We start from the raw sequence: 113,657 nt of genomic DNA on the forward strand, positions 1-113,657 counted from the left end.
CGCTTGAAGGTGACCGACATCCACATGACGTAGATGACCAGGGCCAGACCGGCCGGGTACGCGATGACCGAGGTCACCGGGAACTGGGCAAGCGGAATGATCGACCAGAGGTTCAGGATCCAGACGAAGAAGAACGTCGTGACCATGAAGGGGACGTACTTCTCGCCCTCCTTCTTGCCCATCGTTTCGTAGACGATCCCGCGGCGGACGAAGTCGTAACCGGCTTCGGCAACCATCTGGAGCTTCCCCGGAACCAGCTTCGGCTTGGCGAAGGCGGCCCAGAAGAATCCGACGATGATGACGGTTCCGAGCAGGGCCAGGAGCATCGTCTTGTTGAAGTAGACGGCTCCGTCCATGTCGCCGAAGATCGGCTCGAACAGGAACGAGTGCAGGCCAGGAGCCGGGAAACCACAGCCGTCGAAGATGTGGCAATCGGTCTCGAAGGCGAGCACCTGCGTCGGGTCAGCACTCACCGCGGGCTCCTTCAGCGTGGCGCATAGGTACGGCAACCTCGTTGTGTCGGCGCGGCGCACAGCCGCGGTTCGGCACGGGACTGGTCTTACGGATGTGGGGGCGGCTTGCAGGCAGTGAGCCTCGCGATTGAGCAGGCGTCAGCTCAGCTGCCTGCGCCCGCGATGCCGCATATGGCACCGGACGATAGCAGCATCTCGAACGCGCACTTATTCCACCCCTACCGTTCACGACGAGGGCCCCGTGTTTTCAGGCTTCTCACCCTTGCCACGCTTGGTGGACTCGGGCTCGACGTAAAGGATCTTGGCCTTCATGTGCGCGCGCGTCTGCGCGGCGATCCAAGCAAGGGTCGCCGCGACGATGGTGATCGCGAATGCCCTGGGATTGAACAGCGTCGTGTTCTTGAACACGGCGACGAAGACGAAGAGCAGCAGGATCTGGGTCGTGTAGAGCGCCAGACCCATCATCTGGAACAGATGCGGCAGCGATCGCGCCGTCCGCTGCAGGATGACGAATCCGATACCCATGAACAGAATCACGACGACCGTGGCCGCGAGCGCCCCGATCGCTCCCTTACCGCCCGCAACCACGCCACTGATGATGGCGGCGACGACGCCGACGGCAGCGGTGGGTACGGCGGTATGCAGAAGTGTTCGGGCGTCATCGGACAGCATGGCGCATGGCTCCGCGTGATGGTGGGGGTAACGGGACTCGTACGGGACGAGCGTAAGCCCGGTCCGAGAGAGGACCTCGGGCCAAGGGACCGTCGCACTACGGTCCTTCGGCTCTGTCGCCGGGTTTAGTGAACGGTATCACAAACTATTTGATGAGAGCTTTACCTGTCGGGTGTGCCGACTGTCACACATGAGAGTGACCCTGCCCGTGTGTGCGCGACAGGGGGGCAGCTTGTCTGGTAAAGGACATCCATGTCCGACATGCGAATCGACCGTCAGCGGGTGGATTCAGCCTTACGCCGGTCGGGAAAGCGCGAACGGGGGCCCACGGCGGTCGCTCCGTTGACGCCGGAGACACCCGCGGCGACGGGCCGCGCGGGCTCCGGCTCCGCGCCCGAGGCGTCCTGCGCCGCCGCCTCCGCAGCGGCTTCGGCCGCACGTTCGGCATGGCGGTAACGCGGCGGAACCAGACCCTCCGCCCAACGCGGGGCGCGCGGGGTGAAGCGCGGCAGGAGCAGCAGGATCAGGCCGACCGCGCTCAGCACGACGATCGCCAGCACGATCCACATCGTGGCGGAGTGCACGGAATAGGCCACCGTGCCGAAGGCGATCAGTCCCGACCAGAAGTACATGATCATGACCGCGCGGCTGTGCGAATGCCCGAGTTCCAGCAGCCGGTGGTGGAGGTGCCCGCGGTCGGCGGCGAAGGGCGACTGGCCCTTCCACGTACGACGGACGATGGCCAGGACCAGGTCCGCCATCGGGATCGCGATGACCGTCAGCGGCAGGATCAGCGGGATGTAGGCGGGGAGCATCGCGTGCGTCGCGTTGCGCTCACCACCCGCGAAGAGGGCCAGCGCGTCCGGGTCCACCTGCCCGGTGAGGGAGATCGCGGAGGCGGCCAGCACCAGGCCGATGAGCATCGAGCCGGAGTCGCCCATGAAGATCCGGGCGGGGTGCATGTTGTGCGGCAGGAAGCCCAGGCACATGCCCATCAAGATCGCGGCGAAGAGGGTCGCGGGCGCGGCCGACTCGATGCCGTAGCCGAACCAGATCCGGTACGCGTAGAGGAAGAGCGCGGCGGCGGCGATGCAGACCATGCCGGCGGCCAGGCCGTCCAGGCCGTCGACGAAGTTCACGGCGTTGATGGTGATCACGACGAGGGCGACGGTGAGCAGGTTGCCCTGCCACTGGGTGAGCGGAACCGTCCCGATGCCCGGGACGGGGATCCACAGGATGGTCAGACCCTGCATGACCATCACACCGGCAGAGATCATCTGCGCGCCGAGCTTGATCAGGGCGTCGAGCTCGAACTTGTCGTCGAGGACGCCGACCAGCCAGATCAGCGCCGCGCCGGAGAGCAGCGCGCGCGGCTCGTTCGACAGCTCGAAGACGCCGTTGAGGTTCCGCAGGTGGTCGGCCACCAGCAGGCCCGCGCACAGACCGCCGAACATGGCGATGCCGCCCAGCCGCGGTGTGGGCTCGCGGTGCACGTCGCGGGCGCGGATCTCCGGCATGGCCCCGGCCGCGATCGCGAACTTCCGCACGGGCCCGGTCAGCAGGTAGGTCACCGCGACCGTGACGCAAAGCGTCAGCAGATATTCACGCACGGGCTGCCCCAGATGTATCGCCGGCCATCTCAGCCCCACACATTAGCTGCGATGTCACCTCCATCGAGGACGCGAGGGGGCCGGATCCCGGTTCCAGTACACCCCGTTTGCACCGCTCACTCTCTGTAAGGGGGAAATCCCGCCGTGAGCTCGCCGACCTCCGTACGCGTTTTCACGCCATCTCCGTCGAGCGCCGCGGCGAACAACGCCCCGATCCGGACCATCTCCGCCTCACCCATCCCCTGGGTGGTCACGGCGGCCGTTCCCAGCCGGATGCCGCGCTGGTCCCCGTACGGGAGGGCGCAGGTGTCCAGCACGATCCCGGCGGCGGCCAGCCGGCCGCGGGCGGTCGGGCCGTCCACGCCGAGCGGCGCCGGATCGGCGGTGATCAGATGGGTGTCGGTGCCGCCGGTGGTGAGGGTGAACCCGTGCTCCTGGAGCGCGCCCGCCAGGACCCGGGCATTGGCGACGACCCGGTGCGCGTACGTGGTGAAGGCCGGCCGGGCCGCCTCGCCGAAGGCCACGGCCTTGGCGGCGATGGTGTGCATCTGGGCCCCGCCCTGGGTGAAGGGGAACACCGCCCGGTCGATGCGCTCCGCGTACTCGGCGCCGCACAGCACCATGCCCCCGCGCGGGCCGCGCAGCACCTTGTGCGTGGTCGCGCAGACGACGTCGGCGTACGGGACGGGGCTGGGCGCGGCCCCGCCGGCCACCAGCCCGATCGGATGGGCGGCGTCCACGATCAGGTAGGCCCCGACCTCGTCGGCGATCTCCCGGAAGGCCGAGTACTCGGGGTGGCGGGGGTAGGAGATGGAGCCGCACACGATCGCCTTGGGGCGGTGCGCGTGGGCCAGGCGCTGGACCTGCCGGTAGTCGATGAGGCCCGTCCCGGCGTCGACGCCGTAGCCGACGAAGTCGAACCACCGCCCGGAGAAGTTGGCGGGCGACCCGTGGGTGAGGTGTCCGCCGTACGGGAGGCCCATCGCCAGCACGGTGTCCCCCGGCCGCAGCAGGGCGGCGTACGCGGCCAGGACCGCGGAGGAGCCGGAGTGCGGCTGCACGTTGGCGTGCTCGGCCCCGAAGAGCGCCTTGGCCCGCTCCACGGCGGTCCGCTCGGCCAGATCGGCGTACTCGCACCCGCCGTGGTGCCGGGCGCCGGGGTACCCCTCGGCGTACTTGTTGGCGAGCGCGGACCCGAGCGCGGCGAGCACGGCGCTCGAGGTGAAGTTCTCCGCGGCGATCATCTGCAACGTCTCGGACTGCCGCTGCCGCTCCCCGGCCAGTACGTCGGCCATCTGCGGGTCCTGCGCGCGCAGCAGGTCCGTGGGCTGGGTGATGACGCTCATGGCGGCGCTCCAGGGGTACCGGGTACCAGCCACTGTAGGCCCGCGGACCCCGCGGTGCCCGGTCAGCGCGCGGCGGCCCCTCCTCGAACGCTCAGCGCGCCGCGGTCACGCCCGTCAGGGCCGTCACCACCGGATCCAACGCCTGGTTGATTTCGTCGCCGATGGAGCGGAAGAAGGTGATCGGGGCCCCGTACGGGTCGTACACCTCGTCCGCGTCGGGCGACGGCGCCAGCAACCAGCCGCGCAGGGCCGCGGCGGCCCGTACGAGCGCCCGCGCCCGCTCCGCCATGCCGTCGTCCAGCGGCGGCAGCGTGGCCGGATCTATCGCCCGCACCAGTCGGGTGAACTCCTTCAGCGTGAAGGTGCGCAGCCCCGCCGAGTGGCCCATCGAGATGACCTGGGCCCGGTGGTCGCGGGTGGCGGTCAGCACCAGGTCGGCGCGTATGACGTGCTCGTCCAGCAGTTCCCGCCCGGTGAACCCGGACGCGTCGGCCCCGAAGTCCGCCAGCACGGCGGCCGCGTTCGCCTCCATCGGGGCGCCCTCGTGGCCCCAGGTGCCGGCGCTCTCCACGATGAGGTCGCCGGTGACGGGGCCGCCGAGGCGGTGCGAGAGGGCATGTCGCGTCAGCCGCTCGGTGATGGGCGAGCGACACACGTTCCCGGTGCTGACGTGGAGTATGCGGAAAGTGGTTCCTCCGGCTACCGCCGGCCGGTACCCCCCTGCTATGCCACGCCCCTCAGGGCTCACGGGGCGACCTCGAGGTCGGGTACGACCTCCCGCAGCTGGTCTGCGGTGAGTGCCCCCTCGCGCAGCAGAACGGGAACCTTCCCGGTGACGTCGACGATCGACGACGGCTGGATGCCGGGCGTCGGGCCGCCGTCCAGGTACACGGACACGGAGTCCCCGAGCATCTCGCGCGCTGCGTCGCAGTCCTCGGGCGCCGGGTGACCGGACAGATTGGCCGAGGAGACCGCCATCGGGCCGACCTCGGTCAGCAGCTCGATCGCGACGGGGTGCAGGGGCATGCGCACGGCGACGGTGCCCTGGGTGTCCCCCAGGTCCCACGCGAGCGAGGGCTGGTGCTTGGCGACCAGGGTCAGCGCGCCGGGCCAGAAGGCGTCGACGAGCTCCCAGGCCTGCTCGGAGAAGTCCGTGACGAGGCCGTGGAGCGTGTTCGGGGAGCCGATGAGCACCGGGGTGGGCATGCCGCGCCCCCGGCCCTTGGCGGCGAGCAGGTCGTGGACGGCCTCCGGGCTGAAGGCGTCCGCGCCGATCCCGTACAGGGTGTCGGTGGGCAGCACGACGAGCTCTCCGCGGCGCACGGCGGATGCGGCTTCACGCAGACCGGTCTTACGGTCCGTCGCGTCGTTGCAATCGTATCGCCGGGCCATCAGCGGGCCTCCTCGTGCAGCAGGGGGGTGGCGGGAATCGTCGCGCCTGTCACGGCAGGGCCTTGCGGGCCGTAGCGAAGCGCGGGCGGTTGTTGAGGTCCGGGTGGTCGGCCGCGTCGGCCCAGCCCCGCTCCTCGGCGAAGATCCACGGCACCTGGCCGCCCTGGGTGTCGGCGTGCTCGATGACGACGATGCCGCCGGGCCGCAGCAGCCGGTGGGCGGTCCGCTCGATGCCGCGGATGGTGTCGAGGCCGTCCTCGCCGGAGAAGAGCGCCATCTCCGGATCGTGGTCGCGGGCCTCGGGGGCGACGTACTCCCACTCGGTCAGCGGGATGTACGGCGGGTTGGAGATGACGAGGTCGACCTGGCCGTCGAGCTCGGGCAGTGCGCTCAGGGCGTCGCCCTGGTGGACGGTGACCCGGGAGCCCTCGGCGTTCTTGCGGGTCCACCGCAGGGCGTCCTCGGACAGCTCGACGGCGTGCACGCGCGAGCGCGGCACCTCCTGGGCCATGGCCAGCGCGATGGCGCCGGAGCCGGTGCACAGGTCCACGATCAGCGGTTCGACGACGTCCATCGCGCGCACGGCGTGTATGGCCCAGTCCACGACCGACTCGGTCTCGGGCCGGGGCACGAAGACCCCGGGCCCGACCTGGAGCTCCAGGTACCGGAAGAAGGCGCGGCCGGTGATGTGCTGGAGCGGCTCGCGCGCCTCGCGGCGGGCGACGGCCTCCCAGTAGCGGGCGTCGAAGTCCGCGTCCTTGACGTGGTGCAGTTCCCCCCGTTTGACGCCGTGCACGAAGGCGGCGAGCTCCTCCGCGTCGAAGCGCGGTGAGGGCACGCCGGCGGCGGCCAGCCGCTGGGTGGCCTGGGCCACCTCGGCAAGCAGCAAGTTCACGCTGGTCCTCCGGGCTGCTGTCGTACGGGGGTGATGCGGGGGTCGGGTCAGTGCGCGGCCGCGAGCTTGGCCGCGGAGTCCGTGTCGACACAGGCCTGGATGACCGAGTCGAGGTCACCGTCGAGCACCTGGTCCAAGTTGTACGCCTTGAAACCGGTCCGGTGGTCCGAGATCCGGTTTTCCGGGTAGTTGTACGTACGGATCTTCTCGGAACGGTCCACGGAGCGCACCTGGCTGCGGCGCACGTCCGAGGCCTCCTGCTCGGCGGCTTCCTGGGCCGCGGCCAGGAGCCGCGAGCGCAGGATGCGCATGGCCTGCTCCTTGTTCTGGAGCTGGCTCTTCTCGTTCTGGCAGGAGGCGACCACACCGGTGGGGATGTGCGTGATGCGCACGGCCGAGTCGGTGGTGTTGACGGACTGGCCGCCGGGGCCGGACGAGCGGTACACGTCGATGCGGAGGTCGTTCATGTTGATCTCGACCTCGACCTCCTCGGCCTCCGGGGTGACGAGCACGCCGGCGGCGGAGGTGTGGATGCGGCCCTGGGACTCGGTGGCCGGAACCCGCTGGACGCGGTGCACGCCGCCTTCGTACTTCAGGCGGGCCCAGACGCCCTGGCCGGGCTCGGTGGCGCCGTTGCCGCCCTTGGTGCGGACGGAGACCTGGACGTCCTTGTAGCCGCCGAGCTCGGACTCGGTGGCGTCGATGATCTCGGTCTTCCAGCCCACGCGCTCGGCGTAGCGCAGGTACATGCGCAGCAGGTCGCCGGCGAACAGCGCCGACTCGTCGCCGCCCGCGCCCGCCTTGACCTCGAGGAGCACGTCCTTGTCGTCGCTGGGGTCGCGCGGAACGAGCAGCAGGCGGAGCTTCTCGGTGAGCTCTTCGCGCTGTGCGGTCAGTTCCTTGGCCTCGGCAGCGAAGTCGGGGTCGTCGGCCGCGAGCTCCTTGGCCGTCTCGATGTCCTCGGCGGACTGCTTCCAGGCACGGAAGGTCGCGACGATCGGGGTCAGTTCCGCGTAGCGCTTGTTCAGCTTGCGCGCGTTGGCCTGATCCGAGTGGACCGAAGGGTCGGCGAGCTTCTTCTCAAGATCGGCGTGCTCGCCGACCAATTCCTCGACCGCTTCGAACATCGGGGGACTCCTGGGGTGAAAGGTGCGAAGGACTGCGGGGGACGTGCCGGAACGACGACAAAGGCGCCGGTCCGGCCGCCCCCGAGTGGACAGGGGGCGGCCGGAGACCGGCGCCTGGGTCGCGCTACTTCTTGGCCGCACCCTTGCCGAAGCGCGCCTCGAAGCGGGCCACGCGGCCACCGGTGTCGAGGATCTTCTGCTTGCCCGTGTAGAACGGGTGGCACTCGGAGCAGACCTCGGCACGGATGGTGCCCTCGGTCAGGGTGCTACGGGTGGTGAACGACGCGCCGCAGGTGCAGCTGACCGCGGTCTCGACGTACTCGGGGTGAACATCGCGCTTCAAGGTGTCTCCTAGATTCGGGAGGGCGCCGGGTCGCAGGAGCCGAATTGCGTACTGCGTGAACCGGGGCCGACAGACCAGTCTGCCAGGACCGGGCCGCCTGTCAAAATTCTGAGGACGCCTCCCTCAACGGCAGGGGGTCGCCATCTATTCCGCACCGGTTCGGGGACCCTGCGGGAACGGGTCCTACTGGACGATCGACCCGGCGGCGCTCTTGTCCCCGGAGGAGTTCACGGTGGCCTCGGCCGGGATCGGCCGGTCCGCCAGCAGGGCGTCCCAGACCATCTTCGTCTCCTTGGTGAGCGGGGCCACGCGGTTCGGGTCGCGGGGGTCCGTGGTCACCGGCAGCGTGATCATCTGCATGTCCTGGGCGTCGATGCCCTGGAGCCCCTGGGCGAAGCCCATGAGGGACTTCACGTCACCGAGCGCCTTGTCGGTGGTGATCGCCTTGGTCGCGGAGTCGGCGATGCCGAGCAGCTTCTTGGGGTTGTCGAAGACCCCGACGCCCTTCACCTGCTTGATGAGCGCCTTGATGAAGGCCTGCTGGAGCTGTATTCGACCCAGGTCGCTGCCGTCGCCGACGCTCTTGCGGGTGCGTACGAGGCCGAGGGCCTGCTCCCCGTCGAGCTTGTTGGTGCCGGCCGCGAGGTCGAGGTGGCTGGCGCCGTCCTTGATCGGCTTGGTGGTGGTCACCTCGACGCCGCCGAGGTTGTCGATGATCTTCTTGAAGCCGGTGAAGTCGACCTCTATGTAGTGATCCATGCGGATCCCCGACATCTTCTCGACGGTCTTGACCGCGCACGCGGCCCCGCCGACGGTGAACGCCTCGTTGAACTGGGTGCGCTGGCCACCGGGGTCGGTCTTCCCGCCCGAGGTCGGGCAGGAGGGCCGGGAGATCATGGTGTCGCGCGGTATCGACACGACGCTGGCCTTCTCGTGGCCCTCGTACAGATGGATGATCATCGCCGTGTCGGAGCGGGCGGAGCCGCCGTCGTCCTGGCCGTACTCGCCGTTGGCGCCGCCGCGGGAGTCGGAGCCGAGGACGAGGATGTCCATCGAGCCGTTGTCGACGTTCTGCGGGCGGTCGGTGCCGAGGGCCTGGTCGATGTCGACGGTCTTCAGGTTGCCGTTGAACTTGAAGTAGAAGTAGCCGATCCCGGCTCCCCCCAGCAGGACCACCCCCGCGGCGCTCCAGGCGGCGACGGCGACGGCTCTGCGGCGCCTCGGCGGCTTGCGACGGCGCCGGGCCGCGGCACGGCCGCCGTGGTCCTTGCTCTCCTCGGTCATGCTCTCCTCAGTCCTGTGTCCGGTCCCCTGGTCGTTCGGCCCGCCGTCCACCCCGCGGTTCCTCTGACACAGACGGGCGTACGCCGCGCAGGGTTCCATTCCGGCCCGAACCGCCCCGCGGGGGCGGAACCGCCCCGCTGGGGCGCCCGTACCCAGAAAATCCGTCCGTACGCGCGACAGCCCCCGCCGCGGGTGCGGCGGGGGCTGTCGCGGTGATGCGTGTGCCGGACGTCAGTCGTCGTTCTTGCCCGACGGGGTCGTCTTGGCGATCTGCATCAGGAACTCGGCGTTCGACTTCGTCTGCTTCATCTTGTCGAGCAGCAGCTCGATCGCCTGCTGCGAGTCGAGCGCGTGCAGCACCCGGCGCAGCTTCCAGACGATGGCGAGCTCCTCCGCGTTGAGGAGGATCTCCTCCTTGCGGGTGCCCGACGGGTCGACGTCGACGGCCGGGAAGATGCGCTTGTCGGCGAGCTTCCGGTCGAGCTTGAGCTCCATGTTGCCGGTGCCCTTGAACTCCTCGAAGATCACCTCGTCCATGCGCGAGCCGGTGTCGACGAGCGCGGTGGCCAGGATGGTCAGCGAGCCGCCGTCCTCGATGTTGCGCGCGGCACCGAAGAAGCGCTTCGGCGGGTACAGCGCGGTCGAGTCGACACCACCGGACAGGATGCGGCCGGAGGCGGGCGCCGAGAGGTTGTACGCACGGCCCAGACGGGTGATGGAGTCCAGCAGGACGACCACGTCGTGACCCAGCTCGACGAGACGCTTGGCGCGCTCGATGGCCAGCTCGGCGACGGTGGTGTGGTCCTCGGCCGGGCGGTCGAAGGTCGAGGAGATGACCTCGCCCTTGACCGACCGCTGCATGTCGGTGACCTCTTCCGGACGCTCGTCGACCAGGACGACCATCAGGTGGCACTCGGGGTTGTTGACGGTGATCGCGTTGGCGATCGCCTGCATGATCATGGTCTTACCGGTCTTCGGCGGGGCCACGATCAGGCCTCGCTGACCCTTACCGATCGGCGACACGAGGTCGATGATGCGGGTGGTCAGCACGCCCGGGTCGGTCTCCAGACGGAGCCGGTCCTGCGGGTACAGCGGGGTGAGCTTCTGGAACTCCGGGCGGCCGCGGCCGGATTCGGGCGCCATGCCGTTCACCGAGTCCAGACGCACGAGGGCGTTGAACTTCTCGCGGCGCTCGCCGTCCTTGGGCTGGCGCACGGCACCGGTGGTGTGGTCACCCTTGCGCAGACCGGCCTTGCGGACCTGAGCGAGGGAGACGTACACGTCGTTGGGGCCGGGCAGGTAGCCCGAGGTCCGGATGAACGCGTAGTTGTCGAGGATGTCGAGGATGCCCGCGACGGGGATCAGCACGTCGTCGTCGGCGACCTGCGGCTCGCTCGGCGCGAACTCGTCACGGCCACGGCGGCCACGACGGTCGCGGTAGCGGCCGCGACGGCCGCGACGGCCGTCCTCACCGTCGAAGTCGTCCTGGGGACCGTTGTCCTGGCGGTCCTGACGGACCTGCTGCTGGCCCTGGCCGCGGCCGCCCTGCTGCTGACGGTCGGCGCGCTCCTGACGGCCGCCGCCCTGGCCGCCCTGCGCGCCCTGGCCCTGACCCTGGCCGCCCTGGCCCTGGTCGTCGGCCTTGGCGCCGCGGTCACGGCGGTCGCGCTGACGGTCGGTGCGCTCGGCACGGTCACCGCGGTCACGGCGGTCGCGACGGCCACGGCCTTCGCCGTCCTGGCCCTGCGCCTGGCCGGCGGAGACCGCGGTGGCGGCTTCGGCCTTGGCCTCGGACGGGGCGGTGGCGGCGGGCGCGGTCTCGGTCTTCTGCTCGACCTGTACGGCGACGGGGGCCGAGGCCTCCGGGCTGCCGGAGGGGGCCGTGGCACGGCGGCGGCGGCGCTCGCCGACCGGGGCATCCTCGCTGGCAGGCTGACCCGGGATCTCGATCTGCGCCTGCACTGCGGGCTTCTCGGCGGGCGCCTCGGCGGCGGCCTCACCCGTGCGGGCCTTGCTGGTGGCGCGGCGCTTCGGCTTGGCCTCGGCGGTGGCTGCGGCGGTGGAGGCGGCGGCCTTGGGGGCACCGCTGCCCGCCTGCGCCTCCTTGATGACCTCGATCAGCTGGCTCTTGCGCATCCGCGCGGTGCCCCTGATCCCGAGGCCCGACGCGACCTGCTGCAGCTCGGCCAGGACCATGCCGTCAAGGCCGGTGCCGGTGCGTCGACGCTTGGGTGCGGCGCCCGCGGCGGGGGCACTGGTGTCGACAGAGGTGTCGGCAGCGCCCATCAGATCGGTGGTGTCGCTCACGAAGGGTCCTTCCCTGGAGCGGACGTCGGCCTGTCTGGCTCGGCGACCGGTTGTGCTGTCCGACAGCAGTCCTAGGTGTGGACCGTGCCGGGGCGGTGGTCCGCCGGTAGAAGTACGGCGGAAGAAACGTGCATGGCTGGTTCCGGCGAGAAGCCCCCGAGCTGAAAGCGTGGGAATGTCACGCCGATTCCGGAGCGTGCTCGAAACTGCTGGAGGTGATCAAAGCAGTCGGGGAGGCTCCCGGAAGAAATGTGGTCCCGAATGGGGACACTGAGCACCGAGCCATGACGGCTTCCGATGCGCACTTGAGACTAACACTACCGGATCCAATAGATATTCCCCCTCTCAATCACCGGCAATCGCGCCCTTCCGTGCGGGCGGCCTGCCCCGGCCGCCCGCCCCTGACCGGCTGTGCACTCCGGGAAAGCGGCTCTAGCCGCCCTGGGTGCCCAGCGGAAGTACGCTCGCGCCCGCGGCGTCGAGGGCGAGCCGGTTGGCCGCCCACCCCTCGCCCGCGAGCTGCGCGACCTTGTCGGCCGCGCCGTTGTCGACCAGCGCGAGGACCGTGGGGCCCGCGCCGGAGATGACCGCGGGGATCCCGTCCGCCCGCAGCCTGTTGACGAGTGCCACGCTCTCTGGCATCGCCGGGGACCGGTACTCCTGGTGGAGCCGGTCTTCGGTGGCCGGCAGGAGGAGCTCGGGACGCCTGGTCAGGGCTTCCACGAGCAGGCCCGCGCGGCCCGCGTTGGCGGCCGCGTCCACGTGCGGGACGGTGCGCGGCAGCAGGCCGCGCGCCGTCTCCGTGAGGACCGGCTTGGAGGGTACGAAGACCACCGGAACGATGGATTCGGCGGGCTCCATCCGGATCGCCTTGGCGCTGCCGCCGTCCATCCAGGCGAGGGTGAAGCCGCCGAGCAGACAGGCGGCGACGTTGTCGGGGTGCCCCTCGATCTCGGTGGCGAGCTCCAGCAGCGCCGCGTCGTCGAGCTTGGTCTCGCCGCCTATGGTCACGGCGCGGGCGGCGACGATGCCGGCGCAGATGGCGGCGGAGGAGGAGCCGAGTCCGCGACCGTGCGGGATGCGGTTGGCGCAGACGACCTCCAGGCCGCGCGGCTGGCCGCCCAGCAGGTCGAAGGCGGTGCGCATGGAGCGTACGAGCAGGTGGCTCTCGTCCCGCGGGAGGGTGTCGGCGCCCTCACCCGCGATGTCGATGTTCAGACCGGAGTCGGCCACCCGGACGACTACGTCGTCGTAGAGCCCCAGGGCCAGGCCCAGGGCGTCGAAGCCCGGGCCGAGATTGGCACTGCTGGCGGGGACGCGCACCCGTACGGCGGCGGCGCGGAACGCTGGACCGGCCATCGTCCGATGACACTCCTTGTGACTGTGCGAGATCTTCGCTCTTCGCTGGCTCGCTGCGAATGTACTGGAGAACGTACGACACCCGAAGGCCCTCGGGGCAGCACCGCAGTCATATGCGCGGTGGCGGATGTAGGTACAGCGTATCGAAGGAAGGTTCTCTCGCGACATAGGGCGCACAGGAGGCGCACGATGCGTGTCGCGGACTTCGACCGACTTCGACCGACTTCAGCCGTATTTTTGTTGCCGTACGGGTGAGTTGCCGGGTTCCGAAGGTTCTCGGGAAGGCCCCTGCGGGACCTCGCGAGTCCTCCGGAACCCGGCTCACACGGTGGTGGTGCGGTACTGCCGGGCACTGCGTGCTGCGGGTGCTGCTCGACTACTGCGGTGCGGCTACGACGGTGCGGCTACGACGCTGCCGTCAGACCAGACCGAGGCGCACGGCGGCGGCTTCGGCGTCCACCGGAACGGTGACCGGCTGCGGAGCGCCGGCGATCGCCCAGTCGGGGTCCTTCAGGCCGTTGCCGGTGACCGTGCACACGATCTTCTGGCCGGGGTCGACCAGGCCCAGCTCAGCGGCCTTGAGGAGGCCGGCCACCGAGGCCGCCGAGGCCGGCTCGACGAAGACGCCCTCCTGTGAGGCCAACAGCCGGTAGGCGGCGAGGATCTGGCGGTCCGTCACCTCGTCGATGAAGCCGCCCGACTCGTCACGTGCGGCCAGCGCGTACTCCCAGGAGGCCGGGTTGCCGATCCGGATCGCCGTGGCGATGGTGTGCGGCTCCTTGACGATCTCGCCGCGCACGATGGGTGCGGAGCCGGAGGCCTGGAAACCCCACACGCGGGGCGTACGGGTGGAGAGGCCGTCGGCCTTGTACTCCTTGAAGCCCCTCCAGTACGCGGTGATGTTGCCCGCGTTGCCGACCGGCAGCACGTGGATGTCGGGCGCGTCACCGAGCGCGTCGACGATCTCGAACGCGGCCGTCTTCTGGCCCTCGATACGCACCGGGTTGACCGAATTGACCAGCGCGACCGGGTAGTTGTCGGAGAGCGCGCGGGCCAGGTTCAGGCAGTCGTCGAAGTTGCCGTCCACCTGGAGGATCTTGGCCCCGTGCACCAGGGCCTGGCCCATCTTGCCGAGCGCGATCTTGCCGCGGGGCACGAGCACCGCGGAGACCATCCCGGCGCGCACCGCGTACGCGGCGGCGGAGGCCGAGGTGTTGCCGGTGGAGGCGCAGATGACCGCCTTCGCACCCTCCTCCTTGGCCTTCGTGATCGCCATGGTCATGCCGCGGTCCTTGAAGGACCCGGTGGGGTTCGCCCCCTCGACCTTCAGGTGCACCTCGCATCCGGTGCGCTCGGAGAGCACCTGGGCGGGAACGAGGGGAGTGCCACCCTCGCGGAGCGTCACCACGGGAGTCGTGTCCGTCACCGGCAGGCGGTCCCGGTACTCCTCGATGATGCCGCGCCACTGGTGGGTGCGATTGCTGCTCATGGGTCCTTACTCCCCTTCAACACGCATGATGCTGGCGACACCGCGGACGGTGTCCAGCTTCCGCAGCGCCTCGACGGTCCCGGAGAGGGCGGCGTCGGGTGCGCGGTGAGTGACGACGACGAGGGAGGCCTCGGTGCCGCCCCCGTCCTGACGACCTTGCTGGCGGACGGTGTCGATCGAGACACCGTGCTCCGCGAAGGTGGTCGCCACCTGGGCGAGGACGCCCGGCTTGTCCGCCACATCGAGGCTGATGTGGTAGCGGGTGACGACGTCCCCCATGGGGCTGACCGGCAGCTGGGTGTACGCCGACTCGCCGGGCCCCGTTGCCTCGGCGAGCTTGTTGCGGGCGACGGCGACGAGGTCGCCGAGGACCGCGGACGCGGTCGGCGCGCCGCCCGCGCCGGGCCCGTAGAACATGAGCTGCCCGGCGGCCTCCGCCTCGACGAAGACGGCGTTGTACGCCTCGCGGACGGAGGCGAGCGGGTGGCTGAGCGGGATCATCGCCGGGTGGACGCGGGCGGTGACGGACTCGCCGTCGGCGGCGCGCTCCAAGATGGCGAGGAGCTTGATGGTGCAGCCCATGCGCTTGGCGGAGGCGAAGTCGGCGGCGCTGACCTCCGTCATCCCCTCGCGGTACACGTCGTCGAGGCGGACGCGGGTGTGGAAGGCGATGCCGGCCAGGATCGCGGCCTTGGCGGCGGCGTCGTAGCCCTCGACGTCGGCGGTCGGGTCGGCCTCGGCGTACCCGAGGGCCGTGGCCTCGTCGAGCGCCTCCTGGTACCCGGCGCCGGTGGAGTCCATCTTGTCGAGGATGAAGTTCGTCGTGCCGTTGACGATGCCCATCACACGGTTGATCTTGTCGCCCGCGAGCGACTCGCGCATCGGGCGGACCAGCGGGATGGCGCCGGCGACGGCGGCCTCGTAGTAGAGGTCCAGCCCGTGCTGCTCCGCGGCGGCGTGCAGCGCGGCGCCGTCCTGGGCGAGCAGCGCCTTGTTCGCGGAGACCACGGAGATGCCGTGCTCGAAGGCGGTGGTGATGAGGGTGCGGGCCGGCTCGATGCCGCCGATGACCTCGATGGCGATGTCGATGTCACCGCGTTTGAGCAGGGCGGTCGCATCGGTGGTGATCAGCGCCGGGTCGATGCCCTCACGGACCTTGGAAGGGCGGCGCACGGCCACGCCGGCGAGCTCCACGGGCGCGCCGATCCTCTGCGTGAGGTCGTCGGCGTGCGTCGTCATGATGCGAGCCACCTCTGAGCCGACCACTCCACAGCCCAGCAGCGCCACCTTCAGCGGACGCGTACGCATCATTCGACCTACGCCTTTCGATCTTCCATCAGTCCCCGTGCGGGCGGTTTGCCCGCCGGGTGGAACAAGTCTCACTCAATGGACAGCACTTTCCATCCTCGGTCCATTGAGTGAGACACCTATTTCATCATCCGAGGTCGAGACGCAGGAGATCTTCCTCCGTCTCGCGGCGGACGATCACTCGGGCCTGTCCGTCACGCACGGCGACGACGGGCGGGCGCAGCGCGTGGTTGTAGTTGCTGGCCATGGAGCGGCAGTAGGCGCCGGTGGCCGGGACGGCCAGGAGGTCGCCGGGCGCGAGGTCGGCGGGGAGGAACGCGTCCTTCACGACGATGTCGCCGCTCTCGCAGTGCTTGCCGACGACGCGTACGAGCATGGGCTCGGCGGTGGAGGTGCGGGAGACGAGCGCGATGGAGTACTCGGCGTCGTAGAGGGCGGTGCGGATGTTGTCGGACATCCCGCCGTCGACGCTCACGTAGGTCCGCAGGCCTTCCAGCGGCTTGATCGTCCCCACCTCGTACAGGGTGAACGCGGTCGGGCCGACGATGGCGCGGCCGGGCTCCACGGAGATCCGCGGGGCCCGCAGTCCGGCGCTCTCGCACTCCCGGGCCACGATCTCGTGCAGGGCCTTGGCGATCTCGTGGGGCTCGCGCGGGTCGTCGTTCGCGGTGTACGCGATGCCGAGGCCGCCGCCGAGGTCGATCTCGGGCAACTCCACCCCGTGCTCGTCCCGTACGGCGGCCAGCAGCCGCACGACGCGCTTGGCGGAGACCTCGAAGCCGGCCATGTCGAAGATCTGCGAACCGATGTGGGAGTGGACGCCGAGCAGCTCCAGAGAGTCGTGCCCGAGCGCCCGGCGCACGGCCTCGGCGGCGGAGCCGTCGGCGACCGCGATGCCGAACTTCTGGTCCTCGTGCGCGGTGGCGATGAACTCGTGGGTGTGCGCCTCGACGCCGACCGTCACGCGGATCTGGACGGGCTGGCGGACGCCCAGCTCACGGGCGATGTGCGCGACGCGGGCGATCTCCTGGAAGGAGTCGAGCACGATGCGTCCGACCCCGGCCTCGACGGCCCGGCGGATCTCGCCCTCGGACTTGTTGTTCCCGTGGAAGGCGATCCGCGCGGCGGGCATCCCGGCGGCGAGCGCGGTGGTCAGCTCCCCGCCGGAGCACACGTCGACGTTCAGCCCCTCTTCCTTCAGCCACTTCACGACGGCTTTGGAGAGGAACGCCTTGCCGGCGTAGAACACGTCGGCGTCGGGACCGAAGGCGTGCGCCCAGGCCCGGCACCGGGCCCGGAAGTCCTCCTCGTCGAGGAAGTAGGCGGGGGTGCCGAACTCCTCGGCGAGCTTGGTGACTTCGATGCCGCCCACGCTCACGACGCCGTCGCTGTCGCGCGCGACGGTCCGGGCCCAGACCTTCTCGTCGAGCGCGTTCAGGTCGGCGGGCGGCGGGGAGTAGTGCCCCTCGGGCAGGACGTCGGCGTGGCGGGGCCCGGCGGGGTGCGCGGAACGGCTCATAGGTATCTCTCTTCGCGGGTCACAAGCGTGTCGGTGCGTCTATACCGAGCAGGGCCAGGCCGCCGGCCAGCACCGTCCCGGCGGCTTCGGCAAGAGCCAGCCGGGCACGGTGGGCGGCCGAGGGTTTCTCGTCACCCTTGGGCAGGACGCGGTACTGGAAGTCGAGCAGCGCGTCGGCCAGCTCGACGAGGTGCCGGGCGAGCCGCTCGGGCGCACGGTGGTGCGCGGCGGCTTCGAGGACGAGGGGGTGGTCGGCGAGGACGCGCAGCAGGTCGGGCGCGTCGACCTCGCCGGGCTCGGGGCGGAACCCGAGCTGCTCGGCATTGCGTACGAGCGCGTGGGCGCGGGCATGGGCGTACCGCACCCGGAAGAGCTCGTTGCCCTCTCCCTGTACGAGCAGCGCGTCGCAGAACTCGGGGGTCTCGCGCGCGGGGGTGGTGAGCACGGCCCAGGCGACGGCGTCGGCCCCGTACCGCGCGAGCACGTCCCCGTCGCGGCGGGCGACGGGCGCGACGCTCACGGCCGGACCGGGCCGGACCCCCTGCGCGGCCTCGATCCGCGCGACGGCGGCCCGTACGAGGTGCTCGCGCAGCTCGCCGGACGGCGGATACGGGACCTCGACCACCGCCACCGGGCGCAGGTCGCGCACCAGCTGGGCGGCGGAAACGGAACTCAGCGAAAAATTCAGGAACCCGGCCCCGGTGACCTCGACGCGCTCGATCCCGGCCACAGCGCCCAGCCGGCGGGCGAGTACCTCGGCGACTTCGGCCGGCCGCACTCCGGCGCCCTTCGCGATCTGGAAGGCGACGGGAGTGGCGTACTCCCCCACTCCACCGGGCCTGGTCCGCTCGACCACCACCCGCACGGGCACCGCCCCGCCCAGCTCACCGTCCTCGACGGCGCAGCGCACGGCGCTCACGACGCAACGGGAGAGGTCTGCGGGGGTCACGGGACCCAGCCTAGGGGAGACGCACCGTCATCAGTCGAAGGGTTTCGCCATGTGAACAGCGCCCTGGACGAGCGGAGCCGACGAGAAGGGCGTCTATCTACTGGAGGGGACCGCCCCTCCCCCTCCCGGCGGGTGTCCCTTTCCTGCCGTCGCTGTGGTCGCTGCGGTCACCGCGGTCGCTACGGTCCTTGCGCTCGATCAGGCGGCGCACGACCCGTACCAGCTCGGTGGGCTCGAACGGCTTCGCGAGGAAGGCGTCCACCCCGGCCGCGATCCCGGCCTCCACCTCTTGCTGCGTGCAGGCGCTGACGATGGCGACGGGCACGTCCCTGGTCCGCGGATCGGCCCGCAGCTGCGCGGCCGCCCCGAACCCGTCCAGCCGCGGCATGACCACATCAAGGGTGATCGCATCGGGACACACCCGATGCACGACGTCCAGACACTCGGCACCATCGTTCGCGGTCACGACCTCGAAGCCCTCCAGCTCGAGATTGACCTTGATCAGCTGCCGGATGACCTTGTTGTCGTCGACAACAAGCACCCGACCTGAGACGCCTGGCACAACTCGAGAGTAGGTCCGCCCGGGCCCCCGCGTCCGGGTTTTCGCCACTTCCACCCCCTGCGGGCGAACCACTCCCTCCTCCCCCGCAAACCAGTTCCTGATCACCCCACGGAAGCTGGTAGTGTTCAACCCGTCGCCGCAACACCAACGACGCGCCCCCGTAGCTCAGGGGATAGAGCAACGGCCTCCGGAGCCGTGTGCGCAGGTTCGAATCCTGCCGGGGGCACACTGTGCAAGTGTGTCCAAGACCCCGCCATCAGCAGCAACGCTGAAGCCGGGGTCTTCGCGTATGTGCAGCCGTATGCCAGGCAATGCAGCCCCATGACAGCCCCTGCGGCCTATTCGTGGCCTGGAACTCTCCACAACTGCCCAGGTCAGCCAGGGAAACACGAAGGCCCCGGGTTTCCCCAGGGGCCTCGGGCCGCAACGGCTCACCTCTCACTCGTACTCGCGGAGCAGCTCCTCGATCCGCCGGTTGCCGACTTCCTGCCGGCCGTCGAGGCACTTGGCGTACCGGCCGAGCAGAACCTCCACGCTGTTACCCGCTCGCGCCGCGACCTCGGTCGGGTCGACACCAGCGTTGAGCCAGGTGGAGAGCGCCGAGTGCCTCAGGTCGTACGGCCGCCGTGCGAGCGGTGAAGCGACCACGGCCGGCGGCAGGGCCAGGAGCCGCGCCTCCTGCCAGGCCCGGTAGTACGTCGAGGACGACACCACTCCCCCGCCCTCACTGAAGAAGAGCCGCCCGTCCTCGGCGGTCCCGAAGGTGTCGATGTGCTCCTGCAGGACGGCGACGAGCTGGGGCGGGATCGGCACGCGCCGCACCTCCTCGGCGGGCCGGTTCTTGAGTCCGCGATCGTCATGGCTCAGGCCGGAGTCCGTCCACTGTCGCCCGACGCTCGGCCGGGACCGGTTCAGCAGGGCCTCTCCCCAACCGCTGGCCGGGAGGGTGAGATCAGGCAGGGAGAGCCCGACCGCCTCGGCGGGCCGGAAGCCCCCGAAGTACATCCCGGCGAAGAGCCCCACCAGGCGCCGGCCGCGGGCCCGCTTGAAGCCGCCGATGTAGGACACCGCACACAGCAGTGATCGCGCCTGCTCCGGATTCGCTACGACGCGGGGGTCCACGTCGTTGGCGACCTTCGACTTCTGCCAGCGAACAGCACCGAGGGGATTCCCCTGGAACTCACCGCGGTGAACGGTTTCCGCTGCGGCAGCAGTACCATCAAGCTTGATCTTGAGGGAGTCGAGCACGGACCACCGCACCACAGGATCCGCAAGATCTGCGAGGGGACGAGAAGCCTTGGAAACCCAGTGCAGCACGTTGGCGATCTCGACACCGGCGTGACCGCACCCCACGGAAAGCGACGTCCGCCCCGGCCTGTCAGCGAGATGCGCGACGTGTACGACTTTCTGGAGGACGTGCGCCTGCGGCCAGGCATGTACGCATTCCAGTCTTCAGTCATGCACCTGCATTCGCTCCTGGACGGCTTCGAACTCGCCATGGAGATGAGCGGCAACCCCGACAGCACTCCGTTCGGCCCACGGGGAGGCTTCATTGAGTGGCTTCGCGGTCAGATCAACGGCCAGTACGGCAGCCTGATCTGGGGCTACGCCATCGAGCTTGAAGCTGGAGACCGAGGCATGCCGGCCATGGATCTGTTCTTCGAACTGCTCGACAAGTTCCGGGCCGAGACGACGCGGTAAGACTTTCCCTACTTCATCAAGCACCCGGCTGCGCTCCGCTCCGCCGGGCGGCCTTTCCCGGCGCCGCTCCGCGCGACGCTCCTGCCTTCGGCCCGCTCCGCGCGCGCTTCGCCGCCGGCCGCCCCTGCAAGGCGGGATAGGCCCAAGGGCATGAGGCAGTCCCATACGGCCGGCGGTGCCATCACTCACCGACATGCCTCCGGCGGGGGGCCTCCGGCTCCTGGATGGCGGGGGCACCGTTGGCGGGTGCCGGCCCATGGGGGGGGTGAGGCGGGGAACTCCCATCCCGTCCGCCATCGCCCCAGGACAAACCGAGCGGACACGGCACCGGGGTGTCCAGGTCGTTCGTACAGCGGCGCGCTCCACCTGGACACCCAGCACCACGCCCGCTCCACATACGTGTGGGCCGACGGCAGGCGGGATGGAAGTGGGACGGTTGAATGCAGCGGTGCGGATCGGGAAGCGTTAAAAGCCTACACAGAAGCGATCGTGACAAGGCATCATGTGGCGATGGTGCCTGTAGATGATGAGTACCTGATTCAGGTCGGCCGTCTCGCCTATTCCGTTGCCTACCTGGAATGGGTCGTACTGGGTGAGTTCTCGTACGTTATCGACTTGCCGATCGAACTGGAACTCCGTGGTCTGGTCGGTAAGACCACAGGAGCGCTTGGCAAGATCCTTCAGAATCCCAGCGTGCTAGAGCAGGTGGCTGAGAGCTCAACCCGCCAGTGGCTCCAGCGGTCTGGCGAGTTGCTTGCCAGTAGTGCCATCCTTCGAAATTCGGTACTCCACGCGCGGCCAGCAACGATAGGCGGCCATCAGCGACTCTATCGATGGCATCCAAATATCGGTGAGGCATTTTCGATCGATCCTGCCTGGATAGGTGAGGCTCAACGCCAGATCGACGAAGCCATAAGAGAGGTCTCAAGCGGGCGCCCCAGACTTAACCACCCCGCGATCCCTAGGCAGACCCATGAACAGCAGAGGCCCTCCGAAGAAGATCTGGGCTCACCATAGGATCCAGGCTGGGGCCAGGTCCAAGCCGTGGGTCGGTATACCGGTGTGGTGGCAGCCGGTCGGCACCGCTGTCCTGATCCCGAGGGCAGCACGGTCTGGGAGGGCGGTGCCCATCAGGACAACGGCACCGACCTCGAAGGAGCACACCATGGCCTGCACCGACCCTCAATGCGACAGCGGCGTCATTCCCAACCCGTACTCCCACGACCCCGAGGACCTCACCCTCTGCCCCAGCTGCAACCGCGGCTACGACCCCCGCGACCACCACGACTACGCCGGCTGATCTCGCCACCGGGCCCCGGCGCGAGTCGGGGCCCGCAGGGTTGGCGGTACAGCAACGACGTACCGCCAACGCTCCTGGGGCAGCAGTACGGCTCAGGCGAGCCTTCAGACGCGGCAACCGTCACATGGCATGCGTGGCCAGGAGCGCTGCCGACTGCGGCCGGGACGGGGTACTTAAAAGACAGCCAGCGGCGAGGGAGGGGTGGCCTCTTGCGCACGGCCGGCCGACTACCAGGCCTGAGTCGGGCCGGGCGCCGTACCCCCGCCGTCACGCATGGCGGGAGCGTGAGGCGAACGCACCACCGGGAATGGGCGGGCGGGGAGCAGCTGCTGCCGCGATGTGGCGTAGGCCGGTGTGGTCGCTCCGCGTCGGTACCGGTCTCGTCGTGGCTGATGAGCGTGTCGTCCAGGGGAGATCTGATGCAGGCCCTTCCCTGTCGGCACTGATGGGGAACGACCTCCGGGCGATCTGCCCACTGCTACAGAACAGCTCCGGCCCGAGCTTCAGCAGTCGGGCCGGCCGACCGTGACATCGATGGCTCGGGCCTCCCACCCTGGGACATCAACTGCCACTCGTACGTTCCAAGGGCCACGATCTCCAAGAAGGCGCACGAAGCGCGTGAGCCCTTCGACATCCCCAACGGCCATGCGTCCGTCCGACAGCAAAAGTTCCCCATCGAAGACGGTCGTGAAGGTGGCATCGGCGCCCGGGGCTTCGTCGGAGTCCCGGAAGATCCGCACTGCGACCAGGCCAAGCTGAGGGCGCACTCGGACGGCTACGTGGGTGTCACAACTCGCCGCAGGCGCATCGCCTAGTTCGAGACCAGTGGGAACCCAATCCGTGGACCCGAGATGCAGCACCGGGTGGTTCACGTACACATCAACACCTGCGATCTGCACCGCAGCCTCCCCACTGACACCGTCACGACCGTGCCAGAAGCGTGCCAGATGGGGCGGACAACGGCGATAAACGGCGGGCGTCGCCAGAAGGCTTCCAGGCCTGGATTAGGCGATGTTCGTGCTGATCAGAGCCCTGATAGCGGGTACAAGATCGGTGATTCCCAAGCTCAGAGCGCACTGCCGCCCTCACGTAGGTCTTCTCGCATGCGGAGGCGCAGTGCAGCAAGGGCGTCATCGTAGCCGCGGCGCCCCTCCAAGTAGGCCGGCTCGGTGACCAGTACACCCTCCATCACGAGGTCGCGGAGGCCACGTAGCTGACGGAACGCACTTTCAGAGGCCTCTACGACCCGGGTAGGTGCTGTGATGGTCATCTGGTAGCGCAACCCGATACATGGTCCGAACGCTGCACGGGCGGTGGTGCGCCGCACAGGAAGAAGCATGTCCGGATCCCGAGCCACGTTGCCAGAAGTGTGACGGGCCTCAGAGAGGCATGCCAGGTACTCCCCATACAAGGTACGACGCGTCTGGGTTTCACGGTCCAGTCGCTCTCGCTGCCATCGGCGCCTGTCGAGCAGCATGGCGGATCCGGTAGCGATCGCAGCGCCAACTATGGTGCTGATCAGGGTGACCCACTGCATGAGCCGACGGTATCCATGGCCGAGTGCGCCCGACTAGGCATCCTTGAGGCAGAGCGGCAACACGAGGTGGGTGGCCCAGCCCACTGCGGCCTATGCGTGGACTGGTGCGGATGGCACCTCTAGACCCTCTGACCTGCTGAAATACGTGAGCCGCACGCGCCCTTCGGAGGCCTGCGCATCACTAGCAGAGCAGCCCCCAGAGAATTTCGGGGCTGCTCTGTCCTGCTGTAAAGAGTTCAGCTAGCCGGGGGACGGCATCGCATCCTTCGTGAGCTTGGTAGGCGGATCACCCAAGGCGGTCGCCTCGGCTGGTTGCTACGCGCACTGCGTTCCGGAGATCCCCGGTCAGATCCGTTGCCAGGAGGCGGAGTTCCTCAGGATCCGACTCCTCGTCGGCGAGCACTTCGAGGGCGTGGGCCAAGAGTTCGGATGCCAAGCCGAGCTGGATCTTCTCGGTGTTGTCGGCCAGGCGGGACAGGTAGCCAGCGGGGGTGTCGGCGCTCAGGTAGCAGGGCTTGTCGTCGGGGCCCGCCCATGGGAGGAGGCGCAGTTCGTTGCTCTCGGTCATTCCTTCGAGCTCCTCTCATCGGTCACGAAGCGGGCGGTGAAGAGTGCGTCTGCTCTGTCACCGGGGAGGACGAGGAGGGCTGCCTCGACCATGCGGCCGGCGGCGTCGGTCAACACGCGGGTGACCGAGAGGACCGCCAACGAGGGGCTGATTCGGAGGGTCGTCGCCTCCTCCTGGGTCGGGAGGCGGGCGCTGACACGCTCTTGGACTTCAGACAGTGGTGGGCGGAAATCTGCCAGGCTCACGGCTATCTGCTCGGCCAAGGGTGGGGTGGCAGGCGCGAGGTCGTGGGGGACGTAGATGTGGGCCAGGCCGTGGGGCGTCTTCCCTTCGTGAGTGGTGAAGAGGACTTCGGTCAGGGGGCTGTGGGGTGGCACGTTCAGCAGGGTGGTCAGGTGACTGGGCGCCTCGATGTTCGTGGTGCGTGCAGTCATGCGTAAGGCGGCGGAGAAGGCGGTCCAGGTGGCCTGTGCGCCTCCCCCGCCGGTGTACGTGATCTTGTGAAGGGGGCGGCGTACGAAGTTGCCGCTGCCGTGGATCTTCTCGACCAAGCCTTCGCCCTGGAGGAGCGCGAGGGCGCTTCGCAGGGTGGCCGTGCTAACCGCGTAACAGGTAGAGAGTTGGGCCTCCGAGGGGAGGCGTTCGCCAGCTTTGAAGTGGCCCGATGAGATCTGGTGACGGAGGTCGTCGGCGATGGCTTGACGGCGGGAGGGCACGGGCCGGATCACCACTTCCTCATCATGCGAAGGGCGATGAGGCGGCTTCGAGCGTGCAGCGTCAGCACCTCGCCCGACTCGAAGAACAGCCGCTTGGCGCCGACGGGAAGCTGGACGAGGTTGGTCACGCGGCACGGCTGGCCGCCGATCTGGATGACGTCGCCGCGCTGCACACTGATCGAAGTGATCTCGATGTTGGCGGCGAGGGCGCCGCTGGGAGCCCAGCCCCTCACTGGTTCACCTGCCGCAGTGTCGGCGCAGCGCCCGGGGCGTGGCAGGAACAGTCGCAGGCCTCGTAGATCACGGGGACGCCGACGGGTGCGGATTCGGGGGACGACTGGGCGCACTCGGGGTGTGCGCCGATCACGCACGAGCTCGAACGGAAGGTCGTCGCCGTGGGCGTCGCAGGTGGGGGTGTGGGGTGGTGTCGCCCACTGGTGCGGGCGGTGGTGGGACCCATACGGTTGTGCACGCTGATCAGCTCCTATCGCTGATGGCCAGGTCCCCGGACGTCGCCTGTCGCGGGGACCGCTTCGTTTACGGCGGCCCAGAGGGTGCGGCCGGTCAAGCTGCTGGCGAGGAGCCCGAATCGGTCGGCCTTCGCCACGACTTCCAGGACCTCCCGCCACGATTCGGCGGGCAGCGCTTCCGGTACCTCCGCTTCGATCGACGTGTACGTGGTGTGCGGCTCCACACGCGTGGCCAGCCCGAGGGCCGACAGCCGGGCGGCGAGGTCCTCGGCCCTTGATTCCGATGCGGGCACAGAGCCTCCGTCGCCGTTCGAACACGTTGAGTGAAGCTAGTTAACTAGATTAGAGCTAGTGGACTAGATTTTCCACATGCCTGAGCAGCCGCCTTATCTCCGCATCGCCGATGTCCTGCGGCAGCGGATCGCGGAGCATGTGTGGACGGTCGGCGATCGGCTCCCTTCGCGTGCTCAGATCGCCGAGGAGTGTGGCGTCGGCGAGAACGTGGTCCGCCGGGCGCAGGAGTTGCTGATCTCCCAGGGAGTGCTGGAGGGGCGCGCGGGATCGGGCACGTACGTTGCCGAGCCTCATCGGCGCGTGCGGGTCGTGCGGTCCTCGGCGCGTGAGCAGCCCGGCGGTTCGCCGTTCCGGGCGGACATGCAGGCCTTGGGCAAGCAGGGCAATTGGGAGAGCCGGACCGAAGCGAAGGTGCCGGCCCCGGGCGAGATTGCGGCGCGGCTCGGTATTGCCGAGGGCGAGCTGTGCGTCCGGACCGTTTACGAGTTCCTCGCTGACGGTCGGCCTGTGCAGTTGTCGACGAGTTGGGAGCCGTACGAGCTCACCGCGGGCACGCTCGTTGTGCTGCCGGAGGGCGGGCCGCATGCGGGGGTTGGCGTCGTGAATCGGATGGCCGCGATCGGGATCACCGTCAGCCATACCGTCGAGCAGCCGGAGCCGCGGCAGGCGAGCGCCGAGGAGGCGTCGCTCCTCGGGATCCAGAAGGCCGCTCTGGTCACCCACATCCGGCGGACGTACTACAGCGACCAGGGGCAGCCCGTGGAGACTGCGGACATCGTCATCCCCGCCGCGCTGTGCGAGGTCGTCTACGAGATCCCCGTCAGCCGCTAGTCGCTGGCATGCCCAAGAGGAGTCGGTCTCGGGCGAGCACCAGGCAGCAGGGTCTCGCCTTCACCGCCGCTTCAGAACCTTGCGCATCTCCTCGATCAATGCGGAGCGAGCCTGGCGGACAGCCCGCCAAGCATGCACGTACTCGCCCGAGTCCGAGGCGTGGCCGGCCACCACCACGTCATGGAAATCGAGCACGCTAAGGGTCGCGAGACCAGCCTTGTCGACAAGCGGCCTTTCAGCCACCAGCTCCAGTCGATGCTGTGCCGTGTAGACGCCATGCTCACCAATTGCAATGTGCCCGGTGCCCACACGTTCGGGAGATGCTTCCGCTCGGGTGAATGCGTCTCTCGCCTCAGATAGGGCAGTTAGGTACTCCGTGAACGCGGTCCGCAGCGTCTCACGATCCCTCTCCGTCGAGTCGCGCCGCCATCGCACGTGATCGGCGACGAGGGTGGCTAGCACTCCAAGCACTGCGCCCACACCTGTCGCCGCGATCGTCGACCACTGCATGTGCCCCCCTCAGGTCCCGCTCCCGGTAGCAGTACAGCAGCGAAGTGCGAGCAGCCACAGCCGAACTGAGATCTCTAGCGGGGCCCAGGCGTAGCCTGAATGCCGGACCGGACAGCGGCCGCCCCACCTAGAGCAACGGATCAGATGCAGCCGGTTGCGCTCAAAGGGCACTTCCACCGACGGCGTAGCCGTCCCCCGCTTCGGCGCCAGCTGCGCGGCCTATTCGTGGACTGAAGGAGCGAAGGACGCAGCTCCTGGGCCCCTGCACATGTGAAACGCGTGAGACGCACGGGGCCTCCGGAGCCGTGTGCGCAGGTTCGAATCCTGCCGGGGGCACACTGTGCAAGTGTGTCCAAGACCCCGCCATCAGCGGTAACGCTGAAGCCGGGGTCTTCGCGTATGCGCAGCCAACTGCCGCCCTGCGCACCCGTATGTCAGACCCTCTGGACTATTCGTGGACAGGCTCCTGGGGTGTTTCCGCAGGTGGCGATGCTCCTCATGGGCGAGCACCGCTGCTCTTCATTCTCGCGTCCTGCTCGTGGAAGATGCGTCGGACGACCTGGGGTCTCGTGGATGTGGCCACGCTGGCCGTTGCCCTCATCGGCGCTGGAGGAGTATTGGGCGGCGCTCTCTGGGCAGGCGCCGGCGGGGCGGGCGGAACGGCAACCGTCACATGGCATGCGCGGCCGGGAGCGAGGCCGACTGCGGCCGGAACGGCGTGCCGAGGAGGCCAGCGGCGAGGGAGAGGACCTCTTGCGCGCGGTCGGCCGACTGCCTGCCGGGCCCGACTCGGGCTGGGCGCCGTACCCCCGCCGTCAGGCGAACGCACCACCGGAAATGGGCGGCCGAGGAGCAGCTGCTGCCGCAATGTGGCGGCGGCCGGTGTGGTCGCTCCGCGCCGGTACAGGTCTCGTCGTGGCCGATGGGCGCGTCGTCGCAAAGACCCGCCCGAGTCGCCGACAGCGTACGGTCCCCAACCCGGGCAGGGTGCCGACCACAACCCGCTCAGCAGCGTGGCAGGAGATGGCTCCGACGAAGCTTAGGTCGAACAGCAAATACTTTCCAACAGGATCGTTTCGGCGAGCGCGACCTGGCATGTCGCCAGCGGCAAAACGAATAGCGCCAGTTCACTAGAAGGAGACGCTCGCATCGGACGCAGAGGCTGAAACTCCGAAAGGACCACGCCGTGTCTTCAATCTTTGATGTGACCTTCTGGAAGGCCACTACGGAGCGCGTCATCCGAACCTTCGCACAGGCTCTGGCGGCCACACTCATCGCCGGGGGCACAAGCCTGCTTTCGGTGCCTTGGCCAGCTGCACTTGGCACCGCCGGGATGGCTGCGGTGTTGGCGCTACTTACCGCCGTTGCCGCCGGCCCCATCGGCCCCCCGGGACCGGGCGTGACCGAAGCGCCAGTCAGCAATCAATGACTAAGTGACGTGCAGCCCCGGGCGCCGCAGATAACCCCGCCCCTGCCGAGGGCCTAGCCGGACCGGCTCTGCATGGCCCGGCACCGCAGACCACCTCGCCGCGCAAGCGTCACCGTTGTGAGCCTCGGCGGACTCTGAAGCACCCGGGTGGCAGCGAGGCTGACTGAGCGGGCAGAGACTGTCGTTGCCTTGCGAAACGCGATGCGACAACTCGGCGCGTCTGACTGGGGACCGAGTTGGACAGTTGAACGCAAGGGCGTTCTGCGTGGCGGCTTTTCAGTCCCTTGCCCACCTCGTGGTAGACCTGCGGCAAGGACAATCCGAGACCGTGCGGAAGTTCATGCCTCTCTGGAGAAGGGCATGCTCCTGTCCATGGAGGTGGAAATAGGGTTGGATTTGACCCGAACTTCCGAACCGCATGCCCGAATTGCTTTCGGGGTGAAGCGGTCCCCCCACGAGGGGACCGCCTTCTTCGTAGGCCTCACGGGTGCCCCCGCGTGTTGAGGTTGGCTGTCACCACTGCCAGGTGATGGGAGGTTGCCCATGCACGCCACTCCGCGCCGGTGCCGGCCTTCCCCCTCTGCCGCATCGCGCACTCCTTGAGCCGTGCGTCACCCCATGAAGTTCGGGCCCCTGTTGCGGGCCAGTACGGGGATGCGACCAGATCCGCGCTCAGGGCGAAGAAGTCATCGTTACCGGAGCGGACCCGCGGATAGACGAAGACCTGCCATTCTTCCGGAGTCGTGTAACGCATGTTGGGGTGCGGAGTTCCACGTGACTTCACAGGTATCCGAGGATGCGTCACACCGAAGTCACCGAAGTCTGGCGCCTTCCCATGGCACCCGCTCACGACGCGCCGCCAGAGCTGCGCGTCGCGCCTAGCTACGGGCGTGGCTTGCCCTCTGGGGAACCCTGTCAAGTTGACCGGGAAGGCGCCAGCGGCAACACACTCGCGCCGCCATCGCCACGGCGAGAGCACCTTAAGGACGGCCAATGCGCGGTCGGCCAATCGGTCTCTCGTGACACTGGAGTGCACCGGCCCGGCGTCAATGAGCAGGTCCACCTCTTCCGGTTCGAGGTGGAGCACCTTGAGCAGCCTGCGGATATGTCCGTGATTCGGCAGGGGTTCAAGGATGTCGTCCGCAACGGACACACGGAGGCAAACGCCACTCTGGTGCACAGCCACCGCTTGTGATGCCTCGGCCAGGACGTCTCGCGGATCTGCGCAACGCACGACCGGGCACATCAGCACGCCGCGAAGCCCGAGCGACTCACTGAGTCGGGCGATCGGACCACCAACATCGCCCTCGAGGACTCGTGCTGTCGGTAAGGCGCCGGTATCGACCGTCAGGACCGTGCCGTGCGGCACTGCGTCCATCGCGCGGTTGCAGAAGGTCTCCAGCACATCCCGCACGTCTGGGTCAGGGATCAGCTCCATGACGGGGCGGATGCACGAGCGAACCGCCGGCGTGACGTGTTCGAGGGCCGAGAACTCCCCCACCTTGCCCTTGAGTATCGGAACGTAGGCCAACGGCTTCCCCCAGCGCACTCGGCACCAAGCCAATGGATGTCTCGCTCACTCCCATCAGAGTGTGACGAGAACTTGCCATCCCAGATAGGGGCATAGGCCAGCCAATAGGCTGGTTCTCGCCTAAGTCGGATGCTGCCCCTCCGTTCCGGAGCTTCAGGCACGCACCGACTCCGTCACGTCCGGCCTCCGCGTCACGGCGTGGGGGGCCGGGAGGGGCGGGTAGAGCAGTGCCGTTCCGCAACCGCCAGCGGGTCGGCGGTCCGTGAAGCAGCCGGCACGGCCGTCGTCCATCGATCCGGGCGGAGCCACGGACCTGAAGGCCGCCGGCGCCAGCCCTCCTGACCGGCGAGTCGGTCAGGAGGGCTGGCCGGGGGCACTACTCCTCCCCGTCGTCCCCCTCGCCTCCCCTACGGTCAGGGGGGAGGACCGCGACGACCGCGGCGGCGACTCCCAAGGCCGAGCCGGCGGCCGGCGCGATCATGGCGAGGCCGAACGCGACGGCCCCGGCCGCGACGAGCGCCACCGTCTTGCGGGTGGGCCGGCGGCGGCGCTCGCCATCCGACCGGGTTCGTCGTACTTTCATGTGGACGCCTCCTGGAGTGATGAACGAGGTGTTTCAAGGGCGGCCCCCGCTGCAACGGGTGGCCGCCTGCTCCATGTGCAGGGGCCGAGCCGCATCTCTAGGCCGTCAAGCGCCCCGCGAGGCCCTGTCCGGCATCCAACGGACCGCTTCTTCCTCAGCTCGCCCCGATCAAGCCCCTCCTCCCCCCTGCGCCGCCCTCCCGACCTGCCGCATGTCCGATTTGGATGCGATTTTCATGGGTCGGATTTCAGCATCTAATTCCTGCATTGCATCAGCAGGGTACACTACGACTAGCGGTAGTAGATCGACACGGACCACAGGGAGGGCTGCACGTGACGGAGGCGAACGTCTCGGATCCAGCGGGCGTGAAGTGGGGTCTGGCGCCCGGCGACCCGATCGAGCGCAAGCAACTGCACGCCGAGTACGGCGGCCGCACCCAGGGGGGCATCGGCCCGTCGGCGAAGACGCCGAACGTCATGGTCTTCACGGACCCGATCGCCGGCGAGAAGCACGGCTATTACGACGGGTGGATGCCGGACGGGCTGTTCCACTACAGCGGGGAAGGGCAGTACGGCGACCAGCGGATGCTGTCCGGCAACGCCAGCATCCTGAACCACCGGACCGAGGGCCGCGCGCTGCGCGTCTTCCAGGGCGCCCGCGGGGTCGTCACCTACCTCGGCGAGTTCGAAGTGGACAGCTGGTACGAGGCGGACGCCCCGGAGACCGGTGACGGACCTCTCCGCAAGGTGATCGTCTTCAAGCTGCGGCCGGTGGACACCCCCGTGCAGGAGCCGGAGACGAAGCTGGGCCGGGTGCTGGGCAGTCAGCCCGAGCCCGTCGTGCGCGTCGACATCGAGCAGCAGGAGACCGAGAAGGCCTTCGTCAATCCGAGCCGCGAGCCGTACGAAGCGGAGCGGCGTGAAGCGAAGCTCGTGCTCCAGTTCAGCGACTACCTCAGGTCGAAGGGGCAGCAGGTCCACCGGCACCGGATCCTCCCCGACGGCGAGACCCGCCCCCTGCTGACGGACCTCTACGCGCCGGGGCTCGGCTTGCTCGTGGAAGCGAAGGGGAGCGTCACCCGCGAGAACGTGCGCATGGCCATCGGGCAGCTGGCCGACTACAGCCGCTTCGTAAATCCCGTCACGCGCGCGATCCTTCTCCCGTCCCAGCCGCGCAAGGACCTGATCGACCTCGCCGCGAGCCAGGAGTGCGTGACCCTGTGGCCGGCCGGCAAGTCGTTCGAAAGCAGCAGCTCGGACGTACTGCCGTAGCGCATCGCCGCTGGCTGACCCGTCGCCGACCCGTCGCCGACCCGTCGCCGACCCGTCAGCCGATGCTGCATCACCAAGTGATGCAGCATCATTAACAGCCGTGTCGGGGGTTGAGACCGTTGGCCGACGAGGGTGCTGAGCAGACCGAGACCGACGATCGGGGTCAGGGCCCGGCACCCCGGGGCGGCGCGGCACGGCGCGGGGTGTCAGCCGGGCGGGCGGCCATTACGTGCGGGCCCGGGGGCGGGCGGACAGACTGGGCGCATGCCCGAAAAGGCGCAGCAGCCGCCAGCGGACCCTCCCGAGAGGTCGTTCCTGGACAAGTTGGCGTACATCGCGGCGCCCGGGACCGTCGTCCTCGGACTGCTCTACTACTTCGGCAACCAGTACAACGAGGCCTACTACCGCGCGTTCGGCGTCCCGCTCAGCGACTTGCCCTTCTCCATCCAGGCCGTCCTCGCGCGCAGCCCCGAGGCCCTCTTCTTCCCGGTGTGGATACTGCTCGTCTGCGGGCTCGTCGTCCTGCTCGTGCTCGGCCGGCTCGGGCACGCCCTGGCCCGCCCGGAGAACGAGGGGCTGCGTCGTACGGCGTACCGCTCGCTGCTGGCGGTGGGCCTGCTCCTGGGGGTGGCCGGGGGCTATCCCGTCTTCTTCCGGGACGATCTACTCACCTTCCTCCCCGCGGGTTTGCTCCGCGGGCTGCTGCCCAGCCTCGTGGTGGCCCTGGGAGCCAGCCTGGCCTTCTTCGCCATCCAGGTGCGCCTCGGGCAGCATGACCCCGGGCGGCGGAGCCCTCGGGTCCGCGACGCCGACCGGTTGTGGCTCGTGGCCGGGGCGTTGCTCCTGGGGATGCTGACGTTGAGCCTCTTCTACGGCGTGTCCCGGTACGCGGCGATGGCGGGCGAGGCGCAGGCGATGGCAGACGCGAACGGCGGCATGCAGCGGAACCCTGCCGTGGAGGTCCTTTCGCGCCTGCCGCTGGTCCACCACGCCAAGGACATCGCGTTCAAGGACCTGGGCGCCGGGGCCGGGCCCTACCGTTACCAGTACCGGGGCTTTCGCCTCTTGGTGAAGACCCCGACCCGCTTCTACCTCGTCCCCTACTACGGGGGGTACGAGAACACCGTGACCGTGGTGCTCCCGGACGACGACGGCACGGTCCGGGTGCAGATGAAGGGCTCTGTCAGGTGAGCGCGGGCTCGGGCGTGGGGATCCCGGTCTGGTCAGGGGTTTCGGGGGTGCCGGTCTCGTCGGGGGCCTCCGGTGTCCCCGTCTCGTCGGGGGTTTCCGGGGTCCCGTCGGGCTCCGGCGTCGGGGTTTCGGAGGGCGTCTCCGATGTGGCCTCGACGGCCTCACCGGTCAGGGTCACCGAGAAGACGGGCCCCTCGGCGGTCGGGGCGGTGACCGTACCCGTCCACGTGCCCGGTACGTGGGCGACGTGGCTGACCTGGACGCTGCACGTCTCCTGGGGCTGAAGGGTGACGCCGGTGCAGCCGTCCTTGACGATCGAGAGTTCTCCGCTTTCCGCGGTGGCCGTCAGCGGCTGGACGGTCAGGGGCACCTGCTGGTCGTTGGCGAACTCCATGGTCCCTCCGGCCGGCTCGTCCAGCTGCGCCCTCGGCACGGCGACCGTCGAGCCGCTCCCGGAGCCTCCGCGGGTGCCGGGGAAGACCTTGCCCAGGTCCTCGTCCCCCGTCGCCGTGGAGGACGTTCCGGTGTGCGTGTCGGTGGTCGTGGCGGGTGGGGTCGGGACGGGGTCGGGGTCGGGGTCGGAGCACGCCGACGCCGTCATGGTCAGGGCCGTCAGCAGTGCCGCCGTGGCGAAGCCGCGTCTGATGTCCGGCATCACGGTGTCGGTCCCTCCGCTCCGGCTCTGGTCGGCTCCCAACGTTGCACGGCAACTCACCGTCAGCACGGAACCAGGAGCGGTGACACAGTGTTATCACTCGGGCGGCGTGCTGCTGGAGCCCGCGCACCACGGTTCCCGCCGTCAGGCCGTCAGGCCGTCGGCTTGCGATCGCCGCGTCGCTGCCGGCCCAGAGGTCAGCAACACGTCTCGGCGCGCTCGGCCGGCTCCCGCAAGCCGTACGTGACCATCACGACCCCACCAAAGACGTCGAGGACGCCGAGGACGCACGGGCCCGGGAACATCCGGGCGCCGGCGGCGAGCCTTCGCCGCCGGAACCGCTCCCGTTCCCCGGCTCTAACAGCGCGCATGCGAGCGGTCGTTCCGCGACGGATCCAGCTCGGCGGCCCCGGTCCGGGATGCGCGTCGGGGCGGCCGTTTCCGGTGGTCCGTACGAGGGAGATGGGGCGGGGTCTGTGGGATCTGGGGGGTGGGTAGGGGCGGGGTGCGTGCGTACGTTGGGGGTGAGGCCGCATGGCGCCGCTGGCCAGGTGCCCCGTGGCGGGCTCTGACGATCGAGAAGGGGCGGCGCGGATGCGTGAGCTGGTGGAGACGGCGCGGCGGTGGTTGGCCGAGGGGCGGGCCGGGTATCTGGCCCGGCCCGTGACCGAGCAGGGGTTCGGGCCGCGGGATCCGGCCGGGGCCTTGCTCATCGATGCGCGGGGGGAGTGTGTCGGCACGCTCTACCGCGGGGTCTTCGACGCCGAGCTCGCCGCCGAGGTCGCGGCCCTGCCGGCCGGGGTCACGGCGCGGGTGTGCGAGGTGTCCGTACGGGCTTCCGAGGCCGTGGCCGCGAAGCTGACCTGCGGCGGGCAGGCCGAAGTGCTGCTGCAGCCGCTCTCGACGATCCCGGCCCAGTGGTGGGAGCTGCTCGGCGACGGGGTCGGGGTGGCATTGGTGACCCGACTGAACGAGGCTGCGGACCGGGCCGCCAGTGAGGTCGTACGGGCCGTGGACGCGCCCGGTGACGATGCCGGGCGGCGGGCGGGCGAGCTGTTGGCGACGCGGCGGGCCGGGCGGGACGCGCTGTACGCGGAGTCGGGGCTGGTGCTGGTCGAGGCGTTCCCGTCGGCCCCGTACGTGGTCATCGGTGGCGGCGGTGAGCTCGCCGAGATCATCGAGCGGCAGGCGTTGCTGCTGGGCTGGGAGGCCGTTCTGGTCACCGGCCCGGAGGAGGCCGGCGAGGTCCTGGAGGCGCGCCGGGACGCCGCGTGCCTGGTCATGCTGAGCCATGAGGAGTCGTTCGACGTGCCGACGCTGCGGGTGGCCCTGAACCGGGAGGTGCCGTACGTCGGTGCGCTGGGCTCGCGCAAGACCACGGCCCGGCGGCGCGAGGGGCTGCTCGCGGCCGGGGTCACCGAGGCCCAACTGGCGCGGGTGCACGGACCGATCGGCCTGGACCTCGGCGCCCGCACTCCGGCGGAGACCGCGCTGGCGATCTGCGCCGAGATCCTGGGGGCGCTCGGGGAGCGCAAGGCCGCCGGCACCCTGCGGGACGCCGACGGCCCCATCAACTCCTAGGCGACGGCAGCGGCCTTCACTTCCCCAGGGCCCGCTTGAGCTGTGTCTTGTTCATGTCCGAGCGGCCGTGGACGTTGCGGCGCCGGGCCTCGGCGTAGAGCTGTTCGTACGTGGGGCCCTGCGCGCCCGAGTGGGAGTGCAGGCCTCCGCGCCGCGACGGGGAGATGTCCTCGACGGATTCCTTGCTCGCGGTCCGGGATTCGCCGGCCCGGGCGCGTTCCTTGTTCACCGTCCGGGCCGCGATCTCCTTCGCCTTCTCCTCGGGCTCGCCGCGCCGCTCCAGGCCTTCCTTGATGTGCTCGTACTGTCGTTCGCGCTTCGGGGACGATCCGCGGGGCATGGCCGGCCTCCTTCTGGTTCGGCGGGTGCGCACACCGGGCGCGTACCCCGGATGGCCCAAGGTATCCAGGGCATAGCAGAGCATTTCGGACTTGAGTGCGGGAGCATGGTCGGTATGGACACGACTCTGAGCGTGGACGCGACCCTCGCCGACATCGCATGGTTCCTGGTCGTCGGCATCCTCGTCGCCGGCTTCCTGCTGGGCGGCTTCCTGTTGGGCAAGAGGGTACGGGCCAAGGAGCCACCCCCGCCCACCCCCGAGAGTCAGCCGCACCTGCCCGAGGGGGGCGCGGTCTACGAGGTCCGCGAGGAGCGGGACCAGGTGGAGATCCCGGAGGGCGGCCTACGGCCGCACGAGATGCAGGGCTACGGGAACTTCGGCTCCACCACCTCCAGCCATCCCGAAGAGGCCCGCGCCGAACGGGAGTCCGGCTACGAACTCCCCGAGGGGCCGGGACCGCACCCCCAGCCGGGGGCTCCGCCGAACGCGGGACGTGGCGCACACTCCTGACACCAGGACCCCCTCGCCCTCTGACCCGCGCCTCCCGCGCCCGGGTCAGAGGGCGAGGGGGTCAGAGGTCCGTCGCGGGTCAGAGGTCCACCCGCAGCCGCAGCACCTCCGGCGGCGGGTGCCGGGTCGAGGCGTGCCGGACCTCCGCCGTGAGCGGTGGGTCGAGCGCCCGGAAGGGGACCTCCCCGAGCCCGATCGCCGTGACCGTGGCCAGGGCCGGCGAGGCCGCCCCGCGGGCGGCCACTTCGGCCGCCACCTGCGCGCGCAGCGCCGCGCTCAGCGGGCTCGACACCAGCGGGCTCTCGTCCCCGACCGGCAGGACGAGCACCAGCGCGAGCGGGCGGCGCGGGGTGCCGGTGTAGCCGACCACCGCCGCGTCCCGGACGTCGGTGTGCCGCAGCTTCTGCCAGCCGCGCCGCCCGGCCGGGTAGGCCTGGTCCAACCGTTTCACGACGAGGCCCTCGATCCCGCTGGCCGGCAGGGTCTCGTACCAGGTGGCGGCCAGTTCCGGATCGGTCGTCATCGGCACCGGTTGCAGCGGCGGCCCCAGCGGCAGCAGCAGGTCGACGAGGAGGGCCCGGCGGCGCTCGTACGGGCGGCCGCGCAGGTCGAGTCCGGCCAGTTCCAGCACGTCGAAGGCGGCGTACGAGGCGGGCAGGCGCTGCGCGAGTACGGCGGCCCGGGCGGCGGTGGCCGCCGCCCGCCGCTGCACCAGGGCGAAGTCCGTACGGCCCGCGTGCCAGACCACCACCTCGCCGTCCAGGACCGTGTCGGCGGGCAGCAGCAGCGCGGCCGCGGCCAGGTCGGGAAAGGCGCTGGTCACGATCCGGCCGGAGCGCGCCTGGAGGGTCACGTCGGTCGCCGAGCGCAGCACGACGAGCCGGTGGCCGTCGAACTTCGGCTCGTACGCCAGTCCCGCCCCGCGCGGCAGGGTGCGCACGGCGGCGGCCAGCGCAACGCGGATCACGGCGGGGTCCCGGGGAGCGGGCGGGCCCGCGCGGGGTCGGTCAGCGGGCCGAAGAGGTCCCCGTCGCGGGCGAGCCTCGGGGCGATGTCGTCGGCGAGGAAGACGAGCCCGGCGGCGGTCCGGCAGGCCTCGACCTCTTCCCAGGACACCGGCGCGGACACGGTCGGCCGGGCCCGCGCGCGCAGGGTGTAGGGGGCGGCGGTGGTCTTGGCGGCGGCGTTCTGGCTGTGGTCGACGAACACCTTGCCGGGGCGCAGGGCCTTGGCCATGCGGTGGACGACCAGGTCGGGGAGCTCGCGCTCGGCCTCCTGGGCGAGCTGCTTCGCGTACGCGGACACCCGATCGGACGGGGTCGGCTCCAGCGGCACGGCCAGGTGCATGCCCTTGGAGCCGGAGGTCTTGGCGTAGGCGTGCAGGCCGTCGGCGGCGAGCCGCTCGCGCAGCCAGAGCGCGGCGGTGCAGCACTCGACGACGGTGGCGGGCGGGCCGGGGTCGAGGTCGAGGACCATCCGGTCGGCGAGGGCGGGGTGGCCGGCGGTCCACTGGGGGGTGTGGAACTCCACGACGAGGTTGGCGGACCACATGAGGGTGGCCATGTCGGCGACGACCACCTGGGCGGCGGAGAGGTCCTCGGAGCGCGGCACGGGGGTGGTCCTCACCCAGTCGGGCGTGCCGGGCGGCGGGTTCTTGGTGAAGAAGAGCTGCCCGTCCGGCCCGTCGGGATAGCGCAGGAAGGACACCGGTCGGTCGTGGACGTGGGCGAGCAGCGGGCCCGCGACGGTGGCGTAGTAGTGCAACACCTCGCCCTTGGTGAAGCCGGTCTCCGGGTACAGGACCTTGTCGAGATTGCTGAGCGCGATGCGACGGCCCTCCACCAATGTGATCGGCGTCATACGATGAGACTGCCACGAAACAGGAGGAACCGTGCGATCCATATGGAACGGGGCGATCTCCTTCGGCCTGGTCAGCATCCCGATCAAGCTCGTGAACGCCACCGAGAGCCACTCGATCTCCTTCCGCCAGATCCATGTGAGTGACGGCGGGCGCGTCCGGTACCGCAAGGTGTGCGAGCTGGACGGCGAGGAGGTGCCGAGCGCCGAGATCGGCAAGGGGTACGAGGAGGCCGACGGGTCGATCGTCCCGATCACGGACGAGGACCTGGCGCAGCTACCGCTGGCGACCGCGAAGACGATCGAGATCATGTCGTTCGTACCGGCGGAGGAGATCGATCCGCTGCAGATGGACGCGGCGTACTACCTCGCGGCGAACGGTGCGACGGCGGCGAAGCCGTACACGCTGCTCCGGGAGGCGCTCAAGCGGAGCCGGAAGGTCGCGATCGCCAAGTACGCGCTGCGGGGGCGGGAGCGGCTGGGCATGCTGCGGGTCGTGGACGACGTGATCGCGATGCACGGGCTGCTCTGGCCGGACGAGATCAGGGCGCCGGAGGGGGTGGCGCCGGAGGTCACGGTATCCGTACGGGACGCCGAACTCGACCTGGCGGACGCGCTGATGGCGACGCTGGGGGAGGTGGAGATGGCCTCGCTGCACGACGACTACCGGGAGGCCGTGGAGGCGCTGATCGTGGCGAAGTCGGGCGGGGCGTTCGAGCCGACGGAGGCCGTGGTGGAGCCGGCCGGCGGGCAAGTGATCGACCTGATGGCGGCGTTGGAGAAGAGCGTGCGGGCGGCGAAGGCTTCCCGGGGGGAGGCGGGGGCGGCTGGCGGGGCGGAAGCGCAGGCGCAGGCGGAGGTCACGCCGATTCGGCGGAAGGCCGGTGCGGGTGCCGGTGCGAGTGCAGGTACGGGTACGGCTGCGCCGAAGGCGGTCGGCGGGAAGAAGTCGACGGCGTCTTCGGCCAAGAAGACGGCGGCTTCGGCTGCGACGAAGAAGAAGGCGACGACCGCGGGCAAGTCGGCTGCCGGCAAGTCCACTTCGGGTGCGGCGGCGACCAAGAGCGCGGCGAAGAGCACGGCCAGGACGGCGGCCGCGAAGAAGACCGGTGCGGCGGCCGCGAAGAAGGCTGCGACGCCGCGGAAGCGGACCTCCGCCTGAGCCTGAGCCGGAGTTGGGGCGGGTCGGGGCCTGCGGCGCTTTCCCCTACCCGCCCCTTCCCGAAACTGGGGCTCCGCCCCAGACCCCGCGCCTCAAACGCCGGCGAGGCTGGGATACGCCTGGAGCACGCGGCGGAAGGACAGGGGTGGGGTTCAGGGTGTGGTGGGGGTGAGCCAGGTGGTGGTGTCGCGGGCGCGGGCGAAGAGGGTTTCGATCTCCGGGGGTTTGAGCGTGGTGGGGGACGCCGCGAGGCTCGGGGTCGCCGTCGGGGGCTGGAGGATGCGGATGTCGCGCACGGTGGGGGCCGTCTCGACCCGCGAGGCGTCGACCAGCGCCAGCGCCGGGGTGACGTCGGCGGACAGGGCTGCCGTGGCGAAGGCCGCCGCGCGGCGGATCCAGCGGGGGTCCGGGCGGGGTTCCGTGCGGCCCACCGTGAGCAGGAGGTCGCCGATCACCGCGCGTTGCCGGCGGCCCGGGACCGTACGCACGCAGAAGATCCCCGCGGGGCCGATGAGCAGGTGGTCGATGCGGCCCAAGCCCGGGAGCGGGACGCAGTGCAGGGTCCGCCAGCCTTCGGGTTCCAGGGCGTCGAAGGCGTCGCCCATCCGCTGCTGCGCGGTCAGGTCCTGGCGCAGCCGGTGCCGGGCCCTGGTGCCCGCCGGGCCGTGTTCCAGTTCGCCCAGCAGGGTCTCCCCCGGGCGGTTCGGGGCCAGGTCCGCGTCCGGCGGCAGCGCGAGGCGGCGCAGGTCGGAGGCGGTGGGCACCGGAGGCGGGCCGATCGAGACCGTCCCGCTCAGGTAGGGGCGGAGCGCCGCCAGGATCGCCTCGCGGTGGTCGTCCGCGAGGACGCTGATCCGGTTGGCCTGCCGGTCGTACCAGGCCACCGCCTGCCCGTCGGGCAGATTGACGTACAGCCGGCCGCGGCCGGGCCGGCCGCTCGGCAGTACCTTGAGTCCGCGCATCGCCCTCACCCCCGCCGTCCATGGGAGCAGCCGGGGCGCCGCAGGGCAATCCCTCGGATGTGTAACGACTCCGACGGAACGTTGCGACTCCGCTGTTACACGAACGGGGCGTTGCCGCAACGGCCGGGCCCTAGGTTTGGTCCACCTGGATGGCCCAGGCCCTGACCGGCACCGAAGGACTTCTCCGTGAGCACCGTCAGCCGCCGCACTCTCGTTCGCGCCGCCGCCGTGACCGCATGCGCCGGAAGTCTGCTGGCGCTGCCCACCGCCGCCGCCCTGGCCGAGGGGGTCCCCGCGGCCTCGTCCGCGCACGCCGCGGCCCCGCAGTCGGTCCTCGTCAAGAGCCTCTCGCTCGCGGACGGGGTCTCCACGGCGAAGGTCTACCGCACGGCGAACGGGGTCTACCAGGCCGAGATCCTGGCGGCTGACGGCACCAAGGCGGCCACCTTGACCAGCCGTGACGGGGTCACCGCCTTCGGCGGTTCCGGGGACCTGCACGCGGCGCTGGACTCCTCGGGGCGGCTGACCTCCTGGGTGGGTGACGTCCCGGCCCGGGGCGGCGACCACACCGTGGCGGGCGACGGTCACAAGACCGGGACCCGCGACGAGGCCCGCAACGACGCCCGCGGCGAGGCCCGCGGCGGGCAGGTCGTCCCGGCCTCCGTTCCGCGGAAGGCGGCCAGCGGGGACACCCACCTCCTCGCCGACGGCTCCGGCAGTGGGCGGCGGCTGCGTACGCTGGCGGACGGGCCGGGCGACGGTGTGCTGCTGCTCGGCGCCGCCGGCGGGATCGCAGCCGTCGGCGCCGCGGGGCTGGGCTTCGCGATGCTGCGCCGAGGGCGCACGGACAGCTGAGACCACCGGGTAAAACGGCTGCGCCTCCGCATATGGTTGACGAGATCGACCGTCGGACTATCGCGCGCAGAAGGGCACAGGGGCTGTGAACAGGTTGCGCTTGCGTGTGTCCGCGCGCCCGCTGCTCCCCCTCATCGGGTTGGTTCCGCTGCTGGCGGGCTGCGGGGACACCGGCGGGCTGGTGAGCGCCGGCTCCACGCCGACCGTGAGCGGACCCGTACATCTGTGGCCCGACCGCCGCGGGGCGTCCGTACCGCCCGCCGATCCGGGCGGGGCCCCGCCCGAGTACGTCAAGGGGATCCCGCCGGTCCGCGACCAGGACGTGCACGCCGTCGACCCGGTGGCCCTCGTCCAGGCCGAGCTGCGCGCCCATCCGGACACGGAGGTCGGCGCGGACGGGATGCCGCCCCGCACGGCGGCCGCGATCCAGGAGTGCCCGAAGGACGAGGACGTGAAGGAGCCGGAGGCGTGCCCGGTACTGAAGCCGTACTACCGGGACCTCACGGGCAACGGCAAGGACGAGCTGATCGTCGGCATCGAGTTCCCGGACAAGATGATGTCCGTACGGGTGTACACGGCCGACCCGGACGGGCGGCTCAACCGGATCATGGCGACCACGGAGACCGTCATCACGGTGGAGCTGGCCGGGCGCGACGTGATCCTTCGGGTGCCCAGCGGCAACCGCGGCTACGAGCTGATCACCGCCTGGTCCTGGGACGAGCGGCAGCTCACCATGCTGCCGACGCGAGAGCAGATCGTACGGGTGCCCGGCAACCAGGGGGCCCCGGGCAGCCGGGAGCCCGCTCCCGCGCCGGGCCGGCCGTGAAGCCCGTGCGGCTGCCCGCCTGGACGGCCACGCTGACCTGGAAGTCGGCGTGCTTCATCGTGGTGATGTGCTGCTCGCTGGCGGCCGTGCTGGGCGCCCTCGTGCACGTGGAGGTGACCCGGCAGACGGTGGCCACGGCGCGGGAGAAGGCGCTCGCCAGACTGCTGGAGGTCTCGCGCGCGTACGAGGCGGGCGAGCCCCTTCCGCGCGGTTCCTGGCTGGACCCCGTCGGCCTGCCGCCCGAGCTGCGGACGCTCGCCGTCAGCGGGCGCCGGGGCACTCTGGTGGCGGACCACCGGGGCCGCCCGACCATGTGGGCGGCGGGCCCGGCGGACGGCCGCGCCCTGGCGACCACCGTCGACTACGGGCAGAGCGCGCGCACGATCAGCGGGCTGGACAACGCGATCATCGGCTCCTCGCTGCTGGCGATCGGCGGCACGCTGCTGGTGGGCGCCTTCGCGGTGACCCGGGTGACCCGGCGCCTGCACCTGACGGCGGCCGTGGCCCGGCGGATCACCCAGGGCGACCTCGACGCGCGGGTGGACGATCCGCGGACCAGGACCCCCTCGCGGCACCAGGACGAGGTGGCGACGGTGGCCGCGGCGCTGGACACCATGGCCGGGAGCCTGCAGTCGAAGCTGGAGAGCGAGCGGCGGTTCACGGCGGACGTGGCGCACGAGCTGCGCACACCGCTGACGGGCCTGCAGGCGGCGTCGGAGCTGTTGCCCGAGGGGCGGCCGACGGAGCTGGTGCGCGAGCGGGTGCGGACGATGCGGCAGCTGACGGAGGACCTGCTGGAGATCTCCCGGCTGGACTCGGGCAGCGAGGTGGTGGAGGGCGATCTGCACCAGCTGGGACGGCTGGTACGCCGGGTGGTGCGGGCGTCCGGGACGGACTCGGATGTCGTGGTCGTCCGCGACGCGCACGTGGAGACGGACCGACGGAGGCTGGAGCGGGTGCTCGGGAACCTGGTGGCCAACGCCCACAAGCACGGGCGGCCGCCGGTGGTGCTGACGGTGGACGGGCCGGTGGTGACCGTACGGGACTACGGGGACGGGTTCCCGGAGTACCTGGCGGCGCACGGCCCGCAGCGCTTCCGCAGCGGGGGCAAGGGCCACGGGCTGGGGCTGACCATCGCCGTGGGGCAGGCGGGGGTGATCGGGGCGCGGCTGGAGTTCCGGGACGCGGAGGGGGGCGGCGGGCTGGCGGTCCTGACCCTCCCCCACGACGTACCGACGCAGGCGCCGTAGCCCCCTCCGCCCGAAGCACCGCCGGCAGGATCCGGTGGGTGCCGGGGACCTCAGGGAGGCGGCACCTTCGTCCAGGGCCAGCGGATCTTGGGCTTGGTGCCCGCGGGGCGGAAGTCGTACTTCCATCCCTTCTGCAGGCCGAGCCGCTTGGAGTGCCCCGCCGGGACGCGTTCGTACAGCAGGACCGTGGGCGGGCCGCCGTCCGGTGCCGGGACGGGGATCTCGTACCACTTCGGGGGGTGTCCGGTCGGGCCGAGGAGGACGGGGAGGACCCGGCCGTCCATCGGGCCGCCCTCGAACGGGGTCGGTTCGCTTCTCACCCCACCAGTGTCACAGCAGGTGGGCGGCCTCGGACACCACCGGGATCACGCGACGGGCCAGGACCCCGACCGGGCCGTCCGCCGATTCCAGGGCGAGGGCGGCCCGGGCGGCCGCGGCCGTCTCCGGGTCCGTGGCGGCGGTGGCCGTCAGCAGGGCGATGAACTGGTCCAGCAACCAGTCCCGGAGGTGTTCGACCTCGGGCTGCTTGCCCTCGTCGATCCAGATGAGGGAGGCCGCCTCGACGGCCGTGATCCACGTACGGACCATCATGCTCAGCCGGGGGCCGGGGGCGGGGACGCCCAGGTGGAAGAGGATCTGCTCGGCGGCGGCCCGCCGGATGCCGTCGACCGTCGCCGTGGTGCGGGAGGTCTCCACGACGCTGCCGCCCTGGAGGAGGGCGGCGAAACCGGCGTCGTGTTCGTCGACGAAGGCGAGGTAGCGGTCCAGGGCCCGGGACAGCCGCCGGGTCAGGGGCCCTTGCTGGGGTTCGGCGAAGCACAGTTCGAGGACGTCGGCGGCCGAGCGGAGGGCGGCCTCGTAGAGCTGTTGCTTGCCGCCCGGGAAGTAGCGGTAGACGAGCGGGCGGGACACCCCGGCGGCCTCGGCGACGTCGTCGAGCGATACCTCCTCCGGCGCCCGGTGCGCGAACAGCGAGAGGGCCGCGTCGAGGAGTTGGGCCCGCCGCTCCTCGACGCTCAGCCTGCGGTACGCGCGTACGGTCATGTCCGCAGGGTAGCCCCGCGGGCGCCGGACGAGTGGGCGTCCTGTGGATCAGGCTCGATCGGGCCTGATCAGCACCGGCCGGACCCGGACCGCGGGCCGGCGGCGCGCCCTCGCGCTACGCCAGCAGCCCCGAGCTCTGCCAGAGCCTGCGGCCGACCCCACGCAGCACACCGATGTCGTCGAGGAAGTCGGTGAGGCGCTTCGCTCCGCTCTGCATTACCTCGCGGCGGTGGCCGCTCGCCTTCACCTGGGCGACGGCCTCGCGGCGGTCGAGGCCGACGTTGTCGTAGACGGCCGGGTTCACGAAGGCCAGCGAGAAGACGCGGGCGGCCTCGCCGCAGCTGATCCGGGTGAGTTCCTGTTCCCAGCGCGGGGCCGTCAGCATCTGGCGGCGCAGTTCCTCGCGGGCGTACCGGACGTGCCGGGCCTCCTCGATGACGTGGATCCGCGTGACGCCGCGGACCAGCGGCTGGACGCGCTCGTCGGGGAAGGTCAGGCGCTGCATCCAGTCGAGGATCTCCTCGCCGAGGAGGGTGCAGGCGAAGGAGCCGGGGGTGGTGGAGACGGTCTTCAGGATCCGCGCGAGGTTGTGGTTGAGGCGGGAGACCGGGTACTCGGGGGCGCCGGCCTTCTGGATCATGCGGGCGAACATCATCGAGTGGCGGCACTCGTCGGCGATCTCGGTGAGCGCGTAGCGGACGTGCTTGCTGGTCAGGGACTTGTCGTAGATGTGCCGGACCATGAGCTGCATGAGGATGATCTCGAACCAGATGCCGAGCGAGCCGAGCGCCGCAGCCTCGTGGCGGGAGAGGTCGATGCGCTGCTCCTCCCCCATCTTCTTCCACAGCGGGGTGTCGTAGAGGGAGAGGAGTTCCGGCGGCCAGTAGTACTTGCCCTCGATCGCCGGGGCGTCCCAGTCGAGTTCCTTGTCGGGGTCGAAGGAGTGCTTGGCCGAGGATTCGAGCAGTCGCTCGGCTATCTGCTCGCGGTCCTTGAGCAGGCCGAGGGCGTCCTTGAGCGCGGCTCGTTCGGTCACGGTCGTCATGGGTTCGGACACCTCGTCGTCGAGTTACCGGCGGTCGCTACTTATGAGACTGCTTGTCAGCAAGGTCGTCAATCCCTCGCGCACGACTTGTTGACCCCGTGTCTACCAACGTGTGACGCTGCCAACTGTCCGGTCCCACACGGCAGTACGTGAGACGAGGGGGCGTCAGTGTCGACGCACGAGCTCTACACCGAGAACCCGGGCGAGCCGGTCTGGCAGGTTCCCGCCGCCGGCTCCGCCCGCTTCAGCTGGGAGTACGCCGACGGCCGCGAGCGGCTCCTGGCGCTCTACCAGAAGGGCAAGGACAAGCAGTGGGACGGCGGCAAGCGCATCGACTGGGACATCGAGGTGGACCCGTACGATCCGCTGGGCACTCCCGAGGAGGCCCTGCCGCTGTACGGGACGCGGCACTGGGCCAAGCTCACCGCGAAGGACAAGGGCGAGCTGCGCCGGCACTACGCCTCCTGGAACTTCAGCCAGTTCCTGCACGGCGAACAGGGCGCGATGGTGTGCGCGGCGCGCATCGTGGAGTCGGTGCCGGACCTGGACGCGAAGTTCTACTCCGCCACGCAGACCATGGACGAGGCCCGGCACGCCGAGATCTTCGGGCGCTTCCTGCACGACAAGGTCGGGATGCTGTACCCGATCAACGACAACCTCCAAGGGCTGCTGGGCGACACGCTGCGCGACTCCCGCTGGGACATGCCGTACCTGGGCATGCAGGTGCTCATCGAGGGGCTGGCGCTGGCCGCCTTCGGCCTGATCCGCGACACGACCACCAAGCCGCTGCCCAAGCAGCTCCTGGCGTACGTGATGCAGGACGAGGCCCGGCACGTGGCCTTCGGGCGGATGGCGCTGCGCGACTACTACAAACAGCTCACCGACGCGGAACTGCGCGAGCGCGAGGAGTTCGTGATCGAGGGCTGCTACCTGATGCGGGACCGGCTGCTCGGGGTGGAGGTGCTGGAGAACTTCGGGATCGCGGCCAAGGAGGCGACGCTGATCAGTGGGCAGTCGGAGTTCCTGCACCTGTTCCGCAAGCTGCTGTTCAGCAGGATCGTGCCGTGCGTCAAGGACATCGGACTGTGGGGCGAGCGGTTGCAGCGGGCCTATCTCGACCTCGGCGTCTTCGACATGGGCGACTCGAACCTGGACCTGCTGATGAGCCAGGACGAGGAGATCGCCGAGGCCCTCGACCGCGAGCGGTTCGCGGCCGAGGAGTCGGCGCGGGTGGCGGAGGTCGAGGCCGCCATCGCCGACGGGTCGGCAGCCTCCTGAGTCGTGCCACGGCGCCGCCCCCGACGCACGCGGGCGGCGGTCCGGGTGTCAGCCGGTGGCCAGCGCCGCCTCCATCACCGCCCGCGCGATCGGCGCCGCCGCGCCGTTGCCGCTGATGTCACCCCGGTCCGCCGACGCGTCCTCGACCACCACCGCGACCGCCACCTGGGGCAGCGCCGCACCCTCGGCCCTGGCCCAGGAGATGAACCAGGCGTACGGGGTGCCCGCGTTGCCGACCCCGTGCTGCGCGGTGCCCGTCTTGCCGCCGACCACCGCGCCCGGGATCGCGGCGTTGCGGCCCGTCCCGTTCTCCACCACCTTGACCATCAGTTCCTGCATCCGCAGCGCGGTGGCCGGGTTCATCGCCCGGCCCAGGCTGCGCTGGTCGCCGCGCCGGACCTGGGAACCGTCGTCCTGGGTCGTCCGTTCCACCAGGTAGGGGTACTTGAGCTCGCCGCCGTTCGCGACGGCCGCCGCCACCATCGCCATCTGCAGTGGTGTCGCCGTGGTGTTGAACTGTCCGATCGAGGAAAGGGCCAGCTGGTCCCGGCTCATGTCGGTGTCGAAGTTCGACCGGGACACCCACGAGGGCACGCGCAGCCCCCCGTCGTTGAAGCCGAAGCGGCGCGCCGCCTCCACCATCCCGCGCAGCCCGACCTGTACCCCGATCTTCGCCATCACCGTGTTGCAGGACCACTGCACCGCGTCCGCCATCGAGGCGTCCTCGCAGCCGGTGCCCGCGTTCGGCAGCAGGGTGCTGGTCCCGGGGAGCGGGTAGGGGTCGGGGGTCCGGGTCGGCGCGTCCACGTCGGTGACCACGCCCGCGTCGAGGGCGGCCGCAGCCGTCACGATCTTGAAGGTGGAGCCGGGCGGGTACGTCTCGCGCAGCGCCCGGTTGAGCATCGGCCGGGCGGGGTCCGCGTTCAGGGCGGACCACGCCTCCTTGGCCTTCGTACCCGTACCGGAGAGCGCGGAGGGATCGTACGAGGGGCTGCTGACCAGCGCGAGGATCTTCCCGGTGGCCGGCTCGACGGCGGCCACCGCGCCGCGCTTGCCCGCGAGCCCGGCGTACGCGGCGCGCTGCATGCCGGAACGGACGGTGGTGGCGGCGTTCCCGCCGGCGGGGCGACCGCGGGCCAGTTCGTACCAGAGCGGGAAGGCGGAGAGCCCGGGGTCGGTGCCCGACAGGACCGCGTCCTCGGCGCGCTCGACGAAGCTGGTCCCGTAGGTCTGCGAGGAGAAGCCGGTGACCGGCGCGTAGAGCGGACCGTTCGCGTACGTCCTTTCGTAGCGCAGCAGTTGGCCGCTGTCGCGGGAGCCGGTGACGGGGCGCCCGTCGACCAGGATGTCCCCCCGGGGTTCGGCGTAGCGCTCGATGGCGGGGCGCTTGTTGGCCGGGTTCGCGCCGTAGGCGTCGGACTCCCAGACCTGCACGCGGGCGATGTTGACCAGCAGGGCGACCAGCAGGAGGGCGCAGAAGTACGCGCACCAGCGGATGTAGCGGATCACTGGTCCGGCTCCTTCGCGGGGCGGGGGCTGCGGGCGCTGTCGCTGAGCCGGACCAGCAGGGCGACGATGATCCAGTTGGTGACGACGGAGGAGCCGCCCTGCGCGAGGAAGGGCATGGCCATGCCGGTGAGCGGGATCAGGCCGGTGACGCCGCCCGCGATGACGAACACCTGGAGCGCGACGATCGAGGCGAGCCCGGTGGCGAGCAGCCGCCCGAAGGGGTCGCGCAGGGCGAGCCCGGCGCGGAAGCCGCGGGCGACGAGCAGCCCGTAGAGGAGCAGGATCGCGGCGAGGCCGACGAATCCGAGCTCCTCGCCGGCGGTGGCGAGGACGAAGTCCGACTTGGCGGCGAAGCCGATGAGGAAGGACTGGCCGTGGCCGAGGCCGGCGCCGAGGAGGCCGCCGGCGCCGAAGGCGAAGAGGGACTGGGCGAGCTGACCCGGGCCCTCGCCGCGTTCGATGGAGGCGAAGGGGTTCAGCCAGTCCTCCACCCGGCCGTGCACGTGCGGTTCGAAGGTCCCGACGGCGTACGCGCCGAGGGCGGCGAGCAGCAGTCCGATCGCGATCCAGCCGATCCGCCCGGTGGCGGTGAACAGCATGATCACGAACAGCCCGAAGAACAGCAGCGAGGTGCCCAGGTCCCGCTCCAGGACCAGCACGCCGACGCTGAGCAGCCAGATCGCGAGGATCGGGCCGAGGACGCGACCGGGGAGGAGCCGGAGCTTCCAGAAGAGCCGGCGACCGGTGAGGGCGAGCGCGGTGCGGTTCGCGGCGAGGTAGGCGGCGAAGAACACCGCGAGCAGGATCTTGGCGAACTCCCCCGGCTGGAAGGAGAGCCCGGCGAACCGGATCCAGATGTGCGCGCCGTTGACCGCCGGGAAGAAGACGGGGACCAGCATCAGGGCGAGGGCCACCGCGACGGAGAGGTAGGCGTAGCGCTGGAGCACCCGGTGGTCGCCGAGCAGCGCGACGACCAGTACGAAGAGCGCCACGCCCAGCGCGGACCACAGGAGCTGGTCCCCGGCGGTGAGGTGACCGGGGGTGGTCACGTCGAGGCGCTGGATGAGGACGAGGCCGAGGCCGTTGAGGAGGACGGCGATGGGGAGCAGGAGGGGATCGGCGTACGGGGCCCGCAGGCGGACGGCGAGGTGCGCGAGCAGGGCGGCGACGCACAGACCGGTGGCGTAGCGGGTCGCGGGGCCGGGGACGTGGCCGGTGGTCGCGAGGCCGACGTAGAGGTGACCGAGGACGGAGATCAGGACGGCTCCGGCGAGGAGGGTCAGCTCGACGCCGCGCCGCTTGGGGGCGCCGGCGCCCGGGGGCGGGGGCGGGGCGGGCTCCGTCACCTTTGCCGTCAGAGCGGTCATACACCGAAACGTAGCAAGCAGGCGGATGATATGTCCGCTTATGCCATAGTGTGCCGAAGAGTCGTCATAAACGGTCGGAAACATCGCACGTCGCACGTGAGGAGCCGAGGCGCATGGGACCTGTGGAATTCATCGTCCTCGCCTTCCCGGAGGAACAGCTGCGGGCCCCGGCGGTCGAGGCCGTGATGGGGCTGCGCAAGACCGGGGTGGTCCGGCTGATCGACGGGATCGTGGCGACGAGGACGGCGTCGGGCGAAGTGCTGGCGGCCGAGTTCGACGAGTTCGTGGAACTGCACGGCCTGCTGACGGGCCGGGACGTGGCGCGGCTGATCGGGCCGGAGGACATCCAGGAGGCGGCGGGGTTGCTGGAACGCGGGAGCTGCGCGCTGCTGCTCGTGGTCGAACACCTGTGGGCCGAGGACGCGGCGATCGCCGTACGGGCCGCGGGCGGCCGGATCGTCGGCTCGGTCCGCATCCCGCCGGACCGGGTACCGGCGGACCCGCGGGCGGGGGTGGCCTGATGTTCATCCGCCCTATGGGAGTGACGGTGCGCGCGGCGAACCGCCCGCCGGGGCGCCCGCTGCTGCGGGGCCTGCTGGCGCGGGCGGCGGGAGCGGCGGAGCCGACGGCCGGCTCGGTGGGTGCCGTGGGGCCGGCGGCTGCGGGCCCGCCGGGCCCGGCCGAACCGCCGCCCGGTGCACTGCCGGGTGCACTGCCGGAGTTCCCGCAGCCGGCCGAACCGGAGCCGGAGCCGGGGCCGGAGCCCATGGCAGCGATCCCACCGGACCAGACCGCAGCGGCCGGGCCGGCCCCCTCGGCCGGCTTGGCGGCGGAGCTCACCCAGCTGGCCGGCCTGGCCCGCGAGGGCCTGCTGACCCCCCAGGAGTTCACGACGGCCAAGGCCCGCCTGCTGCGCGGCTGAGTAGGGCGCGGGCCGGTCCCGTTCCCCGGCCGGGGCTCACCGCCCTCGGCCGGGGGATCAGCCCTCGGCCGGGGGGCGGTCAGCCCTCGGCGGGCCGGGCGAAGGTCTCCACCGGCCCGAACTCACTGAAGAGGACCTTGTTGGCGCCCGACGTCCCGTGAATATCCATGCGCTGGTCGAAGCGGACGGTCCGGCCCTGACCGTCGATCCACTGGTCGCAGTCGAAGCCGGTGACGCCCTTCGCCTTCATCGAACGGTGCGTGCGCGGATCCACGGACGCCACCTGGTCGATGTCGAGGCGTCCGGACAGGTGGTAGACGGGAACCCCGCCCTGGTTCTCCATGCCCTTCTTCGCGGAGGGACCGGTGGCGAGCAGGAGCTTGGCGTAGCCCGTGTAGCTCGCCTGGTTGTCCGCGGAACGCGGCACCTTCACCCACCCGTCGCCCGCCTTGGAGCGATCGCGGACGTAGTTGCCGTCGGCCGTCGTCACGGTCTCCACCCATATGGCCGGGTCGCCCGCGGTCCGGACCTCCATCCGCCCGGTGAACACGGTCTCGAGGTTGGCCCGGCCCGACATCGTGGCCGCCTCCCGCCCGGCGACCTCGGTGGTGGCCTTCATGGTCGCCGCGTAGGGCGTCTTCTGGGCCTCCGCGAGGGCCGCCTCCGGCTCGAACGCACCCGCGACGGGCGCCGTGGAAGCCGGCGCGGTGGAAGCGGGCGCCGCGGAAGCGGGCGCGGTGGCCGGGCCGGCGCCCTTGGCGCTCGGGGTGTCCTTGCAGCCCGCCAGTGCGGTGAGGGCGACCGCTACGGCGGCGACGGCGACGAAGGCGGTGCGGGGTACGGAGAAGGTGCTCATCGCCGAGCAGCGTCCCATACGCACAACCCCAAGTCGAACAGGTATCCGCCTATGGTTGACTGCCCCGCATGGACCTCGCACCGGGGGACACGCCCCCTCTTGACCCCGAACTGAGTGTCGTACTGGCGGCTTTGGGGGACGCGGTACGCGACCCCCTCACCCCGGAGAACCTCGCGGCGCAGCAAGAACGGGACGTCGCGACCCGGCCCCGGCCCACGGTCCGGGAGCTCCGGGCCGACGGACTCTTCGAGGTGGAGGAGCTGCGCGTACCGGGACGGGACGTCACGCTCCTGAGCGCCCGGCCCGCCGGGGTCACCGGACCGCTCCCCCTGCTGTACTACATGCACGGCGGCGGAATGGTCATGGGCAACGCCCCGTCCGTACTCCCGCAGTTGCTGCGGGAATGGGCCGTCCCCCTCGGTCTGGCCGTCATCTCCGTCGAGTACGGCCTGGCGCCCCGGTCGCAGTACCCCGAACCGCTGGAGGACTGCTACGCCGGCCTCGTCTGGGCGGCCGAGCACGCGGCCGAACTCGGCGTCGACGCCGACCGCATCGTCATCGGCGGCAAGAGCGCGGGCGGCGGCCTCGCCGCGGCGCTCGCGCTGCTCACCCGTGACCGGGGCGGCCCCGCGCCGATCGGCCAGCTGCTCCTGTGCCCGATGCTCGACGACCGCAACACCACCTTCTCCAGCCACCAGATGGCCGGCGTCGACATCTGGGACCGCACCTCCAACGCCACCGCGTGGCAGGCGCTCCTCGGCGACCGGTTCGGCGCCACGGACCTGCCGCCGTACGCCGCCCCCGCCCGCGCCACGGATCTGTCCGGGCTCCCGCCGGCCTTCATCGACGTCGGGTCGGCCGAGACCTTCCGGGACGAGGACGTGGCCTACGCCGACGCGATCTGGCGCGCCGGCGGCCGGGCCGAACTGCACGTGTGGCCGGGCGCCTTCCACGGCTTCGACGGCCTCGCCCCCGAGGCGGCCCTCAGCCAGGACGCACGCAAGGCCCGCACCCGCTGGCTCCGGCGCATCCTCACGCAGCCCGCGAACGGGGACGGGAGCGGGGGCGGGGGCGGGAGCGGGAGCGGGAGCGAGGGCGAGGGCGAGGGCGAGGGCGAGGGCGAGGGCTTCTAAGGCCCACGCGCCCGTGTCGCGGGGAGTCGGGCGGGGGCTTCGGGGGGGCGGGAGCCGGGCGGGCGGCATCAGGGATGCGCATGGGGGTTTCCCGTCAGTCCGATCGTCTCCGGGTCGGGCCGGTCCCTCAAGGGCGCTCCTTCGTCGCGTCGCTTCGCGATGGCCTGCGGCCACCCTTGACCGACCGTCCCGCCCCGGAGGAACGAAGACTGCCGAGAAACCCCCAAAAGAACGGGCCGGGGGATGCTTTCCAGGGACGGGGCGGTCGGAGACACCCATCCCTGTCGGGCGCGAAGAGCCACGACCGAGAGACGGGCCCATCCAGAGCCGGGGTCTGGGTCGGTGGGCGCATCCAATCGCTACGCGCTCCTCATCCCTCAGCGTATCCACACCGTCTTGGGCTGGACATAAGCCGCCCACGACCGCAGGTGCTTCCCTCGGGTGGCGTCTGACGACCGTCTGCGGCTGGCCACAGGCCGCCCACGACCTCGAGCGTTCCCACCAGGGGCGCCCGACGACCGGCCGGGGCTGGACATGGGCCGCCCGTGGCCCGGGCCCATTCGCTCAGTGGCCGTCTTGCGTGCCGTACGGCGGCGACTCTTGGAGACGGGGCGTCACAGCAAGGCCGTCAGGCGCTGAACGCTGCGGCTGCCCTCGCGGCGTACGCCCAGGGGGATCAGGGCGGCGCGGGTCGGCAGGCGCACGCCGCCGGTAAACGCCACCCGAGTGCCCGGGCCTTCTGGCGCCGCCGCCGCGCCGAGCAGCAGGAACCGGCTCTGCAGCCAGCACCAGCCGGGCTGCTGCACCCCGCGCAGCCGTGCCCGCATTCCGTACCTGCTGCGCGCCAGCGCCTCGACGTGCTTGCCCTGCCGACGGACGACGCGCAGCCGCTCCATGTCGGGCACGACCTGCCCGAAGGCGCCTTCCAGGTCACCCAGCAGGGACCAGACCCGTTCGAATGGGGCCTCGATGTACGCCTCGGTCACGTAGGCGCCGCGAATGCCGCCGGCCAAGGCGTGCAGGCGGCGTACGGGGTCGAGGTCGGTGATGAGCCAGGGCTCGTTCATGACGTCCACGCCTTCCGGAAGGTGTTGCGGGCCCGGTGCAGCCGCGACTTGAGGGTTCCTGTGCGCACGCCGAGCAGGGCGGCGGCGGTGCGCTCGTCCAGGCCTTCGACGTCACGCAGCATCAGCACCGCGCGGTGCTCGGGGGAGAGCCGGCCCAGTACGTCCCTGATGTCGGCGGAGAGCTGTGGGTCGCCGCGGGCGGGGAGTGCGCTGAGATCGGCCGGTACGGTGCGGGCGGCGCGGTGCGCGGTGCGAATGGCCTCCCGTACGGCGATGGCACGGACCCAACCGTGCAGTGCGGCCGGCTCCTTCAGCGTGCGCAGCGACTTGAAGACCGCCACCAGGGCTTCCTGCGCAGCGTCCGCGCCCTGGCCCAGGGCTATGGGCGCGCAGACGCGGCTCACGTACGGGGCGAGGACGTCCAGGAGTTCGGCCATGGCGAGGGTGTCGCCACGCTGGGCGGCTCGCACGAGCCGGACCGTGCGGTCATTGGACCGTTCATCAGGCACTTGCCGTTTCCTTCCACCGCGCCACGCGGAGAGCGGCGATGGCCAGGACCGCGCACAGGGGGGTGAAGAGGACGAGGTTGAGCCAGTAGAAGGCGGTGCCGGTCTCCTTGGCGAACAGCCAGTAGATGCCCGCCGCGGCCCGCAGCGAGAGGCCCGCGGCTACGGCCAGGGTGCCGACGCGGAGTATCAGGGGGCGGGGCCGGCGCGAGCGGGCGAGGACGAAGGCGGCAGCGGTGAGGAGCAGGGCGACAAGAGGAAGCAGGACCGGTGGTGTGAACGGCACGTCCGTCCCGAGAACCGCGTGGGACAGGCTCTTGTCGTCGGCCGCGGGCCATGTGGCTCCCGTCGTCCAGTACAGGTGGAGCACGGCGTCCAGGGTGAGCACCGAGGCGACGAGCGCGGCGGCGCGGGTCGGGGCGGCGGGCCGGTACGGCATGGGTTCTCCTACGTCGGCGAGAGGATTCCGTCGCCCTGGTGAGGAGCCGTCGCAGCGAAACGTTCCCTCGGAGTAGGCAAATTCTCGGGGGCGTCAACGGCCGGCTTCTTCTTGCAGCTTGCGAGCTCGTTCGGCCGGGTGGTAGTTCGGCCCGACGCCTTCGATCAGCAGTAGGTCGCCTTCGATGTGGTCGGTACGCAGGTGCAGGATGGCCCGGTAGTCCGGCGAGTCGTACCAGGCACGGGCTTCGGCCAGACCGGGGAACTCGATCAACACCATGCTGCCAGGCCAATTGCCCTCTACGACTTCGGCCGGCGGACCGTGGATGACGAAGCGGCCGGCGAAGGGGTCGAGGGTCGCCTGGATCCTCTCCAGGTACTCGATGACGTCGGAGTGGTTCCGGCGGCTGCGGAGATGAGCGAAGCCGTAAGCAGGCACCACGGGGCTCCTTCGTTCCTGGGGTGAGTGATGACCGCGAACGTAGCGGGGGCCCTTGGGCAGTGCGATTACCCCTGAGGTAATTGCGCCATCGGCCTGTCCCTCACGGCGGCGAAAGGTCCTGAAACAGCGGCCATTTCGTCGTGAATGCAGGTCAGGAGAGGTGAACGGCTCGAAAGGTCGACCACTTGCCTCACGTGTCCCTATGCGGGCCGTCCGCTCCTCTTGTCAGCCACGGACAGCCGTCGGTCGCGGTCATGGAGGAGCGCGTAGCGATCTGTGGCGGCTTGTGTCCAGCCCAGGGCGGTCGTCGGACGCTGAGGGATGAGGAGCGCGTAGCGATGGGGTGCGCCCACCGACCCGGCCCGGGTCGGGATGGGCCCGTCTCTCGGTCGTGGCCCTTCGCGCCCGACAGGGATGGGTGTCTCCGACCACCCCGTCCCTGGAAGGCATCCCCGGCCCGTTCTTTTGGGGGTTTCTCGGCAGTCTTCGGTTCTCCGGGGCGGGACGGGCGGTCAAGGGTGGAGCGCAGCGACATCGCGAAGCGACGCGACGAAGGAGCGCCCTTGAGGGACCGGCCCGACCCGGAGACGATCGGACTGACGGGAAACCCCCATAGCGACTCTGATACCGCCCAACCGGCTCCCGCCCACCGAAGCCGCCCTGACGCCAACCCGCCCCCAACCGGGTGAGACCCCGCGACCGGCCGACTCCGCTGGGGGATTTGTCATACCGGGCGTGGCAGCATCGGCCGCCTCGGAGGTGATCCCATGTCACATCGGCCGTCACGTCGACCGTCACGTCGACCGTCACGTCGACCGCTTCACGCCGCCTGCATCGCCGCACTGCTCGTCGTCGCCGGGCCGGTTCCTGGGGCCGGTGCCGAGCCGGGGGTTCCCGAGAGGGAGTCCGTCGGGGTGCTGCTCACCCGCCTGCAGGGCCTGTACCAGAAGGCGGAGGAGGCCACCGAGGCCTACAACGCCACCGACGTGGCCCTCCGGGCCGGCCAGGCCGAGGAGCGGCGGCGCGCCGCCGAACTCGGCCGGGCCCGTACGGCGCTCGACTCCGAGCGGGCCCTCGCCGGGCGGCTCGCCCGCGAGCAGTACCAGGGCGGCCAGGGGCTGTCCCCGTACGCGCGGATGCTGCTCGCCGGGAACCCGCAGGCCGCCCTGGACCAGCACCGGCTCGCCGCCCGCGAGGGCGCCCGGCGGGCGGGCCTACTGGCCCGGCTCGCCCGGGGCGAGAAGAAGGCCGACGCGCTCGCCGTCCGGGCCCGCGAGGCCCTGGACACCCGGCAGGCCCTGGCCGCGCAGCAGAAGCTCCACAAGGACGAGGTCGCGACCCAGCTCAAGGAGGTCGAGCGGCTGCTCGCCGCCCTGACCCCGGACCAGCTCGACCGGCTCGACGCAAAGGAGGCCGAGAACACCGCCGCCGCACAGCGGGACCTGGTCGGTTCGGGCCGGCTCCCCGCCCGTACGGGCACCCCCACGGCGGCCGGTGGCGCCGCCCTCACCTACGCGGCGGCCCAGATCGGCAAGCCGTACGTCTGGGGCGCCGAGGGGCCGGGGGCCTTCGACTGCTCCGGGCTGACCTCGCAGGCCTGGGCGCACGCGGGGCGCACCATCCCGCGGACGAGTCAGGAGCAGTGGGCCCAGCTGCCGAAGGTGCCGCTGAACCGGCTGCGCCCCGGGGACCTGGTGGTCTACTTCCCCAAGGCCACCCATGTGGGCCTGTACGTCGGCGACGGCAAGGTGATCCAGGCGCCGCGGCCGGGGGCCCTGGTCAAGGTGTCGCCGATCGCCGCGAACCCGCTGCTGGGGGCCGTCCGGCCGGACCCGGACCGCGCACCGCTCGCGGAGTTCACCCCGCCCGTGCTGCCCGAGGCGGCGACGGACGGGGCGGGGGACGACGCCGGCTACTCCCCCGAAGAGGCCCCGGCGACCGCGGACGCCCCGGCTGCCGACGCCGACGACGCCGCGACCTCCGCCAGGTAGTCGGCGGTGTCCTCGGGGTCGTAGAAGTACGAATCGAAGTCGGCCGGGTTGTCGAAGCCATTGGCGAATCGATTCGCCACCGGCTGGAGCTGCCCGGCCGCGCCGATCAGGTTCAGTACGTGCTCCGGCGGGACGCCCAGCATCGCGTTCGTCCACTGGGTCACCGGCTTGCCCGTGGTGAACCAGTACTTGTCGAAGGTGGCCTTCATCCAGGCCTCGTCGAACGGATCGTCCCCGTGCATCAGGATCGACGACAGGTACGAGGCGGCGCACTTCGCGGCCGAGTTCGAGCCCTGCCCGGTGATCGGGTCGTTCGCGACGACCACGTCCGCGACGCCCAGCACCAGGCCGCCGCCGGGAAGACGCCCGATCGGGTTGCGGACGATCGGCGCGTAGCGCCCGGCGAGCGTGGCGCCCGCGTCCGTCAGCTCCACCTTCGTCGCCCGGGAGTACTCCCACGGCACGAACTTCTCCATCAGCTCCAGCGTGAGCGCCAGGTGCTCCGCCGGGTCCTTGACGCCGTTGAAGACGTCCAGCGGACCGCCCGGGATGCCCTCCCAGAACAGGATGTCCGCCCGGCCCGAGGTGGTCAGGGTGGGCATGACGAACAGCTCGCCGACGCCCGGGACCAGGTTGCAGCGGACCGCTTCGGTCTCCGGGTGCTCCGGGCGCGGGCCCAGGCCGTGCACGTAGGCGACGGCGAGCGCGCGCTGCGGGGCGTCGTACGGGGAACGCGCCGCGTCCCGCCCGAACATCGAGACGAGCTCGCCCTTGCCGGCGGCGACCAGCACCAGGTCGTACGTACGGGAGAAGAAGTCGAGGTCGGCGACCGAGGCGCCGTGGATGACGAGCTGCCCGCCCCGCTGCACGAAGGTGTCGAGCCAGCCGGCCATCTTCACGCGCTGGTCGACGGACTGCGCGTACCCCTTGAGCGTGCCGAGCCAGTCGATGGCGCGGCCGGCGTCGGGGGTGGCGACGGAGACCCCGAGGCCCTCGATCTTCGGGGCCTGCTGCTCCCAGAAGTTGATCTGGAGGTCGCGCTCGTGCTGCAGGGCCGTGTCGAACATGCACTGCGTGGACATCACCCGCCCGGTGCGGATCTCGTCCGCGGTCCGGTTGGACATGAGGGTGACCTCGTACCCCTTCGACTGGAGTCCGAGGGCGAGCTGGAGACCGGACTGACCGGCTCCCACGACAAGTATCTTGCGCATCTCTCACGCTCTCCGTTCGGGGTGCTCTATTCGGGGGTGGTGTCGAGGGCGTGGCCCACCAGGGCGAGGAGGGATTCGACCACCGTGTCGCGGCGCCGCGCGTCCATGATCACGACGGGTACGTGGGGCGGGACGCTGAGCGCCTCGCGCACGTCGTCGGGCTCGTACGACTGCGAGCCGTCGAAGTGGTTGACGGCGACGGCGTACGGGAGCCCGCACGTCTCGAAGTAGTCGAGGGCCGGGAAGCAGTCGCGCAGGCGGCGGGTGTCGGCGAGGACGAGACCGCCGATGGCACCGCGCACCAGGTCGTCCCACATGAACCAGAACCGCTGCTGGCCGGGGGTCCCGTACACGTACAGGACGAGGTCGTCGTCGAGGGTGACGCGACCGAAGTCCATGGCGACGGTGGTGGTGTTCTTGTCGGGGGTGCCGGACAGGTCGTCGGTCGGGGCGCTCGCCTGCGTCATCACCGCCTCGGTGCGCAGCGGGGTGATCTCGGAGACGGAGGAGACGAAGGTGGTCTTCCCTACGCCGAACCCGCCCGCGACCAGCACCTTGACGGCGACGGGTGCGCGGGAGCGGTCGTACTGCCAGGGCTGGGCCGGCTCGTCGTCCGACTGCGGCAGGGACACCGGATTGTCAGAGACGGCGAAGACCACTGAGCACCCTTTCCAGCAGCGCGCGTTCGGGACGGCCACTGCCGTGGCCCGTTGCGTAGACGCGGACCCGTCCCTGGTCGGCGAGGTCGCTGACCAGGACCCGGACCACGCCGAGCGGGAGCTTCAGCAGCGCGGCTATCTCGGCGATCGTCCGCATGCGGCGGCAGACCTCGACGATGGCCGGCATCTCGGGCGTGCGGTCGGGCTTCTGCGGCTCGGAGACCTTCGTGTCCAGGGTGGCGACGAACGTCTCGACGTGCAGGACCTGCGTGAAGCGGGTGCGGCCGCCCGTGAGGGAGTACGGGCGGACGCGGGCGGGGCGGCGGTCGGCGCCGCGTATGGGCAGCCGCTCGGAGGCCGTACTCCTCACGGGGTGTTCTCCATCGACTGGCGCAGCTCGCTGCGGACTTCGGGGGTCAGGACGTGGCCGGCGCGGCCGACGAACAGGGCCATGTGGTAGGCGACGACGCTCATGTCGCAGTCGGGGGTGGCGTGCACGCCCAGCAGTGAGCCGTCGCTGATGGCCATGACGAAGACGGAGCCGTGCTCCATCGCCACCATGGTCTGCTTGACCGAGCCGGTCTCCATGAGGGCGGCGGCGCCGGTGGTGAGGCTGCCGAGGCCGGAGACGATGGTGGCGAGGTCGGCGGACGCGCCGCGCGGGCCCCTGGGTCGCGGTCGGTCGGCCGGTTCGGCCGCGCCCGCTCCCGGGTCGGAGGACAGGAGCAGCAGCCCGTCCGAGGAGACGACGGCGACGGAGTTGACGCCGGGGACCTCCTCGACCAGGTCGGTCAGCAGCCACTGCAGGTTGCGGGCCTGAGTGCTCAGTCCGTACGTACTGGGCGCGGTCATGTGCGTGCCTCCTGTGCGGTGTCCCCCCGGTCGGTCTTGCTCTGGCCCTGCCGCCCCGTCGGCCCCTGGTCCAGGGCTTGGTCGAGCGCCCGGTCGGGGGCGTGGTCGGGCCCCTGGTCCTGGGCGAGTTCGGCGGCGACGACGCGCCGTCCGTCCTGGGCTCCCTGGTAGAAGCCTCCGAGCCGGCGCCGCAACTCCTCGGCGTCGACCCGGCGCGGCGGCTCGGACGGTCCGTCGTCACGGGCCGCACGCTTGGCGGGGACGGTGCGCGGGGTCCGCTTGGGCAGGCCCTTGTCGGTGACGGCGCCTTCGCCCTCCGCCCGGTCGGCCGGGTGGCTGCCCTGACGGGGGAGCCAGTTGCCCTCGGCCGGGGCGTGGGTGTGCGGCTCCGTCTCCGGTTCGTCTTCTCGTACGTCGGCCACGGGTGCGGCGGTGTGCGCCGCGGTCGGGATCTCCTCGGCGGGGTCCGCCACACCGGGGGCGGCCGGCTCGACGTCGGGGACGACCCGCGCGAGCAGCTGTTCCTCGGGGGTGGGCCCGTCCTCTGCCGGGGGCTCGGCCACGAACACCTGGTCGGCGGGGACCGGCTCCGCCTCGGCGGGCACCGGGGTCTCGGCGACGGCGACGGCGGCGGGGCCCGCCAGGGCTTCGGCCAGGGTGATCGGGACCGCCGCGACGGCGGGCTCCGGGGCCGGCTCAGGTTCCGGAACCGGCTCAGGCTCGACGGCGACAGGCTCGACGGCGACAGGGGCGACCGGGACGGCCGGCTCCTCGGCGAGGCTCTCGGCAGCAGCCGCGGCCTCGACCTCGTGCCCTGCTTCCGCGGCCGACTCCGTGGCGACGTCCGCATCCGCGTACGGGTCCGCGTCCGCGTCCGGGTCCGGAGCGGCATGGGTCCCCCGCCGCCGCGCCGGCAGCGTGTTCTCGTTCGCCTCCGCTATCACTCCCGGCAGCCGCAGCGCGGGCCCGCCCGGCATGGCCAGGGCGTGCACCGGGGAGACCACCGGGGTGGTGGGCAGCAGCGCCACCGGGATGACCACCAGGGCCTCGGTCCCGCCGTGCCGCGGGGTGCGCAGCTCGGCGGTGACCCCGTGCCGGGCCGCGAGCCGTCCGGCCACGTACAGACCCAGGCCGAGCCCGTGCTCCGCCTCGGGTTCCTCGTCGTAGGCCTCGGGCGTGGACAGCCGGGTGTTCAGCGACTCCAGGCGGTCCTCGGTGACGCCGATGCCCTCGTCCACGACGGACAGCACCACGTCGCCGGCGCCCTCCAGCCAGCAGGACACCTTCACCTTGACGTCCGGCGGGGAGAAGGTGGTCGCGTTCTCCAGCAGCTCGGCCAGTACGTGCGAGATGTCGTCGGCGGCGTGCCCCGCGACCTGGGTGTACGAGGGCAGCGCGGCGAGGTCGACGCGCTCGTAGCGCTCGATCTCGCTGACGGCGGCCCGCATCACGTCGACCAGCGGCACCGGCAGGCCCTGCCCGTGTCCGTGTTCCTGCCCGGCTAGGACCAGCAGGTTCTCGTTGTGGCGGCGCATCACGGTCGCGAGGTGGTCCAGCTTGAAGAGGGTCGCCAGCCGGTCGGGGTCCTGTTCCTTGGACTCCAGTTCCTCGATGACCGCGAGCTGGCGCTCCACCAGGCCCAGGGTCCGCAGCGACAGCGAGACGGAGGTCGTCGACATGATGCGCCGGTGCTCCTCCAGCCCCGCCCGCAGCTTCGTCAGCTCTTCTTCCAGCACGTCCCGGCCGGCGGCCAGCGCCTCGCTGCGGCCGATGATCCGGCGCCGGTCGGCGTTGAGCCCGGCGATCCGGGTGTGCAGGGAGACCGTCTGGTCGCGCACCGCGTTCAGGTGGCGCACGACCTCGGCGAACTCGTCGTTGCGGCCGGTGAACCGCACCGGTTCCACCGAGCCCTCCGGCGTGGCCAGCCGCTCCGCGCCGCGGCGCAGGACCGACAGCGGCCGGGTCAGCGACCGCGCCACGGCGGTCGAGACGCCGACGACGAGCAGGAACAGCACGCCCATGAACGCGATCACGAGTTCGAGCCGGGTCACGTCGTCGTCGCGCAGCGCGGCCAGGGCGGAGGCCCGTTCACTCGCGAGGGTGGCCTCCACGGTGCGCATGCGGTCGATGCGGGCGGTCAGCGCGGTGCCGACGGTGGGCCCGTCGGTCTTGCGGTCGGCGGGCGTCAGCGTGGGCCGGTCGGTGAGCCGCTTGAGGAAGTCGTCGGCCGTCTTGACCTCGGGGCCGGTGACGGTGGCGGCCAGGGTCTGGCGTACGTCGGGCCGCGCGGCCCGCGCGAAGTCGTCGAGGGCGGCCTGCTCGCGTACGCGCGTCCGCTGGGCGGCGGTGGTGAGTTCGTCGACCACGGCCGCGTTGGGGGGCTGGTCGCCGCGGGGGACGGCCAGGGCGGCGAGCAGCAGTCCGCGGGTGGCCGAGGCCTGTTCCACGGCCTGGTCCAGCGGGGCCAGCGGACGGGTGGTGGTGAGGGCGGCCTCGGCGCGCGGCGGGGTCAGCTCGGCGAGCCGGTCGTTCGGGGCGAGGAGTTCCGCGATGACCCCGGCGTAGGCCTGGTGGACGGCGAGGGCGCTGCCCTTGCCGTCGACGGCCTCGGCACGGACGGTCCGTACGCGGGCGAGGGCCCGGGCGGTCGCCTCGTCGGCCTCGGCCTGGACCTCGGCGAGCTGCCGGTCGGTCCCGGCGATGCGTTCCTGGACGGGCCCCTTGGCCGCGCCGGGCCGGCCCTTGGCGGCGTACTCGACGACCGCGTCACGCTCGTCACCGAGGAGGTGCGTGAGGGTGAGGGTCTGCCGGGTCTGTTCCGCGAGGGTGACCAGGTGCTGGGAGTCGTTCAGTTCCCTCGAGGCGGAGACGACGGCGGGCGCGCCTGCCGCGAGGACGGTGAGGCCGGCGACGGCCACGCCGATGACCAGCCTGCGGCGCACGCGGACGCGGCGTCCTGCGGGGGCCGGGCCGTCGGCGGCGGTGCCGTTCTTCCGAGACCGCTTCTTCTGCACCGGTGCTCGCAATCCTGTACGTGTGCTCTTGATCGTCTACTCGTGTGGCCGAGGTAACGGCCGGTCAACAAGTAAACGCCCCCTGCTCCCTCGTACCGCCTCAGACCTTTGCAGCGTGCTGGGGAGAGAGCCGCACATCACCCAACCGGCCACCCGAACGAGTGAACATCACGGATGAGTTGCCGACCAACTCGGGCACCCTGTGCCGGAGCGCCTCCGTGGACAGGTGGTTGAAAGATCGATACGGGCTTTGGCAGGATGCCCGCCCACACGACCGACCCGCCGTCCCGACCGTCGCGGCCCGCCCCTGGCGGCCGGTGTGCGGAGCCGCCCCGGCGCGACCGATTTGGTACGGACCTACCCGCGCCCGCCGCCTCCCGCGCGGCAGAATGCGGGCATGCGCATCGACCTCGCCTCGGCCCCCGGCCACCAGGAACGCCCCAATGAGGACTGGGTGTCGGCGGCGATCCCCGCTTCGGGCGGCGGCGTCGTAGTGCTCCTGGACGGGGTCACCCCGCCGCGGGGCGCCGACGGATGCGTGCACGGAGTGCCCTGGTTCACGACCCGCCTCGGCGGCCGATTGACCGAACTGTCCGGTTCGCGGCGGGACATGCCGCTCGATCAGGTTCTGGCCGAGTCCGTCCGCGCCACGGCCGACGCCCACCGTGACACCTGTGACCTTTCTCACGTACGCACCCCGCAGGCGACGGTCGTCGTGGTCCGCTGGGACGCGGAGTACGTGGAACACCTCGTCCTCTCGGACTCCGTCCTGCTCCTACAGGCGCCCGATGGCGAGGTGACGGCGGTGCTCGACGACCGACTGGACCGGATCCCGCGGGAGGTGCTGCATTCGGTGGCCGCGACGGACGCCCTGCGCAACGCGGAGGGCGGCTTCTTCACGGCGGCCGCGGACCCGGCGGTGGCGGCCCGGGCGGTGACGGGGCGCACCCCGCGCGGGCGGGTGCGGGCGCTGGCCGCGCTCACGGACGGGGCGAGCCGGTGGACCGACACCTTCGGGCAGGGCGACTGGGCGGACTGCTTGGCGGTGCTGCGGAAGGAGGGCGCGCAGGGCCTGATCGGCCGGGTGCGCGCCCTCGAGTCCGACGCGGCCCGCCCGTCGGCGGCCCGGTCCAAACGGCACGACGACGCGTCGGCGGTCTACGCGGAGCTCTGAGCGCTCCCGGGTCCGAACGGCGCGACCCCGAGCGACGCCGACCCCGCGCGACGCCGACCCCGCGCGGCCCCGACCCCGCGCCGTCCCCGTGCCGCCCTACTCCGCGCCCGCGTTCAACTGGTTCAGCAGCCGGGCCAGTTCCGCCACCTCGCCGCGGTCCCAGTCGGCGAGCTTGCGCATGTACTGCTCGCGGCGCGCCCCGCGGACCCGCAAGAACCGCTCCCGGCCCTCCTCCGTGAGGCCGACCAGGGAGGCCCGGCCGTCGGCGGGGTCCGGCTCGCGGGCCACCAGGCCGAGCACCTCCAGGGCCCGCAGCTGTCGGCTCATGGTGGCCTTGCCAACCCCGAAGTAGGCGGCGAGCTCGGTGGCCCGCTGCCGGCCGGCCGCCTCCAGGCGTACGAGGAGCCCGTACGCGGCGGGCTCCAGCTCGGGGTGGAGCTCGCGGGCCATCTCGCCCGAGGAGGCGCGGGCCCGTCGGAGGAAGACGGACAGCTCCCGCTCCAGGGCAAGGAACTCCTGGTCTTCGCTCCCGTGCACGTCCCGCTCCTTCGATGATGTGTGGCACCCACGTGGATGCGGGGCCAGTATTTCGCAGCGGGTGTGTCGACGGCCCGGTACCCCGCCGGAGCGGGACACCGGGCCGTGTTCACGGGTCAGGCCGCTGCGATGACCGCAGCCTCCGCCCGGGCCAGGGCGAGCTCCAGGACCTGACGCACGTCCGTCACCGGGTGCACCTCCAGCTTCTCCAGCACCTCGGCCGGGACGTCGTCCAGGTCGGCCTCGTTGCGCTTGGGGATGATGACGGTGGTCAGTCCGGCCCGGTGCGCGGCCAGCAGCTTCTGCTTCACCCCGCCGATGGGCAGGACGCGCCCGGTCAGCGAGACCTCGCCGGTCATGGCCACGTCCGTGCGCACCTGCCGCCCGGAGAGCAGCGAGGCGAGGGCGGTGGTCATGGTGATGCCCGCGCTCGGTCCGTCCTTGGGCACGGCGCCCGCCGGGAAGTGGATGTGCACGCCCCGGTCCTTCAGGTCGGCGACCGGGAGCTCCAGTTCGGCGCCGTGGGAGCGCAGGAAGCTCAGGGCGATCTGCGCCGATTCCTTCATGACGTCGCCGAGCTGGCCGGTGAGGGTCAGGCCGGCCGCGCCCGTCTCCGGGTCGGCCAGCGAGGCCTCCACGAACAGCACGTCGCCGCCCGCTCCGGTCACTGCGAGGCCGGTGGCCACGCCGGGGACGGCGGTGCGCCGCTCGGCCGGGTCCTGGGCGGACTCCGGTACGTGGTGCGGGCGCCCGATCAGGGCCCGCAGGTCGTCGGCGCCGATGCTCAGGGGCAGCTCCCGCTCCCCCAGTTCGTGCTGCGAGGCGACCTTGCGCAGCAGGCGGGCGAGGGACCGCTCCAGGGTGCGTACGCCCGCCTCGCGGGTGTACTCCCCGGCCAGCTTGCGCAGGGCGTCCTCCTCCAGGACCACCTCGTCGGAGCCGAGCCCGGCCCGTTCCAGCTGGCGCGGCAGCAGGTGGTCGCGGGCGATGACGACCTTCTCGTCCTCGGTGTACCCGTCGAGTCGGACGAGCTCCATCCGGTCGGCCAGGGCCTCGGGGATGGCCTCCAGGACGTTGGCGGTGGCCAGGAAGACGACGTCGCTGAGGTCCAGTTCCACTTCCAGGTAGTGGTCGCGGAAGGTGTGGTTCTGTGCCGGGTCGAGGACCTCGAGCAGGGCGGCCGCCGGGTCGCCGCGGAAGTCGGAGCCCACCTTGTCGATCTCGTCGAGGAGGACCACCGGGTTCATCGAGCCGGCCTCCTTGATCGCCCGGACGATCCGGCCGGGCAGGGCGCCCACGTAGGTCCGGCGGTGGCCGCGGATCTCGGCCTCGTCGCGGACGCCGCCGAGGGCGACGCGGACGAACTTGCGGCCCATGGCGTGGGCCACGCTCTCACCGAGCGAGGTCTTTCCGACACCGGGCGGGCCCACGAGCGCGAGCACGGCGCCCCCTCGCCGGCCCCCGATGACGCCCATGCCGCGCTCGCCGCGCCGCTTGCGGACGGCGAGGTACTCGGTGATGCGGTCCTTCACGTCGCCGAGGCCCGCGTGCTCGGCGTCGAGCACGGCCCTGGCCCCCCGGATGTCGTACGCATCCTCGGTGCGCTCGTTCCAGGGCAGTTCCAGCACGGTGTCCAGCCAGGTCCGGATCCAGGACCCCTCCGGGCTCTGGTCGCTGGCCCGCTCCAGCTTCTCGACCTCCTTGAGCGCGGCCTCCCGGACCTTCTCGGGGAGGTCGGCGGCCTCGACGCGGGCGCGGTAGTCGTCGGACTCCTCGCCGTCCTTCTCGCCGTTCAGCTCGCGCAGTTCCTTGCGCACGGCCTCCAGCTGCCGCCGGAGCAGGAACTCGCGCTGCTGCTTGTCGACGCCGTCCTGGACGTCCTTGGCGATGGATTCGGCCACGTCCTGCTCGGCGAGGTGGTCGCTGAGCGCCTTGACGGCGAGCCTGAGGCGGACGACCGGGTCGGCGGTCTCCAGCAGTTCGACCTTCTGCTCGACCGTCAGGAAGGGCGAGTACCCCGAGTTGTCCGCGAGCGCGGAGACGCCTTCGATCTGCTGGACCCGGTCCACGACCTGCCAGGCGCCGCGCTTCTTGAGCCAGCTGGTGGCGAGCGCCTTGTACTCCTTGACGAGCTCGGTGACCGCCCCGGGCAGCGGATCGGGCACCGTTTCGTCGACGGTCTCGCCCTCGACCCAGAGCGCGGCCCCGGGGCCGGTGGTCCCGGCCCCGATGCGGACCCGGCCGAGGCCGCGGATGAGCGCGCCGGGGTCCCCGCCGGAGAGCCGGCCGACCTGCTCGACGGTGCCGAGCACACCGGTCCCCGCGTACGTCCCGTCGATGCGCGGCACGAGCAGGACCCGGGGTTTCCCGCTGCCGCTCTTCCCGGCGGCGGCCTGCGCCGCCTCCACGGCAGCGCGCACCTCGGCGTCGGACAGGTCCAGCGGTACGACCATTCCGGGCAGCACGACCTCGTCGTCGAGCGGCAGCACGGGCAGGGTGAGTGTGACGGACGTCGAAGCCATGATCTTCCCTCCGGCAGTGAAGTTGAGCTCTGCCGACTCAATGCATGTGCGCCTCCCGATGTTCCCCAAGTCCCGTTCGCCCGGGGCGAACGCATCTGTCCCCGATCCTCAGACCGCGGAGATGTGGATGTCGCCCGAGGAGGTCTCCACCGAGATGCGGGAGGAGGCGGAGGCGTCGTCAGGGAGGGTGACGTCGCGGTCGCCGGAGTCGGTGGAGACCTTGATCCGGTACGGGGCCTGCGGGACCTTCAGGGTGACTTCGCCCGAGGTGGTCTCGACGAGCACCGACGACGGGGCCTTCGTGAAGTCCAGGCGGGCGTTGCCCGAGGACGAGCGGATCTCGGCGCTCGGGCCGGTCAGGCCGGTGGCGGTGATCTCGCCCGAGGAGGTTCGGACCTTCAGGGGGCCGCCGATCCGGTCGGCCGTGACCGTCCCGGAGTCGGCCTCCACCTCGGCCCCCGCGACCCCCGTCACCGCGATGGCGCCGCTGGAGCTCTCCAGCTCGACCGTGGCCGTGGCCGGTACCTCCAGCCGGTAGTCGATGTAGCAGTTCCCGGAGCAGCCGTTGCTGAACGTCAGGACGCCTCCGGTGACCTTCTGGCCGGTCGGCGGAACGGTGTCCCCCCGGTAGTGGACGGTGCGGTGGACCGTGACTCCGGGGCCGGTCCCGGGGGTGACGTCGATCGAGCCGGACCGGGCCCCCGTCACCTTCACCGCCTTGACCGCCTCGGTGACCGTGGCATCGGCGGTCGCCGTCTTGTAGGCGTCGTCCGCGAAGGCGCCGCCCGAGAAGGAGCAGCCGGCCAGGAGGAGGCCGGCGCCGAGGGCGGCGATCGCGGTGCGGGCCGTACGGGCGGACGTGGTGTAAGAGGTCATGGACCCGATTCTGGGTCGGGAGCGCGTCCCGGGCCGATGGGGCACGTACCCGAACCACTGGTGGGGCTAACCCCCGTTCCCCGTCCGCTACGGGCCGGTGGTCACCGGGAATTCCGAGGGCGTACCGGGCGTGCCGGGCATGCCCCACTCGCTCCAGGAGCCGTCGTACACCGCGATCTCCTCGTACCCGGCGAGGTCGGCGCCGAGGGCCAGTACGCAGGCGGTCACCCCGGAGCCGCAACTGAGGTGGAGCCGGTCCCGATCCCCCGTCAGCGCCCGGAAGACCGCGCGCAGTTCCCCGACCGGTCGCATCAGCCCGCTCGGGTCCTGGAGTTCGGCGAACGGCAGGTTGACCGCGCCCGGCATGTGGCCGGCGCGCAGGCCCGGGCGGGGTTCGGGGGCGGTGCCGGCGAAGCGTTCCCGCGTGCGGGCGTCGAGGACGACCGCGGCCGGGTCGGACAGGGCCCGCGCGACGGTGGCGCCGTCGACCAGGAGCCCGGCCCGGGGCCGGGCGGTGAAGGAGCCGCGCGGGCCCTGGTACGCCGGGCCGGTGGCCGAGGTCGGCAGGCCGGCGGCGGTCCAGGCGGGCAGTCCCCCGTCGAGGACGGCGGCCCGGTCGAAGCCCATGGCGCGCAGCATCCACCAGGCGCGGGCGCTGGAGTAGACGCCGGCGCCGTCGTAGACGACGACGGTGTCGGAGTCCTCGACGCCGAGGGCGCGCATCGCCTCGGTGAACTCCGGGGCCCCGGGCATGGTGTGCGGGGCGGGGGCGGTGTGGTCGGACAGGGGCCCGTCGAGGTCGAAGGGGCGGGCGCCCGGGATCCGGTGGGGCGCGGCGCGGTGGGCGCCGACCGAGGCGTCGAAGAGGACCAGGCCGGGCGCACCCAGCCGCCCGGCGAGCCAGTCGACCCCGACGAGCGGTCCGGGAAGGGGCCCGATGGGCACTTCGGGCCGCGCCTCGGACTCTTCTTCGGGCCCTTCTTCGGGCCGTATTGCGGGCCGTGCTTCGGACGCGGCGTCCTGGGGCTGGGTCATGCGGCACCTCCGGCTGTACGACACGGGTCGCCCCATCCTCCGCCGCGGCCCGCACCGGCTCCCCGTCCGGGGTCAGCCGCAGCCGCCCGGCCGGGCGTAGACCGCCACCCGGGCGCCGCGCACCCCGGTCATCGAGCACAGGTCGAAGCGGGCGGCCAGCTCCTGCCGCTTGACCGCCTCCCGCGGGTACGGGTCCAGCGGCTGACCGGCCGGGTCCAGCAGCACGATCACCCGGGGCGAGGCCAGCAGCGCCGCACGGATCCGGTCCGGGGGCAGCTCGGTGCCCTGGAGGCTGTGCGAGGCCGCCGGGGTGCGGTCCAGGGCCACGTCGCGCAGTTCTCCGTAGAGCTCGGGCGAGGACAGCAGCCATTCGCGCCTGCGCGAGGGCGTGAACAGCACCGCGTCCCCCGGCCGGGCCCGCTCCCGGACCGCGGCGGCCACCGCGAGCACGTCGTCCTTGCGGCTCTCCGGCGTGCGCAGCCACACCGACCAGATGCCGAACGGCACCAGGAGCGCGCCCGCCAGCACCCACGGCCACCACCCACGGGCCCGCGCGAGCCGGACCCCGGCCAGCAGGGCGAGCCCGGCCAGCGCGTAGATCACGTACCGGTCGACGTACCAGGGGTTGAACAGGGAGATCACCATCAGCACCCCGGGCGGCAACAGGACGAGCGGAAGCGCCACCCGTACGAGGTCGGGCGGAGCGCCCCGGGCGAGCAGCAGGGCCGCGGCGCCCACCACCCCGTACGCCACCCAGTCCTGCCAGCTCGGCCGCCCGAGCCAGCCGAGCTGCTGTTCGGCCTGCCGGGCGCTCACCACGGCCAGCGGCAGCAGCAGGACCACCAGGACTGCGGCGCTCCGGCGCCAGCCGCGCGAGCGCCACGCGGTGAAGGCGTGGGCGAGCAGGGCGAGCGCGGCGAACTCGTGCAGCCAGCAGCCGATCAGCAGCACCACCGTGTACGCCGGCCACCGCTCGCGCAGCATCAGGTACGTCGCCCACACCACGGCGGCCGCGACCAGGGCGTACGAGCGCCCCTCCTGGGCGTACATCTGTACGGGGGGCAGTACGGCGTACGCGCAGCCCGCGAGCAGCGCGGCCCGCTCCCCCGCGAGCCGGTGGGCGACGGCGGCCGCCCCGGCGGCCGCGAGGGCGGTGGCGGCGACGGAGGGCAGCCGCAGCGCCCACAGGCCGCCCTCCCACACCTGGAACACCCCGTGCACGAGTGCGTAGTGCAGGCCGTGGACGGCGTCGACCCGGCCCAGCAGCTCCACGATCCCGCCGAGCGGCCGGTGGGCCACCTGCCAGGTCACGGACTCGTCGCGCCACATGCTGCCGCCCCGCTCCAGGCCCCACAGGCCGAGGAGCACGGCCAGCAGCGGCGGGAGCAGGCGCCAGGGGGCGATCCGGCTGATGTCGGCCTCCGCGTGCGGTCGGGACGGGTGTCGCAACGGGTGTGCGGACTCCATACTCGGGGGTGGACCCGAGTCCCTGCGGAGGTGGGTGTGCACGCGTTGAGAGCAGGTGCGGTGGCAGTGCTGAGCGCGGTGGTCCTGGCGGGCTGCGGGCCCTCGGGCACCGCGGGCGGCGACGACCGGGCCCCGAAGCCCTCCACGGAGCCGGGCACGAGCGCGGGCGCGTCCGTGGACCCGAGCGCGGGCGCGCGTACGAGCCCGGGCGCGACCCCGGGCGCAACCACGGGCGCGCCGGCCGACCCGACCACGAGCCCCACGGCCGGCCAGGTCCCCGCCCCCGGCGAGACCCTGGTCCGGGTCACCCGGACCGGCGGCTTCGCCGGGCAGACCCACACCCTCGTCATCAAGGGCGACGGCTCCTTCACCCGGCTGGACGCCGGGGCGAAGCCGACGGGCACCGGCAAGCTGTCCGGGGCGGAGCTCGCGCGCCTGCGCACCGCCCTCCGGGAGGCCGACTTCGCCCGGCTGCCCCGGATCGCGACCGGCGGCCCCACGATCTACGACGGGTACTACTACGCCTTCGTCCACGACGGCCACGAGGTGGCGAGCGACCAGGGGTCCCTGCCGGATGCCCTGACGAAGGTGCTGGACGCGCTGCCCCCGTTCACCGGCGGCACGGACGCCTCCTAGGTCCTGTCGTCGACGTCCCGTCGGCCCCGACGGGACGTCGACCTACGCCGGGTCGACCCGGGGCGCGGCCGAGATGTCCCGCAGCAGCCGGTCCAGGAATCCGCGCAGCCGGGCCGGCATGTCCACGCTCCCGGGCGCCAGCACCCACTGGATCTGCAGGCCGTCCATGACCGCGAGGGTCTCGCGGCCGACGGCCTCGCAGTCGGTGTCCGGGCGCAGTTCGCCGCGTGCGACGCCCGCCTCCAGCAGTTCGACGGTGTAGCCGAGCACCCGGGCGTAGCGCTGGGTGAAGTACGCGTGTGCCGGGTGCTCCGGGTTGCCGGATTCGCCGACCAGGGTGTTGAACATCCGGACGATGCCGGGCCGCCGCTCGTTGTCGGCGGCGAGCTCCACGACGGTGGCGAAGTGGGCGGCGACCGACTCGGCGGGCGCGCTGAACAGCCGCTCGACGTCGTGCTGCTCGCTCTGGGCCAGGACCGAGAGCAGCAGGTCCTCCTTGCCGCGGAAGTGGTGCAGCAGTCCGCCCTGGGTGATCCCGCAGTCGGCGGCGATCCGGGCCAGCGAGGAGGCGTTGAAGCCCCACTGCGCGAAGTGCTCGACGGCGGTGTCGAGGATCTTCTGCCGCCGGGCGTCGCCCACCGCGTAGGTCCCCCGGGCCGAGCCCTTCGAGGCCTTCGGCCCCTTCGGGGCCGTCCGCTCCGCGCGCCCCGTCCGCCCCGTGTCCTGTGCCATGCGGACAGCCTAAGCCGCGGCCGTTTCCGGCCGTCCGACCCCTGTGACCCAGCTCACTTTTCCAAAACCTAGCAGGTGCGCGGTTTTCGGCTCTACCGTGGCCGTGCCGATCCGCCCGGTCACGTGCTCCAGGAGCCCCGCCATGAACGCGACGCCCGATTACCAAGACGCTGCGCTGCCCGTGGGCCGCCGCGTGGAGGACCTGCTCTCCCGGATGACCCTGGAGGAGAAGGCCGGTCAGCTCTTCCACTCGATGCTGATGATGAACGCGGACGGCACCCCGGTCACCGAGACCGACGGCTCGATGCTCCCCTTCACCACGCCCGAGCTGGTCGAGGACCGCTTCCTCACCCACTTCAACCTGCTCGGCACCTACGGGCCCCGCGAGATGGCCCGGTGGCAGAACGCCGTCCAGGAGATGGCCGCGGCCACCCGCCTCGGCATCCCGGTCACCCTCTCCACCGACCCGCGCCACACCTTCACCGACAACATCGGCGCGTCCTTCAACTCCGGCGCCTTCTCGGCCTGGCCGGAGGCCCTGGGCCTGGCCGCCATCGGCGACCCCGAGCTCGTCCACCGGTTCGCCGACACCGTCCGCCGCGAGTACCTCGCCGTCGGCTTCCGCGTCGCCCTGCACCCGCAGATCGACCTGGCCAGCGAGCCCCGCTGGGCCCGCCAGTCCGGCACGTTCGGCTCCGACGCCCGACTGACGGGCGAGCTCGTGGCGGCGTACGTACGCGGCCTGCAGGGCCCGGCCCTCGGGCCCGGGTCGGTGTCCGCGATGGTCAAGCACTTCCCCGGCGGCGGCCCCCAGAAGGACGGCGAGGACCCGCACTTCGCGCACGGCAAGGAGCAGGTCTATCCGGGCGGCATGCGCGAGCACCACCTGGAGCCGTTCCGGGCGGCGATCGCCGCCGGGTGCGCGCAGATGATGCCGTACTACGGCCAGCCGATCGGCACGGACTGGGAGGAGGTCGGCTTCGGCTTCAACAAGGGCGTGGTCACCGGTCTGCTCCGCGAGGAGCTCGGCTTCGAGGGCATCGTCTGCGCCGACTGGGGGCTGCTCAACGACGCGACGATCTTCGGGCAGGTGCACCCGGCGCGCGCCTGGGGCCTGGAGCACCTGAGCGTGGCCGAGCGGGCGGCGCGCGGCCTGGAGGCCGGCTGCGACCAGTTCGGCGGCGAGCAGTGCCCCGAGGTGATCGTGGAGCTGGTCCGCTCGGGCCGCATCGCGGAGTCCCGGATCGACGACTCGGTGCGCCGCCTGCTGCGGGAGAAGTTCACGCTCGGCCTGTTCGAGGACCCGTACGTGGATCCGGACGCGGCGGCCGAGATCGTCGGCCGGTCCGACTTCACGGCCCTGGGGGCCGCGGCCCAGCGCCGCTCCCTCACCGTCCTGACCAACCGGGACGGCCTGCTCCCGCTCGCCACCGGGCCGAAGCTGTACGTGCGGAACGTGGACGCGGCCGTCGCCGCCGGATACGGCGAGGTCGTCGACGACCCGGCCGGGGCGGATCTCGCCGTGCTGCGGCTGCGGACCCCGTACGAGCCCCGCGAGAACGTCTTCGAGTCCTACTTCCACTCGGGTTCGCTGGCCTTCCCCGAGCTCGAGCTGACCCAGATCCTGGCCCTCCTTGACCAGGTCCCGACCCTGGTCTGCATCAACCTGGAGCGGGCCGCCGTCATCCCGGAGATCGCCGAGCGCGCGGCGGCCCTGATCGCCGACTACGGGGCCTGCGACGCGGCCCTGCTGGACGTGGCCTTCGGCCGGGCCACCCCCGAGGGCCGCCTGCCCTTCGAGCTCCCGCGCTCGATGAAGGCCGTCGAGGCCTCCCGTCCCGATGTGCCGAACGACACTCTCGACCCGGTCTTCCCGCACGGCCACGGGCTGACCCTCTAGGGACCCCGGCCGGCCCCCGGCCACCTTGCGAGCATCCTCCGAGCGTCCTGCGCACACCCGCCCAGGTACCCCGCGGAGGCCGAGAACGGCGAGGCACCTGACCGGTCTCGCCCGCCGGGTGCCGGTCCCGTGGGGGGACCGGCACCCGGTACCACACATTCCGCTTACTGCGGTCCAGCACATATGCCATGTCCGAACCCCACGTAGCCGCAGGCCGACGCCTCCTCTACGCTGCACCCCATTCACGCGGGATCTTCAGGGGCGGACATGGAACAGACACACACCACCCATCAGAGCGCCGCGGCGACACCAGGCGCCCAACGGCGTGTGCTGGTCGTCGAGGACGACCACACCATCGCCGAGGCCATCGCGGCCCGTCTGCGCGCGGAGGGCTTCCAGGTGCAGACCGCGGGCGACGGCCCCTCGGCGGTCGCGGCGGCCGAGAGCTGGCTGCCCGAGCTACTGGTCCTCGACATCATGCTGCCCGGCTTCGACGGCCTGGAGGTCTGCCGCCGGGTCCAGGCCCAGCGGCCCGTGCCGGTCCTCATGCTCACCGCGCGCGACGACGAGACCGACCTGCTGGTCGGGCTCGGGGTCGGGGCGGACGACTACATGACCAAGCCGTTCTCGATGCGCGAGCTGGCCGCCCGGGTCCACGTCCTGCTGCGGCGCGTGGAGCGGGCCACCATGGCCGCGCACACCCCGCGCGGGGCCACCCTGCGCCTGGGAGACCTGGAGATCGACCACGCGCAGCGCCGGGTCCGGGTGCACGCCGAGGACGTGCACCTGACCCCCACCGAGTTCGACCTGCTGGTGTGCCTGGCCGGGACCCCGCGGGCGGTGCTCTCCCGGGAGCAGCTGCTGGCCGAGGTCTGGGACTGGGCCGACGCGTCCGGGACCCGTACCGTCGACAGCCACATCAAGGCCCTGCGCCGCAAGATCGGCGCGGAGCGGATCCGCACGGTCCACGGCGTCGGGTACGCCCTGGAGACCCCGGCCCAGGCATGAGCGGCCCGCCGAACCGGCTGCGGCAACGGCAACGGCCTCCGGTGGGGCTGCGGCCCTTCTCGCCCTTCTCGATCAAGACCAAGCTGGGCACGCTCGTCGTGGTCTCGGTCTTCATCACGACGGGCCTGCTGCTGGTGGCCCTGCGGACCGACACCGAGCTGCGGTTCATCACGGTCTTCTCGGTGATCGCCTCGATGCTGATCACCCAGTTCGTGGCGCACAGCCTGACGGCGCCGCTGGACGACATGACGACGGTGGCCCGGGCGATATCCCACGGCGACTTCACCCGGCGCGTACGCGGGGCGGGGCGCCGCGACGAGCTGGGCGACCTGGCCTCCACCATCAATCTGATGGCGGACGACCTGGAGGCCGTGGACCGGCACCGCAAGGAGCTCGTCGCCAATGTCTCCCACGAGCTGCGCACGCCCATCGCGGCGCTGCGGGCCGTGCTGGAGAACGTGGTGGACGGGGTCTCGGCCGCCGATCCGGAGACCATGCGCACGATGCTGAAGCAGACCGAGCGGCTCGGCGGGCTCGTGGAGACCCTGCTGGACCTGTCCCGGGTGGACAACGGCGTGGTCCCGCTGCGCGCCCGCCGCTTCGAGGTGTGGCCGTACCTGTCGGGCGTGCTGAAGGAATCGCGGCTGGCGGCCGCCGGCCGACCGGGGCTCCTCTCCGGTTCGGGCGGGCACAGCCGCAACGACGTGCACCTGCACCTGGACGTCTTCCCGCCCGAGCTGTGGGCGCACGCGGACGCCGAACGGCTTCACCAGGTGGTCGCAAATCTGATCGACAACGCGGTCAAGCACAGCCCTCCGCACGGCCGGGTCACGGTCCGCGCCCGGACCGGCGACGCGCCCGGGAGCCTGGTGCTGGAGGTGCGGGACGAGGGCCCGGGCATCCCCGAGGCGGAGCGCCACCGCGTCTTCGAGCGGTTCAACCGGGGCAGCGCGCGCGGTGGCGACGGCGGCACCGGACTGGGCCTGGCGATCGCCCGCTGGGCCGTGGAGCTGCACGGAGGCCGGATCGGAGTGGCCGAATCGTCACGCGGCTGCCGCATCCTCGTCACGCTTCCGGGCAGCTCATAGGCGCCGTGTTGACGTAGGGTTCGAGTGGGAAGGACATGATCTCGGCCACACGTACCCGGGGTCCGTCAGGGGTGCGAAGCCAGGGGGCCGCAACCTCGGTGCCCCCTACCCGAACCAGGCTGGTTTCCCGCCATTCCACGTACCGAAACCCGCCGTTCGATGTGACCTGCGCGACGTAAGTCCCGCCCGGCCTGCATGCAGCGCCCGAGGAGGCGTAGCCTTTATTCCCGCTGTCCATACCTTGTGAAGCGGAAGAGGGCGGTTGCCGCCGTGTCGCCACAGTCCCCCAGTAACTCGAGCACCACGACCGAAGCAGCAGAGGGCGGGAAGAACCCTGCCTCAGGCTTCGGCGCCAATGAGTGGCTCGTCGACGAGATCTATCAGCAGTACCTCCAGGACCCGAATTCGGTCGACCGGGCCTGGTGGGACTTCTTCGCCGACTACAAGCCGGGGGGCGCCGTCGCTCCGGTGAAGTCGGATGGTCCCCAGAAGCCCGCGACGACGGACGGCGCCTCCGCACAGGCCGCCACCACCGTCACCGCGGCGCCGCAGGTCACCGACGCCGCCGCCACGGGGGCGGCGCGCGCCGCAGCCCCTGCCCCGACTCCTGGTGCGAGCACCGGCTCCGCTGGAGCGGCTGCCGCCGCGCCAGCTTCTGCGCCCGTGTCAGCTCCTGCCCCTGCTCCTGCCACCCCCTCTGGTGCCCCTGCTGTGACTGTCACCTCCCAGGCCCCGGCCGCCGCACCGGCCGCGCCCGCCCCCTCCTCCGTAGCCCCCCAGAAGGCCGCGCCCGCCACCGAGGCCCCCGAGGGCCCCGAGCTGGTGACGCTCCGCGGCCCGGCGGCTGCCGTCGCCAAGAACATGAACGCCTCCCTCGACGTGCCGACGGCCACCTCCGTCCGCGCCGTCCCGGTGAAGCTGCTGTTCGACAACCGCATCGTCATCAACAACCACCTCAAGCGCGCCCGGGGCGGGAAGATCTCCTTCACGCACCTGATCGGCTACGCGATGGTGCAGGCGATCAAGGCCATGCCGGCCATGAACTACTCCTTCGCGGAGAAGGACGGCAAGCCGACCCTGGTCAAGCCCGAGCACATCAACTTCGGCCTCGCGATCGACCTGGTGAAGCCCAACGGCGACCGCCAGCTCGTCGTCGCCGGCATCAAGAAGGCCGAGACCCTCAACTTCTTCGAGTTCTGGCAGGCCTACGAGGACATCGTCCGCCGCGCCCGTGTCGGCAAGCTGACGATGGACGACTTCACCGGCGTCACCGTCTCGCTGACCAACCCCGGCGGCCTGGGCACCGTGCACTCCGTGCCCCGCCTGATGCCCGGACAGTCGGTCATCATGGGCGTCGGCTCCATGGACTACCCCGCCGAGTTCCAGGGCACCTCGCAGGACACCCTGAACAAGCTGGGCATCTCCAAGGTCATGACCCTGACCTCGACCTACGACCACCGGGTCATCCAGGGTGCGGCCTCCGGCGAGTTCCTGCGCATCGTCGCGAACCTGCTGCTCGGCGAGGACGGCTTCTACGACGCCGTCTTCGAGTCGCTGCGCATCCCGTACGAGCCCGTCCGCTGGAACCGGGACATCGACGCCTCGCACGACGACGACGTCACGAAGGCCGCCCGCGTCTTCGAGCTGATCCACTCCTACCGGGTCCGCGGCCACGTCATGGCCGACACCGACCCGCTGGAGTACAAGCAGCGCAAGCACCCCGACCTCGACATCACCGAGCACGGCCTCACCCTGTGGGACCTGGAGCGCGAGTTCGCGGTCGGCGGCTTCTCCGGCAAGTCGATGATGAAGCTGCGCGACATCCTCGGCGTCCTGCGCGACTCGTACTGCCGCACCACCGGCGTCGAGTTCATGCACATCCAGGACCCCAAGCAGCGCCGCTGGATCCAGGACCGCATCGAGCGCCCGCACACCAAGCCGGAGCGCGAGGAGCAGCTGCGCATCCTGCGCCGCCTGAACGCTGCGGAGGCCTTCGAGACCTTCCTGCAGACGAAGTACGTCGGCCAGAAGCGCTTCTCCCTGGAGGGCGGCGAGTCCGTCATCCCGCTGCTCGACGCCGTCATCGACTCGGCCGCCGAGGCCCGCCTCGAAGAGGTCGTCATCGGCATGGCCCACCGCGGCCGCCTGAACGTCCTGGCGAACATCGTCGGCAAGTCGTACGCGCAGATCTTCCGCGAGTTCGAGGGCAACCTCGACCCGAAGTCCATGCACGGCTCCGGCGACGTCAAGTACCACCTGGGCGCCGAGGGCACCTTCACCGGCCTGGACGGCGAGCAGATCAAGGTCTCGCTCGTCGCGAACCCCTCGCACCTGGAGGCGGTGGACCCGGTCCTGGAGGGTGTCGCCCGCGCCAAGCAGGACGTCATCAACAAGGGCGGCACGGACTTCACGGTCCTGCCCCTCGCGCTCCACGGCGACGCGGCCTTCGCCGGCCAGGGCGTCGTCGCCGAGACCCTGAACATGTCGCAGCTGCGCGGCTACCGCACCGGCGGCACCGTGCACGTGGTCATCAACAACCAGGTCGGCTTCACCGCCGCCCCGGAGTCCTCGCGTTCCTCGATGTACGCGACCGACGTGGCCCGCATGATCGAGGCGCCGATCTTCCACGTGAACGGTGACGACCCGGAAGCGGTCGTCCGCGTGGCCCGGCTGGCCTTCGAGTTCCGCCAGGCGTTCAACAAGGACGTGGTCATCGACCTCATCTGCTACCGCCGCCGCGGCCACAACGAGTCCGACAACCCGGCCTTCACGCAGCCGCTGATGTACGACCTGATCGACAAGAAGCGCTCGGTGCGCAAGCTCTACACCGAGTCCCTCATCGGTCGCGGCGACATCACGCTGGAAGAGGCCGAGCAGGCGCTCCAGGACTTCCAGGGCCAGCTGGAGAAGGTCTTCGCGGAGGTCCGCGAGGCCGCCACGCAGCCCGCGGTCGCCGCGCCGGCCGCCCCGGCGCCGGCCGCCGACTTCCCGGTCGCCGTGAACACCGCGATCTCCCAGGACGTCGTCAAGCGGATCGCCGAGTCCCAGGTCACCATCCCCGAGGGCGTCACCGTCCACCCGCGCCTGCTGCCGCAGCTGCAGCGCCGCGCGGCGATGATCGACGAGGGCACCATCGACTGGGGCATGGGCGAGACCCTCGCCTTCGGCTCGCTGCTGATGGAGGGCACCCCGGTCCGGCTGTCCGGCCAGGACTCCCGCCGCGGCACCTTCGGCCAGCGCCACGCGGTCCTCATCGACCGGGAGACGGGCGAGGACTACACCCCGCTCCTCTACCTGTCGGAGGACCAGGCCCGCTACAACGTCTACGACTCGCTGCTCTCCGAGTACGCGGCCATGGGCTTCGAGTACGGCTACTCGCTGGCCCGTCCGGACGCGCTGGTCCTGTGGGAGGCCCAGTTCGGTGACTTCGTCAACGGCGCGCAGACCGTCGTCGACGAGTTCATCTCCTCGGCCGAGCAGAAGTGGGGCCAGACCTCCGGCGTCACGCTGCTCCTCCCGCACGGCTACGAGGGCCAGGGCCCGGACCACTCGTCCGCGCGTCCCGAGCGCTTCCTCCAGATGTGCGCCCAGGACAACATGACGGTGGCCATGCCCACCCTCCCCTCCAACTACTTCCACCTGCTGCGCTGGCAGGTCCACAACCCGCACCACAAGCCGCTCATCGTCTTCACCCCGAAGTCGATGCTGCGTCTGAAGGCTGCGGCGTCGAAGGCGGAGGAGTTCACGAACGGTTCGTTCCGTCCGGTCATCGGTGACAGCACCGTCGACCCGAACGCGGTCCGCAAGGTCGTCTTCTGCGCCGGCAAGGTCTACTACGACCTGGAGGCCGAGCGCGAGAAGCGCGGCATCACGGACACCGCGATCATCCGCATCGAGCGGCTGTACCCGCTCGCCGGTGCGGAGCTCCAGGCGGAGATCGCGAAGTTCCCGAACGCGGCCAAGTACATCTGGGCGCAGGAGGAGCCGGCGAACCAGGGTGCGTGGCCGTTCATCGCGCTGAACCTGATCGACCACCTCGACCTGGCGGTCGGCGCGGACGTCCCGGCGGGCGAGCGCCTGCGGCGCATCTCGCGCCCGCACGGCTCGTCCCCGGCGGTGGGCTCCGCGAAGCGCCACCAGGCGGAGCAGCAGCTGCTGCTGAACGAGGTCTTCGAGGCGTAACCCGCCCCGATCCCAGCAGTACCGAAGGCCCGGCCCCTCACGGGGGCCGGGCCTTCCGGCTGTCGTGGCCCCGGACGGCCGATGATCTTACCGATTCATGACGCCCCCCTCGTGGGACGCCCACAACTCCCCTGCTGCCTCTAGCGTGTTCGTACATCACCGAGTGCAACCGGACGGCGCGAGCCGCACCCGATTACCGGTGGTCTCCGACGAACCCGAAATATCATGAGAAAGCAGGACGATGACGGTCGAGACGCTTCCCCTCTGCGCCTACCCGGAGTGCGCCAACCACCCCGAGGCGCCGACGCCCGGCAACCCCGAGCCCGCGTACTGCGCCCACCCGGACCACAACGCGCTGGGGGCGTTCCGCAGGTTCCGGGCCAAGCGGCAGCAGCGCAAGGACGAGAAGCGCCGGACGGCCGAGGCCAAGAAGGCGGGCAAGGGCGGATCCGGCGCCCGCGCGGACCTCGTGGCGCTCATCTCCCAGCTGTCCACGGACCTGCCGGGCTACATCGAGGAGCTCGCGATCATCACGGACTCGACCGCGGCCGAGGAGCGCATCCGGACGGTGACCGAGGCCGCGGCCCAGCGGGCCCTGGACGCCGAACGGCGCACCGCACTGGCGGAGGAGGCCGCGGACATGGCCATCGCCCAACTGGACGTGGCCAGGCACCGGTTCGAGGCTGAGACGGACGAGATCCGCAAGGAGTCCGCACGGCAAGTGGCCGACGTTCAGTTCGTGCGGGCCGAGTTGGAACGCTACCGCGAGCGGGTCGCCCAGCTGGAGGAGCGGCTCGACACGATGCGCGAGGAGGCGGACGCGGCCCGCCGGGAACGCGGCGAACTCGCACGGCAGCCGTGAACGCCGGGATCCGATCTCACCGTACGCAGTTCCACGTATGGCGATCTCAATTCTGCGGGCGGGGGCATCGCCCGACAACTCCGGCCGGACGGTCGGGGATTGCGACGCCATAAGGCCTCGTCCGAAATCGCGCGCACCCTTCTGGACCATTGACGGATCGATGCGGCGATTCACCAAAGATGTTGCAGCACAGAATTACGACAACTGGAGGAAACATGTCTCGAACCATCAAGCGGAGCACCAAGTTGGCCACGGTAGCCGGGATGGTGACGGCCATCAGTGCGGGGTTGTTCGTGACCGCACCTGCGAGCCAGGCGGCACCGGTCGCAGCCTTCCGCCTCAGCAATTTCTCGGCGACCATCGCGAACATCTGCGTCCACACGGACATCGCAACACAATGCTCCGGAAACATGGCGGCAGGAAAGAGCGAGGTGTGGAAGGTGGCCTACAAGGGGCCGCGCAAGTGGTACTGCACTTCGACCGCAAAGGGACTGACCGGCACCGCCAGCACCCCTTACTTCAGCCGCGATGACGTCAAGGAATGCGCGGAGGTCGGCAACATATTCGGAGCCAGCATCCAGCTCAAGTAACGGGATCCCGGGCCTCCAACCCCTGAGGGTTGTTCCCGTCCACCGGACGGGAACAACCCCGCCACCCGTACGCTGGCGGAATGATTCGGACCGTCGTTCTGGACATCGGTGAGACCCTCACCCGAGACGATCGCTACTGGGCGGCATGGGCGGACTGGCTCGGCGTGCCCCGGCACACCCTTTCCGCGCTGGTGGGAGCCGTGGTCGTGGACGGCCGGGACAATGCGGACGCGATCCGCCTCCTGCGCCCGGGCATCGACATCGCCGCCGAGTACGCCGCCCGCGAGGCCGCGGGACGCGGCGAACGGCTCGAAGAGAACGACCTCTACGAGGACGTCCGTCCGGCCCTGACAGCACTCCGGGCCACCGGGGTACGGGTGGTCGTCGCGGGCAACCAGAGCCCACGGGCCGGTGACCTGCTGCGCGCGCTGGACCTACCCGCGGACCTCGTCGTCACATCGGGCGAGTGGGGCGTTTCCAAGCCTGCGCGCGCCTTCTTCGACCAGGTGCTGGCGGTGTCCGGCAGCTCCGCCGACGAAACCCTGTACGTGGGCGACCACCCGGCCAACGACATCCACCCGGCGAGAGCCGCAGGCCTGCGCACGGCCCACATCCGACGTGGCCCCTGGGGTCACTGGTGGGCAGACGCCCCAGAGGTCCGGGCCGCCGCAGACTGGTCGATCGACTCCCTCACCGAACTGCCGTACATCGTCCGCCAGTAGGAACGGGTGCCCGTTCGCCGCTGCGGACGCTTGGTGCAAGGGATCAGGATCGGATGACTCGGCTGGTGAACCCGTCGCGCATGAGGGACTCGTACGCGTCGTACACGTCCTCCGGAACGTCCTGGGCAATGGCGAACCCGAGCTTCGGATACTCGATCACCCGCTGGAGGTCACCCACGAGCATGTCCAGGACGAGCTTCTCGTCACCAATGCTCTTGAGGTAGTCGTCCAACTCAAGCGGCTCCGAGGCACAGAGGACCTCTACCTCGGGCCAAAGCTTGCGCGCAGTGGCGAAGGACCGCCTCTCCATATAGGGCTTGGAGACGAGCAGCACGGTCTTCGGCGTGATGCCGTTCGCGGCCAGGAGGTCGCGCGTGAGGGCGATGTTCTGACCGGTGTTGGCGGCGTTCGGCTCGACGAAGATCGCGGAATCAGGCACCCCCAGTTCGAGGGCGTGCTCGCGAAAGTGGACGGCCTCCCCTCGTGGGAAACGAGCCCGGGTGGTGGGGCTGTTGCCTCCGGTGAACACGACTACCGGGAACAGCCCGGCCCGGTAGAGATCGGCAGAGGCCACGGCAACTCCGAGGTCGTGGCTACCCAGTCCGATCGCGACATCCACAGGCACCAGGTCGTGGCGCATCTGGTGGTAGTCCCAGATCAGCTCGGCCCGCCGCCACTGGTCCTCGGTGATCCTCTGCTGGATGTCCGTCATACGACCTTCTCCCTCATGGCCTTGATGCCCTCGATGCTGGCCAGCTGATGGCTGAGCCCGAACTGTCCGGCCAAGCCGGCGGCCTTGTCGAGGATGGCCAACCCATCATCGCGGGTGGCGGGATCGGACAGCAGGATGTGACCGTAGGCGGTTTCCAGGCGGACCCGTTGCATGGGCGAGTCGGTGGTCGCGGTCCTTCGCGCAACGCCGATGAAGTGCAGGGCATTGGTGAGATCGCCGGCCCCGCGGTGAGCCAGTGCGAGTTTCTGGTGGGCGACCGACCAGTCCTCGGGTTCGGCAAGTTCCTCGAACTCCCGGGTCGCGGCGAGCATGACGCGGGAGGCATAGCTGTGGTTTCCGTCCTTGCTCAATGCCGTCCCCACCCACAGCCGGGCCCGGGCCCGGTCACGGTGGGACAACCGGTCATCGACCGCTAACGACTCGTACCGCCGGGCTGCACTCTCCAACCTGCCCGACATCTCCGCGACCACCGCGAGGGACAGATCGATCTGGGCGACGCGGCGAGGGATGTCCAACTGTCCGAAGAGGGACCTCGCCGACGCATAGGCCGGCTGGGCCGACAACGGGCCGAGCACAGAACCCTGGTCCCGCCGCAGATCCCCGAGCAGGGCGGTTGAGCGCGCGAAGAGATACAGGCCCCGTTCGTCCAGAGCAGTCGGCTGGAAACGTCCGAGCCATCGGCGGATCAGGCTGTCCACGAACCCGAAGTCTTGCCGGGAGAGGGCTACGGCGGCGCGGTCGAGATCGTCGGTCCACGACTCGTATTCCCAGGCCAACGACCCACGGGAGGCGCCCCGACCGACTCTGACAGCGGACGGGACCCGATCGGCTTCGGACAGAAAGGTCTCGAAGCGGAGATGGGTGGCCGCGTCCGCGCGGGCCAGCGCGGTGTCCAAGATCGCCTGGGTGTCTTGGCGGGGCTCGGTCGCAGCAAGGAGCTTTTCCCACTTGGAGATCGTCCGGATGCCGACACCCAGATGACACGCAAACGATCGAACGCTCATCCGCAGGGCAAGTCGCAGGGCGCGCGCCTCCAGCCCCGTCCAACGTTGCACTGCCGCCACGCGCCGCTCCCTTCCTGCCGCAATCGAAGCACGGCCCGAACGTCCACGGGGGCACAAGTGCAACGGAAGTACAACGGGCGGACATTTCCGCATCTCCGGAAGACGTCCAGGCTGAACGGTGACCAGCCAACAGACCTTCTGGAAGGACCCGGCCATGGAGCCCATGACGCCATGTCGAGCAGACACGTCGACTCTCGGCAGCCACGAAGCCCCGGCCGGCCCATGGCAAACCCAGTGGCCGGAGCCCAGCCAGGAGCTCCTCGACCGCGCTCGCGTCGGTTGGGAGCGTTTCGTCTCCTCCCTCCAGGAGCCGTCCGATGACTGAACGGTACGAATACGTCCCCCATCGCCTGCTGCGCCGCCGTGTACGAGATGTCGCCTCCGGCGCCGAAGGAATGCTGATGGCCGTGATCAACGAGAACGTGTCGGACTCCGACCACCCGCACTGGATGGAGCTGGCCTACATCCGAGCCACCTCGGGCCGTGAGTTCACCACAGCAGTCGCCAACGTCGAGCCGGCCGAATGACCACCCCCACGAGGAGCACGTAGCGCTCTGTGCGACCTACGACCGGCCACGGACGGGCGCCGGACGCCGTGTCCGCCGAAGCGCGTAGCGATCTGACGCCTCCAGGCCGCCTGACAGACCGACAGGCCCGTCCGGCCACCGTGTGACGGGGCTTCGGCCGCCCCGACCCGGGGTCCGATGCAGACGGGACCCGCCTCCGGATCCGTCCCTTCGCGCACCCGGCCGGGTGCCTCCGACCGCCCCGCGCCTGAAGGCATCCCCCGGCCCGTTCCTTCGGGGGCTTCCCGGCAGTCTTCGTATCTCCGGGGCGGGACGGTCGGTCAAGGGTGGCCGCAGGCCATCGCGAAGCGACGCGACGACGAAGGAGGAGCGCCCTTGAGGGACCGGCCCGACACGGAAGGACGATGGGACTGACGGGAAACCCCCGTACCCATCCCCGATGCCGAACACGTGGCTCCCGCACACCGAAGCCCCCGCTCCACCACCCACCCCTACGGCTGCGGCTCGAAGTCCCAGTACGGCCTGGTCTGTTGCTTCGCCGAGATCGTGTGGACGTGTTGCGGGCCCAGGGTGCGGGTCAGGCCCTTGATGCCCGCGTCCTCGTGTTTCGCCGCCTCCTCGTACTCCCGTACCGACCGGAGGTCCGCGGCCAGGGCGATCTGGGCGCTCAGGGCCATCGGGTGGTCCGGGCCCAGGACCCGCTCGGCCGTGCGCAGCGTGTCCCGGCTCAGGTCCAGCGCGTCCTCCAGCCGCCCCGTGATGTTGCGGTGCCCGGTGGCGTTCAGCGCGCAGCCCAGCGTCCAGGGGTGCCGGTCGCCGAGCGCGCCCCGCATGCCCACCAGCGCCTGCTCCGCCAGCGAGAGGGCCGCCGCGCGCTCCCCCTGGGCGCGCAGCACGAGGCCGAGGTTGCCGACCGTGCCGATGCTGTACGGGTGGGCGAGGCCGAGCTGGGACTGGTAGCCGCGGACCACGTCCTCGGAGATCCGGCGGGCCTCGCCGATGTCCCCGTACTCCCTGAGGTAGGTGGCGTAGTCGGAGGCGACCATCAGGGTCCACGGGTAGTCGACGCCGAAGACGCGGGTGGCCCGCTCCCACACGGTCCGCAGCCGCAGGCCCGCGCCGGGGATGTCCCCGGAGCGGCGCAGGCACATCCCGAGGTTGTGCTCGGCGCGCAGGGTCTGGGGGTGTTCTAGGCCCAGCACCTGCGTGTTGATCTTCACGCCCTGTTCCTGCCGGGTCTGGGCCTCGTGGTAGCGGCCCATCAGCCGCAGTCCCATGGCGCAGGCGATCCCGGAGGACAGGGTGGAGATGTGGTGGGTTCTGAGGACCCGTTCGCGGCGGCGCAGGGTGTCCAGGTCCAGGTCGTAGGCGTCCTGGTAGCGGCCGAGGAGGCGGTAGGTGGCGGCGAGGTTGTTCTGGGCGGCGAGGGTGGTGGAGTCGTCCTCGCCGAGCAGTTCGCGGTAGGTGGCCAGGCAGTGCTCGAAGATCTCGCGGGCCGGCTCGAAGCGGGCGATGCACAGCAGGACCCCGCCGTACGAGCTGGTCGCGCGCAGGGTTTCCAGGTCGCGGTCGCCGCGTTCCTCGGTGAGCTCGGCGGCACGGGCGCGCGTGAGGGTCTCGGCGCGCCGGAACAGGCCGAGGTTGCGCAGGGCTCCGCCGTAGTGGTAGCTGAGTTCGCGGACCTTGGGGTGGTCCTCGCCGAGCAGGGCGCGCCAGATCAGGTCGGTCTCCTCGGAGAGCCGCAGGCACGTGCGGTACTCCCCGGCGAGGATCAGGTAGCGCAGGCAGTGCAGCAGGAAGTTCTGGATGCGCGGGTTGCTGCTGGTGAGCACCCCGGAGGTGGCCAGGTGCGGGATGAGTTCGGCGTACCGGGGCCACAGGCGGGAGTCGGAGGGCCGGCCCGGGTCGGCGGCGGCGAGGACCTGGCGCACGGCGCGTGCCAGCGGTTCGGCCTCGTCCTCGGAAAGGTCGTCGCGGACGATGCCGTGGACCATGCGGTGCAGCTGTACGGTCTCCAGCCCGCCGCCGCCCTCCTCCACGGCCAGGTCGGAGTACTCCAGCCGGACGACGGAGAACTGCACGAGTTTGTTGAGGGCGGCGTTCCACCGGATCTGGTCGTTGATCAGCCCGGCGAGCTGTTCGGGCACGTCGTCGGCGGGGAACTCGCGCAGCAGGCGCAGCGGCACCGGGCCGGGGGCGAAGAAGACGAACAGCCGGAGCAGGGCGAGGGCGTCGGGGAAGTTCTCCCGGACGTTGTTGAGCAGTATGGCGAGGGCGGTGGGGAAGGGCAGGGGGTAGTCCTCGGAGACCGTGACGGCCTCGCGGGAGTCCATCCGGTGCTGGAGCAGGACGAGGTAGTCGCCGACCGGCAGCGGGGAGTCGGCGAGCCAGCCGGCGGTCTGGTCGAGGGCGAGCGGGTAGTCCTCCAGGGCCTCGGCGAGCTGGTCGGCCTCGTCGGCGGTCAGGCGCAGGGCCCGGCGGCGGATGAAGGTGATCGACTCGGGGCGGGCGTACAGGGGGACTTCGACGAGGCTGGTGTGCCGGGCGGCCCACTCCCGGTTGCGCGAGGTGATGATGACGTCGCCCCCGCCGGAGGGCAGCAGGTCGATCAGGTCGTCGGGGTTGTCGCAGCCGTCGAAGACCATCAGCCAGCGGCCGTACGGGTTCCCGCGCCGCAGCGCTTCGAGGACGGCCCGGATCTGTTCGCCGTAGCTGCCCGCCCCGCGCGGCAGCCCGAGCGCGGGGGCCAGGTCGGCGAGGCGTTCGCGCAGGGTGGGCCGGTCCTCGGCGGGGACCCACCACACCACGTCGTACTCGGAGGCGAAGCGGTAGGCGTACTCGGTGGCGACCTGGGTCTTGCCGACGCCGGAGAGCCCGAGGAGGGTGACGGTGGACGCGCCGGGCGGGGCCTCGGTCAGCGCCTCGCGCAGGGTGCCGATGACGTCGTTGCGGCCGGTGAAGCGCGGGTTGCGGCGCGGGACGCGGCCCCAGATCTCCGGCGGGTCGTTGGGGAAGCGCGGCCCGCGGCGGCCGGTCTCGGTGCCGATCCGGTCGGTGGGCAGCTCCAGGCGCCGCAGCACGCGGTACTCGGCCTCGTACGCGTCCAGGCCCCACAGGTCGGTCTTCTCCAGCACGGCGACGGCGCTGGGCAGCGGGGCGTCGGTGAGGCAGACCGCCGCGAACCGGTCGGGATGCCGATCGGTGACGGCGCGCAGGGCGGTGTTCCACTGCTCGTCGGTGTGGGTGCCGGCGGAGAAGTAGCGCTCGCTGAGGACGAGGAGGACCCGGCTGCCGGACCGGGCCAGGTCATCGAGGGCCTGGTCGATGCCGGGGCTGTTCTGCGGGTCCCAGCGCTGGAGGGCGACGCGGTGGCCGTGCTCCTCCAGGCGGTGCGCGATCCACACCGCCCAGGGGCGGTTGAATCCCGCGAAGCTGATGACGAATCGCTGCGGCTGGGGCGGCTGGGGCGGCTGCTGCGCCGCCGGTTCACGGTCCTGGCGACTACCGGTGGTCATCGGGCCGTCTCCCTGGAATCCGGGCGGTGGACGGGCTTGAAAGGTACCGCAGCGGACGGTCCGTCAGCCGTGTGCGAACGGCGCGAGTTCGGGATGTGCCTCGCACCAGGCGCGGCGTTCGCGGTCGACGGCCCGGCGGGCCGCGGCGTGCTGGTCGCCGGGCGGCGGCAGGTCGTCCATGGCGCGTTCGGCGGCCCCCATCGCATCGGTGAACTCCCTTCCCGCAGTGGTCAGTCGCTCGTGCGCCCGCAGGGCGGGCAGGACGGCGGCCACCTGCGCGCGGATCCGGGCGTGCTGGGCCCAGGCGCCGCGGGCCCCGTAGAGGGCGGCGCGCTGCCAGTACCCGGCGAGGGCCAGGTGGGCGTAGGCGCCGTGCAGCAGGCCCTCCAGTGGGCGGGGGTCGCTGCGCCAGGGGGCCCAGTGGCGGGGCGTGTGGTCGGCGGTGTGCAGGATCAGGACGTCGGTGAGGGCGGTCAGTTTGCCGTGCTGGACCTCGTGGACGAGGGTCGCGGCCAGCGCGGGCGGGGCCTGGGCGCGGGCGAGTACGGAGCCTGCGGCCGCGGGGAGGGTGGCACCGCTGGAGCGGGAGCCGCCGGCCAGCGGCACGACGGAGCGCAGCAGTTGGACGGTCTCCTCGGCGCGGATGGTGTCGTAGCGCTGGAGCAGGGTGAGCGCGCCGGACCACTGGGTGTCCCACCGCTTGTGGCCCTTGGGGGTGAGCCGGCGGGCGGGGCGGACCGGGGCCGGCTGCGCGGGGCCGGGTGCCCGGTAGGGGTCGAGGTCGTCGAGGGCGGTCCGGCCGCCGGGCAGGGCGTGCAGGGGCACGGTGGCCGGATCGTCGGGGTCCCAGGAGCGTTCGGAGAGGGCGAGCGGGCCGGGGCGGTCCGGGCGCAGCAGCCCGAGGGTGGGGAGCACGAGCCGGCCGTGCAGGGGCCGCAGGGTGTGGCTGAAGGGGATCCCGGCGCGCAGGGCGGCGGCGACGGCGAGGGCCCCGAGGTGTCCGAGGTCGGGCGGGGGGCCGCACGGGGCGTGCAGCCGGCGCAGGGTCTCCTCGGCCCACACCCCGGTGGCCGGGTAGTGCAGTACGTCGCGCACGGCGCCCGCGTCACGGCGCTCGGCCTCTTCCAGCAGGGCCCAGTGGTCGGCGGTCTCCCCGGACCGGCCGCCGGGGGCGGCGTCGAGGACCGCGCGCAGCAGGAGCAGGCGTTTGGAGCGGCGTACGTCGCGGACCAGGCGGGTGCCCTCCATGGAGGGTTCGGTGGAGGCGAGGGCGCGCAGGGTGGGCGAGGAGACGGTGAAGGCGGTGAGGGCGTCGGTCATGAGGCGACCGCCGGGGGGTGGACGGCGGGGGCTTGGGTCGCGGGGGCTTGGACGGCGGTCCCGGCGGTCTGCGCGGCCCGTTGGACGGCGGCGGCGATGTGCCGGATCAGCGGCTGGAGGTCGGTGCAGTACACGGACGGCTGGCGGAAGCCCTCACCGGCACGGTAGCGGTGCGGGTAGTGCCCTCCGCCGCACACCTCGACCAGCTCGCAGGCACGGCACCGGGCGGCGAGCGCGTCCCGGCCGAGCTGGCGGGCGGCGAGTCCGGGGTGGTCGAGGAGCTGGTCGAAGCTGTGGGTGTCGAGGGTCATCCCGGTCGCGGCGGCCCCCTCGTACGCGGATTTCAGTGAGTCGGCCTGTTCGATGGAGCCGTCGGTCTCGATCACGGCGGTGGCGGCGGGCGTGAGCCCGAGGGTCTCGGTGGTGGTGGGCAGGCCGAGCAACAGGGCGATGATCTCCTCGAAGAGCCGGATCCGGGTGCGCCGTACGCCGTCGTGCCACCAGCGTTCGAAGACGGCGAGGAGCCAGTCCGCGTACGGGGTCCGGTCCGGGTGGTGGCCGGGGGGCGGGGCGCTCCAGTTCGCGAGCGGCAGGAGCAGCCCGATGCTGGGCGGGGCGAAGGCGAGCAGGGACTCGTAGGTCTCCACCGGGTCGTGGTCGAGATCGACGACGCAGAGCACCCCGGCGTAGCTCTGCGGATGGCGGGCCAGCAGTCGCAGGCCGCGGGCGGCGGACGCGAAACCGGGCCGTCCGGCGTGGTCCACCCGACGGGTGTTGTGCACGGGCAGGCCGCCGTCGAGGCTGACGCCGACGCGGATCCCGGCGGCGGCCAGGGCGGCGAGGCGGCCGCGGGTGAGCAGGGTGCCGTTGGTCTGGACGGTGGCGGTGACGCGGGTGCGCGGGGCGGCCCCGGCCACGGCGGCCCGGACGGCGTCGACCGGCGCGGCCAGCCGGGCGGGGGCGGTGAGCAGCGGTTCGCCGCCGTGCAGGACGAGGTCGATCCGGGGCAGGTCGTGGGCGGCGGCGTGCTCGGCGATCCGCTGCGCGGCGCGGGCGGTGGTGGCGGGGGTCATGGCGGTCGGCTGGTCGCGCCAGCCCTGGTCGGCCATCTCGTAGACGTAGCAGTAGGTGCAGGCGAGGTTGCAGCGGCTGCGGGTCTTGAGGACGAACTGGCGGATCGGGTGGGGTCGGTGGCCGGCGGCCCGCGCGGCGGCCACGTCGAGCCGGGTGTAGGGCCAGGGCGCGTACCGGGCGTGGACCAGCCGTTGGGCGACCACCGCGTCGGCGTGCGGGGCGGGACGTGCACCGGCGTGCCCGGCGGGACGCGCGTCGGCGTGCCCGGCAGTACCCGCGTCGCCGCGTGCGGCAGGGGCGGGGGGCCCGGTGGGGTCGGCGTGCGGGGTGGGGTCGGGGGCGCCGGGTGCGGGCAGCGGGGTTCCGCTCGTGACCGCTCGCCGCATCGCCGCACCTCCCTCCCCCGGCACGAACCGCCCGGGGACACCCCGGCGGACGGTCCATCCCTGCCCTGGGGACGGTCCCGGCTAACGGCGGAAAGTGGTCAACTCGGTTTCAAGGTGGGACGGATCAGGCATGGTGCGATCAGGCCACGCTGGAGTCGAAGGCGTTGAGGATCTCCGCGGGATGGGTCACCCGCTCGACCATGCCCTCGATCACCCCGGCCAGCACGGGATGGTCGATCCCGCGCAGCGCCGCCAGGTCCAGCCCGGAGAGATCCGGCAGCCGCCCCGGACATTCCGGGGTCGCCGCCGCCACTTCCTGCTGCTTCGTCACCATGTGCCGCCGGGCCCCCTGTCGCGTCGCACACCGGATGGTCCACTTCCTTTTCCCATCGGCTTCCTTTTCCCGTCGGCCGGTCCGTGGAAACAGCGGCCCCCGTCCCGAACCCCGTCCCCGGCCGGCCCCCGCCCTCGGCGCGGGCGTCAGAGCCCGGCCTCCAGGGCCAGGATCCGCACGCGGACCGCCTCCGAGCGCCCCGCGGCGCCCTCGTGGGTCCGCGTCCACAGCTCCAGTGCCGAGCGGTACGCGTCCAGGGCCGCGCGGGGCCGGGCCAGGCGTTCCAGCACGTCCCCGCGCAACTGCTGGACGCGGGCGGCCAGCTGGACCGCGGTGTCCGCGCGGTCCTCCACGTCGGCCTCCAGGGCGGCCCGCCAGGCCCGCCGGTAGGAGTCCGCGGCCCGGTCGAGGCGCTCCAGTGCCCGGGTGTGGCCGTGGATCTCCTGCTGGACGTCGCCGTGGTCCCGCCAGATGCGGGCCTGCTCCAGCGGGTTGCGGCTGTGCCGGACGGCCAGCTCCAGCAGGTACTCGGCCTCCCGCAGGTCCACCGGGTCGCCCTCGTACGCGTGCCGCAGCCGGAGCCCTGTGGCCAGCCGCAGCAGCCGGTGGGCCGCACCGGGGTCGGACTGAGGGACGGCGGCCCGGCTCTCGCGCAGGACGCGTACGGCGGCCCCGGTGAACCCCCGCCCGTCGGTGGCCCGGGCCCGGTCCAGGAGTACGTCGCCCCACTCGGGCAGGAGTTCCCCGAAGGCCTCCGCGTCGCGGGGGATCAGCCGCCGGGCCCGGCCGTACGCCTCGGCCGCGTCCTCCAGTGCCGTCGGGTCGGCGTCCCGCGCGTACCGCTCGCGGTGCACGCGCGCCAGGCACACCAGGGCTGCCACCCGCAGTTCCGGGTCCCCGCCCGCTTCCGCCAGGGCTGCGTCCAGCTGCCCCGCGGCCTCCTCCAGCCGGCCGGGGAGGTGGCGCAGCGTCTCGGCGAGCTCCACCCGTACCTGTGCGGTGCCCGGGCCGGTGCGGCCGGTGTGGCCGGGGGCGGCGGGCAGGGCGGTCAGGGAGGTCAGGGCCGCGGCCAAGCGGGCGGCGGCCTGTTCGGCCAGGGCCGTGCGCTCGGCCGGGTCCGGGGTGCGGGGCAGCAGGGCCAGCAGGACGCGGCCCAGGGCCAGGTGCAGCTCGGGGTACGGCGCCGGGCCGCCGCCCTCCCCCCCGCCCTGCCCCCCGCCGCCCTGCCCGCCGCCGCCCTGCCCGCCGCCGTCCTGCCCGCCGCCCTCCGTACCGGCGGCCGGGTCCGCGCCCGGCGCCCGGCCCGCCAGGGGTTCCAGGGCCGCCCGGGCCTCGCGGAGCGCGCCCGCCTCGTCCCGCAGCCCGCTCAGCCGGATCAGGGTCTCCGCCCGCCGCACCGCGCAGTCCCGCCGCAGTTCCGGGTCGGCCGCGGCGCCGGCCGCCGCGAACTCCATGTCCGCCGCCGCCAGCAGCTCCGCGTCCGGTCCGGCGGCCAGCGCCCGCTCGTACAGCACCCGGCCGAGCACCGCCCCCGCCCGCGCCGTCCGCAGCCCGGTCACGGCCCGTTCCGCCTCGGCCAGCAGTTCCGGGTCCCGCTGGGACGCCCACAGCCGCAGCAGCGCCCCCGCCAGCTCGGTCTCCGCCTCCTCCGGCGGATCGCCGGGCCCCGGCGGGGCCGTCACCGCCCGCCGGAGCACCGCCACGGCCTCGTACAGCGCCCGCGCGCCGCCGTCCCCGTCGGCGTCGGCGTCCGCCAGCCGGTCCCGGGCGGCGCGCACCGCCCCGGCCCGGGTGGGCACCGGGGCCGCGGGGGGCCGGCGTACCGCGGGGCCCTCCTGCGGCATTCCGGGCAGGTAGCGCCGTACGACTTTGGCCGAAACCTGCGCGAAGGCCTGCGGCAGCCGCCCCTCCGGCGCCCGCTCGTCCTCCTCGGGTCCGGGGTCGGCGACCGCCGGCGGGGTCCCGGTCAGCTGGGAGACCGCGAGCGCGGGGAAGTTCCGTACGCCCCGGCCGAAGTGCGCCAGCACGTACTCCGAGCAGTGCTTGAGCACCAGCGCGGCTTCGTCCCGCCCCAGCGGCCCCAGCAGTACGTCCTGCACCCCGGGGGCGAACTCGTACCAGTGCTCCGGCCCCGCGCCGCTGCGCCGCAGCAGCCCGCTCAGCAGCACCTCCGCCAGGTCGGAGGGCTCGGAGTCCGGCAACATCGTGCGTTGCACCAGCCGCATCACGGGCAGCGTCAGCGGCGCCGCCGACAGGTACACCGCGAGCTGTACGGCCCGGGGCGCGGCCGAGGACCGGAACCGTGCCACGAGCTCGCGCGGCGGGCGCACCGCACGCGGCGGCGGCAGGGGCGCGGCCGGGTGGTCGGCCAGCACCCGGCCCACCTCGGCCGGTACGGGCCCGGCCGTGAGCCCGGCCAGCAGCCGGGCCCACGCACCGAGGGCGGTGGCGCTCGGCGGCAGCACGGGCACCGTCAGCCCGCCCGTGGGCCGCCCGGGCAGCGGCGGCCGGTCCGGCCGGAACGTGAGCTTCTGCCCGCCGCCCTCCGGCCGGGTGAGCGTGCCCCGCTCGGTGGGCAGCCAGCTGCGCCCCCACAGCCGCTGCGGCAGCGGCTGGACGACCATGCACGGGGTGCACTCGGCCCACCGGTGCAGCAGCCGCTGCGCCGTGCCCTCGCGCCACAGCGGGCCGGCGCAGTCGGAGACCACCATGGTCAGGGCCCGGCCGGTCGGGTCCCGCAACTGGTCACCGGAGCGCAGGCCGGAGGCGCGTACGCAGCCGGGTGCGGGGCTGCGGCCGAACGCGGCCGTGCCGTCGGCGAGGCGGTGCAGGTAGTGCACCTGGACGTCCCGGAAGGCACCCAACCGCTCGCACACGGACCGCAGTTCCTCGAACATGTCCTGCCAGACGGCCATCGACGGGGAGGCGTCCATCACGAGCCGTACGGTCGCCTCGCGCCGGCTTTCGGGCCGGAGCACCGGGATGACCAGTCCGAGGGCGCGGGCGCTGGCCTCGGCGGTGGCTCCCTCGTCGATCACGAGCCGGGTCGGCGGGCCGGGCGGGCGGTGGCGCTGGAGGGCGCGCAGGGCCCGCTGGATGTCCAGGATGCGGGGCAGCGCGGCGGCCCCGGGCACCCGTACGGGCACTCCGTACTCTTCGGGCGACTCCCCCGGCCGTTGCCCGTCGGCTCCGTCGGCCCGGGCCGCCCCGGGCGCGTACAGCCCGACCGGGGCGTCGGCCTCCGCCTCTGCGCGGACGGGCCCGGCGGGCTCCCCGCCCGGATCCTCGGGCGCGCTCCGCGGGCCGCCCGGGTCCGGCCCGCCCGGGGCGGGCTGCCCGGGCCCGCCGATGTGCCCGGCCAACCACAGGGCGTCGGCGAGTTCCCCGGCGGACGGATCGAGCCCGGCCGCGAGCAGCAGCGCGGCCAGTTCACGGACGCCGGGTGCGCCGGCGGATGCCACGGCCCATCACCTCGGGCGGTCGAGGCGCTGGATGAGCAGGTCCGCGAGGTCCTCCCGGGTGGGCGGGGCGGCGTAGTGGGTCAGGTACAAGGCGTTGAGCAGCTGGTCGGCGGCGACCAGCTCGGACTGGGAGCGGCTGAGGAACTCCCTGATCAGGTCGGCTCCGAGGCGGGCCGCCTCCTCGCCGAGGTGGGCGCGGACCAAGGTGGCGAGCCGCTTCTCGCCGGGTTGACCGAGCTTCAGCTGGATGCAGCGGCGCAGCAGGGCGGCCGGGAAGTCCCGTTCCCCGTTGCTGGTCAGGATGATGAACGGGAAGGCCCGGCAGCGCACGCGGCCGCCGCGGACGGTGACCTTGGTCCCGTCGTCGGTGAGCACTTGGACCTCGGGCTCGCTGTCGGCGACCCGTTCCAGCTCGGGGAGGGCGAACTCCCCTTCCTCCAGCACGTTCAGCAGGTCGTTGGGGAGGTCTATGTCGCTCTTGTCGAGCTCGTCGATGAGCAGGACGCGGGGCCGGGCCGTGGGCAGCAGGGCGGTGCCGAGCGGCCCGAGCCGAATGTACTTCCCGATGCCGGGCACCCCGGAAGCCGCGGCGGCGGCCGGGACTGCGACCGCGGCGGCGGCCGGGGCGCCCCCGCCGCTCGCGGCGATCTGGACGTCCTGCAGCCGGGCCAGGGCGTCGTACCGGTAGAGGCCGTCCTGGAGCACGGTCCGGGACACCACCGGCCACCGGAGCACCCGCCCCAGCTTCAGCTCGTGGGCGACGGCGTGCGCGAGGGTGGACTTCCCGGTGCCGGGGAAGCCGGTCACGAGCAGCGGCCGCCGTAAGTAGAGGGCCGCGTTGATGGCCTCCAGCTCCTCCGGTTCCGGCCGGTGCAGCTCGGCGGCCTGCCGGTGCGCCCCGAGCCGCCGGGCCACGTTGCCGTCGGCGACCTGGGCCGGACCGCCCGGTTCCGCCACGGGACCGCCGTCGAAGTCCCGCCAGGGCGGCGGGTCGGGCAGGGCGTCGATCCCGTCGTGGGGCTCGCCCACCCCGCGGTATATGAGCCACTCGTCATTCATGGTGCTCCTGCTCCCTCCCTCGCGTCGTCCGCGGCGGCCCCCGTCACAGGTCGCCCTGGAGCGGCTCCTCTTCCGGCAGCGGCCGCGCCGGGTCCTCCCACACCAGCCCCGTCCCGGCCGCCCAGTAGGCGTCGGGGTCCGCCCCGTACGCCCGCCCCCGCAGGTTCTGCAGGCGGACCGGGAGCACCTCCGCCCGCCCGGCGTCGGCCAGTTCCTCCCGCAGCCCGCGGTGGAAGGGGGCGCAGGAGGCCCCGGGGTCCGGCGGCGGCCGCCGGGTCACCACCACCCCGTACCCGGCGTCCCGTACGGCGTGCAGCGAGCCGAGCGTGGGCTCCTGGTCGGCCGCCCGGCAGTGCACCGGCACGGTGTTGTCGGGGAGTCCCGTCAGCCACTCGGTGGCGGGGCTGCGCGGGCGCCCCCGTATGCAGTCGGCGCGTTCGTCCTGCAGGGGTCCCGCCTGGACCCGCGCCCAGCGGGCGGACGCGTCGGTACCTTCGCGGTCGGCGGGGTGCTCCCTGGCCCCGCCCGGGTTCGCCCCGCCCGGGTTCGCGACGGCGGGGTTCGCGACGGCGGGGTTCGCCCCGGCGGGGTGGCGCAGGACCACCGGCCGCTGCACGCCGAGCGGTACGCCGCCCACCACCACCCATTCGTCCACCGCGAGCCCGAACAGCGCGGGCGCCACGGCCACTTCGAGCAGGGCCGCGGCCTCGTGGGTGTCGCAGCGCCGGAAGCCCTCGGCGAGCGGGGCCCGCAGGGCCTCCGGCAGGCCGGCCAGGGTGGCCCGTACGCCCGAGTCCACGGGCGTCACCCGACCGGCGTGTGCGGGACCGGCCAGCACCGAGACCCGCCAGTCGTAGAGGTCCTCCCAGCCGTGCGCCCACACCTCCAGCAGCACCGAGGCCCCGGGCGGCAGCCCGCCGGACCGCCGCGCCGGGCCGTGCACCGCCCGCCCCGCCGAAGCCCGGCGGCGCCGCTCGCGCTCGGCGAGGCCCCGCTCGTGGCGCTCGCCCAACTCGCGCCGCAGCGGCCGCCACAGCCGCTCGGCCGTGGCCCGTACCCAGTCCCACAGTTCCTCGTCCGCGCCCGGGGTGACCGGCTCCCGGTACTCGGCCACGCTCACGTCGGTCGCGTACCGGAGCATCGCCGCGGCCTCCGCGGTCCCGCCCGGCGGGTCGTGCAGCAGCCCCAGCCCGTCGCGCCAGCTCAGCGGGGCCGGCGGCAGCGGGTCCGGCTCCTCGCCGCGCGCCTCCTCGACCAGGGCGCGTACGACCTCGGAGGAGCCCGGCGGGGGCAGCTCCGCCAGCAGCCCGAACAGGGTGGTGCGCTCGCCGGGAGTGAGCCGGCCCCGGCCGGCGTACGGGTCGCCCTCCTCCGGCGGGAGCTCGCCGTGCACGTCCGTCCAGGTCCGCCGGTTGTCGAGATCGCTGAGGTGCTGGTCGTAGTGGTACAGGTCGTGGGCCTGCATGATCCGGCGGTAGAGCCCGACCTGGCCCCGCGCGGCCATCGGCAGGGTGCGCAGCTGTACGACGGAGACGGCGAGCCCGCCGCCCCCCGCCTGCCGCCGGGCCTTGAGCACGCCGACGACCTCGCCGCGGACGAGGTCCACCACGGGCCCGCCGGACATGCCGGCCTCGATCTCGTCGTCGTCGCCGAGCCGGATGGCCGCGCCGTTCCCGGCGGTCCCGCGCAGCCGGGTGGTGCGGCCGGTGATCTCGGGGGTGCCGAGGTCCTCGGTGCAGCCGAAGTAGGCGACCTCGTCGAAGCGCGGCCTGGAGCGGTCGGTCAGCCACACGCAGGCGTGCGAGACGGGGGCCAGCACCCTGATCAGCGCCAGGTCTGGCAGGTCCCACAGCGCGTGCCGGCCGGGCCTCCGCTCCTCCAGCCGCTCGGGCAGTACGCACTCCACGCGCCCGGTGACCGTGCCGGTGATGCTCCCGGCGGAAAAGGTGATGCCGACCTCGCGTCCCGTCAGACGCACCGCAGCACCCCCTTCGCCGACCACGTGCGCGCACGTCAGGACCCAGCCGGGGGCGATGAAGAAGCCGCTCCCCCACGTGGGACCGGTCCGATGACTGCGAGGGTTGTCATACCCGCCCGGCGGGGCGTGAACGCGTACGGTCGCCGCCTGGACGAGGGGCTCCAGAAGCTCGAAGGCGCGCGCGGACCCGGTCGTGCGCCCGTCCGTCATCCGCACCCCCCGCTCGTTGGGCATCCAGGCTAGACCCGGGGACGACGCGTACGGGAGGTGTCGCCGATAGGCGGATTATCCTGGCGGGAAACACCCCCTGCACACCCCCATCACGGCACGGAGCCCGACTTGTACTTCACCGATCGCGGCATCGAGGAGCTGGAGAAGCGGCGCGGAGAGGAGGAGGTCACCTTCGAGTGGCTCGCCGAGCAGCTGCGCACCTTCGTCGACCTGAACCCGGACTTCGAGGTCCCGGTGGAACGCCTGGCCACCTGGCTGGCCCGGCTGGACGACGAGGACGAGGACGAGGAGTGATCCTCCGGGTCCGGGCGACGGCCTGACGGCCCTGCCCGGACCCGCCCCGTACTGGCCGGTTCCGTCCGCCGCCGCCGCAGCGGCCCGGACCGGTGCACGGGCAATCCCATCGGCTCGGGCGCCGCTACCCGGCACCATGGGTCCGGTGAAGGAGCTACCTCCCGGCCTGCCGCCGGCGGACTCCCGCACATGGCACAGCCGCCGATGGCGGGATCCGTTGGGATACCTGCGCGTGCGCTCCTTGGCGAACCCCCACTGGTCCGGGACGTGCCGTGGCTGATCGCACGGTTGCGACGCGAGCGCTCGGCCGGCCTCCCCGCGGATCGCGGCCTCTAGGACGAAGCGATCGCCGCGGCGCAGGGCTACGCACGCACGCGCCGGCAGACGCCGGAGGCCGAACGCGCATGGGACCGGCTCCCCAGCGCACAAAAGGAGCCGCCCACCTACCGGAGGTACTCGGCGGGCGGGCGGCCGTTCAAGGTGCGCTCGGCGCAGGCGGCGCCAGGGCCGCCGAGACAGGATCAGACCGGGTGCCCCGGCCGGGACGGGCCCGGCCGGGGCTACTGCTCAGGAGCCGACGAGCTGTCGGGGGTCGTCCAGCCATGCGTACTGGCCGGACCCGTCGACCGTGACGCCGAAGCGGGTGATGTGCGGCCGTCCTCGCAACTCGTACCACGTGTACGCCGCAGTCACCTCCGCCCAGAGATCGCGCGGTCCCCACGAGCGGACGGCGTCCTCCTCCCACCAGTCGCCGTAGCGGACGATCGTTGCCGAGGTGCCAGCCTCGTCCACGAACTGGACCTGCCGGTCGTCGCCCTCCCCGCGGTGTGAGTAGGAGACGTCCGGGACCTGGAGGCCGATGGCGAAATCCTGGAGGTAGCCGGCCCCCAGAACCTGAGCGGGATCGATCGGCGACTTCCGGCTGGTCGAATCGTCCGGAACCTGGAGGTCGACAGTCGGCCGCTCGGAGCGGATCCACATGTACGAGGACTCGCCGATGAAGGCTCCCTGCGCCTTCGTTCCCGAGGTGTCGACGCGGAGCCGCAGGAGCCCCGAGTTGCTGTAGGCCGTCCCGAACGGGGTGAGGATCACCCCGCTCCGCCTGGACTGCTCGATCCAGGCGTACGGAACGCGCCGCAGGGACGCCGTGTTGATGATCCGGCTGAACGGCTCCCCGCCGGGGACGCCTTCGAGCCCGTCCCCGACGATGAGCTCCGGGTCGTAGCCGGCCGCCTTGAGGTTCGCGGCGCCCGCACGTGCAAGCTCGTCATCCACCTCGATGGCAACCACCCGATCCGAGCCGACGCGCTCACACAGCAGGGCCGTGTGGTAGCCGGATGCGTAGCCGATCTCCAGGACGCGGGACCGGGGTGTGAGGTCCAAGTGCTGGAGCTTCCGCATGACGATGTCCAGGGCTGACACGGAGGACGTGAAGTCACCCGCGCTGGGGCCGGGTGTCATGTCGCCGTCGTCCAGCTGGGTGACGACCGACTGGTGAGGGTTCCAGACGGCGTGGCGCCAGACGTCCGGCTCCTCGTCGCGGTCCACGAAGGTCCAGAGGCCTTCGGCGTCCCGGACCGGGAGCCAGACGGCTCCCGGGACGAACGCTTCGCGGTCGACCTCGTCGAAGGCCTCGGCCAGCCATGGCTCGCGCAGTAACCCTGCTGTCACCAGGGCCTCGCGGCAGATGTCCCGGTTCACTTCTTACCCGGCGGCGGCGGGGGCGGGGTGGAAGGCTGGGGTGTCGGCCGGCTCCCGTCCGGGCTCGACGGCTGGGACGGCGGCGTCCACGGCTTGTCTTGCGGTGGTCCGGCGTGCTTGCCCATCAGGGTCTCCAATCGGTTCGGTGTGCAGGATGCCCGCTCCCCGGTGGGGCGGGAGGTCAGAGGGTGTCGACGATCTCGTCGAGCACGGCGAGCAGCGACGAGGAGTGGCGCCACCTCGCTGATCCGGGCGATCAGGCCCTCCTCCGTGCGGGTGTGCTGCCAGCAGCTCACCGGGTCGTGGTGGACGCCCCACCCGTAGCGGCAGAGGCTGCAGTCGGCCATGAGACCGCCGTACTTGATCGCGATCGGAGCCGGCAGGCCGCACCCGGTGCAGCGCGCCTGCGCCCGCGTGCACTCCCCGTCGGGGTGCGCGTCGGACACCTCGGCCGACGGGCGATCCGGGCAGCCCGTCACCTCGCCGCCCCCTCGGCAAGCCGTGCCCCGCCCACCCGGACGAGCAGCTGAACGGCGGCGACCCGGCAGAAGTACGCCCCCGGGCCCGGGAGCGAGGCCCAGTAGAGGGGCCGGCCGGGAACGGGCCGGTCCCGGCCTAGTTCGGGCACCCCGAGGTGGGTGCCGTGGCCGAGGCACTCGACCGCACTCCGGGTCCTCCAGCACTTCGCCGTACCCGGCTCGACGAGCGCGTAGCGGTTCCGGCCGCGCGAGTCGTGGATCAAGGGCCCTTCCAGGGCCAGGGTCAGCGCGAGGTCCACGACACGGTCGTCACTGCTCTCGGCGACCGCGTGGGCCAGCGGGTCCGGGATCCGTACGGCCTCGAAGCGGGCCCCGAGCGGCAGCACGGCGACACCGTGCTCCCACCACGCGGCATGCGCCGCCGCGGGATCGGCGAGGCTGCTGGCGTACCAGTCGGCCGTCTTCTTCCAGGACACGGAGGCTCCCTACGGTCGTCAGCGGGTGATGACACGAGCGTAGGAATCAGAGCTCGCCCCACGAAGTGACCCCCAGTACGGGTACTTTGGTGACATTTCGCAGGCGGGAGAGTGTCGTGGGCGCACCGGTGGATCCCACCCCGACCCCCGGTCAGGGAACCCGGCAACGGGGTCGCGGCGGCGTGGTGTCCGGCTACGTTTTTCGGTTGGTCCGGGAGCATCTGGGTCACACGCAGGATTCTCTGTCCGAAGCCTTCGGGGTCTCCGTGGACACGGTGGCGGGTTGGGAGTCGGGGAGGCGGCCGCTGACCTCGTTGGCGGTGGGGCAGATGCTGGCGCATCGCCACCGGCTCATGCGCATGGGTGCGAGTACGGCGTTGCTCCTCGCCCTGGAGAAGGCACTGGAGGCGGATCTCCTCCTGGCGAACGTACTCACCGACGACGTGCCCATAGGTCACAGCCCCCTGGGTACCTGGGTCCTGCAACGCGACCTCGTCGAGGTACTGGTCTGGCCCTTGAACGGGGTGGCCCCCGAGCCGATGCGCGCCCACGTGGCCCTCGGCAGGCCACGCCGCGGCCCCAGCCCCGACGGACCCGCGCTATCGGCGGACGACCGGCGACGGTTCTTCCGGCGCATCCGCCGAACTGCGGAAGAAGCCCGCTCGGGCGAGTTCCTGCTCCGCCGTCAGGCTCTCTACCTGGCCGGTTACGACGATGCACCGGACACCGCTGCCTGGCTCGCGCAGCAGCAGCGAGCGGAGCGTCCGCAGGACTGGCTCACCCGCTGGCTGGCGGCGCGCTCCGTGGCCGCCGTCGCCGCCCGCCAGGGCGACCGAGACCCCATGCGGCACTTCATCTCCACCACGCTGGACGACGAGGCGGGCGAGGCGGCCAATCTGAACTACTGGGCCTACTGGCTCGGCGAGAGCCCTCACCTCCAGCTCTCCGACGACTTCATAGCCGCACCCGGACGCGGGACCTGGCACGGCCACAGAGTGTTCCAGCACCTCGTGAAAGGCCTCGCGCCCGAGCAGGGCTTCCTCGATCTGAACATTCACACCCTGTGGGCCCTACTCGCCGCGCGCCCCACCCTCCTGGGCTCCGCCGCCGGGCGGACCCTCCGGGACCGGCTGCCCGTGTTGTTGGATGGCACCGGGCCCTCGCCGCACGCGCGTCGGGAGCTGGAAGGCATTCGGTACGCGATCCGCCTCGCCGAGGCATGAAGGAGAGACACAGTGGCTGACGACCTGTCCGCGGTGGCCGGTTTCCTCTACGAGGCGGGAACGCTCAAGCACACGCGCCGCACGGGCTGGTGGATGGCCGGCGTCAACGACCCGGAGAGCGTCGCCGAGCACTCCTGGCGCACGTCGCTCATCGCGTCCATCATCGCGAAGCTGGAAGGCGCCGACCCCGCGCGGGCGGCCTTCCTCGCCGTGTGGCACGACACCCAGGAGACCCGTACCGGGGACGTGAACCACCTCGGGAAGAAGTACGCGACCAACGCCGACCCGGGCACGGTGACTGCCGATCAGACCCTCGGCATGCCGGAGCGGCTCGCCTCGACGATTCAAGAGCTTGTCGCCGAGTACGAGGCCAAGGACTCGCCGGAGGCCGTCTGCGCCCGCGACGCGGACAAGTTGGAGTGCATGCTCCAGGGCATCGAGTACAAGGCCCAGGGACACGCCCACGCCCAGCGGTGGATCGACAACAGCAGGGCCCGTCTGACGACGGAGACCGGGCAGCGGCTGGCCGACGAGCTGCTGGGCCAGGACCCCCTCGACTGGCTGCGGACCGTCCTCGGTGAGACGCCCTGAGGGCGTCCCGCAGAGGGTGCGCACGACACCGGCCCGGCCGCTTCGGGGCGGTCGGGCCGGTGTCGTGTGCGCTCTGAACAGCAGCGCGGGGAGATCCTTCGGGCGCCCCGGCTCAGGCGGCCTTGGTCTCCCAGAAGATGCGGTCGATCTCGGCGATGAGCTCAAGAGCCTTCGCGCCGGTCGCCGGGTCGTTCGACGCCTTGGCGGCCGAGAGGGCCTTCAGGGTGTCGTTGACCAGGGTGTGCAGCTGCGGGTACTTCTCGAAGTGCGGGGGCTTGAAGTAGTCGCTCCACAGCACCGAAACGTGGTGCTTGGCGAGCTCGGCGCGCTGCTCCTTGATGGTGATGGCGCGCGCACGGAAGTCGGCGTCTTCGTTGGCCTGGTACTTCTCCTGCACGGCCTTGACGGACTCGGCCTCGATGCGGGCCTGGGCAGGGTCGTACACGCCGCACGGAAGATCGCAGTGGGCGGAGACCTTCGCCTTGGGGGCGAAGAGGCGGGAAAGCATGGAGTTTGTCCTCCTCGTGATCGTCTTCTCAAGGGGGAGATTACTCGCTGAACAACCGGATTTCGCGGGCGCCCCCATGGGCTTAGGACAAAAGTCCAGGGGCGCGGCCGGACCGGTGAGCGAATGTACGGACCCGTGCGGCAGCATGCGGGGGTGACGAGGAGGACACGCATGGTGGAGATCGGGCGCCCGCGCAAGCGGTTCGGGGTGGTCGACGTGACGGGGGCCTCGATGGTGCCCACGCTGCTGAACGGGGACCAGCTGGTGGTCCGGTACGGGGCCGCGGTGCGGCCGGGCAACGTGGTCGTGCTGCGGCATCCGCTCCAGCAGGACCTGCTGGTGGTCAAGCGCGCGGTGGAGCGGCGGCCGGGCGGCGCCTGGTGGGTGCTCGGCGACAACCCGTACAACGAGACCGGCGACAGCACCGTCTACGGCCCGGTGCCCGCGGAGCTGGTGCTGGCGACGGCGGTGCTGCGCTTCAGGCCGCGCGAGGAGGATCAGCGTTCGCTGAGGGCCCGGCTGTCCTGGGCGGCCTCGGCGCTGCGCCCGCTGCGGGCGGACTCCTCGGCCTCCAGCCGCTTGCGGGCCCGGTAGGCGGCCACGTTCGCCCGGGTGGCGCAGCGGTCGGAGCAGTAGCGCCGGGAGCGGTTGGTGGAGGTGTCCAGGTAGGCGTTGCGGCAGGGCGCGGCCTGGCACAGGCCGAGGCGGTCGGGGCCGTGCTCGGTGAGGGCGAAGGCCAGGCCCATGGCCGCCATGGCGGCGTAGCCGGCGGAGGCGTTCGAGGGGTGCTCGGCGAGGTGGATGTGCCAGTCGGGGCGGCCGTCGTCGGCGAGGGTCTCGTGGCCGGACACCTGGGGGCTGACGGGGAACTCCATGAGCAGCGAGTTCAGCAGGTCGACCGCGAGGACCTCGTCGCCGCCGTCGGCGGCCTCGAAGACGGAGCGCAGGCGGCCGCGGACGTTGCGGAAGCGGGTGACGTCACCGTCGGTGACGCGGCGCGCCATCTGCTGACTCGCGCCGAACAGGGCGCGGACGGCGTCCACCGAGGTGAGCGCGTCCTTGTTGCGGGCCGGCTCCTCGGTGTTGACCAGGCGCACGGCGAAGTCCGAGTAATGGGCCAGTTCCACTTGTAGTCCTTACGGCTGCGGATTAGTGTCTCCGGTAACGGCTGAGACGTCTTCGAGGGTATTACGTATGGAGGGGTTCGGGATGACGGATACGGCGGAAGCGGCGGATACGACCGGGGCGGCGGGCACGACCGACTGGCAGTCCTGGCAGGACAGCTGGGACCGGCAGCAGGAGTGGTACATGCCCGACCGCGAGGAGCGGTTCCGCGTGATGCTGGACATGGTCGAGGCACTGGTGGGACCCGCCCCCCGGGTGCTGGATCTCGCATGCGGTACGGGAAGTATTACGGACCGCGTCCTCAAGCGGTTCCCGGAAGCCACCAGTACGGGCGTCGACCTCGACCCCGCGCTGTTGACCATCGCCGAGGGGCACTTCGCGGGCGATGCACGCGTCACCTTCGTGACCGCCGACCTCAAGGACCCCGACTGGCGCGCCGCCCTCCCCCACGGCTCCTTCGACGCGATCCTGACCAGGAAATCCCTCTAAACACACACTCTACTGCGCCGTTGTTGATCTAGTAAGACGAACGTCCGAAGACACGTAAGCCCCGCCCACCTGCCAGACGAGACGGCAGGCGAACGGGGCATTTTTGCTGTTCAGGGGCGCTGCGCCACGGACGGGCGCGTGTGCTCGTGAGGCGGGACTATCGGAGTGCTGCGGCAACCCTGGTCCGCAGCGTCTCATCCGTGATCGTGTCCACGCTGCGCCAGGCGTACCCGCTGACCTCTTCCTCTTGGAGCGTCACGGCCTGGTCGCCGGAAGCCCGGAGGAGGTACCGAACGTCCGCGTGCCAGTGGTCGCCCTCGCCCTTGGCATCGTTCGCCGGAATCGGGTGTAGGTCGATGTGTACGGGGGTCGGCTGAACGGGGGCGAGGCTGAGCGTCACGCCCGTCTCCTCGACCAGCTCGCGGAGCGCTGCCCCCAACAGGTTCGTGTCCTCCGGCTCAAGGTGCCCGCCCGGGGTCAGCCACTTGTCGAGCACGTTGTGATGGATGAACAGCGCCTCGCCCCGTTCGTTGACGAGCACGGCACCCACGGTGACGTGTCCCGGAAGCTCCTTGCGGCTGGTCACGTCTGCACCCTGGTCCAGAAGCTCAGCCAGCGGGGCGAGGGCGTGCTTGTCCTCGGGGTACGCGTCGGTGTACTCGGCGAGGGTCGTACGGATGTGGTCTGCCGTGATGGGCATTCGATCACCTGTTGTAGTAGTGGAGCCAGGTAGCGGCGATGGCTTCCCGGTCGGTCGTGGGCACCTCGTACATGCCTGCATCCAGACCGCCGCGAGCGAGCATGGCCGCGCCCGCGAGGATCTCGGCCTGAACGAGGAAGATGAACGGTCCAACGCTCGCGCCGTGGATGAAGTTGACCGCCTCGCCGCCATTCAGCAGATAGAAGTAGTGCCCGGTCGTGCTGTAGCGGCTCACGTGCTCGCCGGCACTGTCCCGGATGTAGCCAGAGGGCAAGCCGCTCAACTCCAACTCGTCTTCCGAGCTGGTCACGGTCGCCACGTAGGCCCCGTTCTTGAGCTGCGGGAAGTCCTCGCCGCGCAGCGACAAGGCCCCCGTCGCGCACAACACGAGTCCAGCCTTGGCTATGGCCTGGTCCCGCTCCCGGGCCACTTCGAAACCCTGTGACATGGCCTGTGCGCGCCGTACGGGGTCGATGTCGTAGACGATGACCCGCACACCCTTGACGTGCAGCAGACGGGCGATGCTGGACCCGAGCTTGCCGAATCCGAGGACCAGGGCCGGGCGCCCGTGCAGGATGTCTCCGCGCTGCCGTAGGAGTGCTTCCGCCGAGAACACGACGGACTGTCCGACCAGGAAGTCTTCCGGGGCCTTGAGCGGGCTCCGGGCCACCGAGACGACCGGGCACGGCAGCTTGTCCCGCTCGGCGTAACGCTTGTGGCCGTTCTCGGTGTCCTCGACCACACCGAGGATGGTTCCCGAGAAGCGTTCACACAGCGCGTCCAGCGAGGGAGCGAAGTACCCGCCCACATCGAGCAACACGACATGCTCGCCGGCTGCCCTGGTCTCCAGGTACGTCACGGCGGTATCGGGATCGCTGAACATGTCGCGGGAGAGCTCGTCGCACGCCACGGTGCGTTCGATCTCTCGGCGGGCACTCGCGTGGATGGACTTGGGCTTGGGCAGTACGGCCCGCAGGTGCGACACCTTGCCCACGGCCCCGACGAACGCGGGGCGCTCGGGCAGCAGATGTGTGATCAGCAGTGAGGACGGACGTTCGTGCGGCGTGAACGCTCCGGCGACCTTGCCGAAGTACGTATCGAGCCGTGCACGATCGGTTGTTTCCATGGGCACCCCTTCTTGGCTGTCGTCGATCACTGGACGCGCTCCACCACGGCTACTTCCGAGAACTCCCTCAGGAACGTCAAGTGCCCCGTGAGGCCTGTGTGCGCGATGCACGAGTCGCTGCACTCGTCCGCATTTCCGGTCGGGGCGGTCGTCCACTCACAATCGGGATGGAGACAACGCGCGGTCGCCGTGGTCTCGGCCGAAGGGTGACGGCGCATGCGGAAGTGAGCGAATCGGAGTACCGAACGCCCGCTCGTCACGTGCCCTCGCACCGCGTGCAAGTGCAGCGAGGCTCGGCGGAGCTGGTAGGCAGAGGACTCTGCGGATCGCGCGGCACAATGATTTCGGGACCGTATGTCCTTCCGCTGTCCCGAGAGACACGCAGCGTCATTGCGCTGCGCCTGGTGCTGTTCGTACTGTCTCGGCTCACCGTCCCGCCCTTCGTATCTGGCTCTTGTGCCAGAACGCTAGGCAAGGCGGGGAAAGCCCGAGGGGTCTTATTCGCGGTTATTCTCGCGGGCTCAGGAACTGCTTTGACCGCACGAGCGCCCGATGCGCTTCGGCCCCGTAGAGAGCATTCCTCTCCAGTGCTTCCCACGCACGAACGTGCAGCGCAACGTCCTCCGGATCGTCTAGCCACATTTCGGCGTGCCACGTCTCGGTGATCACGAGGCTGTCGTCATGTACGGAGAACCCGACTCCAGCAGGTACGTTCATGTCCGCTTCGAACGGCACGATCCCGACCCTGACGTTCCCCGGACCGAGCCGCCCCACGATCCGGTCAAGCTGGGCGGCGAGCACGTCGGGCGGACAGGGGCGGGCACGTAGCGCCCCCTCCCATACGAGGAAGTGAAACGTCCGGCTCGGATCCGTGAGGATGTCCTGCCGCCCCATGCGTGCCTGCACGGCAGCTTCTATGTCCCTGGGGGCGGTATGGATCGCGGAGTACCGGGTGAGCACGGAACGTGCGTAGTCGGCGGTCTGCAAGAGGCCCGGTATCAGAGACGGGTCGAAGCTGCGGCGGGAGTGCGTCTTCTGCGCTTGTGCCCAGTGTGCTTCCTGCACGGCGCGGTATCCGCCGGCCAGTTGCCGACGCCAGGATCGGTATTGCGTCTCCAACCCACGCAGGCGCCCGACCAGCTCACCTGCTGCTCCCGGATTCCCGGTCCCCTCAGCCCACGCAGTGAGATCGGCGACGGTTGGTGTCTGCTTGCCGTTTTCCAGCTTGCTCACCTTGGACTGTCCCCACTCAAGGCGGTCTGCCAGTTCGCGGCCCGTGATCCCACCCTCGGTGCGCAGTTCCCGTAGGCGCGCACCGAGGGAGACGCGGGCTTGCTGAAAGTCCGTACTCACTCAGCGGACGGTACCTGAGCCGTGAACTCCCGGTACGGGACTGCGTGGTGCCATGCTGCGTCCCGCGTCTGGCAGGCCAGCAGGACTTCCGCCGGGTCAGTGATCAGCTCCATGCCGATGGTGCGCTCACCCTCGAAATGGAACCGCGCCACGGTCCGGGAGTCGAACAGCCAGAAGTCGGAGAGGTTCACGCCGTGGCGCTCGGCATCGTCACGCCACAGATGCCGGATGTCCTCGCCGGCTGCGACGTTCGTCCGGGCACACGCGAGGAGGTACTGCTGCCCGACGGTCGGCGGGTTGTCCACGATCCGTACCCGCTCGAACCGCTTGCCGCTGTCCACCATGCGCCGCACGTTGGCGAACCACGGGTGCCCGGTCTCTCCAGCGGTGTCACCGGTCCGCAGAAACTCCTGGTAGGACGGCATCGCTTGGTCGGATGCGTACCCGCTGCGGGTCTCCAGCCGCCATGCGGTGTGCTCGAAGCCGTCGTTGATGAACTCGCTGATCTTCTGCTGCGGAACGAATTCCGGCACGTGCGTGACCTCCCTCGGGGCGAAGTTCGCCAGCAGCGCCCGGGGGACGACGACGAACGCTTCTCCCTCTTTGACGTACTTGAGCTGCGCCACGTCCGTAGGGTCGGTCACCGCGTCCCCTTGTACGAGCACCTCCCCAGTCTCCAGGTCCTCGTACAGCGTCGGGCAGTCGCCCACTCCGGATGTGCTCCCGAGGACCCGCAGTCGCCTGGCCATGGCTGTTCCCCTCGTCGTCGGACACAACAGCGCAAGCATGATGATCCGAAGGGGCCCCTGTCCGGGGTGATTCTCGATTATTCGCATCACCGAGGAGACGAAGAAAGCCCCCGCACCCGTCACCCTGCGAAGGGAGACGAGCACGGGGGCTCCGTGGTGTGGCTGGTCTTTGTGCTAGACACTCGGGTCAGAATTTGGTTTGCGCTCGGGAATTGCCACGCTAAGTCACCTCCGCGAAAGCGGTCTAATCAGCCATGCGAGTTTTTTGCCTCCCTGCCGCTCGGGAAGGAGAGGGGTTGACCCCCTCCCCCTGGTCAGAAGGGCGGAGCCTCGCGCGATTCGCGCCGTGAACGAGCCTCAGCAGCGAACCCACCCGGTTGATTGCGTGCTGTCTCTCGGTTGTGGCACGAGACGCACAGCGGACGAAGATGACCCGCAGCGTCAGGGTTCGCGTCGCCCCGTGCGATCAACTCGCGTCGGGACAAGGGGAAGTGGTCCGCCACGTTGGCCAGACGGCCACACAGCACGCACCACGGATGCTTGTACAGGTAGGCCCTGCGCATGCGCTGCCAACGCGTGTCATAGACAGCGCCACCACGTGAAGCACGGTCCGCATTGGCCTCGCGCTCATGCTCAACACAGCGGCCACCACCGGCGGTCAGCTCGGGGCACCCGGGTACCGAGCAAGGGGGGCGGGGTCGTCTGGGCATGGGGGATCACCTCCAGTCAAGGGGACTGGCCTTAGGCGTGGTTGACGTGCCAAGATCACGCGCGACCCGTGAGGGCCCGACTACAGAGGGGAACACCCATGTCCGACACTCAGCAGACCCCGCCGGAAGACAGCGGACTGACGATCATCCCGCCGCAAGAAGGTGGACTGACGATCATCCCGGCCGGAGAGACCAAGCCCGAGGATCTCGGCACGCTGAGCCTGCGCTACGTGGATGGCGTACCTATGCTGGTCGTCAACGGAGGGACTGCGGTTCCTGCTGGCCTGACGGTCGTAGACGGCGCTGGTAATACGGTCACTACCTATGTCACGAGCGCCCCACCGCAGATGGGGACAAGGGGCCTCGCAACTCCGGGTGTGTACGTCGAAGAGATCGAGGGACTCAGCCTCAGCGTAGGGAACCTCGACGGACTCAGCCTCGACGGGTAGTAGTCCTCGAAACGACGGCGGCAGCACCACGGTTCAGCCTGATCACTGCTCGTGCCGTGGTGCTGCGGACACGAGTACGCCTCACGGCACTAGAACGGCGGACCCACAGCCCCGAAGTCCTCGCGCGTCTTGAGCCGATGGCACGGACGGCAGAGCGGTTGAACGTTCCCGTCCGTGTCCGTCCCTCCGAGCGCGAGCGGCTCTATGTGGTCCACGTCGATGGCCGACGCAAGCACATGCCGACCACAGCGCACACACTTCCAACGGCCTGCCTTGCGGATGATCCGGCGCAGCCGAGCGGCAGCACTGTCCGACTTACGTCACACCGCCTGCCAATCGAGATATCACGGGCGGGTTGATCGGCTCCCCGTTTGAATGCCGGGGAGTCACATCAACAGTCACCAGCCGGCTGGGATGCCCAGGGTCCTTCATATGCTGAATTCCACGCGGCATGGGCGCCCCACCGTTCACTACGGGAAGACCCGTTGGAGAATCGGACCAGACTGGCCGTCCCATCGCATCGCGAGGGAAATAGGGATAGTTCCCCTCCGGCCCCGGATCGAGAGCGTCAACGACCACGGTCAGCCCTGGCCTGAAATGTAAGCCTCGCGCTTGGCGCTCAACTCACTGTCGAACTCGGCAGCCAGTGCCAGGGCCTTCCTGTCAGCATGCGACACGATGTCTTCCAGCAGGCCTGCTTCATACCAGCGCTGATCCGGAATAGTGGACACTTCACCCAATGCCGACTGCGCGCGCTGCGCTTCGGTCAGAACGTGGCCACGCTTGTGCCGGGCCGACCGGTATTCCACATAGGCGGCGAACCAGGGCTCATCACTCAACGCATCGAAGAACCGTTCCCGGGCGGCATCGCCTGAGTTGGCAGCAGTATCAGCCCGGCCCCGCCAGGTGGCAACCACCTCGCGGCTGTAGTCCATCGCACGCTCGGCACGTCGCGCGATCTCGGCCTTCTCTGCCGCCTGCAACAGGGTTTCAGCGTCGGCGAGCGGCCCCGATACCTTTTCTGCCTGGGCGCGCAGCTTGGCGACCTGTGCAGCGGCCTTCTCGATCTCAGCAGACATGGTTAGTTACCACCCTTGTTCACGTCGCGCCCGTACTGCGCGGCAATCTTCTTGTCGTTCTCGTAGTGGCCAAGGCTGATGCGGATCAGCGGCCCCATGCGGTCGTACGCTTCCGGATTTGAGGAGCGGAGGGACACGGCCTGCTCCATCGCTTCATTCCACTTCCACGCATCGGCGCGGCGCTGCTCCTTGAGGGTCTTTCGATCAACTGAGTTGTACCAGTTGCTGTTTTCGTACACGATCACTCCGCTTCTTTCGGATATCACAGGGCCCCGTGACTGATCAGGGGGCAACGGCGCTGGGAGGGAGCGGCGTCGTTGGACGCTCGGTCCGTCATGCGGTCTGCGGTGGAGCAGCGGTAGGCCCGCGCTCTCCGGGATTAGTAGGGAGGGACGTTCGCCCGGGTGACGCAGGTGACGTTCAAGAGGCTGTTTCTGTTTTCCCTAGACATGTAAGAGGAAAAAGAGAAAAGGGGGTCTGAACGTCACCTGCGTCACCCTGGGGCCGCCCGCTGTGACCGCCGGCTCAAATGTCCCGCACGCACTGCCTCACGACTCCTGCGCCACCCTCTGCGGTGGGGTGCGCAGTAGTCCCGCTCTCCCTACTTGTCGTGGGGACGGGCGGATTCCCGTGGTCTCGCGGTGCATCAGCGCTACCGGGCTCACCGTCTCCCTACTAGTTGTGGGGAGGGAGGGATTCCCGCCGGACCGAGGGTGTGACGATGTGACGCACAGAGGGTGTTCCTAGATATCGCTTATAAAAATAGAGAGAACATAGGGAAGAGCCCTTGTGCGTCACATCGTCACGCGTACAGCCCGCTGTGCCTCGCGGGCAGGCGGACCGTTCGCTCTCTCCCCACAGTGGAGGGCGAAGGTTTCCTGCGCTCAAGAAGGGTGATGAGGTGCTGAGGGAGGCGCCGGTTCTCTTCCTTCTTATTTTTTCTATGTGTTCTAAAAAAATGGTTGAACTCAACACCCCAACACCAACCGCTCCGCTGTAGGGCAGTCGCCCCCAAGCCCGAGGGGCAGCCGGGGGCAGGGCGAGCGGGGCCCTGTATGTCTGCCTGCGGGCACGAAAAAGCCCCGGCGGTCCGAGGGACTACCGGGGCTGTCTTGACGCTTACAGGCCGTCAGGCGCTGGCGTTATCGTCCTCCAGCTCGGCCAACGCAGTCTGTTCTGCATGCTCTTGTGCCGCCTTGCGATTGGCTGCCTGCTCCTCCGGGTCCAGCGCCGTTGCACGAAATCGGCGCTTGGAGTGGCCGGGGTGAAGCTCTATGCGCACGTCGAACTCCGCGAGAATCTCGCGCCGTGTCGCATCGTCAGGAGCGGACAGCCAGTCCTGTTCCACCGTGCGGCCGACCGACATCCAGCGCATGCCAGCAGGGCGCTCTGGAAGCTGCTTCAGTTCGGCGATCTCCCGCGTCATCCGGGCGTACTCGGTCCGGAACCACTCCGTGTCCGCTTCCGACTCGTACAGGCCCGCCTGACGGTCCCCTCGGAGCCGCATGCGGTCGGCCTCGATCTCGGCGATTCGTGCGGCGTACCCGGTACCGGGGTCGAACTCCTTGCGCCGGACATCGTGAGATCCGTACCGGACGAGGAACCACTCCGTGACCAGCTCATCCAGGATCGGGATGGACATGGTCGGTGCGGGCTTGCAGTGTGCCGAGGCCGGGATGCCCCGCACACGTGCCGAGCAGCCGTAGGCGTTGTTCTGCTTGTGGCGGGACGCCACCCAGAGGCGATGACCACAGGTGCCGCAGAACGTCAGCCCGGACAGCAGGTGCTCACCCTTCGGGGCACGTGTACCCGTCCACTTCGGAGCGGTCTTCGCGATCAGGGCGTCTCGGGTCGCGTGGTCCCACAGCGGCGGAGCGATGCGCACGGCGTGACCATCCGCGCCGACCACCGGACGCTCGTCGTGCATCAGGTACCCCAACGACGCCTCGCTGGTCAGCATCCGCTTGATCGCCTTCGGATTCCACAGCGTCCCCTTGGGCTGCCGCCCGTACATGACCGATCGGTGATCGGCCGGAGACAGCACCCCCGCGCGGTTGAGCCGGACAGCCTCCGTGTGGACGGTCACCATGCCTGTCTCGTCGGCAAGGATGCGCTGCGCCACGTCTCGGATGATCAGCGCGGCCACGGGGTCAAGCTCGACGTGATCGACTTTGGCCATGGGGTGCAGCCGGACGAATTGGTACCCGTACCGGTGCTTCTGCTTGGGCTGCCCCGCCGCGCGGGCGCGCTTGGTCTCGTCCCGGTTCCGCTTCTGGATGGCCCGCAGCTCCATCTGAGCTCCGAAAGACTCCATGGAGAGACGCATCTCGTCGTTGGGGTCGTCCAAGTTCCACGGGCCCGCGTGGCCGTGCGTGATCAGCAGCCGCCCCGCCTCGTGCACCGCGTAGGCGGTGTTCAGTACGTCCCGCTGGTTGCGACCGATCCGGTCCACGGCCGAGCCGGCGATCCCGTCGTACGGACCCATCTCGTCCCGGAGCCAGGGGCCGAGCTGCGGGCGCGCCATCGGGTCAGTGGCGCCCGAGACCTCCCAGTCGTCGGCCCATGCGATGACGTGTCCGCCCACTGACGCAACGGCGCTGAGCACCTGGTCCAACTGCTTCTCAGGGCTGTTCGTAGAGTCCTTCAGGCGAGAGAGGCGACGTACCCCCACCAGGCACTTTCCGCACCCGTCGTACTCACTCGTGATCATGCGGTTCATCTTGCTTGATCTCTCCTCCCGCACGCATGTGCGTTTTGCGGGATCTCCTGACGGCCACCGCCCTGCACTGGCTGCCGAGCGCGGATCTGGCCGTCCTGTACGGGCAGCTCGCACCGCTCCTGGCCCCGGGCGGGGTGTTCATGAACGCCGACCACATGCCCGACCCGACCACCCCGCGCATCGACGCCGCCGAGCACGCCCACCGGCACGCCGGCATGGACCGGGCCAAGACGGCCGGGGCGGTGGACTGGCGCGAGTGGTGGGCACTGGCGGGTGCCGAACCGGCACTGGCCGAGCAGGTCAAGCAGCGCTTCGAGATCTACGGGGAGCACGCGGACGGCGACACCCCCTCCGAGGCCTGGCACGCCGAGACCCTGCGCGCCGCGGGCTTCGCGGAGGCCCGTACGGTCTGGCGCTCCCCCTCGGACGCGCTGGTCCTAGGTCTGAAGTAGGGACCCGAAATGGCTGAGGGGCGGTACGGGATCCCGTACCGCCCCTCGTCCGTCCTCGGGTGCAGGCCGCTGCACCTCAAAGTCACAGCATCTCGGAGTAATCGCACCTCGGAGCTACAGCACCTTGGAGAGGAACGCCTTCGTGCGGTCGTGCTGGGGGTTGCCCAGGACCTCGCGGGGGTGGCCCGACTCGACGACCACGCCACCGTCCATGAAGACGAGGTTGTCGCCGACCTCGCGGGCGAAGCCCATCTCGTGCGTGACCACGATCATGGTCATGCCCGATTCGGCCAGGTCCCGCATGACGTCGAGGACGTCACCGACCAGCTCCGGGTCGAGCGCCGAGGTGGGCTCGTCGAAGAGCATCAGCTTCGGCTCCATGGCCAGCGCGCGGGCGATCGCCACGCGCTGCTGCTGGCCGCCGGAGAGCTGGGTGGGGTAGTTCCCGCCCTTGTCACCGAGACCGACGCGGTCCAGGAGCTTGATGGCGCGCTCGCGCGCCACCGCCTTGGACTCGCCCTT

Annotated in this window: 106 protein-coding genes, 2 tRNA genes and 3 pseudogenes (2 of these 111 only partly in view); 37 read left to right on the forward strand and 74 right to left on the reverse strand. The window is 71.1% G+C overall.

From position 1 onward, the window contains the following. The 17 genes from atpB to OG386_RS15970 all read right to left on the reverse strand — a co-directional run. Positions 1–488, reverse strand: the 5' portion of a protein-coding gene (gene atpB / locus OG386_RS15890) for a F0F1 ATP synthase subunit A (RefSeq protein ID WP_328793267.1). Its footprint begins 349 nt before the window's first position; 488 of the gene's 837 nt are visible here — the first part of the coding sequence; the start codon lies at positions 486–488; its stop codon lies off the left edge, out of view. Between the two features lie 210 nt (positions 489–698). Beyond that, on the reverse strand, positions 699–1,145 hold the full coding sequence (locus OG386_RS15895; protein ID WP_030008693.1) for a hypothetical protein: 447 nt from the start codon (positions 1,143–1,145) through the stop codon (positions 699–701). Between the two features lie 275 nt (positions 1,146–1,420). Next, positions 1,421–2,755: an MraY family glycosyltransferase gene (locus OG386_RS15900; RefSeq protein WP_328788705.1), complete on the reverse strand. Its 1,335-nt coding sequence runs from the start codon at positions 2,753–2,755 to the stop codon at positions 1,421–1,423. Between the two features lie 116 nt (positions 2,756–2,871). Continuing rightward, positions 2,872–4,101 (reverse strand): serine hydroxymethyltransferase, encoded by a 1,230-nt coding sequence (glyA, locus tag OG386_RS15905; protein ID WP_328788706.1) that lies wholly within the window; start codon positions 4,099–4,101, stop codon positions 2,872–2,874. A gap of 91 nt (positions 4,102–4,192) precedes the next feature. Next, a complete protein-coding gene (locus OG386_RS15910; protein ID WP_328788707.1) occupies positions 4,193–4,849 on the reverse strand; it encodes an arsenate reductase/protein-tyrosine-phosphatase family protein in 657 nt (218 codons plus the stop codon). Then, entirely contained in the window at positions 4,846–5,493 is a 648-nt protein-coding gene (locus tag OG386_RS15915; RefSeq protein ID WP_030720925.1) for an L-threonylcarbamoyladenylate synthase, read from the reverse strand. Before OG386_RS15915 ends, OG386_RS15910 begins: the two co-directional genes overlap by 4 nt. A gap of 49 nt (positions 5,494–5,542) precedes the next feature. Beyond that, a complete protein-coding gene (prmC, locus tag OG386_RS15920; RefSeq protein ID WP_030008688.1) occupies positions 5,543–6,388 on the reverse strand; it encodes a peptide chain release factor N(5)-glutamine methyltransferase in 846 nt (281 codons plus the stop codon). Between the two features lie 47 nt (positions 6,389–6,435). Next, entirely contained in the window at positions 6,436–7,515 is a 1,080-nt protein-coding gene (gene prfA, locus OG386_RS15925; RefSeq protein WP_327383225.1) for a peptide chain release factor 1, read from the reverse strand. Between the two features lie 124 nt (positions 7,516–7,639). After that, positions 7,640–7,858 (reverse strand): 50S ribosomal protein L31, encoded by a 219-nt coding sequence (rpmE, locus tag OG386_RS15930; protein ID WP_030008686.1) that lies wholly within the window; start codon positions 7,856–7,858, stop codon positions 7,640–7,642. A 183-nt stretch (positions 7,859–8,041) separates the two neighbouring features. Then, a complete protein-coding gene (locus tag OG386_RS15935; protein ID WP_328788708.1) occupies positions 8,042–9,142 on the reverse strand; it encodes an LCP family protein in 1,101 nt (366 codons plus the stop codon). Positions 9,143–9,373: 231 nt separating this feature from the next. After that, positions 9,374–11,449, reverse strand: coding sequence for a transcription termination factor Rho (gene rho / locus OG386_RS15940; RefSeq protein ID WP_328788709.1), 2,076 nt, complete (start codon positions 11,447–11,449; stop codon positions 9,374–9,376). A gap of 432 nt (positions 11,450–11,881) precedes the next feature. Next, positions 11,882–12,808: a homoserine kinase gene (gene thrB / locus OG386_RS15945; RefSeq protein WP_266604974.1), complete on the reverse strand. Its 927-nt coding sequence runs from the start codon at positions 12,806–12,808 to the stop codon at positions 11,882–11,884. Positions 12,809–13,226: 418 nt separating this feature from the next. Beyond that, positions 13,227–14,297 (reverse strand): threonine synthase, encoded by a 1,071-nt coding sequence (gene thrC / locus OG386_RS15950; protein ID WP_328788710.1) that lies wholly within the window; start codon positions 14,295–14,297, stop codon positions 13,227–13,229. A gap of 6 nt (positions 14,298–14,303) precedes the next feature. Beyond that, complete coding sequence (locus tag OG386_RS15955) at positions 14,304–15,608, reverse strand: homoserine dehydrogenase (protein ID WP_266604970.1); 1,305 nt, start codon at positions 15,606–15,608, stop codon at positions 14,304–14,306. A 124-nt stretch (positions 15,609–15,732) separates the two neighbouring features. Further along, on the reverse strand, positions 15,733–17,124 hold the full coding sequence (gene lysA / locus OG386_RS15960; RefSeq protein ID WP_328788711.1) for a diaminopimelate decarboxylase: 1,392 nt from the start codon (positions 17,122–17,124) through the stop codon (positions 15,733–15,735). Between the two features lie 19 nt (positions 17,125–17,143). After that, positions 17,144–18,073 carry an ArgS-related anticodon-binding protein NrtL gene (gene nrtL, locus OG386_RS15965; RefSeq protein ID WP_328788712.1) on the reverse strand — a complete coding sequence of 310 codons (930 nt, stop codon included), beginning with the start codon at positions 18,071–18,073 and terminating at the stop codon, positions 17,144–17,146. Positions 18,074–18,170: 97 nt separating this feature from the next. Further along, positions 18,171–18,689 carry a response regulator gene (locus tag OG386_RS15970; protein WP_405790808.1) on the reverse strand — a complete coding sequence of 173 codons (519 nt, stop codon included), beginning with the start codon at positions 18,687–18,689 and terminating at the stop codon, positions 18,171–18,173. A gap of 100 nt (positions 18,690–18,789) precedes the next feature. On the opposite strand from OG386_RS15970, the gene OG386_RS15975 reads away from it, so the two are divergent. Beyond that, positions 18,790–18,861, forward strand: a tRNA-Arg gene (locus OG386_RS15975). A 212-nt stretch (positions 18,862–19,073) separates the two neighbouring features. Here OG386_RS15975 and OG386_RS15980 read toward each other — a convergent pair. After that, a pseudogene (locus tag OG386_RS15980) lies at positions 19,074–19,961 on the reverse strand (tyrosine-type recombinase/integrase); the annotation flags it as partial. Positions 19,962–20,030: 69 nt separating this feature from the next. On the opposite strand from OG386_RS15980, the gene OG386_RS15985 reads away from it, so the two are divergent. From OG386_RS15985 to OG386_RS15995, 3 genes are all read left to right on the forward strand, one after another. Continuing rightward, positions 20,031–20,336 carry a hypothetical protein gene (locus OG386_RS15985; protein WP_328788713.1) on the forward strand — a complete coding sequence of 102 codons (306 nt, stop codon included), beginning with the start codon at positions 20,031–20,033 and terminating at the stop codon, positions 20,334–20,336. 510 nt (positions 20,337–20,846) lie between these two features. Beyond that, positions 20,847–21,353: a hypothetical protein gene (locus tag OG386_RS15990; protein ID WP_328788714.1), complete on the forward strand. Its 507-nt coding sequence runs from the start codon at positions 20,847–20,849 to the stop codon at positions 21,351–21,353. A 148-nt stretch (positions 21,354–21,501) separates the two neighbouring features. After that, positions 21,502–21,636, forward strand: a complete 135-nt coding sequence (locus tag OG386_RS15995) for a hypothetical protein (RefSeq protein ID WP_328788715.1) — start codon at positions 21,502–21,504, stop codon at positions 21,634–21,636. A gap of 1,823 nt (positions 21,637–23,459) precedes the next feature. Here OG386_RS15995 and OG386_RS16000 read toward each other — a convergent pair. From OG386_RS16000 to OG386_RS16015, 4 genes are all read right to left on the reverse strand, one after another. Further along, positions 23,460–23,741 carry a hypothetical protein gene (locus tag OG386_RS16000; protein WP_328788716.1) on the reverse strand — a complete coding sequence of 94 codons (282 nt, stop codon included), beginning with the start codon at positions 23,739–23,741 and terminating at the stop codon, positions 23,460–23,462. Continuing rightward, on the reverse strand, positions 23,738–24,472 hold the full coding sequence (locus OG386_RS16005) for a GntR family transcriptional regulator (protein ID WP_405788712.1): 735 nt from the start codon (positions 24,470–24,472) through the stop codon (positions 23,738–23,740). Before OG386_RS16005 ends, OG386_RS16000 begins: the two co-directional genes overlap by 4 nt. Further along, complete coding sequence (locus OG386_RS16010; protein WP_328788717.1) at positions 24,466–24,690, reverse strand: hypothetical protein; 225 nt, start codon at positions 24,688–24,690, stop codon at positions 24,466–24,468. The genes OG386_RS16005 and OG386_RS16010 overlap by 7 nt, the downstream gene beginning before the upstream one ends. Before the next feature lie 251 nt (positions 24,691–24,941). Beyond that, positions 24,942–25,220: a hypothetical protein gene (locus OG386_RS16015; protein ID WP_328788718.1), complete on the reverse strand. Its 279-nt coding sequence runs from the start codon at positions 25,218–25,220 to the stop codon at positions 24,942–24,944. A 76-nt stretch (positions 25,221–25,296) separates the two neighbouring features. On the opposite strand from OG386_RS16015, the gene OG386_RS16020 reads away from it, so the two are divergent. After that, positions 25,297–26,052, forward strand: a complete 756-nt coding sequence (locus OG386_RS16020; RefSeq protein ID WP_328788719.1) for a GntR family transcriptional regulator — start codon at positions 25,297–25,299, stop codon at positions 26,050–26,052. Positions 26,053–26,112: 60 nt separating this feature from the next. Here the strand turns inward: OG386_RS16020 and OG386_RS16025 are convergent, their stop codons facing one another. Continuing rightward, positions 26,113–26,562 carry a hypothetical protein gene (locus OG386_RS16025; protein WP_328788720.1) on the reverse strand — a complete coding sequence of 150 codons (450 nt, stop codon included), beginning with the start codon at positions 26,560–26,562 and terminating at the stop codon, positions 26,113–26,115. A gap of 258 nt (positions 26,563–26,820) precedes the next feature. On the opposite strand from OG386_RS16025, the gene OG386_RS16030 reads away from it, so the two are divergent. Together OG386_RS16030 and OG386_RS16035 are read left to right on the forward strand one after the other, a co-directional pair. Beyond that, positions 26,821–26,898 (forward strand) — tRNA-Arg (locus tag OG386_RS16030). Between the two features lie 868 nt (positions 26,899–27,766). Then, complete coding sequence (locus OG386_RS16035; RefSeq protein WP_328793270.1) at positions 27,767–27,991, forward strand: holin; 225 nt, start codon at positions 27,767–27,769, stop codon at positions 27,989–27,991. 481 nt (positions 27,992–28,472) lie between these two features. Here the strand turns inward: OG386_RS16035 and OG386_RS16040 are convergent, their stop codons facing one another. Beyond that, positions 28,473–29,522: a beta family protein gene (locus OG386_RS16040; protein WP_328788721.1), complete on the reverse strand. Its 1,050-nt coding sequence runs from the start codon at positions 29,520–29,522 to the stop codon at positions 28,473–28,475. Positions 29,523–29,898: 376 nt separating this feature from the next. After that, positions 29,899–30,105, reverse strand: coding sequence for a hypothetical protein (locus OG386_RS16045; RefSeq protein WP_328788722.1), 207 nt, complete (start codon positions 30,103–30,105; stop codon positions 29,899–29,901). Between the two features lie 332 nt (positions 30,106–30,437). Between OG386_RS16045 and OG386_RS16050 the strand changes: the two genes are divergently transcribed. Continuing rightward, positions 30,438–31,376 (forward strand): restriction endonuclease, encoded by a 939-nt coding sequence (locus OG386_RS16050; RefSeq protein WP_328788723.1) that lies wholly within the window; start codon positions 30,438–30,440, stop codon positions 31,374–31,376. Positions 31,377–31,640: 264 nt separating this feature from the next. Then, entirely contained in the window at positions 31,641–32,567 is a 927-nt protein-coding gene (locus tag OG386_RS16055; protein ID WP_328788724.1) for a hypothetical protein, read from the forward strand. Here OG386_RS16055 and OG386_RS16060 read toward each other — a convergent pair. Further along, positions 32,560–33,222: a hypothetical protein gene (locus OG386_RS16060; RefSeq protein ID WP_328788725.1), complete on the reverse strand. Its 663-nt coding sequence runs from the start codon at positions 33,220–33,222 to the stop codon at positions 32,560–32,562. The two genes, OG386_RS16055 and OG386_RS16060, sit on opposite strands and share 8 nt — an antisense overlap. Positions 33,223–33,419: 197 nt before the next feature. Beyond that, the gene (locus tag OG386_RS16065; protein WP_328788726.1) at positions 33,420–33,593 is read right to left on the reverse strand and encodes a hypothetical protein; all 174 of its coding nucleotides are present in this window, start codon (positions 33,591–33,593) and stop codon (positions 33,420–33,422) included. A gap of 223 nt (positions 33,594–33,816) precedes the next feature. On the opposite strand from OG386_RS16065, the gene OG386_RS16070 reads away from it, so the two are divergent. Beyond that, positions 33,817–34,803, forward strand: coding sequence for an XdhC family protein (locus tag OG386_RS16070; protein WP_328788727.1), 987 nt, complete (start codon positions 33,817–33,819; stop codon positions 34,801–34,803). A 16-nt stretch (positions 34,804–34,819) separates the two neighbouring features. Here OG386_RS16070 and OG386_RS16075 read toward each other — a convergent pair whose 3' ends face one another. Next, entirely contained in the window at positions 34,820–35,143 is a 324-nt protein-coding gene (locus OG386_RS16075) for a plasmid stabilization protein (protein ID WP_328788728.1), read from the reverse strand. A 114-nt stretch (positions 35,144–35,257) separates the two neighbouring features. On the opposite strand from OG386_RS16075, the gene OG386_RS16080 reads away from it, so the two are divergent. Continuing rightward, positions 35,258–35,653: a DUF6479 family protein gene (locus tag OG386_RS16080; protein ID WP_328788729.1), complete on the forward strand. Its 396-nt coding sequence runs from the start codon at positions 35,258–35,260 to the stop codon at positions 35,651–35,653. A 79-nt stretch (positions 35,654–35,732) separates the two neighbouring features. Here the strand turns inward: OG386_RS16080 and OG386_RS16085 are convergent, their stop codons facing one another. Together OG386_RS16085 and ligD are read right to left on the reverse strand one after the other, a co-directional pair. Next, on the reverse strand, positions 35,733–36,617 hold the full coding sequence (locus OG386_RS16085) for an ATP-dependent DNA ligase (RefSeq protein ID WP_328793271.1): 885 nt from the start codon (positions 36,615–36,617) through the stop codon (positions 35,733–35,735). Then, entirely contained in the window at positions 36,617–37,513 is an 897-nt protein-coding gene (gene ligD / locus OG386_RS16090) for a non-homologous end-joining DNA ligase (protein ID WP_328788730.1), read from the reverse strand. Before ligD ends, OG386_RS16085 begins: the two co-directional genes overlap by 1 nt. A 31-nt stretch (positions 37,514–37,544) precedes the next feature. On the opposite strand from ligD, the gene ku reads away from it, so the two are divergent. Then, on the forward strand, positions 37,545–38,672 hold the full coding sequence (ku, locus tag OG386_RS16095; protein ID WP_328788731.1) for a non-homologous end joining protein Ku: 1,128 nt from the start codon (positions 37,545–37,547) through the stop codon (positions 38,670–38,672). A gap of 152 nt (positions 38,673–38,824) precedes the next feature. Here ku and OG386_RS16100 read toward each other — a convergent pair whose 3' ends face one another. After that, complete coding sequence (locus OG386_RS16100; protein WP_328788732.1) at positions 38,825–39,634, reverse strand: nuclease-related domain-containing protein; 810 nt, start codon at positions 39,632–39,634, stop codon at positions 38,825–38,827. Positions 39,635–39,820: 186 nt separating this feature from the next. On the opposite strand from OG386_RS16100, the gene OG386_RS16105 reads away from it, so the two are divergent. The 3 genes from OG386_RS16105 to OG386_RS16115 all read left to right on the forward strand — a co-directional run bounded on the left by OG386_RS16105 (position 39,821) and on the right by OG386_RS16115 (position 42,565). Beyond that, entirely contained in the window at positions 39,821–40,489 is a 669-nt protein-coding gene (locus OG386_RS16105; RefSeq protein ID WP_328788733.1) for a hypothetical protein, read from the forward strand. A 106-nt stretch (positions 40,490–40,595) separates the two neighbouring features. Then, the gene (locus tag OG386_RS16110) at positions 40,596–41,315 is read left to right on the forward strand and encodes a hypothetical protein (protein ID WP_328788734.1); all 720 of its coding nucleotides are present in this window, start codon (positions 40,596–40,598) and stop codon (positions 41,313–41,315) included. Between the two features lie 65 nt (positions 41,316–41,380). Then, positions 41,381–42,565: a histidine kinase dimerization/phospho-acceptor domain-containing protein gene (locus OG386_RS16115; protein WP_405790807.1), complete on the forward strand. Its 1,185-nt coding sequence runs from the start codon at positions 41,381–41,383 to the stop codon at positions 42,563–42,565. A gap of 50 nt (positions 42,566–42,615) precedes the next feature. Here the strand turns inward: OG386_RS16115 and OG386_RS16120 are convergent, their stop codons facing one another. The 3 genes from OG386_RS16120 to OG386_RS16130 form a co-directional block, all read right to left on the reverse strand. Beyond that, positions 42,616–42,885, reverse strand: coding sequence for a hypothetical protein (locus tag OG386_RS16120; protein ID WP_328788736.1), 270 nt, complete (start codon positions 42,883–42,885; stop codon positions 42,616–42,618). Between the two features lie 10 nt (positions 42,886–42,895). Beyond that, positions 42,896–43,609 (reverse strand): TetR/AcrR family transcriptional regulator, encoded by a 714-nt coding sequence (locus OG386_RS16125; protein ID WP_328788737.1) that lies wholly within the window; start codon positions 43,607–43,609, stop codon positions 42,896–42,898. Positions 43,610–43,724: 115 nt separating this feature from the next. Beyond that, positions 43,725–44,654 carry an AurF N-oxygenase family protein gene (locus tag OG386_RS16130; protein ID WP_328788738.1) on the reverse strand — a complete coding sequence of 310 codons (930 nt, stop codon included), beginning with the start codon at positions 44,652–44,654 and terminating at the stop codon, positions 43,725–43,727. Between the two features lie 168 nt (positions 44,655–44,822). Between OG386_RS16130 and OG386_RS16135 the strand changes: the two genes are divergently transcribed. Further along, positions 44,823–45,932, forward strand: coding sequence for a ferritin-like domain-containing protein (locus OG386_RS16135; protein ID WP_328788739.1), 1,110 nt, complete (start codon positions 44,823–44,825; stop codon positions 45,930–45,932). 48 nt (positions 45,933–45,980) lie between these two features. On the opposite strand, the gene OG386_RS16140 is transcribed toward OG386_RS16135, so the two are convergent. After that, positions 45,981–47,441 (reverse strand): penicillin-binding transpeptidase domain-containing protein, encoded by a 1,461-nt coding sequence (locus OG386_RS16140; RefSeq protein ID WP_328788740.1) that lies wholly within the window; start codon positions 47,439–47,441, stop codon positions 45,981–45,983. Next, entirely contained in the window at positions 47,438–48,808 is a 1,371-nt protein-coding gene (locus tag OG386_RS16145; RefSeq protein WP_328788741.1) for an FtsW/RodA/SpoVE family cell cycle protein, read from the reverse strand. Before OG386_RS16145 ends, OG386_RS16140 begins: the two co-directional genes overlap by 4 nt. Positions 48,809–48,921: 113 nt before the next feature. On the opposite strand from OG386_RS16145, the gene OG386_RS16150 reads away from it, so the two are divergent. After that, positions 48,922–49,329 (forward strand): DUF6325 family protein, encoded by a 408-nt coding sequence (locus OG386_RS16150; RefSeq protein ID WP_327383279.1) that lies wholly within the window; start codon positions 48,922–48,924, stop codon positions 49,327–49,329. Further along, positions 49,329–49,730 carry a hypothetical protein gene (locus tag OG386_RS16155; protein ID WP_328788742.1) on the forward strand — a complete coding sequence of 134 codons (402 nt, stop codon included), beginning with the start codon at positions 49,329–49,331 and terminating at the stop codon, positions 49,728–49,730. Before OG386_RS16150 ends, OG386_RS16155 begins: the two co-directional genes overlap by 1 nt. A gap of 79 nt (positions 49,731–49,809) precedes the next feature. Here OG386_RS16155 and OG386_RS16160 read toward each other — a convergent pair whose 3' ends face one another. After that, positions 49,810–50,586, reverse strand: coding sequence for a hypothetical protein (locus tag OG386_RS16160; protein WP_328788743.1), 777 nt, complete (start codon positions 50,584–50,586; stop codon positions 49,810–49,812). Between the two features lie 68 nt (positions 50,587–50,654). Between OG386_RS16160 and OG386_RS16165 the strand changes: the two genes are divergently transcribed. Further along, positions 50,655–51,719 (forward strand): alpha/beta hydrolase, encoded by a 1,065-nt coding sequence (locus OG386_RS16165; protein WP_328788744.1) that lies wholly within the window; start codon positions 50,655–50,657, stop codon positions 51,717–51,719. A gap of 614 nt (positions 51,720–52,333) precedes the next feature. Here OG386_RS16165 and OG386_RS16170 read toward each other — a convergent pair. From OG386_RS16170 to OG386_RS16185, 4 genes are all read right to left on the reverse strand, one after another. Further along, positions 52,334–52,786, reverse strand: a complete 453-nt coding sequence (locus tag OG386_RS16170) for a hypothetical protein (RefSeq protein WP_328788745.1) — start codon at positions 52,784–52,786, stop codon at positions 52,334–52,336. Further along, entirely contained in the window at positions 52,783–53,295 is a 513-nt protein-coding gene (locus OG386_RS16175) for an RNA polymerase sigma factor (RefSeq protein ID WP_328788746.1), read from the reverse strand. The genes OG386_RS16170 and OG386_RS16175 overlap by 4 nt, the downstream gene beginning before the upstream one ends. Continuing rightward, positions 53,288–53,731, reverse strand: a complete 444-nt coding sequence (locus OG386_RS16180) for a DUF3995 domain-containing protein (RefSeq protein ID WP_328788747.1) — start codon at positions 53,729–53,731, stop codon at positions 53,288–53,290. The genes OG386_RS16175 and OG386_RS16180 overlap by 8 nt, the downstream gene beginning before the upstream one ends. A gap of 93 nt (positions 53,732–53,824) precedes the next feature. Then, entirely contained in the window at positions 53,825–54,169 is a 345-nt protein-coding gene (locus OG386_RS16185) for a DUF1330 domain-containing protein (RefSeq protein WP_328788748.1), read from the reverse strand. A 770-nt stretch (positions 54,170–54,939) separates the two neighbouring features. Between OG386_RS16185 and OG386_RS16190 the strand changes: the two genes are divergently transcribed. Beyond that, positions 54,940–56,163: an NlpC/P60 family protein gene (locus tag OG386_RS16190; RefSeq protein ID WP_443053172.1), complete on the forward strand. Its 1,224-nt coding sequence runs from the start codon at positions 54,940–54,942 to the stop codon at positions 56,161–56,163. Here the strand turns inward: OG386_RS16190 and OG386_RS16195 are convergent. Genes OG386_RS16195 through OG386_RS16215 form a run of 5 tightly spaced genes read right to left on the reverse strand, consistent with a single transcriptional unit; the run spans position 56,085 to position 61,899 of the window. Beyond that, on the reverse strand, positions 56,085–57,374 hold the full coding sequence (locus OG386_RS16195) for a styrene monooxygenase/indole monooxygenase family protein (RefSeq protein WP_328788750.1): 1,290 nt from the start codon (positions 57,372–57,374) through the stop codon (positions 56,085–56,087). The genes OG386_RS16190 and OG386_RS16195 overlap by 79 nt on opposite strands. A 26-nt stretch (positions 57,375–57,400) precedes the next feature. Beyond that, a complete protein-coding gene (locus OG386_RS16200) occupies positions 57,401–58,033 on the reverse strand; it encodes a GTP-binding protein (RefSeq protein ID WP_384827957.1) in 633 nt (210 codons plus the stop codon). After that, positions 58,014–58,403 (reverse strand): DUF742 domain-containing protein, encoded by a 390-nt coding sequence (locus OG386_RS16205; protein ID WP_328788751.1) that lies wholly within the window; start codon positions 58,401–58,403, stop codon positions 58,014–58,016. The genes OG386_RS16200 and OG386_RS16205 overlap by 20 nt, the downstream gene beginning before the upstream one ends. Next, positions 58,400–58,885, reverse strand: a complete 486-nt coding sequence (locus tag OG386_RS16210; protein WP_327383289.1) for a roadblock/LC7 domain-containing protein — start codon at positions 58,883–58,885, stop codon at positions 58,400–58,402. The genes OG386_RS16205 and OG386_RS16210 overlap by 4 nt, the downstream gene beginning before the upstream one ends. Then, positions 58,882–61,899, reverse strand: a complete 3,018-nt coding sequence (locus OG386_RS16215) for a sensor histidine kinase (protein ID WP_328788752.1) — start codon at positions 61,897–61,899, stop codon at positions 58,882–58,884. The genes OG386_RS16210 and OG386_RS16215 overlap by 4 nt, the downstream gene beginning before the upstream one ends. 397 nt (positions 61,900–62,296) lie before the next feature. Between OG386_RS16215 and OG386_RS16220 the strand changes: the two genes are divergently transcribed. Next, complete coding sequence (locus OG386_RS16220) at positions 62,297–63,073, forward strand: protein phosphatase 2C domain-containing protein (protein ID WP_328788753.1); 777 nt, start codon at positions 62,297–62,299, stop codon at positions 63,071–63,073. A 96-nt stretch (positions 63,074–63,169) separates the two neighbouring features. Here OG386_RS16220 and OG386_RS16225 read toward each other — a convergent pair whose 3' ends face one another. The 5 genes from OG386_RS16225 to OG386_RS16245 all read right to left on the reverse strand — a co-directional run bounded on the left by OG386_RS16225 (position 63,170) and on the right by OG386_RS16245 (position 69,492). Continuing rightward, complete coding sequence (locus OG386_RS16225; protein WP_030013696.1) at positions 63,170–63,610, reverse strand: MarR family winged helix-turn-helix transcriptional regulator; 441 nt, start codon at positions 63,608–63,610, stop codon at positions 63,170–63,172. Between the two features lie 116 nt (positions 63,611–63,726). Next, a complete protein-coding gene (gene lon / locus OG386_RS16230; RefSeq protein WP_328788754.1) occupies positions 63,727–66,132 on the reverse strand; it encodes an endopeptidase La in 2,406 nt (801 codons plus the stop codon). Between the two features lie 108 nt (positions 66,133–66,240). Next, the gene (locus tag OG386_RS16235; protein WP_328788755.1) at positions 66,241–67,008 is read right to left on the reverse strand and encodes a DUF4097 family beta strand repeat-containing protein; all 768 of its coding nucleotides are present in this window, start codon (positions 67,006–67,008) and stop codon (positions 66,241–66,243) included. An 87-nt stretch (positions 67,009–67,095) separates the two neighbouring features. Further along, positions 67,096–68,043, reverse strand: coding sequence for a sulfurtransferase (locus OG386_RS16240; RefSeq protein WP_328788756.1), 948 nt, complete (start codon positions 68,041–68,043; stop codon positions 67,096–67,098). Positions 68,044–68,115: 72 nt separating this feature from the next. After that, positions 68,116–69,492, reverse strand: coding sequence for a glycosyltransferase family 39 protein (locus OG386_RS16245; RefSeq protein ID WP_328788757.1), 1,377 nt, complete (start codon positions 69,490–69,492; stop codon positions 68,116–68,118). Between the two features lie 78 nt (positions 69,493–69,570). On the opposite strand from OG386_RS16245, the gene OG386_RS16250 reads away from it, so the two are divergent. Continuing rightward, positions 69,571–70,146 carry a hypothetical protein gene (locus OG386_RS16250; protein ID WP_328788758.1) on the forward strand — a complete coding sequence of 192 codons (576 nt, stop codon included), beginning with the start codon at positions 69,571–69,573 and terminating at the stop codon, positions 70,144–70,146. 42 nt (positions 70,147–70,188) lie between these two features. Here the strand turns inward: OG386_RS16250 and OG386_RS16255 are convergent, their stop codons facing one another. Next, positions 70,189–70,878 (reverse strand): TetR/AcrR family transcriptional regulator, encoded by a 690-nt coding sequence (locus OG386_RS16255; protein ID WP_328788759.1) that lies wholly within the window; start codon positions 70,876–70,878, stop codon positions 70,189–70,191. 142 nt (positions 70,879–71,020) lie between these two features. On the opposite strand from OG386_RS16255, the gene OG386_RS16260 reads away from it, so the two are divergent. From OG386_RS16260 to OG386_RS16290, 7 genes are all read left to right on the forward strand, one after another. Then, positions 71,021–72,778, forward strand: coding sequence for a glycoside hydrolase family 3 protein (locus OG386_RS16260; RefSeq protein WP_328788760.1), 1,758 nt, complete (start codon positions 71,021–71,023; stop codon positions 72,776–72,778). Between the two features lie 267 nt (positions 72,779–73,045). Further along, positions 73,046–73,786 carry a response regulator transcription factor gene (locus tag OG386_RS16265; RefSeq protein WP_327383299.1) on the forward strand — a complete coding sequence of 247 codons (741 nt, stop codon included), beginning with the start codon at positions 73,046–73,048 and terminating at the stop codon, positions 73,784–73,786. Continuing rightward, the gene (locus tag OG386_RS16270; protein WP_266604870.1) at positions 73,783–74,874 is read left to right on the forward strand and encodes a HAMP domain-containing sensor histidine kinase; all 1,092 of its coding nucleotides are present in this window, start codon (positions 73,783–73,785) and stop codon (positions 74,872–74,874) included. The genes OG386_RS16265 and OG386_RS16270 overlap by 4 nt, the downstream gene beginning before the upstream one ends. Positions 74,875–75,144: 270 nt before the next feature. Next, the gene (locus OG386_RS16275) at positions 75,145–79,056 is read left to right on the forward strand and encodes a multifunctional oxoglutarate decarboxylase/oxoglutarate dehydrogenase thiamine pyrophosphate-binding subunit/dihydrolipoyllysine-residue succinyltransferase subunit (protein ID WP_328788761.1); all 3,912 of its coding nucleotides are present in this window, start codon (positions 75,145–75,147) and stop codon (positions 79,054–79,056) included. A gap of 241 nt (positions 79,057–79,297) precedes the next feature. Next, positions 79,298–79,918, forward strand: coding sequence for a hypothetical protein (locus tag OG386_RS16280; RefSeq protein ID WP_328788762.1), 621 nt, complete (start codon positions 79,298–79,300; stop codon positions 79,916–79,918). Between the two features lie 215 nt (positions 79,919–80,133). Continuing rightward, complete coding sequence (locus OG386_RS16285) at positions 80,134–80,508, forward strand: hypothetical protein (protein WP_328788763.1); 375 nt, start codon at positions 80,134–80,136, stop codon at positions 80,506–80,508. Positions 80,509–80,588: 80 nt separating this feature from the next. Next, positions 80,589–81,230: an HAD family hydrolase gene (locus OG386_RS16290; RefSeq protein ID WP_328788764.1), complete on the forward strand. Its 642-nt coding sequence runs from the start codon at positions 80,589–80,591 to the stop codon at positions 81,228–81,230. A 43-nt stretch (positions 81,231–81,273) separates the two neighbouring features. On the opposite strand, the gene OG386_RS16295 is transcribed toward OG386_RS16290, so the two are convergent. Together OG386_RS16295 and OG386_RS16300 are read right to left on the reverse strand one after the other, a co-directional pair. Next, positions 81,274–81,942, reverse strand: a complete 669-nt coding sequence (locus OG386_RS16295; protein WP_328788765.1) for a YdcF family protein — start codon at positions 81,940–81,942, stop codon at positions 81,274–81,276. Beyond that, on the reverse strand, positions 81,939–83,027 hold the full coding sequence (locus OG386_RS16300) for a helix-turn-helix domain-containing protein (RefSeq protein ID WP_328788766.1): 1,089 nt from the start codon (positions 83,025–83,027) through the stop codon (positions 81,939–81,941). The genes OG386_RS16295 and OG386_RS16300 overlap by 4 nt, the downstream gene beginning before the upstream one ends. Before the next feature lie 317 nt (positions 83,028–83,344). Between OG386_RS16300 and OG386_RS16305 the strand changes: the two genes are divergently transcribed. Continuing rightward, positions 83,345–83,554, forward strand: coding sequence for a hypothetical protein (locus OG386_RS16305; protein WP_328788767.1), 210 nt, complete (start codon positions 83,345–83,347; stop codon positions 83,552–83,554). Positions 83,555–84,045: 491 nt separating this feature from the next. Here OG386_RS16305 and fxsT read toward each other — a convergent pair whose 3' ends face one another. The 7 genes from fxsT to OG386_RS16340 all read right to left on the reverse strand — a co-directional run bounded on the left by fxsT (position 84,046) and on the right by OG386_RS16340 (position 96,915). Then, positions 84,046–87,069 (reverse strand): FxSxx-COOH system tetratricopeptide repeat protein, encoded by a 3,024-nt coding sequence (gene fxsT, locus OG386_RS16310; protein ID WP_328788768.1) that lies wholly within the window; start codon positions 87,067–87,069, stop codon positions 84,046–84,048. 63 nt (positions 87,070–87,132) lie between these two features. Then, the gene (locus OG386_RS16315) at positions 87,133–88,389 is read right to left on the reverse strand and encodes an aKG-HExxH-type peptide beta-hydroxylase (protein ID WP_328788769.1); all 1,257 of its coding nucleotides are present in this window, start codon (positions 88,387–88,389) and stop codon (positions 87,133–87,135) included. Further along, positions 88,386–89,849 (reverse strand): FxsB family cyclophane-forming radical SAM/SPASM peptide maturase, encoded by a 1,464-nt coding sequence (locus tag OG386_RS16320; protein ID WP_328788770.1) that lies wholly within the window; start codon positions 89,847–89,849, stop codon positions 88,386–88,388. The genes OG386_RS16315 and OG386_RS16320 overlap by 4 nt, the downstream gene beginning before the upstream one ends. Before the next feature lie 139 nt (positions 89,850–89,988). Beyond that, positions 89,989–90,183, reverse strand: coding sequence for an FxSxx-COOH cyclophane-containing RiPP peptide (gene fxsA / locus OG386_RS16325; protein ID WP_327383312.1), 195 nt, complete (start codon positions 90,181–90,183; stop codon positions 89,989–89,991). Between the two features lie 146 nt (positions 90,184–90,329). After that, positions 90,330–93,644 (reverse strand): SAV_2336 N-terminal domain-related protein, encoded by a 3,315-nt coding sequence (locus tag OG386_RS16330; RefSeq protein WP_328788771.1) that lies wholly within the window; start codon positions 93,642–93,644, stop codon positions 90,330–90,332. A 6-nt stretch (positions 93,645–93,650) separates the two neighbouring features. Continuing rightward, positions 93,651–94,703 carry an AAA family ATPase gene (locus OG386_RS16335; protein ID WP_328788772.1) on the reverse strand — a complete coding sequence of 351 codons (1,053 nt, stop codon included), beginning with the start codon at positions 94,701–94,703 and terminating at the stop codon, positions 93,651–93,653. Between the two features lie 43 nt (positions 94,704–94,746). Next, positions 94,747–96,915: a VMAP-C domain-containing protein gene (locus tag OG386_RS16340; RefSeq protein ID WP_328788773.1), complete on the reverse strand. Its 2,169-nt coding sequence runs from the start codon at positions 96,913–96,915 to the stop codon at positions 94,747–94,749. 105 nt (positions 96,916–97,020) lie between these two features. On the opposite strand from OG386_RS16340, the gene OG386_RS16345 reads away from it, so the two are divergent. After that, entirely contained in the window at positions 97,021–97,206 is a 186-nt protein-coding gene (locus tag OG386_RS16345) for a DUF6104 family protein (protein ID WP_030190019.1), read from the forward strand. A gap of 567 nt (positions 97,207–97,773) precedes the next feature. Here the strand turns inward: OG386_RS16345 and OG386_RS16350 are convergent. Further along, the gene (locus OG386_RS16350; RefSeq protein ID WP_328788774.1) at positions 97,774–98,877 is read right to left on the reverse strand and encodes a protein-L-isoaspartate O-methyltransferase family protein; all 1,104 of its coding nucleotides are present in this window, start codon (positions 98,875–98,877) and stop codon (positions 97,774–97,776) included. Between the two features lie 505 nt (positions 98,878–99,382). Then, the gene (locus OG386_RS16355; RefSeq protein WP_328788775.1) at positions 99,383–99,862 is read right to left on the reverse strand and encodes a hypothetical protein; all 480 of its coding nucleotides are present in this window, start codon (positions 99,860–99,862) and stop codon (positions 99,383–99,385) included. 128 nt (positions 99,863–99,990) lie between these two features. Between OG386_RS16355 and OG386_RS16360 the strand changes: the two genes are divergently transcribed. Together OG386_RS16360 and OG386_RS16365 are read left to right on the forward strand one after the other, a co-directional pair. Continuing rightward, entirely contained in the window at positions 99,991–101,085 is a 1,095-nt protein-coding gene (locus OG386_RS16360) for a helix-turn-helix domain-containing protein (protein ID WP_405790803.1), read from the forward strand. Positions 101,086–101,097: 12 nt separating this feature from the next. Then, positions 101,098–101,676, forward strand: a complete 579-nt coding sequence (locus tag OG386_RS16365; protein WP_328788777.1) for an HD domain-containing protein — start codon at positions 101,098–101,100, stop codon at positions 101,674–101,676. A 112-nt stretch (positions 101,677–101,788) separates the two neighbouring features. On the opposite strand, the gene sodN is transcribed toward OG386_RS16365, so the two are convergent. Next, on the reverse strand, positions 101,789–102,184 hold the full coding sequence (sodN, locus tag OG386_RS16370; protein ID WP_030009413.1) for a superoxide dismutase, Ni: 396 nt from the start codon (positions 102,182–102,184) through the stop codon (positions 101,789–101,791). Positions 102,185–102,355: 171 nt separating this feature from the next. Here sodN and sodX point away from each other — a divergent pair, with 171 nt between their 5' ends. Further along, positions 102,356–102,778, forward strand: coding sequence for a nickel-type superoxide dismutase maturation protease (sodX, locus tag OG386_RS16375; protein WP_327383319.1), 423 nt, complete (start codon positions 102,356–102,358; stop codon positions 102,776–102,778). Here sodX and OG386_RS16380 read toward each other — a convergent pair. Beyond that, positions 102,682–103,311, reverse strand: coding sequence for a CGNR zinc finger domain-containing protein (locus OG386_RS16380; protein WP_189732536.1), 630 nt, complete (start codon positions 103,309–103,311; stop codon positions 102,682–102,684). The genes sodX and OG386_RS16380 overlap by 97 nt on opposite strands. A 67-nt stretch (positions 103,312–103,378) precedes the next feature. On the opposite strand from OG386_RS16380, the pseudogene OG386_RS16385 reads away from it, so the two are divergent. Then, positions 103,379–103,795, forward strand: a pseudogene (locus tag OG386_RS16385) (class I SAM-dependent methyltransferase); the annotation flags it as partial. Between the two features lie 160 nt (positions 103,796–103,955). Here the strand turns inward: OG386_RS16385 and OG386_RS16390 are convergent. The 4 genes from OG386_RS16390 to OG386_RS16405 all read right to left on the reverse strand — a co-directional run bounded on the left by OG386_RS16390 (position 103,956) and on the right by OG386_RS16405 (position 107,726). After that, positions 103,956–104,498 carry an NUDIX hydrolase gene (locus OG386_RS16390; protein WP_328788778.1) on the reverse strand — a complete coding sequence of 181 codons (543 nt, stop codon included), beginning with the start codon at positions 104,496–104,498 and terminating at the stop codon, positions 103,956–103,958. A 4-nt stretch (positions 104,499–104,502) separates the two neighbouring features. Next, on the reverse strand, positions 104,503–105,624 hold the full coding sequence (locus tag OG386_RS16395; protein ID WP_328788779.1) for an adenosylhomocysteinase: 1,122 nt from the start codon (positions 105,622–105,624) through the stop codon (positions 104,503–104,505). Positions 105,625–106,131: 507 nt separating this feature from the next. After that, positions 106,132–106,977, reverse strand: a complete 846-nt coding sequence (locus OG386_RS16400) for a helix-turn-helix domain-containing protein (RefSeq protein ID WP_328788780.1) — start codon at positions 106,975–106,977, stop codon at positions 106,132–106,134. Further along, positions 106,974–107,726, reverse strand: coding sequence for a DUF6879 family protein (locus OG386_RS16405; protein WP_328788781.1), 753 nt, complete (start codon positions 107,724–107,726; stop codon positions 106,974–106,976). The genes OG386_RS16400 and OG386_RS16405 overlap by 4 nt, the downstream gene beginning before the upstream one ends. Positions 107,727–108,534: 808 nt before the next feature. Here OG386_RS16405 and OG386_RS16410 point away from each other — a divergent pair. Beyond that, a complete protein-coding gene (locus tag OG386_RS16410; protein ID WP_328788782.1) occupies positions 108,535–108,885 on the forward strand; it encodes a hypothetical protein in 351 nt (116 codons plus the stop codon). Between the two features lie 89 nt (positions 108,886–108,974). Here the strand turns inward: OG386_RS16410 and OG386_RS46940 are convergent, their stop codons facing one another. From OG386_RS46940 to OG386_RS16425, 4 genes are all read right to left on the reverse strand, one after another. Next, positions 108,975–109,139, reverse strand: coding sequence for an HNH endonuclease (locus OG386_RS46940; protein ID WP_443053173.1), 165 nt, complete (start codon positions 109,137–109,139; stop codon positions 108,975–108,977). A 327-nt stretch (positions 109,140–109,466) separates the two neighbouring features. After that, the gene (locus tag OG386_RS16415) at positions 109,467–109,964 is read right to left on the reverse strand and encodes a hypothetical protein (protein ID WP_328788783.1); all 498 of its coding nucleotides are present in this window, start codon (positions 109,962–109,964) and stop codon (positions 109,467–109,469) included. A 2-nt stretch (positions 109,965–109,966) separates the two neighbouring features. Continuing rightward, positions 109,967–110,203 (reverse strand): hypothetical protein, encoded by a 237-nt coding sequence (locus tag OG386_RS16420; RefSeq protein WP_328788784.1) that lies wholly within the window; start codon positions 110,201–110,203, stop codon positions 109,967–109,969. An 890-nt stretch (positions 110,204–111,093) separates the two neighbouring features. Further along, positions 111,094–112,683: a recombinase family protein gene (locus OG386_RS16425; protein WP_328793272.1), complete on the reverse strand. Its 1,590-nt coding sequence runs from the start codon at positions 112,681–112,683 to the stop codon at positions 111,094–111,096. Between the two features lie 44 nt (positions 112,684–112,727). Between OG386_RS16425 and OG386_RS16430 the strand changes: the two are divergent. Beyond that, positions 112,728–113,135 (forward strand): annotated as a pseudogene (locus OG386_RS16430) (SAM-dependent methyltransferase); the annotation flags it as partial. 114 nt (positions 113,136–113,249) lie between these two features. Here OG386_RS16430 and OG386_RS16435 read toward each other — a convergent pair. Next, positions 113,250–113,657: the 3' portion of an amino acid ABC transporter ATP-binding protein gene (locus OG386_RS16435; protein WP_328788785.1), read on the reverse strand. It continues 357 nt past the right edge of the window; the window shows 408 of its 765 coding nt (coding positions 358–765); its start codon lies off the right edge, out of view — the gene reads right to left on this strand; its stop codon occupies positions 113,250–113,252.

This window comes from Streptomyces sp. NBC_00273 (assembly GCF_036178145.1).
Classification (GTDB): Bacteria; Actinomycetota; Actinomycetes; order Streptomycetales; family Streptomycetaceae; genus Streptomyces.

Coding starts and splice junctions, on each gene's coding strand:
- prfA (WP_327383225.1), bottom strand. CDS start 7,515: ATGTTCGAAGCGGTCGAGGAATTGGTCGGCGAGCACGCCGATCTTGAG.
- OG386_RS16080 (WP_328788729.1), top strand. CDS start 35,258: ATGGACACGACTCTGAGCGTGGACGCGACCCTCGCCGACATCGCATGG.
- OG386_RS16290 (WP_328788764.1), top strand. CDS start 80,589: ATGATTCGGACCGTCGTTCTGGACATCGGTGAGACCCTCACCCGAGAC.
- OG386_RS16210 (WP_327383289.1), bottom strand. CDS start 58,885: ATGACCGCGCCCAGTACGTACGGACTGAGCACTCAGGCCCGCAACCTG.
- OG386_RS16130 (WP_328788738.1), bottom strand. CDS start 44,654: ATGACGACCGTGACCGAACGAGCCGCGCTCAAGGACGCCCTCGGCCTG.
- OG386_RS16340 (WP_328788773.1), bottom strand. CDS start 96,915: ATGCCCAACGAGCGGGGGGTGCGGATGACGGACGGGCGCACGACCGGG.
- OG386_RS16125 (WP_328788737.1), bottom strand. CDS start 43,609: ATGACCGTACGCGCGTACCGCAGGCTGAGCGTCGAGGAGCGGCGGGCC.
- OG386_RS16075 (WP_328788728.1), bottom strand. CDS start 35,143: ATGCCCCGCGGATCGTCCCCGAAGCGCGAACGACAGTACGAGCACATC.
- sodN (WP_030009413.1), bottom strand. CDS start 102,184: ATGCTTTCCCGCCTCTTCGCCCCCAAGGCGAAGGTCTCCGCCCACTGC.
- OG386_RS16425 (WP_328793272.1), bottom strand. CDS start 112,683: ATGAACCGCATGATCACGAGTGAGTACGACGGGTGCGGAAAGTGCCTG.
- OG386_RS16025 (WP_328788720.1), bottom strand. CDS start 26,562: ATGCAGTGGTCGACGATCGCGGCGACAGGTGTGGGCGCAGTGCTTGGA.
- OG386_RS15995 (WP_328788715.1), top strand. CDS start 21,502: ATGGCCTGCACCGACCCTCAATGCGACAGCGGCGTCATTCCCAACCCG.
- OG386_RS16100 (WP_328788732.1), bottom strand. CDS start 39,634: ATGCGCGGACTCAAGGTACTGCCGAGCGGCCGGCCCGGCCGCGGCCGG.
- OG386_RS16235 (WP_328788755.1), bottom strand. CDS start 67,008: ATGACCTCTTACACCACGTCCGCCCGTACGGCCCGCACCGCGATCGCC.
- lon (WP_328788754.1), bottom strand. CDS start 66,132: ATGGCTTCGACGTCCGTCACACTCACCCTGCCCGTGCTGCCGCTCGAC.
- OG386_RS16000 (WP_328788716.1), bottom strand. CDS start 23,741: ATGACCGAGAGCAACGAACTGCGCCTCCTCCCATGGGCGGGCCCCGAC.
- OG386_RS15935 (WP_328788708.1), bottom strand. CDS start 9,142: ATGACCGAGGAGAGCAAGGACCACGGCGGCCGTGCCGCGGCCCGGCGC.
- OG386_RS16295 (WP_328788765.1), bottom strand. CDS start 81,942: ATGACGGACATCCAGCAGAGGATCACCGAGGACCAGTGGCGGCGGGCC.
- OG386_RS16240 (WP_328788756.1), bottom strand. CDS start 68,043: ATGACCCAGCCCCAGGACGCCGCGTCCGAAGCACGGCCCGCAATACGG.
- OG386_RS16405 (WP_328788781.1), bottom strand. CDS start 107,726: ATGGCCAGGCGACTGCGGGTCCTCGGGAGCACATCCGGAGTGGGCGAC.
- OG386_RS16190 (WP_443053172.1), top strand. CDS start 54,940: ATGTCACATCGGCCGTCACGTCGACCGTCACGTCGACCGTCACGTCGA.
- OG386_RS16165 (WP_328788744.1), top strand. CDS start 50,655: ATGGACCTCGCACCGGGGGACACGCCCCCTCTTGACCCCGAACTGAGT.
- OG386_RS16180 (WP_328788747.1), bottom strand. CDS start 53,731: ATGCCGTACCGGCCCGCCGCCCCGACCCGCGCCGCCGCGCTCGTCGCC.
- OG386_RS16270 (WP_266604870.1), top strand. CDS start 73,783: ATGAGCGGCCCGCCGAACCGGCTGCGGCAACGGCAACGGCCTCCGGTG.
- OG386_RS16415 (WP_328788783.1), bottom strand. CDS start 109,964: ATGTCTGCTGAGATCGAGAAGGCCGCTGCACAGGTCGCCAAGCTGCGC.
- fxsT (WP_328788768.1), bottom strand. CDS start 87,069: ATGACCACCGGTAGTCGCCAGGACCGTGAACCGGCGGCGCAGCAGCCG.
- OG386_RS16395 (WP_328788779.1), bottom strand. CDS start 105,624: ATGGAAACAACCGATCGTGCACGGCTCGATACGTACTTCGGCAAGGTC.
- OG386_RS16260 (WP_328788760.1), top strand. CDS start 71,021: ATGAACGCGACGCCCGATTACCAAGACGCTGCGCTGCCCGTGGGCCGC.
- OG386_RS16335 (WP_328788772.1), bottom strand. CDS start 94,703: ATGAATGACGAGTGGCTCATATACCGCGGGGTGGGCGAGCCCCACGAC.
- OG386_RS16115 (WP_405790807.1), top strand. CDS start 41,381: ATGTGCTGCTCGCTGGCGGCCGTGCTGGGCGCCCTCGTGCACGTGGAG.
- OG386_RS16160 (WP_328788743.1), bottom strand. CDS start 50,586: ATGAGCACCTTCTCCGTACCCCGCACCGCCTTCGTCGCCGTCGCCGCC.
- OG386_RS16265 (WP_327383299.1), top strand. CDS start 73,046: ATGGAACAGACACACACCACCCATCAGAGCGCCGCGGCGACACCAGGC.
- glyA (WP_328788706.1), bottom strand. CDS start 4,101: ATGAGCGTCATCACCCAGCCCACGGACCTGCTGCGCGCGCAGGACCCG.
- OG386_RS16410 (WP_328788782.1), top strand. CDS start 108,535: ATGTCCGACACTCAGCAGACCCCGCCGGAAGACAGCGGACTGACGATC.
- OG386_RS16020 (WP_328788719.1), top strand. CDS start 25,297: ATGCCTGAGCAGCCGCCTTATCTCCGCATCGCCGATGTCCTGCGGCAG.
- ligD (WP_328788730.1), bottom strand. CDS start 37,513: ATGACGCCGATCACATTGGTGGAGGGCCGTCGCATCGCGCTCAGCAAT.
- OG386_RS16195 (WP_328788750.1), bottom strand. CDS start 57,374: ATGCGCAAGATACTTGTCGTGGGAGCCGGTCAGTCCGGTCTCCAGCTC.
- OG386_RS16145 (WP_328788741.1), bottom strand. CDS start 48,808: ATGACCGCTCTGACGGCAAAGGTGACGGAGCCCGCCCCGCCCCCGCCC.
- OG386_RS15895 (WP_030008693.1), bottom strand. CDS start 1,145: ATGCTGTCCGATGACGCCCGAACACTTCTGCATACCGCCGTACCCACC.
- OG386_RS16390 (WP_328788778.1), bottom strand. CDS start 104,498: ATGCCCATCACGGCAGACCACATCCGTACGACCCTCGCCGAGTACACC.
- OG386_RS16285 (WP_328788763.1), top strand. CDS start 80,134: ATGTCTCGAACCATCAAGCGGAGCACCAAGTTGGCCACGGTAGCCGGG.
- OG386_RS16305 (WP_328788767.1), top strand. CDS start 83,345: ATGACTGAACGGTACGAATACGTCCCCCATCGCCTGCTGCGCCGCCGT.
- sodX (WP_327383319.1), top strand. CDS start 102,356: ATGGTGGAGATCGGGCGCCCGCGCAAGCGGTTCGGGGTGGTCGACGTG.
- OG386_RS15955 (WP_266604970.1), bottom strand. CDS start 15,608: ATGATGCGTACGCGTCCGCTGAAGGTGGCGCTGCTGGGCTGTGGAGTG.
- lysA (WP_328788711.1), bottom strand. CDS start 17,124: ATGAGCCGTTCCGCGCACCCCGCCGGGCCCCGCCACGCCGACGTCCTG.
- fxsA (WP_327383312.1), bottom strand. CDS start 90,183: ATGGTGACGAAGCAGCAGGAAGTGGCGGCGGCGACCCCGGAATGTCCG.
- OG386_RS16220 (WP_328788753.1), top strand. CDS start 62,297: ATGCGCATCGACCTCGCCTCGGCCCCCGGCCACCAGGAACGCCCCAAT.
- OG386_RS15915 (WP_030720925.1), bottom strand. CDS start 5,493: ATGGCCCGGCGATACGATTGCAACGACGCGACGGACCGTAAGACCGGT.
- OG386_RS16155 (WP_328788742.1), top strand. CDS start 49,329: ATGTTCATCCGCCCTATGGGAGTGACGGTGCGCGCGGCGAACCGCCCG.
- OG386_RS16280 (WP_328788762.1), top strand. CDS start 79,298: ATGACGGTCGAGACGCTTCCCCTCTGCGCCTACCCGGAGTGCGCCAAC.
- thrB (WP_266604974.1), bottom strand. CDS start 12,808: ATGGCCGGTCCAGCGTTCCGCGCCGCCGCCGTACGGGTGCGCGTCCCC.
- OG386_RS16255 (WP_328788759.1), bottom strand. CDS start 70,878: ATGGCACAGGACACGGGGCGGACGGGGCGCGCGGAGCGGACGGCCCCG.
- OG386_RS16150 (WP_327383279.1), top strand. CDS start 48,922: ATGGGACCTGTGGAATTCATCGTCCTCGCCTTCCCGGAGGAACAGCTG.
- OG386_RS16065 (WP_328788726.1), bottom strand. CDS start 33,593: ATGCGCGCTGTTAGAGCCGGGGAACGGGAGCGGTTCCGGCGGCGAAGG.
- OG386_RS16320 (WP_328788770.1), bottom strand. CDS start 89,849: ATGCGGCGAGCGGTCACGAGCGGAACCCCGCTGCCCGCACCCGGCGCC.
- OG386_RS16170 (WP_328788745.1), bottom strand. CDS start 52,786: ATGAACGAGCCCTGGCTCATCACCGACCTCGACCCCGTACGCCGCCTG.
- OG386_RS16045 (WP_328788722.1), bottom strand. CDS start 30,105: ATGAAAGTACGACGAACCCGGTCGGATGGCGAGCGCCGCCGCCGGCCC.
- OG386_RS16315 (WP_328788769.1), bottom strand. CDS start 88,389: ATGACCGACGCCCTCACCGCCTTCACCGTCTCCTCGCCCACCCTGCGC.
- OG386_RS16070 (WP_328788727.1), top strand. CDS start 33,817: ATGCGTGAGCTGGTGGAGACGGCGCGGCGGTGGTTGGCCGAGGGGCGG.
- OG386_RS16060 (WP_328788725.1), bottom strand. CDS start 33,222: ATGCCGGACATCAGACGCGGCTTCGCCACGGCGGCACTGCTGACGGCC.
- OG386_RS16055 (WP_328788724.1), top strand. CDS start 31,641: ATGCCCGAAAAGGCGCAGCAGCCGCCAGCGGACCCTCCCGAGAGGTCG.
- OG386_RS15990 (WP_328788714.1), top strand. CDS start 20,847: ATGGTGCCTGTAGATGATGAGTACCTGATTCAGGTCGGCCGTCTCGCC.
- thrC (WP_328788710.1), bottom strand. CDS start 14,297: ATGAGCAGCAATCGCACCCACCAGTGGCGCGGCATCATCGAGGAGTAC.